The organism is Pseudomonas marginalis, from assembly GCF_001645105.1.
Classification (GTDB): domain Bacteria; phylum Pseudomonadota; class Gammaproteobacteria; order Pseudomonadales; family Pseudomonadaceae; genus Aquipseudomonas; species Aquipseudomonas petroselini.
The window spans coordinates 490,190-594,950 of sequence record NZ_LKEG01000052.1 but is presented as its reverse complement, the minus strand read 5'-3'; the positions used below and the strand labels follow the sequence as shown (position 1 = coordinate 594,950).

The 104,761-nt window shown below is 59.7% G+C and carries 103 protein-coding genes and 1 pseudogene (1 of these 104 only partly in view); 50 read left to right on the top strand and 54 right to left on the bottom strand.

Translation table 11 applies throughout. The features are described 5' to 3' along the window. Positions 1-191 precede the first annotated feature (191 nt). From AO064_RS24860 to AO064_RS24830, 7 genes are read right to left on the bottom strand one after another with little or no spacing between them, the layout of a single operon-like run. Positions 192-1,193, bottom strand: coding sequence for a diguanylate cyclase (locus tag AO064_RS24860; RefSeq protein ID WP_012722554.1), 1,002 nt, complete (start codon positions 1,191-1,193; stop codon positions 192-194). A 49-nt stretch (positions 1,194-1,242) separates the two neighbouring features. Then, the gene (gene cheB / locus AO064_RS24855) at positions 1,243-2,253 is read right to left on the bottom strand and encodes a chemotaxis response regulator protein-glutamate methylesterase (RefSeq protein WP_064054940.1); all 1,011 of its coding nucleotides are present in this window, start codon (positions 2,251-2,253) and stop codon (positions 1,243-1,245) included. After that, positions 2,250-4,517: a hybrid sensor histidine kinase/response regulator gene (locus tag AO064_RS24850; protein WP_064054939.1), complete on the bottom strand. Its 2,268-nt coding sequence runs from the start codon at positions 4,515-4,517 to the stop codon at positions 2,250-2,252. Before AO064_RS24850 ends, cheB begins: the two co-directional genes overlap by 4 nt. Further along, positions 4,514-5,215, bottom strand: a complete 702-nt coding sequence (locus AO064_RS24845) for a chemotaxis protein CheW (RefSeq protein ID WP_064054938.1) — start codon at positions 5,213-5,215, stop codon at positions 4,514-4,516. Before AO064_RS24845 ends, AO064_RS24850 begins: the two co-directional genes overlap by 4 nt. Continuing rightward, positions 5,212-6,471 carry a CheR family methyltransferase gene (locus tag AO064_RS24840; protein ID WP_064054937.1) on the bottom strand — a complete coding sequence of 420 codons (1,260 nt, stop codon included), beginning with the start codon at positions 6,469-6,471 and terminating at the stop codon, positions 5,212-5,214. Before AO064_RS24840 ends, AO064_RS24845 begins: the two co-directional genes overlap by 4 nt. Then, the gene (locus AO064_RS24835; protein WP_064054936.1) at positions 6,468-6,980 is read right to left on the bottom strand and encodes a chemotaxis protein CheW; all 513 of its coding nucleotides are present in this window, start codon (positions 6,978-6,980) and stop codon (positions 6,468-6,470) included. The genes AO064_RS24840 and AO064_RS24835 overlap by 4 nt, the downstream gene beginning before the upstream one ends. After that, entirely contained in the window at positions 6,980-8,602 is a 1,623-nt protein-coding gene (locus tag AO064_RS24830; protein WP_064054935.1) for a methyl-accepting chemotaxis protein, read from the bottom strand. The genes AO064_RS24835 and AO064_RS24830 overlap by 1 nt, the downstream gene beginning before the upstream one ends. 408 nt (positions 8,603-9,010) lie before the next feature. On the opposite strand from AO064_RS24830, the gene AO064_RS24820 reads away from it, so the two are divergent. Beyond that, a complete protein-coding gene (locus tag AO064_RS24820) occupies positions 9,011-13,585 on the top strand; it encodes a glycosyltransferase (RefSeq protein ID WP_147469598.1) in 4,575 nt (1,524 codons plus the stop codon). Between the two features lie 45 nt (positions 13,586-13,630). Here AO064_RS24820 and AO064_RS24815 read toward each other — a convergent pair whose 3' ends face one another. After that, complete coding sequence (locus tag AO064_RS24815; protein ID WP_064054932.1) at positions 13,631-14,341, bottom strand: tellurite resistance TerB family protein; 711 nt, start codon at positions 14,339-14,341, stop codon at positions 13,631-13,633. Positions 14,342-14,509: 168 nt separating this feature from the next. On the opposite strand from AO064_RS24815, the gene AO064_RS24810 reads away from it, so the two are divergent. The 9 genes from AO064_RS24810 to AO064_RS24770 all read left to right on the top strand — a co-directional run bounded on the left by AO064_RS24810 (position 14,510) and on the right by AO064_RS24770 (position 26,625). Continuing rightward, positions 14,510-15,421 carry a LysR family transcriptional regulator gene (locus tag AO064_RS24810; RefSeq protein WP_012722545.1) on the top strand — a complete coding sequence of 304 codons (912 nt, stop codon included), beginning with the start codon at positions 14,510-14,512 and terminating at the stop codon, positions 15,419-15,421. Positions 15,422-15,554: 133 nt separating this feature from the next. After that, positions 15,555-17,012: a gamma-aminobutyraldehyde dehydrogenase gene (locus tag AO064_RS24805; protein ID WP_012722544.1), complete on the top strand. Its 1,458-nt coding sequence runs from the start codon at positions 15,555-15,557 to the stop codon at positions 17,010-17,012. 73 nt (positions 17,013-17,085) lie between these two features. Further along, positions 17,086-18,237 carry a putative ABC transporter substrate-binding protein YdcS gene (gene ydcS, locus AO064_RS24800; RefSeq protein ID WP_064054931.1) on the top strand — a complete coding sequence of 384 codons (1,152 nt, stop codon included), beginning with the start codon at positions 17,086-17,088 and terminating at the stop codon, positions 18,235-18,237. Positions 18,238-18,375: 138 nt separating this feature from the next. Then, complete coding sequence (locus tag AO064_RS24795; protein ID WP_064054930.1) at positions 18,376-19,410, top strand: ABC transporter ATP-binding protein; 1,035 nt, start codon at positions 18,376-18,378, stop codon at positions 19,408-19,410. Position 19,411: 1 nt separating this feature from the next. Further along, positions 19,412-20,341 carry an ABC transporter permease gene (locus AO064_RS24790; RefSeq protein ID WP_012722541.1) on the top strand — a complete coding sequence of 310 codons (930 nt, stop codon included), beginning with the start codon at positions 19,412-19,414 and terminating at the stop codon, positions 20,339-20,341. Next, positions 20,331-21,140: an ABC transporter permease gene (locus tag AO064_RS24785; RefSeq protein ID WP_012722540.1), complete on the top strand. Its 810-nt coding sequence runs from the start codon at positions 20,331-20,333 to the stop codon at positions 21,138-21,140. The genes AO064_RS24790 and AO064_RS24785 overlap by 11 nt, the downstream gene beginning before the upstream one ends. Before the next feature lie 107 nt (positions 21,141-21,247). Next, entirely contained in the window at positions 21,248-22,672 is a 1,425-nt protein-coding gene (locus AO064_RS24780; RefSeq protein ID WP_064054929.1) for a gamma-aminobutyraldehyde dehydrogenase, read from the top strand. Between the two features lie 100 nt (positions 22,673-22,772). After that, a complete protein-coding gene (locus AO064_RS24775) occupies positions 22,773-24,635 on the top strand; it encodes an NAD(P)-binding protein (RefSeq protein WP_064054928.1) in 1,863 nt (620 codons plus the stop codon). Positions 24,636-24,999: 364 nt separating this feature from the next. Beyond that, positions 25,000-26,625 carry a glucan biosynthesis protein D gene (locus tag AO064_RS24770; protein ID WP_012722537.1) on the top strand — a complete coding sequence of 542 codons (1,626 nt, stop codon included), beginning with the start codon at positions 25,000-25,002 and terminating at the stop codon, positions 26,623-26,625. 53 nt (positions 26,626-26,678) lie between these two features. Here the strand turns inward: AO064_RS24770 and AO064_RS24765 are convergent, their stop codons facing one another. The 3 genes from AO064_RS24765 to AO064_RS24755 all read right to left on the bottom strand — a co-directional run bounded on the left by AO064_RS24765 (position 26,679) and on the right by AO064_RS24755 (position 30,271). Beyond that, the gene (locus tag AO064_RS24765; protein WP_012722536.1) at positions 26,679-26,864 is read right to left on the bottom strand and encodes a hypothetical protein; all 186 of its coding nucleotides are present in this window, start codon (positions 26,862-26,864) and stop codon (positions 26,679-26,681) included. A gap of 271 nt (positions 26,865-27,135) precedes the next feature. Then, positions 27,136-28,242, bottom strand: a complete 1,107-nt coding sequence (locus AO064_RS24760) for an NADH:flavin oxidoreductase/NADH oxidase (RefSeq protein WP_012722535.1) — start codon at positions 28,240-28,242, stop codon at positions 27,136-27,138. A gap of 127 nt (positions 28,243-28,369) precedes the next feature. Then, entirely contained in the window at positions 28,370-30,271 is a 1,902-nt protein-coding gene (locus AO064_RS24755; protein ID WP_012722534.1) for a potassium transporter Kup, read from the bottom strand. 412 nt (positions 30,272-30,683) lie between these two features. Here AO064_RS24755 and AO064_RS24750 point away from each other — a divergent pair, with 412 nt between their 5' ends. The 7 genes from AO064_RS24750 to tsaA all read left to right on the top strand — a co-directional run bounded on the left by AO064_RS24750 (position 30,684) and on the right by tsaA (position 35,468). Then, complete coding sequence (locus AO064_RS24750; protein WP_064054927.1) at positions 30,684-31,007, top strand: type II toxin-antitoxin system RelE/ParE family toxin; 324 nt, start codon at positions 30,684-30,686, stop codon at positions 31,005-31,007. After that, the gene (locus AO064_RS24745; protein WP_064054926.1) at positions 31,004-31,339 is read left to right on the top strand and encodes an addiction module antidote protein; all 336 of its coding nucleotides are present in this window, start codon (positions 31,004-31,006) and stop codon (positions 31,337-31,339) included. Before AO064_RS24750 ends, AO064_RS24745 begins: the two co-directional genes overlap by 4 nt. 181 nt (positions 31,340-31,520) lie before the next feature. Next, positions 31,521-32,861, top strand: coding sequence for a 30S ribosomal protein S12 methylthiotransferase RimO (gene rimO / locus AO064_RS24740; RefSeq protein WP_046034459.1), 1,341 nt, complete (start codon positions 31,521-31,523; stop codon positions 32,859-32,861). A 97-nt stretch (positions 32,862-32,958) separates the two neighbouring features. Then, on the top strand, positions 32,959-33,426 hold the full coding sequence (locus AO064_RS24735; protein ID WP_064054925.1) for a GNAT family N-acetyltransferase: 468 nt from the start codon (positions 32,959-32,961) through the stop codon (positions 33,424-33,426). Between the two features lie 102 nt (positions 33,427-33,528). After that, positions 33,529-34,239 carry an rRNA pseudouridine synthase gene (locus AO064_RS24730; protein WP_012722531.1) on the top strand — a complete coding sequence of 237 codons (711 nt, stop codon included), beginning with the start codon at positions 33,529-33,531 and terminating at the stop codon, positions 34,237-34,239. Between the two features lie 68 nt (positions 34,240-34,307). Continuing rightward, positions 34,308-34,769 (top strand): YehS family protein, encoded by a 462-nt coding sequence (locus AO064_RS24725; protein WP_012722530.1) that lies wholly within the window; start codon positions 34,308-34,310, stop codon positions 34,767-34,769. 3 nt (positions 34,770-34,772) lie between these two features. After that, positions 34,773-35,468: a tRNA (N6-threonylcarbamoyladenosine(37)-N6)-methyltransferase TrmO gene (gene tsaA, locus AO064_RS24720; protein ID WP_064054924.1), complete on the top strand. Its 696-nt coding sequence runs from the start codon at positions 34,773-34,775 to the stop codon at positions 35,466-35,468. A gap of 62 nt (positions 35,469-35,530) precedes the next feature. On the opposite strand, the gene fpr is transcribed toward tsaA, so the two are convergent. Continuing rightward, positions 35,531-36,310 carry a ferredoxin-NADP reductase gene (fpr, locus tag AO064_RS24715; protein ID WP_003189055.1) on the bottom strand — a complete coding sequence of 260 codons (780 nt, stop codon included), beginning with the start codon at positions 36,308-36,310 and terminating at the stop codon, positions 35,531-35,533. Positions 36,311-36,435: 125 nt separating this feature from the next. Here fpr and AO064_RS24710 point away from each other — a divergent pair, with 125 nt between their 5' ends. Then, the gene (locus tag AO064_RS24710) at positions 36,436-37,362 is read left to right on the top strand and encodes a LysR family transcriptional regulator (protein WP_012722528.1); all 927 of its coding nucleotides are present in this window, start codon (positions 36,436-36,438) and stop codon (positions 37,360-37,362) included. A 3-nt stretch (positions 37,363-37,365) separates the two neighbouring features. On the opposite strand, the gene AO064_RS24705 is transcribed toward AO064_RS24710, so the two are convergent. From AO064_RS24705 to AO064_RS24695, 3 genes are all read right to left on the bottom strand, one after another. Continuing rightward, positions 37,366-37,734 carry a diacylglycerol kinase gene (locus AO064_RS24705; protein ID WP_173390397.1) on the bottom strand — a complete coding sequence of 123 codons (369 nt, stop codon included), beginning with the start codon at positions 37,732-37,734 and terminating at the stop codon, positions 37,366-37,368. A 69-nt stretch (positions 37,735-37,803) separates the two neighbouring features. Next, positions 37,804-38,454, bottom strand: a complete 651-nt coding sequence (gene erdR / locus AO064_RS24700; protein WP_064054923.1) for a response regulator transcription factor ErdR — start codon at positions 38,452-38,454, stop codon at positions 37,804-37,806. 253 nt (positions 38,455-38,707) lie between these two features. Beyond that, the gene (locus tag AO064_RS24695) at positions 38,708-39,427 is read right to left on the bottom strand and encodes a tRNA-uridine aminocarboxypropyltransferase (RefSeq protein ID WP_064054922.1); all 720 of its coding nucleotides are present in this window, start codon (positions 39,425-39,427) and stop codon (positions 38,708-38,710) included. Between the two features lie 179 nt (positions 39,428-39,606). Here AO064_RS24695 and AO064_RS24690 point away from each other — a divergent pair, with 179 nt between their 5' ends. Both AO064_RS24690 and AO064_RS24685 read left to right on the top strand, forming a co-directional pair. Then, a complete protein-coding gene (locus AO064_RS24690; RefSeq protein ID WP_034102440.1) occupies positions 39,607-40,047 on the top strand; it encodes a PA3611 family quorum-sensing-regulated virulence factor in 441 nt (146 codons plus the stop codon). Positions 40,048-40,424: 377 nt separating this feature from the next. Next, positions 40,425-41,537 (top strand): LOG family protein, encoded by a 1,113-nt coding sequence (locus AO064_RS24685; RefSeq protein ID WP_064054921.1) that lies wholly within the window; start codon positions 40,425-40,427, stop codon positions 41,535-41,537. A gap of 198 nt (positions 41,538-41,735) precedes the next feature. On the opposite strand, the gene recX is transcribed toward AO064_RS24685, so the two are convergent. The 23 genes from recX to AO064_RS24575 all read right to left on the bottom strand — a co-directional run bounded on the left by recX (position 41,736) and on the right by AO064_RS24575 (position 57,651). After that, positions 41,736-42,203, bottom strand: coding sequence for a recombination regulator RecX (gene recX / locus AO064_RS24680; protein ID WP_012722522.1), 468 nt, complete (start codon positions 42,201-42,203; stop codon positions 41,736-41,738). An 8-nt stretch (positions 42,204-42,211) separates the two neighbouring features. Continuing rightward, on the bottom strand, positions 42,212-43,270 hold the full coding sequence (gene recA / locus AO064_RS24675; RefSeq protein WP_012722521.1) for a recombinase RecA: 1,059 nt from the start codon (positions 43,268-43,270) through the stop codon (positions 42,212-42,214). Between the two features lie 84 nt (positions 43,271-43,354). Continuing rightward, on the bottom strand, positions 43,355-43,855 hold the full coding sequence (locus tag AO064_RS24670) for a CinA family protein (protein WP_012722520.1): 501 nt from the start codon (positions 43,853-43,855) through the stop codon (positions 43,355-43,357). An 81-nt stretch (positions 43,856-43,936) separates the two neighbouring features. Further along, a complete protein-coding gene (locus AO064_RS24665) occupies positions 43,937-44,437 on the bottom strand; it encodes a lysis system i-spanin subunit Rz (protein ID WP_064054920.1) in 501 nt (166 codons plus the stop codon). Beyond that, a complete protein-coding gene (locus tag AO064_RS24660; protein ID WP_064054919.1) occupies positions 44,425-44,982 on the bottom strand; it encodes a glycoside hydrolase family 19 protein in 558 nt (185 codons plus the stop codon). The genes AO064_RS24665 and AO064_RS24660 overlap by 13 nt, the downstream gene beginning before the upstream one ends. 21 nt (positions 44,983-45,003) lie before the next feature. Continuing rightward, positions 45,004-46,014 carry a contractile injection system protein, VgrG/Pvc8 family gene (locus tag AO064_RS24655; RefSeq protein ID WP_064054918.1) on the bottom strand — a complete coding sequence of 337 codons (1,011 nt, stop codon included), beginning with the start codon at positions 46,012-46,014 and terminating at the stop codon, positions 45,004-45,006. Positions 46,015-46,023: 9 nt separating this feature from the next. Further along, the gene (locus tag AO064_RS24650; protein WP_064054917.1) at positions 46,024-46,236 is read right to left on the bottom strand and encodes a tail protein X; all 213 of its coding nucleotides are present in this window, start codon (positions 46,234-46,236) and stop codon (positions 46,024-46,026) included. Further along, a complete protein-coding gene (locus tag AO064_RS24645) occupies positions 46,229-46,612 on the bottom strand; it encodes a phage tail protein (protein ID WP_046034453.1) in 384 nt (127 codons plus the stop codon). Before AO064_RS24645 ends, AO064_RS24650 begins: the two co-directional genes overlap by 8 nt. After that, positions 46,612-47,763 carry a glycine zipper domain-containing protein gene (locus tag AO064_RS24640; protein ID WP_064054916.1) on the bottom strand — a complete coding sequence of 384 codons (1,152 nt, stop codon included), beginning with the start codon at positions 47,761-47,763 and terminating at the stop codon, positions 46,612-46,614. Before AO064_RS24640 ends, AO064_RS24645 begins: the two co-directional genes overlap by 1 nt. 6 nt (positions 47,764-47,769) lie before the next feature. Further along, positions 47,770-47,895 carry a hypothetical protein gene (locus AO064_RS31535; RefSeq protein WP_012722513.1) on the bottom strand — a complete coding sequence of 42 codons (126 nt, stop codon included), beginning with the start codon at positions 47,893-47,895 and terminating at the stop codon, positions 47,770-47,772. Further along, entirely contained in the window at positions 47,892-48,464 is a 573-nt protein-coding gene (locus tag AO064_RS24635; protein WP_064054915.1) for a phage tail assembly protein, read from the bottom strand. The genes AO064_RS31535 and AO064_RS24635 overlap by 4 nt, the downstream gene beginning before the upstream one ends. 50 nt (positions 48,465-48,514) lie before the next feature. Continuing rightward, the gene (locus AO064_RS24630) at positions 48,515-49,021 is read right to left on the bottom strand and encodes a phage major tail tube protein (protein ID WP_012722511.1); all 507 of its coding nucleotides are present in this window, start codon (positions 49,019-49,021) and stop codon (positions 48,515-48,517) included. Beyond that, positions 49,021-50,187, bottom strand: coding sequence for a phage tail sheath protein (locus AO064_RS24625; protein WP_012722510.1), 1,167 nt, complete (start codon positions 50,185-50,187; stop codon positions 49,021-49,023). The genes AO064_RS24630 and AO064_RS24625 overlap by 1 nt, the downstream gene beginning before the upstream one ends. Before the next feature lie 2 nt (positions 50,188-50,189). Beyond that, positions 50,190-50,381 carry a hypothetical protein gene (locus tag AO064_RS24620; protein WP_064054914.1) on the bottom strand — a complete coding sequence of 64 codons (192 nt, stop codon included), beginning with the start codon at positions 50,379-50,381 and terminating at the stop codon, positions 50,190-50,192. Positions 50,382-50,466: 85 nt separating this feature from the next. Further along, on the bottom strand, positions 50,467-50,865 hold the full coding sequence (locus AO064_RS30455; protein WP_244159546.1) for a phage tail assembly chaperone: 399 nt from the start codon (positions 50,863-50,865) through the stop codon (positions 50,467-50,469). Continuing rightward, positions 50,862-52,868, bottom strand: coding sequence for a phage tail-collar fiber domain-containing protein (locus AO064_RS30450; RefSeq protein WP_082893978.1), 2,007 nt, complete (start codon positions 52,866-52,868; stop codon positions 50,862-50,864). Before AO064_RS30450 ends, AO064_RS30455 begins: the two co-directional genes overlap by 4 nt. Next, entirely contained in the window at positions 52,869-53,498 is a 630-nt protein-coding gene (locus tag AO064_RS24605) for a phage tail protein I (RefSeq protein ID WP_064054913.1), read from the bottom strand. After that, on the bottom strand, positions 53,495-54,490 hold the full coding sequence (locus tag AO064_RS24600; protein WP_064054912.1) for a baseplate J/gp47 family protein: 996 nt from the start codon (positions 54,488-54,490) through the stop codon (positions 53,495-53,497). Before AO064_RS24600 ends, AO064_RS24605 begins: the two co-directional genes overlap by 4 nt. After that, complete coding sequence (locus AO064_RS24595) at positions 54,487-54,819, bottom strand: phage baseplate protein (protein ID WP_046034446.1); 333 nt, start codon at positions 54,817-54,819, stop codon at positions 54,487-54,489. The genes AO064_RS24600 and AO064_RS24595 overlap by 4 nt, the downstream gene beginning before the upstream one ends. Positions 54,820-54,828: 9 nt before the next feature. Then, on the bottom strand, positions 54,829-55,440 hold the full coding sequence (locus AO064_RS24590) for a phage baseplate assembly protein V (protein ID WP_064054911.1): 612 nt from the start codon (positions 55,438-55,440) through the stop codon (positions 54,829-54,831). Between the two features lie 3 nt (positions 55,441-55,443). Beyond that, entirely contained in the window at positions 55,444-55,959 is a 516-nt protein-coding gene (locus AO064_RS24585; protein ID WP_064054910.1) for a hypothetical protein, read from the bottom strand. Positions 55,960-55,980: 21 nt separating this feature from the next. Continuing rightward, positions 55,981-56,325, bottom strand: coding sequence for a phage holin family protein (locus AO064_RS24580; protein WP_012722501.1), 345 nt, complete (start codon positions 56,323-56,325; stop codon positions 55,981-55,983). A gap of 591 nt (positions 56,326-56,916) precedes the next feature. Next, complete coding sequence (locus AO064_RS24575) at positions 56,917-57,651, bottom strand: LexA family transcriptional regulator (protein WP_005785382.1); 735 nt, start codon at positions 57,649-57,651, stop codon at positions 56,917-56,919. 266 nt (positions 57,652-57,917) lie between these two features. Between AO064_RS24575 and AO064_RS24570 the strand changes: the two genes are divergently transcribed. The 5 genes from AO064_RS24570 (at position 57,918) to AO064_RS24550 (ending at position 60,896) form a co-directional block, all read left to right on the top strand. Continuing rightward, the gene (locus AO064_RS24570; RefSeq protein ID WP_043204860.1) at positions 57,918-58,406 is read left to right on the top strand and encodes a Panacea domain-containing protein; all 489 of its coding nucleotides are present in this window, start codon (positions 57,918-57,920) and stop codon (positions 58,404-58,406) included. Continuing rightward, the gene (locus AO064_RS24565; RefSeq protein WP_064054909.1) at positions 58,399-58,770 is read left to right on the top strand and encodes a hypothetical protein; all 372 of its coding nucleotides are present in this window, start codon (positions 58,399-58,401) and stop codon (positions 58,768-58,770) included. The genes AO064_RS24570 and AO064_RS24565 overlap by 8 nt, the downstream gene beginning before the upstream one ends. Positions 58,771-59,556: 786 nt before the next feature. Beyond that, positions 59,557-60,021: a hypothetical protein gene (locus AO064_RS24560; protein WP_064054908.1), complete on the top strand. Its 465-nt coding sequence runs from the start codon at positions 59,557-59,559 to the stop codon at positions 60,019-60,021. Positions 60,022-60,217: 196 nt separating this feature from the next. Further along, on the top strand, positions 60,218-60,517 hold the full coding sequence (locus AO064_RS24555) for a hypothetical protein (protein ID WP_064054907.1): 300 nt from the start codon (positions 60,218-60,220) through the stop codon (positions 60,515-60,517). Positions 60,518-60,566: 49 nt separating this feature from the next. Then, entirely contained in the window at positions 60,567-60,896 is a 330-nt protein-coding gene (locus AO064_RS24550) for a hypothetical protein (protein ID WP_064054906.1), read from the top strand. Positions 60,897-60,951: 55 nt separating this feature from the next. Here AO064_RS24550 and AO064_RS24545 read toward each other — a convergent pair. Continuing rightward, a pseudogene (locus tag AO064_RS24545) lies at positions 60,952-61,746 on the bottom strand (DNA adenine methylase). A gap of 388 nt (positions 61,747-62,134) precedes the next feature. On the opposite strand from AO064_RS24545, the gene AO064_RS24540 reads away from it, so the two are divergent. Continuing rightward, positions 62,135-62,512 carry a hypothetical protein gene (locus tag AO064_RS24540; protein WP_064054905.1) on the top strand — a complete coding sequence of 126 codons (378 nt, stop codon included), beginning with the start codon at positions 62,135-62,137 and terminating at the stop codon, positions 62,510-62,512. Between the two features lie 116 nt (positions 62,513-62,628). Here AO064_RS24540 and AO064_RS24535 read toward each other — a convergent pair whose 3' ends face one another. After that, the gene (locus AO064_RS24535) at positions 62,629-63,156 is read right to left on the bottom strand and encodes a lysis system i-spanin subunit Rz (protein WP_064054904.1); all 528 of its coding nucleotides are present in this window, start codon (positions 63,154-63,156) and stop codon (positions 62,629-62,631) included. Beyond that, positions 63,141-63,557, bottom strand: coding sequence for a ubiquitination-like system serine protease family protein (locus tag AO064_RS24530; RefSeq protein WP_064054903.1), 417 nt, complete (start codon positions 63,555-63,557; stop codon positions 63,141-63,143). The genes AO064_RS24535 and AO064_RS24530 overlap by 16 nt, the downstream gene beginning before the upstream one ends. 75 nt (positions 63,558-63,632) lie before the next feature. Between AO064_RS24530 and AO064_RS24525 the strand changes: the two genes are divergently transcribed. Continuing rightward, positions 63,633-64,172: a tyrosine-type recombinase/integrase gene (locus AO064_RS24525; RefSeq protein WP_375232543.1), complete on the top strand. Its 540-nt coding sequence runs from the start codon at positions 63,633-63,635 to the stop codon at positions 64,170-64,172. Between the two features lie 55 nt (positions 64,173-64,227). Here the strand turns inward: AO064_RS24525 and AO064_RS30795 are convergent, their stop codons facing one another. Both AO064_RS30795 and AO064_RS24520 read right to left on the bottom strand, forming a co-directional pair. Continuing rightward, complete coding sequence (locus AO064_RS30795) at positions 64,228-64,404, bottom strand: hypothetical protein (protein WP_156521577.1); 177 nt, start codon at positions 64,402-64,404, stop codon at positions 64,228-64,230. Between the two features lie 16 nt (positions 64,405-64,420). Further along, a complete protein-coding gene (locus AO064_RS24520; protein ID WP_064054902.1) occupies positions 64,421-65,071 on the bottom strand; it encodes a hypothetical protein in 651 nt (216 codons plus the stop codon). 457 nt (positions 65,072-65,528) lie between these two features. On the opposite strand from AO064_RS24520, the gene mutS reads away from it, so the two are divergent. Together mutS and fdxA are read left to right on the top strand one after the other, a co-directional pair. After that, the gene (mutS, locus tag AO064_RS24515) at positions 65,529-68,108 is read left to right on the top strand and encodes a DNA mismatch repair protein MutS (RefSeq protein WP_167355342.1); all 2,580 of its coding nucleotides are present in this window, start codon (positions 65,529-65,531) and stop codon (positions 68,106-68,108) included. A gap of 142 nt (positions 68,109-68,250) precedes the next feature. Further along, a complete protein-coding gene (gene fdxA, locus AO064_RS24510) occupies positions 68,251-68,574 on the top strand; it encodes a ferredoxin FdxA (protein ID WP_003208688.1) in 324 nt (107 codons plus the stop codon). A gap of 492 nt (positions 68,575-69,066) precedes the next feature. Here fdxA and apbC read toward each other — a convergent pair whose 3' ends face one another. After that, positions 69,067-70,161 carry an iron-sulfur cluster carrier protein ApbC gene (apbC, locus tag AO064_RS24505; RefSeq protein ID WP_012722496.1) on the bottom strand — a complete coding sequence of 365 codons (1,095 nt, stop codon included), beginning with the start codon at positions 70,159-70,161 and terminating at the stop codon, positions 69,067-69,069. 172 nt (positions 70,162-70,333) lie between these two features. Between apbC and metG the strand changes: the two genes are divergently transcribed. The 4 genes from metG to AO064_RS24485 all read left to right on the top strand — a co-directional run bounded on the left by metG (position 70,334) and on the right by AO064_RS24485 (position 74,755). Further along, entirely contained in the window at positions 70,334-72,385 is a 2,052-nt protein-coding gene (metG, locus tag AO064_RS24500; protein WP_012722495.1) for a methionine--tRNA ligase, read from the top strand. Positions 72,386-72,442: 57 nt separating this feature from the next. Continuing rightward, positions 72,443-73,699: an electron transport complex subunit RsxB gene (rsxB, locus tag AO064_RS24495; protein ID WP_259641000.1), complete on the top strand. Its 1,257-nt coding sequence runs from the start codon at positions 72,443-72,445 to the stop codon at positions 73,697-73,699. 127 nt (positions 73,700-73,826) lie between these two features. Further along, positions 73,827-74,465 (top strand): endonuclease III, encoded by a 639-nt coding sequence (gene nth / locus AO064_RS24490; RefSeq protein WP_064054899.1) that lies wholly within the window; start codon positions 73,827-73,829, stop codon positions 74,463-74,465. A gap of 107 nt (positions 74,466-74,572) precedes the next feature. Continuing rightward, positions 74,573-74,755 (top strand): PA3496 family putative envelope integrity protein, encoded by a 183-nt coding sequence (locus AO064_RS24485; protein ID WP_012722492.1) that lies wholly within the window; start codon positions 74,573-74,575, stop codon positions 74,753-74,755. 84 nt (positions 74,756-74,839) lie between these two features. Here AO064_RS24485 and AO064_RS24480 read toward each other — a convergent pair whose 3' ends face one another. The 3 genes from AO064_RS24480 to AO064_RS24470 form a co-directional block, all read right to left on the bottom strand. Then, positions 74,840-75,472, bottom strand: a complete 633-nt coding sequence (locus AO064_RS24480) for a response regulator transcription factor (protein WP_012722491.1) — start codon at positions 75,470-75,472, stop codon at positions 74,840-74,842. Positions 75,473-76,097: 625 nt separating this feature from the next. After that, complete coding sequence (locus AO064_RS24475; protein WP_012722490.1) at positions 76,098-77,315, bottom strand: argininosuccinate synthase; 1,218 nt, start codon at positions 77,313-77,315, stop codon at positions 76,098-76,100. Positions 77,316-77,456: 141 nt separating this feature from the next. Next, the gene (locus AO064_RS24470) at positions 77,457-78,365 is read right to left on the bottom strand and encodes a flagellar protein MotY (protein WP_064054898.1); all 909 of its coding nucleotides are present in this window, start codon (positions 78,363-78,365) and stop codon (positions 77,457-77,459) included. Between the two features lie 156 nt (positions 78,366-78,521). On the opposite strand from AO064_RS24470, the gene pyrC reads away from it, so the two are divergent. Beyond that, positions 78,522-79,568, top strand: a complete 1,047-nt coding sequence (gene pyrC, locus AO064_RS24465) for a dihydroorotase (RefSeq protein WP_046034441.1) — start codon at positions 78,522-78,524, stop codon at positions 79,566-79,568. Beyond that, positions 79,565-80,236: a ribonuclease T gene (gene rnt / locus AO064_RS24460; RefSeq protein ID WP_010564138.1), complete on the top strand. Its 672-nt coding sequence runs from the start codon at positions 79,565-79,567 to the stop codon at positions 80,234-80,236. Before pyrC ends, rnt begins: the two co-directional genes overlap by 4 nt. 319 nt (positions 80,237-80,555) lie before the next feature. Here the strand turns inward: rnt and AO064_RS24455 are convergent, their stop codons facing one another. Continuing rightward, a complete protein-coding gene (locus tag AO064_RS24455; protein ID WP_003172097.1) occupies positions 80,556-81,158 on the bottom strand; it encodes a peroxiredoxin in 603 nt (200 codons plus the stop codon). 243 nt (positions 81,159-81,401) lie between these two features. Between AO064_RS24455 and AO064_RS24450 the strand changes: the two genes are divergently transcribed. Together AO064_RS24450 and bfr are read left to right on the top strand one after the other, a co-directional pair. Beyond that, complete coding sequence (locus AO064_RS24450) at positions 81,402-81,620, top strand: bacterioferritin-associated ferredoxin (RefSeq protein WP_010564137.1); 219 nt, start codon at positions 81,402-81,404, stop codon at positions 81,618-81,620. A 200-nt stretch (positions 81,621-81,820) separates the two neighbouring features. After that, entirely contained in the window at positions 81,821-82,291 is a 471-nt protein-coding gene (bfr, locus tag AO064_RS24445) for a bacterioferritin (RefSeq protein WP_064054897.1), read from the top strand. Between the two features lie 79 nt (positions 82,292-82,370). Here bfr and grxD read toward each other — a convergent pair whose 3' ends face one another. Further along, on the bottom strand, positions 82,371-82,709 hold the full coding sequence (grxD, locus tag AO064_RS24440; protein ID WP_012722486.1) for a Grx4 family monothiol glutaredoxin: 339 nt from the start codon (positions 82,707-82,709) through the stop codon (positions 82,371-82,373). A gap of 77 nt (positions 82,710-82,786) precedes the next feature. After that, complete coding sequence (locus tag AO064_RS24435) at positions 82,787-84,895, bottom strand: molybdopterin oxidoreductase family protein (RefSeq protein WP_064054896.1); 2,109 nt, start codon at positions 84,893-84,895, stop codon at positions 82,787-82,789. Between the two features lie 433 nt (positions 84,896-85,328). Here AO064_RS24435 and argF point away from each other — a divergent pair, with 433 nt between their 5' ends. Next, complete coding sequence (gene argF / locus AO064_RS24430; RefSeq protein ID WP_012722484.1) at positions 85,329-86,249, top strand: ornithine carbamoyltransferase; 921 nt, start codon at positions 85,329-85,331, stop codon at positions 86,247-86,249. Continuing rightward, positions 86,246-87,355, top strand: coding sequence for an ABC transporter ATP-binding protein (locus tag AO064_RS24425; RefSeq protein ID WP_064054895.1), 1,110 nt, complete (start codon positions 86,246-86,248; stop codon positions 87,353-87,355). Before argF ends, AO064_RS24425 begins: the two co-directional genes overlap by 4 nt. A gap of 130 nt (positions 87,356-87,485) precedes the next feature. On the opposite strand, the gene ybaK is transcribed toward AO064_RS24425, so the two are convergent. Further along, positions 87,486-87,956, bottom strand: a complete 471-nt coding sequence (ybaK, locus tag AO064_RS24420; protein ID WP_012722482.1) for a Cys-tRNA(Pro) deacylase — start codon at positions 87,954-87,956, stop codon at positions 87,486-87,488. A 328-nt stretch (positions 87,957-88,284) separates the two neighbouring features. On the opposite strand from ybaK, the gene AO064_RS24415 reads away from it, so the two are divergent. The 11 genes from AO064_RS24415 (at position 88,285) to AO064_RS24365 (ending at position 100,847) form a co-directional block, all read left to right on the top strand. After that, entirely contained in the window at positions 88,285-89,142 is an 858-nt protein-coding gene (locus AO064_RS24415) for an MIP/aquaporin family protein (protein ID WP_012722481.1), read from the top strand. Positions 89,143-89,223: 81 nt separating this feature from the next. Continuing rightward, on the top strand, positions 89,224-90,729 hold the full coding sequence (glpK, locus tag AO064_RS24410; RefSeq protein ID WP_046034437.1) for a glycerol kinase GlpK: 1,506 nt from the start codon (positions 89,224-89,226) through the stop codon (positions 90,727-90,729). An 83-nt stretch (positions 90,730-90,812) separates the two neighbouring features. Beyond that, positions 90,813-91,568, top strand: a complete 756-nt coding sequence (locus AO064_RS24405; RefSeq protein WP_017526345.1) for a DeoR/GlpR family transcriptional regulator — start codon at positions 90,813-90,815, stop codon at positions 91,566-91,568. Between the two features lie 295 nt (positions 91,569-91,863). Beyond that, positions 91,864-93,402 (top strand): glycerol-3-phosphate dehydrogenase, encoded by a 1,539-nt coding sequence (gene glpD / locus AO064_RS24400; RefSeq protein WP_064054894.1) that lies wholly within the window; start codon positions 91,864-91,866, stop codon positions 93,400-93,402. A 304-nt stretch (positions 93,403-93,706) separates the two neighbouring features. Then, positions 93,707-94,633 carry a glutamate/aspartate ABC transporter substrate-binding protein gene (locus AO064_RS24395; protein WP_064054893.1) on the top strand — a complete coding sequence of 309 codons (927 nt, stop codon included), beginning with the start codon at positions 93,707-93,709 and terminating at the stop codon, positions 94,631-94,633. Between the two features lie 195 nt (positions 94,634-94,828). Beyond that, on the top strand, positions 94,829-95,575 hold the full coding sequence (locus AO064_RS24390) for an amino acid ABC transporter permease (RefSeq protein ID WP_046034435.1): 747 nt from the start codon (positions 94,829-94,831) through the stop codon (positions 95,573-95,575). Then, entirely contained in the window at positions 95,575-96,246 is a 672-nt protein-coding gene (locus AO064_RS24385; RefSeq protein WP_064054892.1) for an amino acid ABC transporter permease, read from the top strand. The genes AO064_RS24390 and AO064_RS24385 overlap by 1 nt, the downstream gene beginning before the upstream one ends. Beyond that, a complete protein-coding gene (locus tag AO064_RS24380; RefSeq protein ID WP_012722475.1) occupies positions 96,243-96,977 on the top strand; it encodes an amino acid ABC transporter ATP-binding protein in 735 nt (244 codons plus the stop codon). The genes AO064_RS24385 and AO064_RS24380 overlap by 4 nt, the downstream gene beginning before the upstream one ends. A 284-nt stretch (positions 96,978-97,261) precedes the next feature. Then, the gene (gene aauS / locus AO064_RS24375; RefSeq protein WP_046034434.1) at positions 97,262-99,163 is read left to right on the top strand and encodes a two-component sensor histidine kinase AauS; all 1,902 of its coding nucleotides are present in this window, start codon (positions 97,262-97,264) and stop codon (positions 99,161-99,163) included. Continuing rightward, the gene (aauR, locus tag AO064_RS24370; protein ID WP_064054891.1) at positions 99,160-100,509 is read left to right on the top strand and encodes a two-component response regulator AauR; all 1,350 of its coding nucleotides are present in this window, start codon (positions 99,160-99,162) and stop codon (positions 100,507-100,509) included. The genes aauS and aauR overlap by 4 nt, the downstream gene beginning before the upstream one ends. Continuing rightward, complete coding sequence (locus tag AO064_RS24365) at positions 100,509-100,847, top strand: GlpM family protein (protein ID WP_064054890.1); 339 nt, start codon at positions 100,509-100,511, stop codon at positions 100,845-100,847. The genes aauR and AO064_RS24365 overlap by 1 nt, the downstream gene beginning before the upstream one ends. A gap of 125 nt (positions 100,848-100,972) precedes the next feature. On the opposite strand, the gene AO064_RS24360 is transcribed toward AO064_RS24365, so the two are convergent. The 3 genes in view from AO064_RS24360 to AO064_RS24350 are tightly spaced (each overlapping or abutting the next) and all read right to left on the bottom strand, a layout consistent with a single transcriptional unit that may run on beyond the window. Next, complete coding sequence (locus AO064_RS24360) at positions 100,973-102,370, bottom strand: sigma-54-dependent transcriptional regulator (RefSeq protein ID WP_012722471.1); 1,398 nt, start codon at positions 102,368-102,370, stop codon at positions 100,973-100,975. Next, on the bottom strand, positions 102,360-104,129 hold the full coding sequence (locus AO064_RS24355; RefSeq protein ID WP_064054889.1) for a sensor histidine kinase: 1,770 nt from the start codon (positions 104,127-104,129) through the stop codon (positions 102,360-102,362). The genes AO064_RS24360 and AO064_RS24355 overlap by 11 nt, the downstream gene beginning before the upstream one ends. Further along, positions 104,129-104,761, bottom strand: the 3' portion of a protein-coding gene (locus tag AO064_RS24350; RefSeq protein WP_064054888.1) for a GNAT family N-acetyltransferase. It continues 492 nt past the right edge of the window; only the last 633 of its 1,125 coding nucleotides appear in the window; its start codon lies beyond the right edge, outside the window — the gene reads right to left on this strand; its stop codon occupies positions 104,129-104,131. Before AO064_RS24350 ends, AO064_RS24355 begins: the two co-directional genes overlap by 1 nt.

The window sequence follows — 104,761 nt, the reverse complement described above, 5'->3', positions numbered from 1 at the left end:
CGCGAAATCGACCCTGCTAGTTAAAAACTGTTACCTATGTGCGTGAACTGATTTGTAACCCATGTGGGTGAGTCATACCGCGATGCGTTTTTGGTTACTTTTTGCGCTTTTCAAAAAGTGACCCGCTGTAAGAGCGCAACCATTAGTGGCCGTGACCGCAGCAACGGATATGTACACAGAAGCACTCAGCCCTACTCAATCCCCACCTGATTGCGCCCATTATGCTTAGCCGTATACAACCCCTTATCCGCCGCCACAATCACCTGCCGACAATCCGTCCCCTGCTGTGGCGTCATGGTCGACAGCCCAATACTGATGGTCAGACTCGACCCCTCAGTAGGCGCGATATGCGGAATTTTCAGCGCGGCAACCGCCATCCGCAGCTTCTCAGCCACCAACCGCGCCCCGCCCGGCGAGGTATTAGGCAGCACCAGGGCAAACTCCTCCCCCCCATAGCGCGCCGGCAAATCCGAAGGCCGACTGCTGGCCTCACGAATGGTCGCCGCAACCTTGCGCAACGCCTCGTCACCTTCGACATGCCCAAAGCTATCGTTGTAGGTCTTAAAGAAATCCACATCAATCATCAACAACGACAACTGAGTCTGGTCACGCATGGCACGCCGCCATTCCAGCTCCAGGTATTCATCAAAGTGACGACGATTAGAAAGCCCGGTGAGGCCGTCGGAGTTCATCAACCGTTGCAGCACTAAGTTGGTGTCCAACAGCTGCTGCTGGCTGACCCGCAACGCGCGATAAGCCGCATCCCGTTGCAACAAGGTCATGTAGGAGCGCGAGTGATAGCGGATGCGCGCCACCAGCTCGATGTTGTCCGGCAGCTTGACCAAATAATCGTTGGCCCCGGCCGAGAACGCTGCGCTCTTGATCAGGGGGTCTTCCTTGGTGGAAAGCACGATGATCGGGATGTTCTGCGTGGCCGGGTGGTTGCGGTATTCGCGCACCAGTGTCAGGCCGTCAAGACCTGGCATCACCAGATCCTGCAGGATAACGGTCGGCTTGATACGGATCGCCTGGGCAATCGCCTGGTGTGGGTCGGCGCAGAAGTGGAAGTCGATATTTTCTTCATGGGCCAGGCCACGCCGCACGGCTTCACCGATCATGGCCTGGTCGTCGACCAGCAACACCATGGCGGCGTTTTCGTCGGTCTTGATGTCGTCGATCTGTAAATCATTCATGTGCAGTCACCTGAATTACTGCCTGCAAGCCAGCCGCGAGAGGTCATGTTCATTTGGCAAAGACCTCCAGCAACCGGGGCGCAATTCTATCCAGTGGGCGAATTTCAACAGCAGCATCGATCGCCGCCGCCGCTTTGGGCATGCCATACACCGCCGAGCTTTGCTGATCCTGGGCGATGGTCAAATAACCTTGTTCACGTAGCAATTTGAGGCCCTGGGCCCCGTCGCGCCCCATGCCGGTCAGCAGCACACCGACGGCATCGCCATTCCAGTGGCTGGCCACGCTTTCGAAAAACACATCGATCGACGGCCGGTAAATCTCGTTCACCGGCTCTGCCGTATAGGCTAGCGTGCCATTCTTCAATAAACGAATGTGGTGGTTGGTGCCGGCCAGCAGCACCACGCCGCTTTGCGGTGGCTCACCTTCGCGGGCCAGGCGTACCGGCAGGCCCGAGGCGCTGCTCAACCACTCGGCCATGCCCGCCGCGAACACTTGGTCCACATGCTGCACCAGCACGATGGCGGCTGGAAAGTCGCGAGGTAAACCCTTGAGCAGGATTTCCAGGGCAGCCGGACCACCCGCCGAGGAGCCGATAGCCACCAGGCTTTGACGTTTGCCGGATGCGCGCGCCGGCACGGTTTCGGCGCGCACGCGGCTGCCGCGCTGGCCGATCAGCCAGCCGATATTGAGGATCTTGCGCAGTAACGGCGCCGCCGCATCCTTGGGGTTGCCCACGCCGAGGGGCGGGGTGTCCACCACGTCCAGGGCGCCGTGGCCCATGGCCTCGAACACCCGGCTTACGTTGGCCTGGCGGTCGACGGTCACGATAACGATGGCGCACGGCGTTTCGGCCATGATCTGGCGAGTGGCTTCCACGCCGTCCATCACCGGCATGATCAGGTCCATCAGGATCAGGTCCGGCGTCAGTTCGGCGCAGCGTTGCACCGCTTCCAGCCCATTGCTGGCCACCCACACCACTTGGTGCGCAGGCTCGAAGCTCAAGGCGCGGCGCAAGGCCTCCACTGCCAGGGGCATGTCATTGACGATCGCAATCCTCATGCCCGTGCGCCTCCGATCAGTTCCACCACGGCGTCCAGCAGGGCGTCATCGTGGAAACTGGCTTTGGCTAAATAATAGTCCGCACCGGCGTCGAGTCCTCGACGTCGGTCTTCTTCGCGATCTTTGTAGGACACCACCATCACCGGCAACGATTGCAGGCGACTGTCACGGCGCAAGAGTGTGACCAATTCAATACCGTCCATGCGGGGCATATCAATATCAGTGATCAACAGGTCAAAGTCTTCGGAGCGCAAGGCGTTCCAGCCGTCCATGCCATCGACCGCCACGGCCACTTCATAACCACGATTAAGGAGCAATTTGCGTTGCAGCTCACGCACGGTCAGGGAGTCATCGACCACCAGCACACGCTTACGCGGTGCCTCGGTGGTTTGTTGGCTGCGCCGCGCAATACGTTCCAATCGGCCGGTGTTCAGCAGTTTGTCCACCGAACGCAACATGTCTTCAACGTCGACGATCAACACCACCGAGCCATCATCCAGCAAGGCACCGGCGGAGATATCCTGGACCTTGCCCAGGCGATCATCGAGCGGCAACACCACCAGCGTACGCTCACCGATAAAGCGCTCCACGGCAATCCCGTACACCGTATCGCGCTCGCGGATCACCACCACTTTCAGCGTTTCTGACGGACTCTGCCCCGCCGGGCGCTGCAACAACTGGCTGGCGGCGACCAGGCCAACATGCCGGCCCTCGTGCCAGAAATGCTGGCGACCTTCCAGTTGCACAATGTCATCGGGCGCGAGGTCACACATGCGTTCGATATGCGCCAGCGGGAACGCATAGGCTTCCTCACCGACTTCCACCACCAGGCTGCGTACCACCGACAGGGTCAACGGCACCTCAAGGTGGAAACGACTGCCCTGCCCCGCCGTCTGCTCCAGCACCACCGCGCCGCGCAGTTGGCGGACCATGTGCTGCACCGCGTCCAGGCCCACGCCGCGCCCGGACACTTCGGTGACCGTGTCACGCAGGCTGAACCCCGGCAGGAACAGGAACGTCAGCAACTCTTCTTCGCTCAGGCGCAGGGCGGTTTCGACCGGCGACAGGTGCCGATCGACGATGGTACCGCGCAGGCGCTCCAGGTCGACGCCATTGCCGTCATCACTGAGCTCCAGCACCAGCAAACCGGCCTGATGGGAGGCACGCAGGCGGATCAAGCCTTCAGCCGGCTTGCCCGCCAGCAGGCGTTGCTCAGGCATTTCGATGCCGTGGTCGACGGCATTGCGCAACAAATGGGTGAGCGGCGCCTCAAGTTTTTCCAGTACGTCACGGTCGACCTGGGTCTTTTCGCCCTCGATCTCCAGGCGCACTTGCTTGCCGAGGCTGCGGCCGAGATCGCGCACCATGCGCACTTGCCCAGCCAATACATCGGCAAACGGACGCATGCGGCAGGCCAGTGCGGTGTCATACAACACTTGGGCGCGCTGTCCGGCCTGCCAGCCGAACTCGTCCAGCTCGGCGTGCTTTTCCGCCAGCAAGGCCTGGGCTTCGCTCAACAAACGGCGCGTGTCGGCCAGGGCTTCCTGGGCCTCGAGGCTCAGGACCTGGGTCTTGAGTTGCCCGTCCAGCGTATCCAGCGCCCGTATCCCCTGACTTTGAATGCGCTTGAGGCGTTGCAGGCTGGCCAGGTACGGCTTGAGCCGCTGGGTTTCCACCAGGGATTTGCTCGACAGGTCCAGCAGGCTGTTCAAGCGCTCGGCGGTGACACGCAGTACGCGTTCGCCGCCTTCGGTCATGCGCTTGCCTTGACGCGGCGGCTCGCTGGTCACCGGCGGCGCGGGTTCGGGTTCCGGCGGCAGTTCTTCGACGACGGGCGCTGGCTCCGGCGGCGGCGCGACGTTGACAGGCGCCTGGGACGGATCCAGCAGACGCTCCATCAACGCGACGTAGGCCTCGACATCCGCCGGCCCGACGTCATTGCCTGGCGTGGCGATGCGCATCAGCAGATCAGTGCCTTGCAGCAGCGCATCGATATGTTCGGGTTGCAGGTACAGGCGGTTTTCCTGGGCGCTGACCAGGCAATCCTCCATGACGTGGGAAACGCTGACCCCGGCATCCACCCCCACGATGCGCGCGGCGCCCTTGAGCGAGTGCGCCGCGCGCATGCAGGCTTCGAGCTGGTCCGCCTGGGTCGGGTTGCGTTCCAGGGCGAGCAGGCCCGCGCTCAACACCTGGGTCTGCGCATCGGCTTCCAGGCTGAACAATTCCAGCAGCGAGGCATCACGCATCTGGTCGGGGGTCATGAGAGGCTCCGGGTCACGGCGGACAACAATTGCGCCTCGTCCAGCCAGCGCAGGCTGCGGCCTTTCCACGGCAATACACCCTGGGTAAAGCGCGCGCTGGCCTGGGTGCCGGACGCCGATGCGGCCTTCAAGGTGCGCTCATCGATGGCATGGATGCCGTCGACTTCATCCACCGGCACCACCACCGGGCCATCCTGTGCGGCAATGATCAACATGCGCGGCATGATGCGCCCGCCGGTGGCACCGCTGCTGGTGGCGTCCAGGCCCAACAGTTCCACCAGCGACAAGCACGCCACCAGCGCGCCGCGCACGTTGGCCACGCCGAGCAAGGCGCGGGAACGTTGATGCGGCAGGGAATGGATCGGTTGCAACGGCGCGACTTCCACCAGGCAGCGTGTAGCGATGCCCAGCCATTCTTCGCCGAGGCGGAACATCAAGAGCGAACGGGTGACCACCTCCGTGTCGACTTCGGCCGCCGCCTGCGGGCGTCGGTCGTCCTGCTGCAAGGCGTAGCGGTCCAGCAGACGCGTGGCGGCGGCGGAATACACCGAGCAGTTACGGCAATGGATATGGTCAGCCAGCAATGGGCAGGACTTATCGCCATGGATGCCGATGCGGTTCCAGCAGTCGTCGATGGCTTGGGTGTCGGCCAGGGTCAGGTCCAGGCCGGTGGTGTCGAGCGCCTCGGTGTTACTCATGGTTTGGACTCACTGTCGGCTCGCTCGCTACGGGCGGCTCGCGCCTGCAGACGGCGCGCCCCCGCACTGTCGCCCCGGGACTCGAGCAACGCGGCCAAGTGCATCAAGGCCTGCGGGTGCTGGGGTTCCAGGTACAAGGCTTTTCGATAATAGCCCTGGGCTTCCAGGGCACTGCCGGCCACGTCGCTGAGCAGCCCCAGCCAGTAAAACACCTGGGCGGCCGGCGGGTGGCTGTTCAAATAGTCTTCACACGCGGCCCGGGCCTCGGCACTTTTGCCTTCGTTGGCCAGGGTGGCGATCCGGCTGAGCAAGGTGCCTGCATCGGAGGGCGCAGCCTTGATCGGCAAGACGTGGGCGCTGACGGTGCTGAACGGCCGTGGTTTAGCTGAAATCGGCGCAGTGCTGCGCGGAGGCGTGGGAGCAGGCGTTGGTATAAACGCTGGCTCGGGCAGCTGCGGCGAGCCCTGCCGGCTGAACGCAAAGGACTGCGGCACCCCAATCGAACGCATGCCGTGGCGCCCCAGCAGGCTGCCTTCGGCCGGGCCGATAAACAGCACACCGTCCACGTGGGTGAGGCCTTTAAGCACGTCGAAGACTTGTTTCTGGGTGGGCTGGTCGAAGTAGATCAGCAGGTTGCGGCAGAACACGAAGTCATAGGCGGCCTCATTGGCCAGCAGCGCCGGGTCGAGCAGGTTGCCGACTTGCAGGCGCACTTGTTCGCGCACCCGATCGGCGATGTGGAAGCCGTCGCCGTATTCAGTGAAGTGGCGGTCACGGAAGGCAATATCGCCGCCGCGAAAAGAGTTCTTGCCGTACACCCCGCGTCGCGCACGCTCCACCGACAGCGGGCTGACGTCCATCCCCTGTACCTTGAACTGATGCGGCGCGAGGCCCGCATCGAGCAGCGCCATGGCAATCGAATAGGGTTCTTCGCCGGTGGAGCACGGCAGGCTGAGGATACGCAATGCGCGCATCTGCTTGATATCGACCAGGCGGGCCTTGGCCAGGCGCGCCAGGGTCGCAAAGGATTCGGGGTAACGGAAAAACCAGGTTTCGGGGACGATCACTGCTTCGATCAGCGCTTGCTGTTCGTCCTGGGAGCTTTGCAGGTGCTGCCAGTATTCGCCCGGCGTGGGTGCCTGGACGATCTGGCTGCGCTGGCGCACGGCGCGCTCGATGATGGCTTCGCCCACCGACGCGACGTCCAGGCCGATGCGCTCTTTAAGAAAGGCAAAAAAACGCGGGTCGTTGCTCATACGCTCAGCTCGGCAGAAAACAGCACGGCGCGCACGTCATCGGTCAGCAGGTCGTTTACACCGATCCATTGCATCAGGCCCAGCGCATCTTCGCGCACCGGCCCCAGGTAGGGTGCCTGGCGGTTGGCCAGGCCGTAGGGCTGGAACTCGGCGGGGTCGCAACGCAGGGTGTCGGTGGCCTGCTCCAGGATCAGTCCCAGCCAACGCGCTTGGGACTCGGCGTCGGGTTGGTAATTGACCAGCACCAGCCGCGTGCTGGTGCGGGCCTGGGCCGGTTTGCCGAAGGTCAAGGCGCTGAGGTCAATGACCGGCACCAGCGCCCCACGATGGGCAAAGATCCCGGCGACCCACAGCGGTGCATGGGCAATGGGTTTCAAAGGCAGGCGCGGCAGCACTTCGGCCACTTCGGTAGCCTTGAGGGCATAGCGTTCCTGGCCGATATGGAACACCAGGAACAACGCCTTTTTCGCTGCCGGGACGGCGCCGCGTTTAGCCGCGAGTTCGCTCATCAGACTTTGAAACGCGACACGCCGCTGCGCAGACCCACCGCAACCTGGCTCAGTTCATCAATGGCAAAGCTGGCCTGGCGCAGGGACTCCACCGTCTGGCTGCTGGCATCGCCCAGTTGCACGAGGGCGTGGTTGATCTGCTCGGCGCCGGTGGCCTGGGCCTGCATGCCTTCGTTGACCATCAACACCCGCGGCGCCAGCGCCTGTACTTGGTGGATGATCTGCGACAACTGCTCGCCCACTTGCTGCACTTCGAACATGCCGCGGCGCACTTCTTCGGAGAACTTGTCCATGCCCATCACCCCCGCAGACACTGCGGACTGGATCTCGCGCACCATCTGCTCGATGTCATAGGTGGCCACGGCGGTCTGGTCCGCGAGGCGCCGCACTTCGGTGGCGACCACGGCAAAACCGCGACCGTACTCGCCGGCTTTTTCCGCTTCGATGGCGGCGTTGAGCGACAGCAGGTTGGTCTGGTCGGCCACCTTGACGATGGTCACCACCACCTGGTTGATATTGCCGGCCTTCTCATTGAGGATCGCCAGCTTGGCGTTGACCAGGTCGGCCGCGCCCATCACCGAGTGCATGGTCTCTTCCATGCGCGCCAGTCCTTGCTGGCCGGAGCCGGCAGCCACCGACGCCTGGTCGGCGGCGGTGGACACTTCGGTCATGGTGCGAACCAAGTCCTTGGAAGTGGCTGCGATTTCGCGCGACGTGGCACCGATCTCAGTGGTCGTCGCGGCCGTTTCAGTCGCGGTGGCCTGTTGCTGCTTGGACGTGGCGGCAATTTCGGTCACCGAGGTGGTGACCTGCACCGACGAGCGCTGGGCCTGGGACACCAGGGCCGTGAGCTCGGTCATCATGTCGTTAAAGCCGGTTTCGACGGCGCCGAACTCGTCCTTGCGCTCCAGGTTAAGGCGTTTGCTCAGGTCGCCGTCGCGCATGGTTTCGAGGATATCGACGATGCGTTGCATCGGCGCCATGATCGCGCGCATCAGCAACAGGCCGCACAGCCCGGCAGCCAAGATGGCGATGAGCAGCGACACGGCCATGCTGATCTTGGCCGACAGTACCGCCTCGTCGATCGCCGCCGTCGCCCGGTCAGACACGTTCTTGTTTTCAGTAATGATGTCGTTGAGCTTCATGCGCCCTTCGGTCCAGATTGGCGTCAATTGCTCCTCGAGCAATTGATTCGCGCCCGGCAGGTCATTGGCTTCAACGCGTTCCAGCACCTGGGCCAGCACTTTGTTGTAGTTGATGTGCGCCGCCTTGAAGTTATCGAACTCCATGCGGTCAGCTTGGCCATGAATGGTTTTTTCGTAGTTGGCCATCTGCTGTTCAATACGCGCTTCGAACGACTTGTAGTCGTTCTTATCGGTATTGGTGAAGGTTTTGTCGTCGCGCAGGCCGATGATGTCGATGGTCTGCAAATAGCTGTCGACCCAGGCGCTGCGGATCATCGAACTGAGGTAAACGCCCGGCACCGCGTCGTCCCGGACGGCTTCCTGGCTGGTTTCGATCTTCAGCAACCGTGAATAGGAGACCACGACCATTAACAGCATGATGGCGATAATGACCGTAAAACTTGCCAAGATGCGTTGGCGCAAGGTCCAGTTCTTCACAGTAATTCCTCGAAGGGCCATTCAAATGGAGGGGAGTATAGCTGAGGCAGTGCCATCGTTTATCAATGGGTTATCGGATAGAACGCCCGACAGGCAAAAAATCCTCGCGGGGTGATTGCCGCCCCCTCCTACCTCAACACCGCCTCCACGGACGTGCTCCTCGCTGAATATCAGGACGGGTCGAATCCGAAATCGGAAGGCGGGAACCCACCTCAGCAACCTCAAGTCGTGCTCTTTTTTTACAGTGGACAATAGAAGATACAACCCACGCACCCAGGTTTTACGCAGGCTGGAGCCGCTCGGAAACACCCGAAAAAACAAACGCACTCTGCGAGACAGCGGCGAGGGCGTAGAACTGCCTGCCCACGCCTGGCGCTTCAGCGCCTATCCCTGCAAGGAGCATAGCCATTGAATATTTCCGCCCCCTCTACCCCGCTAGCCATTACCCCGCCGCCAAACACACGGATCGCGCCCCCTACCACCGTCACCCCATTCAGCCAGCATCGCAGCGACAGAGCCTCCACAATTTCCTTGCCCGAGGCCGCCAAGACGCCAGCAAAGTCGCCGTTGCCGTTGAGTCTGCTGCCTTCAAATAGAGCGAAAGCCAGCATCGCCGCAGGCAATGCTTTAGCGATGGGTTACCCGGACAAGCTTCTGGCAGGTTACTACGGCGACGCGCTGGCACGCGCGCGCGGCGGGGACAGCCAACGAGAGGTGATTGTTGCCGGCATTCCCCCCGACTCGACGTTCGGAAAATGGTGGCAATACTTTCGGGAGACGTTGAATAGCCCGGACTTCACCGCCTGGATGCTTTCGGAGGGTCTCGATAGCAGCACTGTCGAGATCATTCCCTCCAAAGGCGCCTTACACGCCAGGAGAAAAGCCGACCAGAGCGTGGTCAGTTTTACCCTCAACAACGATGCGCGCTGGGCAGCGGTGGCCGGGCCCATACTCGACGCCGGCAAGGTGATCGCGCCCGATACCTTCAGTATCAGGAATCCCGCAATGCTACCTGTACACAGCGCGCCCTTTGAGCTTATCGGGCGGTTTTATGGGGAAAACCTCGACAACCTCAGCCGGGCCCAGGTGGCAACGCGTGTTGCACAATTGAATGAAGGCCAGGGTTTCCGACCACTCGACCCCTCGGATGGGTTGAGGCCTCCCCATACACGCACCCCTGAAGCCCTCGAGCTTCAGAAACAAAACCTGGGTGACAGACGCAACCGCCTAAGCCTTATCCATACGCTCACCCGTATCAGTGTGCTGGCCTCAACGAATTCAAACACGACGCTGGCCGAACACATCGATTCGCACCGTGTCCCCGTCCACCCGGATTCCGTATTCGCGAAGACTTACCCAGGCATGCCGGAAAACGGTTTGAAACTTGAGCCGTTTTTGCATGCGCACGGCTTGATAATTCCCCAGGACAAGGCCGAGCTGTCGAACCTTATTGCCGTTCTGTCAGACCCGGTACCACAACCGCCTGACAACTCGGGGCACTGGGGGCTGCTGTCGGACACGCGCCAACTCGGACGTGACGAGCGCGAACGCGTCCAGAACATCGTCAGTGAAGAGGCACGAAATGGGTTGGAGGGGGGCACCTGCCTTCTCAACCACCTGGCTAAAAAAATTCCCGATCTCACCAACGCTGATAGCCCCGCGCAACGCCTGCAGGCTCTGATTGCCAGTCCGCAGGCACAGGCGCTGGGCAAGCGCCTGCAAAGCGCGTTCGCGGACACCTGTTCAACCAGCACAGCCAGCGACTGGGCGATGACCGCGCTGGCGCTCGACCTGGACCCCGCCGTGGGCACCCAACGCAACGTCGTCGCCGGTTACGACCTGGCCCAGGCAGCTCGCCGGGGCTTGTCACCTGCCGCTATAACAGCGCGACTCGTCGAGCATCTTAAGCAGCAAGGCCGAGTCGATAACGACCTGGCCCCTGCGGCGGCACAGCTATTGCTCGCCAGTGCAGCACCTGCGTTCCTGGTCAAGGACCTCCCTGGCGGCTTGGTGTATGGGTCCCACACCTGGGCCAGCCTGAGCACCGCTGTCGCGCGCATTGAGGCGCTGGAGCCGGGCGCCACCCGTAACATGACGTTTGGCCAAGTCATGAGTTTTGGCAACAGAAGCCCGGTCACGCTTAAGGATGCTGGCATTGAGGCGGGGGCTCAGACACATGCCGTCATCGATTGGGCCATCGCCAATGACGTCCTGAATAAGGCTAACGATGATGCGTTTACGCCCGAACAGATCACCGTTGCGCGAGACAAATTCAACGCATTGCTAGAAACATTAGGCACTGCCAATAAAGGCCTCACCGCCTTTCTGCCTACGCGTAGGGCATTGGCCTGCGCAGAATTGAAGAAGGTATATGGCGACTATGACTTCGAGCAGCCGCTGACCCCCATCGTCAACCTTGACGGCAGTGAGACCAAACATGCGCTGGTGGACATTTATACGGCAGGGAAGATGGACCGTATCGTTGACCAGAGCGTCGTATTGAGCCCGACCCGCCGCACGGGGGTCAGACCCCTTCCGGACATCACGGCCATTTTCAATGAGCAGTTCGATGCCTACATCAAGGGATTGAGGACAGGCATAAACACCGCGATGCAATACCAGTTTTCCCAACTGCCTCTTGATGAACGCCAACATATCGCGGTCGGCGACATCACCTTCCACTCTGTGCGCGAAGCCAACGGCGACACTCAGACACCCGCTCAAGTCGACGCGTCCAGAGCACGTCACGGTCTACTGATGTGTGTAAAAAACAAAGGTGACGTGCGGATTTACGAAGTGTTGCCGATGCAGGGGCTCGTTCGCCGCAACCATCAGCTATGGGGCAGCAGCGTTCATCAAACGCCCCTACGTGGCTACGATGACCCGGATGATTACTTTCTTGAAAAGGCCAAAGGCAAGTCGCTCGACATTGACTTGGACGCCTACAAAACCGGCGCGCCGCCAAAGGAAGTCGTGTCTTCAGGCCTTTCCATTGATCCAGTGCCTTTTTCTTTTCCAAAGGCATGGGGAGAAAAGACCGGGCAAGACCGTTCGCCTACAGCGCCATGGGCCAGTGAGCGTGAGCAACACCTGGCCAACGAGATCGAAAAGTTTGTCCTCTATGGCCGCGACGCGCTCAAGACCTACGCCGGTGGAACCAATGCTGTTGAAGAGCAAGAAAAACAGTTGGTGGATGAACTGGGCGCCGTCATGGACTTCCTGCCCCTGAAAAGCGGTATTGAAAAGGCAGTAAAAGGCGATGTATGGGGGGCCGTTGGGGACTTCGCTCTGGACCTGCTGGGTTTTGTTATTCCGGTGGGCAAGGCGGTCAGCCAGGCGACCAACCTCACTGGAAAACTCGGAACAAAACTGTTCACCGGGGCCAAAATAATCGGCGCCGCGGCCGTCGGCGCTCTTAACCCAGCGGACGGCCTTGGCGCGCTGGCCGAGGGTTTGGGTCAAGGCACGCGCCAAATGCTTTCAACGGCTGCTCGCACGTTCAAGTTGAAGCATCCACCCGGCCTGCCGGGTGAACTCGCAGTGGTCGAAAAATACACAGTTTCACCCTCGCGCCTCGTCGGCCTGAGCCCGGATAGCCAAGGGGTTTACCACAGCCTCGATGGCCAGAGTCAATACATCCGCCACGTCGACAAGTCTGGCAAGGCTTCTGTCTATCAGGTTCGAGAAGCTTCGGGCGGTAGCCCCATGAGTTCGGTGCAGGTTCGTGTCATCAACCCCAAGACCTACCGACAAACTGAATTCATATTAAACAAAACCGGCGCCGATCAATGGCAACGCCTGGGGCTGCCGGGCGGTGTCGAGGGAATGCCTTATAAAAGCTATGAAGTCCCAATGGACGAAGTCAACCGCGTACTTAGTGATGATGGCAAGACAAGGCTTTATGCCAATTTTTGCGTTTTAGTAGAGTTTGATGTAGCCAATGACGTTTGGCGCAAGCTAGGCGACGGTAAAACCCTGGGTGCCCCTTTTTGGCGAACAGGCCCCTACGAGTGGAAAAGTGGCAGCCTGGACGAGTTCTTGCGGGTCAAGGCGACACTGCCCAAGCCAACCACCTTTGAAACAGTTCACGCAGCCCTTGCCCCCGTTCCCACGGCCGTTACGCCGATCAAGAAGGAAATCAATTACATATGGGCTGGCGCCATGATTCCGGATGACCGGCTCAGCCTGATGCTGGAGAATGCACGTAAGACACCCGGTTTCCAATCAGTGGTCCATGTCGACGCAGACAGCCCGGAAAAGTTTGCATCGATCAAAGCGGCCCTGGACAAAAAAACGCCCAACCTGGAAGTGCGAAATCTGAATGAAGATCCTTTCTTCCAAGAGTTCAAGACCACGCAAGCCGGTGAGATGTACCAGTATTTTCGTCAGGGCAAAACCCACAATTACGCGGCGGCTTCAGATGCTCTGCGCTATCCGCTGATCAACCACCGGGGCGGCATCTACCTGGACAGTGATGACTTGATCACCAAGCAGATTGGAGATATCGAGCTCAAAGCAGGTACCGATGACCTATTGCTCAACTCCCATGTGAAGCATTCCGAACTCTCGTTCACGGGCTACAACACTAACGTGTTCGCCAGCCATCCCAACAACCGGGTCCTCAAAGAGATCAGTGAGGAATCCTACAAACGATTCCGGGAAAACAAACCATGGCTGGACACACACCGACCTTACCTTGAGAGAGACAATCCCAGCCCTGAGGCCATACGGGAATTCAATGAGTATGAGAGCAAGATATTTGAAGTAACGGGGCCTGACGTCTTTAACGATGTCTTGAAGAAAAGCCGGCCCGACTACTACGGGCTCAGCGAAACGATCGGTAACAACGCGCGAGCCGGCATCATTTTACCGAGGGCGGATGCACTCGCAGAGCAGTCCGCCATTGACTATTACCTACCCTTCCATCGCCGTTTTGAAATAGACATAGGCGGCGGCCACTCTATGGTCGACAGAGTCAGCTGATACCGAGAACACGACGCTGATCGTTCCCAGCCATGGGGACGGTCATCACTCTGTCGCCTGACGAACCTGTTTTTCCAGCTCCTGCTTCAAATCAGGCTCAAGTTTCAGTTGGCGTGCCAGCTCATCCAGGTACGCTTTCTCCATAAAATTCTCCTCATCCACCAGCATCACACTGGCGATGTACATCTCAGCCGCCATCTCCGGGGTACTGGCCGCCCGTGCTACATCGGCCGGGTCCAGGGGCTTGTTCAGTTCCGCGTGCAGCCAGCTTTGCAGCTCGCGGTCGTTATCCAGCTTGGTGAACTCGCCTTCGATCAGCTCGCGTTCGCGCGCATCCACATGGCCGTCGGCCTTGGCGGCGGCGACCAGCGCCTTGAGAATGCCCTGGCTGTGTTGCTCGACCTGGGCCGGTGGCAGGCGGTCGATGGTCTGCGGTTCGCCCTGCGGCGCATTGGCTTGATTGGCCTGCCAGTTGCCATAGGCTTTATAGGCAATCACCCCCAAGGCCGCCAAGCCGCCGTAAGTCAGGGCCTTGCCGCCAAATTTGCGCGCCTTCTTGTTGCCCATCAGCAAGCCCATGGCGCCGGCCGCCAGGGCGCCGCCACCCGCTCCACCGAGCAAACTCCCCAGCCCGCCGCCGCCCAGCAAACCGCCGAGCGCGCCTTTGTCATCCTGCTTGCGTTGGCCGCCAGCCTTGTTTTGCAACATGTCCTGGCCAGACTTGAGCAGTTGATCGAGCAATCCACGGGTATTCATTCGTAGCCTCCAGACACTTGGGTTCATAGGACCAATAGGCCCCCAGCGTAAAACTAAGTGCCAAAAAGCCTCGATCTAGATTGCTTCCAGATGTAACGCGGGCGCCCTTCGCAAAAACCGATATACACTCGAGTGAATCTATAAAAACACCTCACTGGTAATTCCAGCATGATGACCCTGCGTCAAATCCGGCACTTTATCGCCGTGGCCGAGACCGGCTCGATCTCCGCCGCCGCGCAGACCGCGTTTATTTCCCAGTCGACACTGACCCTGGCCATCCAGCAACTGGAACAGGAAATCGGCGTCAACCTGTTCAACCGGCATGCCAAGGGCATGACCCTCACCCACCAGGGCCATCAATTCCTGCGCCAGGCGCACCTGATCCTCGCCACCGTCGATAACGCCAAGCGCAGCCTGCAACAGAGCACCGACCAAGTGGCGGGCCAGTTGATCATCGGCGTGACCAGCCTGGTGGCCGGTTATTATCTGGCCGATCTGCTGACGCGCTTCCAACGCGCCTACCCCAACGTGGAAATCCGCGTGATGGAGGACGAACGCCCGTATATCGAGCATTTACTGGTCAGCGGCGAGATCGACGTTGGCGTGCTGATCCTCTCCAATCTCGAGGACCGCCACGCGCTGCAGACCGAAGTGTTGACCCACTCGCCCCACCGTTTGTGGCTGCCGGCGCAACACCCATTGCTGGAACACGACAGCATCAACCTGGCCGATGTGGCGCGTGAGCCGTTGATCCAGCTGAATGTCGATGAAATGGGCCACAACGCCCAACGCCTATGGGCTGGAGCCGGGTTACAACCTCGGGTGACCTTGCGCACCGCGTCGACCGAAGCGGTGCGAAGCCTGGTGGCGGCGGGTCTCGGCGTGTCGATTCAGCCGGACATGACCTACCGGCCCTGGTCCCTGGAAGGCGACATTATTGAAGCACGGCCGATTGCCGACCTCAGCCAGACCCTCGACGTGGGCCTGGCCTGGCGCCGTGGCACCGCGCGTCCGGCGCTGGTCGACCCCTTCCTGACCGTGGCCCGCGAACAGCCGCACCCGCGCAAGCCATCTATTTAATCGAATGCTGCATTCAGTATTTAGTATTTGTTGACCTCGCGCCTGGCCTCTACTCTCAGCTAATCCATATAGAGAATGCCGGGCGCCTTGTAAGAGAACGCCCATGGCCACACAAGAAAAGAGATCGCGAAAAATGTCCGGCGCGCCCACCCCGCTGCTCACTGCGTTGCTGATCGACGGCGAACTGGTCCAGGGCCAGGGTTTTGCCGAGCCGATCCTCAACCCGGCCACCGGTGAAGTGCTCACCCAGATCGCCGAAGCCAGTACCGAGCAGGTCGAAAGCGCAATCCTCGCCGCCCACCGAGCCTTTGCCGGTTGGTCACGGACCACGCCGCAGCAACGCTCGAACATCCTGCTGGGCATCGCCGACGCCATCGAAAAACAAGCCGACTACCTGGCCCGCCTGGAATCACTGAATTGCGGCAAGCCGTTGCACCTGGCGCGCCAGGATGACTTGAGCGCCACCGTCGATGTGTTCCGCTTCTTCGCCGGGGCCGTGCGCTGCCAGACCGGGCAACTGAGCGGCGAGTACCTGCCGGGCTACACCAGCATGGTGCGCCGCGATCCAATTGGTGTGGTGGCCTCCATCGCGCCGTGGAATTACCCGCTGATGATGGCCGCGTGGAAGATCGCCCCGGCCCTGGCTGCCGGTAATACCTTGGTATTCAAGCCGTCGGAACACACGCCGCTGTCGATCCTGGCCCTCGCCCCGGTGCTTAAAGATCTGCTGCCGCGCGGCGTGATCAACATTCTGTGTGGCGGCGGCGAAGGGGTTGGCAGCCATCTGGTCAGCCACCCCAAGGTGCGCATGGTGTCGCTGACCGGCGATATCGTCACCGGGCAGAAGATCCTGCAGGCTGCCGCCAAAACCCTTAAACGCACGCACTTGGAACTCGGCGGCAAAGCCCCCGTGATCGTATGCAACGATGCCGACCTGCAAGCCGTGGTCGAGGGCGTGCGCGCCTATGGTTACTACAACGCCGGCCAGGATTGCACCGCCGCGTGCCGCATCTACGCCCAGGCCGGAATCCACGACAAACTGGTCGCCGAACTGGGCGCGGCCGTGAGCAGCCTGCGCTTTGCCGGCAAACGCGATGCCGATAACGAACTCGGCCCGCTGATCAGTACGCGCCAGCGCGACCGCGTCGCCAGTTTTGTCGAGCGTGCCCTCGGCCAGCCGCATATCGAACGCATCACCGGCGCCGCCGTGCATTCCGGTGCGGGTTTCTATTACCAACCTACCCTGCTCGCCGGCTGCAAACAGAACGACGAAATCGTGCAGCGCGAAGTATTCGGCCCGGTCGTCACGGTGACGCGCTTCGACGAGTTGGAACAGGCGGTGGACTGGGCCAACGACTCCGAATACGGCCTGGCCTCGTCGGTGTGGACCCAGAACCTCGACAAGGCCATGCAAGTGGCCGCACGCCTGCAATACGGCTGCACCTGGATCAACAGCCATTTCATGCTGGTCAGCGAAATGCCCCACGGCGGCTTGAAGCGCTCGGGGTACGGGAAAGACCTGTCCAGCGATTCGCTGCAGGACTACAGCGTGGTACGGCACATCATGGCGCGCCACGGCCAACATCTTTAAAACAACAACTAAGCTCTTGCGTTACCGGTTGCACACAACTGCCCCGACCATAATTAAAGAAGAGGGAACCCCCATGTCTGCGCACAAGACCGCACTGCTCAGTGCCCTGACCACAGCGCTGCTGGCCAGCGCCAGCCTCCAGGCCGCCGAACCGCTTAAAGCCGTTGGCGCGGGTGAAGGCCAGTTGGATATCGTCGCGTGGCCCGGCTATATAGAACGTGGCGAAAGCGACAAGGCCTACGACTGGGTCAGCGGTTTCGAGAAGGAAACCGGCTGCAAGGTGAATGTGAAAACCGCCGCCACCTCGGACGAAATGGTCAGCCTGATGGCCAAGGGCGGGTATGACCTGGTCACCGCGTCGGGCGATGCATCGCTACGCCTGATCGTCGGCAAGCGCGTGCAGCCGATCAACACCGCGCTGATCCCCAATTGGAAGAACATCGACCCGCGCCTGAAGGATGCGCCGTGGTACGTGGTCGGCCAGCAAACCTACGGCACCCCATACCAGTGGGGCCCGAACGTGTTGATGTACAACACCAACGTGTTCAAGACCGCGCCCACCAGCTGGGACGTGCTGTTCAACGCGCAGAACCTGCCGGACGGCAAGCCGAACAAAGGCCGCGTGCAGGCGTATGACGGGCCGATCTACATCGCCGACGCGGCGCTGTACCTTAAGTCGACCAAGCCGGAACTGGGCATTCAAAGCCCATACGAACTGACCGAAACCCAGTACAAGGCCGTGCTCGATCTGTTGCGCGCCCAGCAACCGCTGATCCACCGCTACTGGCACGACACCACCGTGCAAATGAGTGACTTCAAGAACGAAGGCGTGGTGGCCTCCAGCGCTTGGCCGTATCAGGTCAACGGCCTGCAGAACGAGAAGCAGCCGATTGCTTCGACGATTCCGAAGGAAGGCGCCACCGGCTGGGCCGACACCACGATGTTGCACACCGAGGCCAAGCACCCGAACTGCGCCTACAAGTGGATGGACTGGTCGCTGCAGCCGAAGGTCCAGGGCGATGTCGCCGCCTGGTTCGGTTCGTTGCCGGCCGTGCCTGCGGCCTGCAAGGAAAGTGAACTGCTCGGCGCCGAGGGTTGCAAGACCAATGGTTTCGACCAGTTCGAAAAAATCGCCTTCTGGAAAACCCCGCAAGCTGAAGGCGGCAAGTTCGTGCCGTACAGCCGCTGGACCCAGGATTACATCGCGATCATGGGCGGCAGGTAAGGCCTTCCAAACGACCTAGGTCCCCTGTGGGAGAGGGCAACCCCCCTCCCACATTGACCGCACTCATAGATGTTTTGTTTTTTCAGAAGTCCAGGCCGGGCCGCTGCGACGACCCGCGCCTTTTCGGAGCACCGCACCATGACGCTTGCAGTCCAATTCACCCACGTTTCCCGTCAGTTCGGCGAAGTGAAAGCCGTTGACCGGGTTTCCATCGATATCCAGGACGGCGAGTTCTTTTCCATGCTCGGCCCTTCCGGCTCAGGCAAGACCACCTGCCTGCGCCTGATCGCCGGGTTCGAGCAGCCGAGCGCAGGCTCGATCCGCATTCATGGCGAGGAAGCCGCCGGCTTGCCGCCGTATCAGCGTGATGTAAACACCGTGTTCCAGGATTACGCGCTGTTCCCCCATATGAATGTGCGCGACAACGTCGCCTACGGCCTCAAGGTCAAGGGCGTCGGCAAGGCCGAACGCCTGAACCGTGCCGAGGAAGCCCTGGCCATGGTCGCGCTCGGCGGCTACGGCAACCGCAAGCCGGTGCAGCTCTCCGGCGGCCAACGCCAACGGGTGGCCCTGGCTCGCGCCCTGGTCAATCGTCCGCGGGTATTGCTGCTGGATGAACCACTGGGTGCCCTTGACCTCAAGTTGCGCGAACAGATGCAAAGCGAGCTGAAGAAGCTGCAGCGCCAGCTGGGCATCACGTTTATCTTCGTGACCCACGACCAGACCGAAGCCCTGTCGATGTCCGACCGTGTGGCGGTGTTCAACAAAGGTCGCATCGAGCAAGTCGACACCCCGCGCAACCTCTACATGAAACCGGCCACCGCGTTCGTCGCCGAGTTTGTCGGCACCTCCAACGTGATTCGCGGCGAGCTGGCCCAGCGCCTCAGCGGCAGCGCGCAGCCGTTCTCGATCCGCCCGGAACACGTGCGCTTTGCCGACGGCCCGCTGGGCGCCGGCGAGGTGGAAATCAGCGGTCTGCTCCACGATATTCAATATCAGGGCAGCGCCACCCGCTATGAACTGAAGCTGGAAAACGGCCAGGCGTTGAACATCAGCCAGGCCAACAATCAGTGGCTGGACATCAGCAGCGGCCATCAGGTCGGCCAGTCCATCACCGCCCGTTGGGCGCGGGAAGCCATGACCCCGCTGACCGACAGCACAGGCGAGGTGTGACATGAGCCTGGCCCTTTCCCACCCGCCGATGCGCAGGTTTTCCAACCTGCTGTACCGCAAGCCCAACCTCTACCTGGCGATGCTGCTGGTGCCGCCGCTGATCTGGTTCGGTGCCATCTACCTCGGCTCGCTGCTGACCCTGCTGTGGCAAGGTTTCTATACCTTCGACGACTTCACCATGGCGGTCACGCCGGACCTGACCCTGGCCAACTTCGCCGCGCTGTTCCAGCCGTCAAACTTCGACATCATCGTGCGCACCTTGAGCATGGCGATTGTGGTGTCAATCGCCAGCGCCATCGTCGCCTTCCCCATCGCCTACTACATGGCGCGCTACACCACGGGCAAGACCAAGGCGTTCTTCTATATCGCGGTGATGATGCCGATGTGGGCCAGCTACATCGTCAAGGCCTATGCCTGGACCTTGCTGCTGGCCAAGGGCGGCGTGGCGCAGTGGTTCGTGCAACACCTGGGGCTGGAGCCGGTGTTGCAGTTCGTGCTGGGCATTCCCGGCGTGGGCGGCAGCACCTTGAGCACCTCGCACCTGGGGCGGTTCATGGTGTTCGTCTATATCTGGCTGCCGTTCATGATCCTGCCGATCCAGGCCTCCCTGGAACGCTTGCCGCCCTCGTTGCTGCAAGCCTCGGCGGATTTGGGCGCCAAGCCACGCCAGACCTTTATGCAGGTGATTCTGCCGCTGTCGGTGCCGGGGATTGCCGCCGGTTCGATCTTCACATTCTCGCTGACCCTGGGCGATTTCATCGTGCCGCAACTGGTCGGCCCGCCGGGTTACTTTGTCGGCGGCATGGTCTACGCGCAGCAAGGCGCCATCGGCAATATGCCCATGGCCGCGGCGTTCACCCTGGTGCCGATCGTGCTGATCGCGGTTTACCTGTCCATCGTCAAACGCCTGGGGGCCTTCGATGCACTCTGAAAAATCGTCTATGGGTCTGAAGATCGCAGCGTGGGGTGGACTGGTTTTTCTCCATTTCCCGATCCTGATCATCTTCCTCTACGCCTTCAACACCGAAGAAGCCGCGTTCAGCTTTCCGCCCCAGGGCTTCACCCTGAAGTGGTTCAGCGTGGCCTTCGCCCGGCCGGACGTGCTGGAAGCGATCAAGCTGTCGTTGCAGATTGCGGCCATCGCCACCCTGATCGCGATGGTGCTCGGCACCCTGGCCTCGGCTGCGCTGTATCGCCGCGAGTTCTTCGGCAAGCAAGGCGTGTCGTTGATGCTGATCCTGCCGATTGCTCTGCCGGGGATCATCACCGGTATCGCGCTGCTGGCGACCTTCAAGACACTGGGCATTGAGCCTGGGATGTTCACCATCATCGTCGGCCACGCGACCTTCTGCGTGGTGATCGTCTACAACAACGTCATCGCGCGCTTGCGCCGCACGTCCCACAGCCTGATCGAAGCTTCGATGGACCTGGGCGCCGACGGCTGGCAGACCTTCCGCTACATCATCATGCCCAACCTGGGCTCGGCGCTGCTGGCCGGCGGCATGCTCGCCTTTGCGCTGTCGTTCGACGAAATCATCGTCACCACCTTCACCGCCGGCCACGAGCGCACCTTGCCGCTGTGGCTGCTCAACCAGTTAAGCCGCCCACGGGATGTGCCGGTGACCAACGTGGTGGCGATGCTGGTGATGTTGGTGACGATGTTCCCGATTCTCGGTGCCTATTACCTGACGCGCGGCGGTGAAAGCGTGGCCGGTAGTGGCGGTAAATAACGTTGCCATTGAAGGAACACGGTTCAAAGGTGGGAGAGGGCTTGCCCCTCCCACATTTAGAGCCAGTGTATTCAAGGAAATAACAATAGTTTGTGGAGAGCTGAACCATGCAAACCAAATTACTGATCAACGGCCAACTGATCGAAGGCGAAGGCCCGGCCCAAGCCGTATTCAACCCGGCCCTCGGCCGCGTACTGGTAGAAATCAAGGAAGCCAGCGAAGCCCAGGTGGACGCCGCCGTGCGCGCCGCCGATGCGGCGTTCGAAGGTTGGTCGCAAACCGCGCCCAAGGATCGCTCGCTGCTGCTGCTGAAATTGGCAGACGCGATCGAAGCCCACGGTGAAGAGTTGGCCAAGCTGGAGTCGGACAACTGCGGCAAGCCCTACAGCGCCGCGCTCAACGATGAAATCCCGGCGATTGCCGACGTGTTCCGCTTCTTTGCCGGCGCCAGCCGTTGCATGAGCGGTTCGGCGGGCGGTGAGTATTTGCCCGGCCACACCTCAATGATCCGCCGCGACCCGGTGGGCGTGATCGCGTCCATCGCACCGTGGAATTACCCGTTGATGATGGTCGCCTGGAAAATCGCCCCGGCCCTGGCCGCCGGTAATACCGTGGTGCTCAAGCCGTCGGAACAAACCCCGCTGACCGCGCTGCGGATGGTCGAACTGGCGGCGGATATCTTCCCGGCTGGCGTGCTCAACCTGGTGTTCGGCCGTGGGCCGACGGTGGGCAACCCGCTGGTGACTCATCCTAAAGTGCGCATGGTGTCGCTGACCGGCTCCATCGCCACCGGCGCGAATATCATCTCCAGCACCGCCGACAGCGTGAAACGCATGCACATGGAACTGGGCGGCAAGGCGCCGGTGATCATCTTCAACGACGCGGATATCGACGCGGCCGTGGAAGGCATTCGCACTTTCGGCTTCTACAACGCCGGCCAGGATTGCACCGCTGCATGCCGGATTTACGCGCAAGCGCAGATCTACGATGCGTTTGTCGAGAAGCTCGGCGCAGCGGTCGCCAGCATCAAATATGGCTTGCAGGATGATCCGGCCACCGAGTTGGGCCCTTTGATTACCGCGCAACATCGCGACCGTGTCGCCGGGTTTGTCGAGCGCGCCGTGGCACAGTCGCACATTCGCCTGGTCACCGGCGGCAAAGCGGTGGAAGGTAATGGCTACTTCTTTGAACCGACCGTGTTGGCCGACGCTCAGCAGGACGACGAGATCGTGCGCCGTGAGGTGTTCGGCCCGGTGGTATCGGTGACCAAATTCACCGATGAAGCGCAGGTGCTGGGCTGGGCCAATGATTCGGACTACGGCCTGGCGTCATCCGTGTGGACCGCCGACGTAGGACGCGCCCATCGCTTGGCCGCGCGCCTGCAGTACGGCTGCACCTGGGTGAACACCCACTTCATGCTCGTCAGCGAAATGCCCCACGGCGGTCAGAAACTGTCGGGGTATGGCAAGGATATGTCCATGTACGGGTTAGAGGACTACACCACCGTTCGCCATGTGATGTTCAAGCACTGACGAGGAGCGAGCTTACTGTGGCGAGGGCGCTTGCTCCCTCGCCATAACAATGCGCTCCGACAACGCCGCTCTCATAACAATAAAATTCAGGTTCTCCCCCATGGATATCACCCGCCGCGACTTCCTCAACGGCGTCGCTGTCACTATTGCCGCCGGTATGACCCCGCTGCAAATCCTGCACGCCGCCCCCGACGGCCGCTACTACCCACCCGCCCTCACCGGCTTGCGCGGCAGCCATGTCGGTTCGTTCGAAGTGGCGCACCAGATGGGTTGGGAGAAGAAGGTGTTCGACACCGATAAGCTGCCGATCACCGAGGACTATGACCTGGTGGTCGTCGGCGGCGGCTTGAGCGGTTTGTCGGCGGCGTGGTTCTACCGTGAGAAGCACCCCAAGGCGAAGATCCTGATCCTGGAAAACCACGACGACTTCGGCGGCCATGCCAAGCGCAATGAGTTCCAGGCCGGTGGCCGCATGCTCATCGGCTACGGCGGCAGCGAGGCGTTCCAGTCGCCCAACCACCTGTACAGCAAGGAAGTGAACGGGCTGTTGAAGAAACTCGGGGTAAACATCAAGCGCTTCGAAACCGCCTTTGATCGCCAGTTCTACCCAAGCCTTGGGCTGTCGCGCGGGGTGTTTTTCGACCAGGAAAACTTCGGCGAAGACAAACTGGTGACCGGCGACCCGACGCCGATGGTCGCCGATGACATCGCGCCGGACCAACTGAATGCGCGGGCCATCAGCGATTTCATCAATGACTTCCCATTGCCGCCGGCAGACCGCCAGGCCCTGATCGCCCTGCACACGGCGCCCAAGGACTACCTGCCGGGCAAGTCTGCCGAAGAAAAGGCCGACTACCTGGCGGCCACCAGCTACCGCGATTTCCTGCTCAAGAACGTAGGGTTGTCGGAAGGTGCAGTGAAGTATTTCCAGAGCCGTACCAATGACTTCATGGCCCTGAGCATCGATGCAGTCGCCTCGTCCGATGCCTACAGCGTGGGTTTCCCGGGCTTTGCCGGGATGAACCTGGCGCCTATCAGCGAAGAAGCGGCGGCGGAAATGGAAGAGCCCTACATCTACCACTTCCCGGATGGCAATGCGTCGGTGGCGCGGTTGCTGGTGCGCAGCCTGATCCCAGGCGTGGCGCCGGGGCACACCATGGACGATATCGTGCTGGCGGCGTTTGACTACGCCAAGCTCGACCAGCCCAAGGCGGCCGTGCGGTTGCGGCTGAACAGCACGGCGGTCAGCGTGCGTAACGTCGGCGATGGCGTGCACATCGGCTACAGCCGTGGCGGACAACTCGCACAGATACGCGGCAAACGCTGCATCCTGGCCTGCTACAACATGATGATTCCGTATCTGTTGAAGGATTTACCGGCGCCGCAAGCCCACGCGCTGAGCCAGAACGTGAAGTACCCGCTGGTGTACACCAAGGTGGTGATCCGCAACTGGCAGTCGTTCCAGACACTCGGCGTGCATGAGATTTATGCGGCGACCCAGCCTTACAGCCGGATCAAGCTGGACTACCCGGTGAGCATGGGCGGCTACGACCACCCGCGTGACCCGACGCAGCCGATTGGCTTGCACATGGTCTACGTGCCCACCAGTCCCAACAGCGGCATGAGCTCCCGCGACCAGGCCCGTGCCGGGCGGGGCAAGTTGTATGGCCAGACGTTCGAACAGTTGGAAGCGCAGTTGCGTGATCAGTTGCAGCGCATGCTGGGGCCGGGAGGGTTCAACCATGAGACCGATATTCTGGCGATCACTGTCAACCGCTGGTCACATGGGTATGCGAGCTTCTCTAACAGTCTGTTTGATGACGCCGATGAAAGCGAAGCGTGGATGAACCTGGCGCGCAAGCCGGTGGGGCACGTGAGCATCGCCAACTCGGACGCGGCGTGGAGTGCGTATGCGCATGCAGCGATTGATGAGGCTTACCGCGCAGTGGGTGAAGTGAGCTGAACTGAGGACTTGTAGTGAGCGGGCTTGCCCCGCGCTGGGCAGCGAAGCGGCCCTAACCGGGTCACCGCATGCCTTCAGGTATTTCGCGGCGCCTGGATTTGGGGCTGCTTCGCTGCCCAGCGCGGGGCAAGCCCGCTCACTACAGGGCTGCCTGACAATTGCAAAGGTCTTGTGGAAATGTCTTGTCGCATTTGCAATGCCATCACCCCGCTATCAATCAATTTTCCTACGTCATCGAACCGCTTAAGCTATCCGGCGTCTGTTTAATGTCCGTTGCGTTTGGCCGAAGGCATGTCCGAACCGTAATTTCTGATCCAGCACGTGCCAGGAACGGCGCGGGATTTGCTCACGACAGGTTGTCTCTATGCACCGCAGGAATTTGCTCAAAGCGTCCATGGCCATTGCGGCTTACACCGGTTTATCCGCCAGCGGCCTGCTCGCCGCCCAGGCCTGGGCCGGGAACCGTGCCGCCGATGGCAAGGCCGTGGCGTTCGATTTCGAGTCGCTCAAGGCCCAGGCCAAACAACTCGCCGGAACCGCTTACAAAGACACCCGACAGGTGCTGCCGCCGACCCTGGCGACCATGACCCCGCAGAATTTCAATGCCATCGGCTACGACGGCAACCATTCGCTGTGGAAGGAATTGAACGGCCAACTCGACGTGCAATTCTTCCACGTCGGCATGGGGTTCAAGACGCCGGTGCGCATGCACAGCGTCGACCCCAAGACCCGTGAAGCGCGTGAGGTGCATTTCCGCCCTTCGCTGTTCAATTATGAAAAAACCACGGTCGACACTAAGCAACTGACCGGCGATCTCGGTTTCTCCGGCTTCAAGCTGTTCAAGGCACCCGAACTGGACCGGCATGACGTGCTGTCATTCCTCGGCGCCAGTTACTTCCGTGCGGTGGATTCAACCGGCCAGTACGGCCTGTCGGCCCGTGGCCTGGCCATCGACACTTACGCGAAAAAACGCGAAGAATTCCCCGACTTCACACAGTTCTGGTTTGAAACCCCGGACAAGAACGCCACTCGCTTCGTGGTCTACGCCCTGCTCGACTCGCCCAGCGCGACCGGCGCCTATCGCTTCGACATCGATTGCCAGGCCAACCAGGTGGTGATGGCCATCGACGCCCATATCAATGCGCGCACCACCATCGAACAACTGGGCATCGCGCCGATGACCAGCATGTTCAGCTGCGGCACCCACGAGCGCCGCATGTGCGACACCATCCACCCGCAAATCCACGACTCGGACCGCCTGGCGATGTGGCGCGGTAACGGCGAGTGGATCTGCCGTCCGCTGAATAACCCGGCCAAGCTGCAATTCAACGCGTTTGCCGATACAGACCCGAAAGGCTTCGGCCTGGTGCAGACCGACCATGAGTTCGCCAGCTACCAGGACACGGTGGACTGGTACAGCAAGCGCCCGAGCCTGTGGGTCGAACCGACCACCGCATGGGGCGAAGGCTCGATCGACCTGTTGGAAATTCCTACCACCGGCGAGACCCTCGATAACATCGTGGCCTTCTGGACCCCGAAAAAACCCGTGGCGGCCGGCGATTCGCTGAACTACGGCTACAAGCTGTACTGGAGCGCGCTGCCACCGGTGAGCACGCCGCTGGCACAGGTCGATGCCACCCGTTCCGGCATGGGCGGCTTTACCGAAGGCTGGGCACCGGGTGAGCACTACCCGGAAGTCTGGGCCCGCCGATTTGCCGTGGACTTCAAGGGGGGCGGCCTGGATCGCCTGCCAGCGGGCACCGGGATCGAGCCGGTGGTGACCTGTTCCCACGGCGAAGTGAAGGACTTCAGCGTGCTGGTACTCGACAACATCAAGGGCTACCGCATCCTGTTTGACTGGTACCCGACCAGCGACAGCGTGGAACCGGTGGAACTGCGCCTGTTTATCCGCACGCAAGACCGCACCTTGAGTGAAACCTGGCTGTATCAGTATTTCCCGCCGGCACCCGAGGCGCGTAAATACACATGATGCCAACTGTGGGAGCGGCGCACCGCCGCTCCCACAGGGCTCAAAGGCAGGCATCAGAACCGCGACACACTCTTCATCGCCCCAATCAGATACCGCATTGCCACCTGATCGTTCTCGGTCAGGGCGCGGTACTGCGCCAGCAATTCCACTTCATCCGAACTCAACCTTCGCCCCCGTAAAGACACCCTGCGCGTCAGAAAACACACCACCACACCCGCTACACCATAGGACTTGGCCATGGACTGCTTCTCCTGATATCCATCAAAAACTCCTGTTGCCCATTACCCGCCTCCCATGAAGCGCAATGCCTCAGTGAGCAAACCGACTGACTTCCTGGGCCAGGAGTCAGCTTTACCCTAAGCGTAGAAACGATCTCGAAATTTGTGGGATTTTTTTAGAGTATTCACTTAAAAAAGTATCGTGGTAACAAAGACCTACAGCCATTTCCCACGCTACAGCCGTAAAAAAACCCACCGGGTCAGGGTGGGCTCTGGTGACGCGCGCAGCGGCTCAATCCCTCAAGTCAGACTCATGGATCGGCTGGTCACGATGGGTGGCGCGCTGATACTGCGCAGGCCAGGTGGCCTTGCGCCCGCCCAGGTCATCATCGGCATGCAGCGGCCAGTACGGATCACGCAGCAGCTCACGGGCGAGGAAGATGATGTCGGCCTGACAGGTGCGCAGGATGTGCTCGGCCTGGGCGGGTTCGGTGATCATGCCCACGGTGCCGGTGGCCATCCCCGACTCTTTGCGCACGCGCTCGGCGAAGCGGGTCTGGTAGCCGGGGCCGGTGGGGATCTCGGCGTTGGCGGCCGTGCCCCCGGACGAGACATCGATCAGGTCGACCCCCAGGTCCTTCAGGCGACGTGCCAGCTCCACGGTTTCATCCGGGTTCCAGCCATCCTCCACCCAGTCGGTAGCCGACACCCGCACAAACAGCGGCAGTTCCTGGGGCCAGACTTCGCGCACGGCTTGGGTCACTTGCAACACCAGCCGGATGCGGTTTTCAAACGAGCCACCGTACTGGTCCTGACGCTGATTGCTGATGGGCGAGAGGAATTGATGCAGCAAGTAACCGTGGGCCGCATGGATTTCCACCACTTCAAAACCTGCGGTCAGGGCACGCTTGGCGGCGGCGACAAAATCGGCGATCACTTGCTGGATCTGCCCTTCGTCCAAAGGCTTGGGTTGGGTGTGCTGAGGGTCGAAGGCAATCGGCGATGGCCCTACCGGCACCCAGCCGCCGTCTTCCGGCTTGACGCTGCCGTGCTTGCCGATCCAGGGCCGATGGGTACTGGCTTTGCGCCCGGCGTGGGCCAGTTGAATGCCGGCCACCGCGCCTTGGGCCGCGATGAAACGCGTGATGCGTTGCAGCGGTTCGATCTGCTCATCTTTCCACAGGCCGAGGTCTTCGGCGGTGATGCGGCCATCGGCGGTCACGGCGGTGGCTTCGGTGAAAATCAACCCGGCGCCGCCGACGGCACGACTGCCGAGGTGGACGAGGTGCCAGTCATTGGCCAGGCCATCGACGCTTGAGTATTGGCACATGGGCGAAACCGCGATGCGGTTGAGCAGGGTCAATTGGCGCAGGGTGTAGGGTTCGAGCAGCTGACTCATGGCGCACCTCTTCTGGGTTCTGTGGGCACTATTCAAACAGTGCTTAGAGCCTAGTCGACAACGCTGGATTGCACAGGGTTCAGAAAGGAAAGCGGGAGCCGATTGCCGGCTCCCGTGCTGCAAAAGCCTACATTTCGACCTGGGTACCCAGCTCGATCACGCGGTTTACCGGGAGTTTGAAGAAGCGCAGGTTGCCGTTGGCGTTCTTCAGCATGAAGGCAAATAAAGCTTCGCGCCAACGGGCCATGCCCTTGATTCGCGAGGCGATGACCGTCTCGCGGCTCAGGAAGTAAGTGGTGCGCATCGGGCTGAAGTCCAGCTCATCGAGGTGACACAACTTCAGCGCTTGGGGCACATCCGGCTCGTCGGTGAAACCAAAGTGCAGGATGACGCGGAAGAAGCCTTCGCCATAGGCATCCACTTCAAACCGCCGCGCGGCCGGAACGCGCGGAATGTCTTCGTAGACCACGGTCAGCAGCACCACTTGCTCATGCAATACCTGGTTATGCAGCAGGTTGTGCAACAACGCGTGAGGCACGGCGTCCGGGCGCGCGGTGAGGAACACGGCGGTGCCCTGCACCCGATGAGGCGGTTGCACACGGATACTGCTGATGAAGATCGGCAGCGGCAGGCCACCTTCGTCGAGACGCTCCACCAGCAATTGCTTGCCGCGCTTCCAAGTGGTCATCAGCACGAACAACACGATCCCGGCCAATACCGGGAAGGCGCCACCCTGGATGATTTTCGGCACATTGGCGGCAAAGTACAGCCCGTCGACCAACAGGCAGCAGACCAGAACCGGCACGGCCAGCACCGGCGGCCATTTCCACAGCAGCAGCATCACCGCCGACACCAGGATGGTGGTCATCAGCATGGTGCCGGTCACCGCGACGCCGTAGGCCGACGCCAGGGCGTTGGAGGACTCGAAGCCCAGCACCAGCAGGATCACGCCGACCATCAGCGACCAGTTCACCGCGCCGATATAGATCTGGCCTTGCTCGGCACTGGAGGTGTGCTGGATATGCATACGCGGGATGTAACCCAGCTGGATCGCCTGGCGGGTCAGCGAGAATGCGCCGGAGATGACCGCCTGGGAGGCAATCACCGTCGCCAGGGTGGACAACACCACCAGCGGGATCAGCGCCCAGCTCGGCGCCAGCAGGTAGAACGGGTTGCGCGCGGCTTCAGGGTCGCCGAGCAGCATCGCGCCCTGGCCGAAATAATTGAGCACCAGCGCCGGCAGCACCAAGATGAACCAGGCCCGAGCGATGGGTTTGCGGCCGAAGTGGCCCATGTCGGCGTACAACGCTTCGGCACCGGTCAACGCCAGCACCACCGCGCCGAGGATGGCCACGCCGATGCCAGGGTGAGCCTCGAAGAATCGAACGGCCCACATCGGGTTCATGGCACTGAGCACCTCAGGGTGCAGGGTGATCCCATACACACCGAGGCCGCCCAGCACTAGGAACCAGGTCACCATCACCGGCCCGAATAGCTTGCCGATGTGGTCGGTGCCGTGCTTCTGGATCAGGAACAGCGCCACCAGTACCACCAGGGCGATGGGCACGACCCATTTTTCCAGGCCGTCGAAGGCCAACTCCAGGCCCTCAACCGCGGACAACACGGAAATCGCCGGGGTGATCATGCTGTCACCGTAGAACAGCGCCGCGCCGCACAGACCACACACCACCAGGAAACTGCGCAGCTTCTTGCGCTCCCCCGCTGCCCGTCGTGCCAGTGCAGTCAGGGCCATGATCCCGCCCTCACCCTGGTTATCGGCGCGCAGTACGAACAGCATGTATTTGATCGAGACCACCCAGATCAGTGACCAGAAGATCAGCGCCAGGATCCCCAGCACACCGTCGTGGTTGACCTGAACCCCATAACCGCCGTTGAACACCTCTTTAAGGGTGTAGAGCGGGCTGGTCCCGATATCGCCGTACACCACCCCGACCGCTGCCACCAGCATGCCAATCGGCTTGGCGTTTGACTGCTCGGCACCTGCTGCCTGATTACTTGCCTGACCCATCAACCACTCCTGCCCTTTGACCTGAGGTCTTTTATAAACAACGCATCTAAGCTGACCCTAGCATGCGCTGTTTTACTTCTCGTAACAGACGTTTTGTTGACCTTAGGATTTTACCTACCCGCAACGGCGCGAAGCATAGCGCAGCACTCGTCGCATTTCGCTGTTGACGTGATTTGGGTTCGGTTTTCTGCTGTCATTGATAGCGGTCAGGGCATTTTGGAGTCTTTTCGCCTGCATTGATCACATTACGGCCGGCCGTATATTTTGGCCCGGCTCAGTAGTGCTGCCTTAGCGGCGTAAGCGGGCACTCCCCGGCTGGCTTACCCGATCAATAAATCGTGCTCCTGCATGGCGCGCGCAGTCGATATAGAAACTCAATCATCGCCCTGTCTCTTTTAAGGTACAGTCCTGAATGTACGAAGTGAAACACGTACTATCCGTCAATGGCGTGGATATCTACCAAGCCTGGCTAGACACCGTGCAAGACGCGCGTTCGAAAGCAAGAATCACCACAAGAGTGGACCGAGCGGCCCTTGGGCACTTTGGCATTACCGAGCCGGTGGGTGATGGGGTCTTTGAGATGAAGCTCGACTTCGGACCTGGGTTTCGCGTGTATTACGCAATTCAGGATCGAAAAATTGTTTTCCTATTGGGCGGTGGCTCAAAGGCCAGACAACAGAACGACATCAATCAGGCCAAGGCTCTCTGGAAATCTTACAAGGTGCAGCAACAATGACCACTCGTACTCGTTCTCATGAGGATAGCGTTCTTGAAATGCTTCGAGACGACGAAGCGTTTGCCCTCGAATATCTTTCTGTCGCACTTGAGGAAATCGATGAGGAAGGGGGTGAGGACGCCTTCCTGGTCGCTATCCGTCGAGTCGCGGAAGCGCGTGGAGGCATGCTGAGTTTGTCGCAGAACACGGGGCTCAATAGAGCAAATCTCTACAGATCCATCGCTGTCGGCGGCGATCCTAAGCTCTCCACCCTCCTGAAAGTGCTTCAGGCGTTAGGTGTAGGCATGTCTAAAGTTGTCTCGCACCGCGCGGAGCAAGACATCCGGGTTTAAGAGCGGAGTATGGGTCGTGCGAATGACCCACTGCAGCACTCGTCGCATTTCCCTGCATAAAGCTGGTCAAGTGCGCTGCCCGTCGCTAGAATTGCGCACTTTTTGATCAGAGGCACACCAAGTGCCCATCCGCAGCCCTGTCGTGCACGACTGGCGGCGTCATTCAATACCGAGGTTAGACATGTCCACCACCATCGCAAAAGCCAACCCCAAGGTTGGCTTTGTTTCCCTGGGTTGCCCGAAGGCTCTGGTCGACTCCGAGCGCATCCTCACGCAACTGCGTATGGAAGGCTATGACGTTGTGTCCACCTACCAGGACGCCGACGTGGTGGTGGTCAACACTTGCGGCTTCATCGACTCGGCCAAGGCAGAGTCCCTGGAAGTGATCGGCGAAGCCATCAAGGAAAACGGCAAGGTCATCGTGACCGGCTGCATGGGCGTGGAAGAAGGCGCTATCCGCAACGTGCACCCGAGCGTGCTGGCGGTGACCGGCCCGCAGCAGTACGAGCAGGTGGTCAACGCCGTGCACGACGTAGTGCCGCCGCGCCAGGACCACAACCCGCTGATCGACCTGGTGCCGCCGCAAGGCATCAAGCTGACCCCACGCCACTATGCGTACCTGAAGATTTCCGAAGGCTGCAACCACAGCTGCAGCTTCTGCATCATCCCGTCGATGCGCGGCAAGCTGGTCAGCCGTCCGGTCGGTGACGTGCTCGATGAGGCCCAGCGCCTGGTCAAATCCGGCGTCAAAGAGCTGTTGGTGATCTCCCAGGACACCAGCGCCTACGGCGTCGATGTGAAGTATCGCACCGGTTTCTGGAACGGCGCGCCGGTGAAAACCCGCATGACCGAACTGTGCGAAGCCCTCAGCAGCCTGGGTGTGTGGGTGCGCCTGCACTACGTTTACCCGTACCCGCACGTGGACGAACTGATCCCGCTGATGGCCGCCGGCAAGATCCTGCCGTACCTGGACATCCCGTTCCAGCACGCCAGCCCGAAGGTGCTCAAGGCCATGAAACGCCCGGCCTTCGAAGACAAAACCCTGGCGCGCATCAAGAACTGGCGCGAGATCTGCCCGGAACTGATCATCCGTTCGACCTTCATCGTTGGCTTCCCCGGCGAAACCGAAGAAGACTTCCAGTACCTGCTGGACTGGCTGACCGAAGCCCAACTGGACCGCGTCGGCTGCTTCCAGTACTCGCCGGTCGAAGGTGCACCGGCCAACCTGCTGGACCTGGCCGTGGTGCCGGACGACGTCAAGCAGGACCGCTGGGAGCGCTTCATGGCGCACCAGCAGGCCATCAGCTCGGCGCGTCTACAGCTGCGTATCGGCAAGGAAATCGAAGTGTTGATCGATGAAGTCGACGAGCAAGGCGCCGTCGGCCGTTGCTTCTTCGACGCGCCGGAAATCGACGGTAACGTGTTTATCGACGACGCCAGCGGCCTGAAGCCCGGCGACAAGGTCTGGTGCACCGTGACCGACGCCGACGAATACGACCTGTGGGCTGAAAAGCGCGACTGATCGGTAACCCCGTAAAAAGCCCTGCATCTGATCAAGATGTGGGGCTTTTTTAGGTCTATCGTTTGCCCATCGTCAATCATCGGCAGGGGCAGCGAGCATGCGTCGGCATTCGGTTATCCACACACCTAAAACCAGCGATTATCAAAAACTGACTGAAATATGGGAGTCCTCCGTGCGGGCGACCCATGATTTTTTGCCGGATAGCTACATCGAGCACCTGAGGCACCTGGTGCTGACTCACTATCTGGACACGGTGATGCTGATTTGCACCAAAGACTCGCACCAACGCATCACCGGGTTTGCCGGGGTGGCCGCAGGTAAAGTCGAAATGTTGTTTATCGACCCGAAATACCGGGGCCAGGGCCTTGGCCGGCAATTGCTGCGCTATGCGATCGAGCATATGAACGCCGACGAGCTGGAAGTGAACGAGCAGAACCCGCAGGCGCTGGGCTTTTACCTCAAACAGGGGTTCGAGGTGATTGGACGCACGGAGCATGATGGCCTGGGACAGCCGTATCCGTTACTGCGTATGCGTTTGTGCCAGCAGCAACAGCGCAGTGGCTGACGAAACGCAGCACCCACAAAAAGACAAAGCACTGAAATGGGGCCGGGATTAACCGGCGCCAGGCAGGTACAATAGCCGCCCCCTTTTGTTACGGCCCTTGTCATGACTGACCCCATACGCCTCTCCAAACGCCTTATCGAACTGGTCGGTTGCTCCCGTCGGGAGGCTGAGCTGTTCATTGAAGGCGGCTGGGTCTCGGTGGACGGTGAAGTGATCGACGAGCCGCAGTTCAAGGTCACCACCCAGAAAGTCGAACTCGACCCCGAAGCGAAGGCCACCGTGCCCGAGCCGGTGACCATCCTGATGCACGCGCCGGCAGGTATGGACGCAGAAACGGCGATGGCCTCGATCAGCGCCGAGACCCTGTCCGAAGAGCACCGCTTCAGCAAGCGCCCGCTCAAGGGCCACTTTCTGCGCCTGACCGCCAGCGCCGACCTGCAAGCCAAGGCCAGCGGCCTGCTGGTATTTACCCAGGACTGGAAGATTCTGCGCAAGTTGACCGCCGATGCCGCCAAGATCGAGCAGGAATATGTGGTGGAAGTCGAAGGCGACATGGTTGCCCACGGCCTCAACCGCCTTAACCACGGCCTGACCTACAAAGGCAAAGAGCTGCCGGCGGTCAAAGCCAGCTGGCAGAACGAGAACCGCCTGCGCTTTGCGATGAAGAACCCGCAGCCGGGTGTCATTGCGCTGTTCTGCGAAGCGGTCGGCCTCAAGGTTATCGCTATTCGCCGCATCCGCATCGGCGGCGTGTCCATCGGCAAAGTGCCAGTGGGCCAATGGCGGTACCTGTCCGGCAAAGAGAAGTTCTAAGCCGCTCCCCTATTATCGACATCGCCTGCCTGGGCGGTGTCCACCGTTGAAAACCAGGATTGCCCACCATGATTCACAATGACGTACTGCGCAGCGTGCGCTACATGCTCGACATCAGCGACAACAAGATGGTCGAAATCACCCAGCTCGGCGGCATGGAAGTCACCAAAGAAGACCTGCTGACCTACCTCAAGAAAGATGAGGAAGAAGGCTTCGTGTTCTGCCCGGATGAGGTCATGGCCCACTTCCTCGATGGCCTGGTGATCTTCAAGCGCGGCAAGGACGAAAGCCGCCCGCCGCAGCCGATCGAGACCCCGGTGACCAACAACATCATCCTCAAGAAACTGCGCGTGGCCTTCGAACTGAAGGAAGACGACATGCATGCGATCCTCAAGGCCGCCGAGTTTCCGGTGTCCAAGCCTGAGCTGAGCGCGCTGTTCCGCAAGTTCGGCCACACCAACTACCGGACCTGTGGCGACCAGTTGCTGCGTAACTTCCTCAAGGGCCTGACGCTGCGGGTTCGTGCGTAAGCCATGAGTTACAACGTCTCGCCCGTCGGGTTCGTGCGCTCCTGCTTCAAGGAGAAGTTTGCCATCCCACGCCAACCACAGCTGGCGCCGGCCGCCCGTGGTGTGCTGGAGCTGGTGACGCCGTTCGGCGGCGGTGACGCGGTGCAGGGCCTGGAACAGGTCAGCCATGTATGGCTGCTGTTCCTGTTCCACCAGGCGCTGGAAGACAAACCCCGCCTGAAAGTGCGCCCTCCCCGCCTGGGCGGCAACACGTCCATGGGCGTGTTTGCCACGCGCGCGACCCATCGACCCAATGGCATTGGCCAGTCGGTGGTGAAGCTCGACAAGGTGGAACCGGGGCGGTTATGGATTTCCGGGATCGACTTACTGGATGGCACGCCGGTGCTGGATATCAAGCCGTATGTGCCGTATGCCGACATCGTCGACACGGCCACCAATGACATCGCCAGCGGTGCGCCGCAGTTGATCCCCGTGCAGTGGCTGAAGACTGCCCTGCAACAGGCACAAGGCCATGCACAACGCCTTGGCGAGCCACTAGTGGAATTGATCGATCAGTGTTTGGCGCAGGATCCACGGCCGGCGTACCAGACACCGGGGCCAGAGCGGGAATACGGTGCGCAATTCTGGGATGTGGATGTGCGTTGGCACTATCCGGAGGCTGGGGTGATTTGTGTGCTTGAAGTGCTGCCAGCTAACTGAATAAACCGGAAACAAAATGTGGGAGGGGGCTTGACCCCCTCCCACATTTTTTTGACCGGTGTTTATTTCTCGACGAACGCGCGCTCGATCAGGTAATCACCCGGCTCACGCATGCGCGGCGAAACCTTCAGACCGAAGCTGTTCAACACTTCGCTGGTTTCGTCCAGCATGCTTGGGCTGCCGCACAGCATGGCGCGGTCATCTTCAGGATTGATCGGCGGCAGACCGATGTCGCTGAACAACTTGCCGCTGCGCATCAGGTCGGTCAGGCGGCCTTCGTTTTCGAACGGCTCGCGGGTCACGGTCGGGTAGTAGATCAACTTGTCACGCAGGGCCTCGCCGAAGAATTCGTTCTGCGGCAGGTGCTCGGTGATGAATTCGCGGTAAGCGACTTCGTTGACGTAACGCACGCCGTGGCACAGGATCACTTTTTCGAAACGCTCGTAGGTTTCCGGGTCCTGGATCACGCTCATAAATGGCGCCAGGCCAGTACCGGTGCTGAGCAGGTACAGGTGTTTGCCCGGCTTCAAATCGTCAAGCACCAGGGTGCCTGTCGGTTTTTTGCTGATGATGATCTCGTCGCCTTCCTTCAAGTGCTGCAATTGGGAAGTCAGCGGACCATCCGGCACCTTGATGCTGAAGAACTCCAGATGCTCTTCCCAGTTCGGGCTGGCAATGGAGTAAGCGCGCATGAGCGGGCGGCCGTTGGGCTGTTGCAGGCCGATCATCACGAACTGACCGTTCTCGAAGCGCAGGCCCGGATCGCGGGTGCACTTGAAGCTGAACAGAGTGTCGTTCCAGTGATGAACACTGAGGACACGCTCGTGGTTCATGTTGCTCATGTACGGGGGACTCCTGGAAATGGGTCTGCGCCAAAGGTGTGGATGCGCAATTGCACAGCATTCTAATGGCGGCGACAATATCTGTTAACTGGATTATTAAGATAAGGGTTATCGGTTATATCGATATGCGATTTACTCTCCGTCAACTGCAAGTCTTCGTCGCCGTCGCCCAGCAGGAAAGCGTCTCACGCGCTGCTGGCCTTCTGGCCTTATCTCAATCCGCCGCCAGCACTTCCATTACTGAGCTGGAGCGTCAATCCAGCTGCCAATTATTCGACCGCGCCGGTAAACGCCTGAGCCTCAACGCCCTCGGCCACCAGTTGCTGCCTCAGGCCGTGGCGCTGCTGGACCAGGCCAAGGAGATCGAGGACCTGCTGAACGGCAAGTCCGGCTTTGGCTCGCTGGCGGTCGGCGCTACCCTCACCATCGGCAACTATTTGGCCACCCTGCTGATCGGCAGCTTCATGCAACAGCACCCCGAGAGCCAGGTGAAGCTGCATGTGCAGAACACTGCCCATATCGTGCACCAGGTCGCGCATTACGAAATTGACCTGGGTCTAATCGAAGGCGACTGCAGCCACCCGGATATCGAGGTGCAAACCTGGGTCGAGGATGAATTGGTGGTGTTTTGTGCGCCGCAGCATCATCTGGCCAAGCGTGGCATGGCGAGCATGGATGAGTTGACCCACGAAGCGTGGATCCTGCGTGAACAGGGTTCGGGCACGCGCTTGACGTTCGACCAAGCCATGCGCCACCACCGCAGCACGCTGAATATCCGCCTGGAGCTGGAACACACCGAGGCGATCAAGCGTGCGGTGGAGTCGGGGTTGGGGATCGGCTGCATTTCGCGGCTGGCGCTGCGCGATGCATTCCGCCGTGGCAGCCTGGTGCCGGTGGAAACCCCGGACCTGGACCTGGCCCGGCAGTTCTACTTCATCTGGCATAAACAGAAGTACCAGACCTCGGCCATGCGCGAGTTCCTGGAGCTGTGCCGCGCCTTCACCGCCGGGGTCCAGCGCAGCGACGAGATCGTGCTGCCGAGCATTGCCTGAGGGTCAGACCAGGATCACGGCCCACACCAGAGTGATCATGGTCAGCGCGACGAACTGGGCGGCGCTGCCCATGTCCTTGGCGTTTTTCGACAGTGGATGGCGGTCCAGGGAGATGCGGTCGATCGCCGCTTCCACCGCCGAGTTGAGCAACTCGACGATCAACGCCAGCAGGCACACGGCGATCAGCAAGGCCCGCTCGACCCGGCTGACATTCAGGAAAAAGCTCACCGGGATCAGGATCACGTTGAGCAGCACCAGTTGGCGGAACGCCGCCTCGCCGGTGAACGCTGCGCGCAGGCCGTCCAGGGAATATCCCCCTGCATTGAAAATACGTTTGATACCGGTTTGACCCTTGAAAGGCGACATAGAGATAGGCAACTGAACCAAAGGAGTGGGGAAACTAGATCACGCAAAGTCAAAAAAGCGTGAAGCGGTGAACGCCTAGTGCTGCGAAATTGACTCAAGTTGTTGCAAGAGCAGCGCCGCCTGGGTGCGTGTACGCACGCCCAGCTTGCGGAAAATCGCCGTCACATGGGCCTTGATCGTCGCTTCCGACACGCTCAGCTCGTAGGCAATCTGCTTGTTCAACAAGCCCTCACAGACCATGGTCAGCACCCGGAACTGCTGGGGCGTCAGGCTGGCGAGGCCATCACGGGCGGCCTTGGCCTCGTCGGACACATTGATTTCTTCAAACGCCTGCGGCGGCCAGGACACATCGCCATCCAGCACGGCGCGTACGGCTTTCTGGATCTCTTCCATCGCGCTGGACTTGGGAATGAAACCGCTGGCGCCAAACTCCTTGGAGCGCACCACCACATCGGCGTCTTCCTGGGCGGAGACCATCACCACGGGGATCTGCGGGTATTGCCCACGCAACAGCACCAGCCCGGAGAAACCGTAGGCGCCGGGCATGTTCAGATCGAGCAGCACCAGGTCCCAGTCGGATTTTTCGGTGAGGCGGGCTTCCAGCTCGGCAATGCTGGCCACTTCGACCAGGCGCACGTCCGGGCCAAGGCCCAAGGTCACTGCTTGGTGCAGCGCGCTGCGAAACAGCGGGTGGTCGTCGGCTATCAGGATTTCGTATGTGGCCATTGATTAAATGATCCTGTTTTTTATGGGAGCCCTGATGGGTTCAGGGTTCGCCAGTACACAAGGCGACAGCCAGGCAGCTATCGCCACAGGGCACGCTCAACGTCAAATGCCCCTGGAACGACGTCGAAAAATTCACGGTTGCCCCCCAATCGGCGCCCAGCATGCCCAGCGTAGCCTGGGGGGTCAAGCACTACGCCCATGGGCATTTTAGCGGCGTGCGGGTTTAGGGTGCCATCATGCAAACGTCGTCTGGTTATACCGCCGGTACATAGGGCGCAAGACGAGTATGGACGATGTCCGTCGGGTCCAGGGGTAATTGGAACTTGGCCGCCAGGTAATGGGTGCTGAACACGTCCAGGTAGGCGTCGAGTACTTCGCAGGCGGCTTGGTCATCCGCCAGCTCAAGGCACAGAGCGGCGACTTCGGCGGTACAGAAGTGGTCGTCGCGCTTGGAACGACGCAGTTTGTAGCGTGACAGCTGTTCCGGCGCCAGGCTGAGTACCGGTAGATGCTCCAGGTAGGGGCTTTTGCGGAACATCTTGCGCGCCTCACTCCAGGTGCCATCGAGCAAGATGAACAATGGGCGCTTGCCCTCTGCCGCCGTCACTTCGCTGACGACACGCTCGGGCGCGACGAATTCGCCGGGGAACACGATAAAGGGCTGCCATTGTGGGTCGGCCAGCAAAGTGAGCAATTCAGGGTCAACTTCGGTACGCGACCAGGCGAACGCCGTGGTGTCGTCGATGACATCGGCGATCAGCCAGCCGGTGTTGCTGGGTTTCATCGGCTCAACGTCATGCATCAGCAGGCACATGGCGGATTTCGCCGCGACCTTGGGCCGCCAGGCACACAGGCAGTATTCAGGGATGACCCGGCAGCCAGGGCAACGCTCGGCACGCGAACCACGGTTGAGGAACGGCCGGACGGCGCGGGCCAGGCGCTGGGTGCGCAGGCGGGAAACGGCGTGGCTCATCGGATGCGCCGTGGGAACGGGTAAATCGACACGGTAAAAACTCGTGGAAGGCGGAAGTGGCCGCAGTTTACCAGCGATACGCCTGGCTGTAGTGGCAGGGGCTCACCTATAATTGCGCGCCACTGAACGCACAGCGCAGTGGCTGGTCTATGCACCAGTAACCGAATCAGGAGAGTTTCATGCTGCGTTCCATGCTGCGTTTTGTCGCCCCATCCGTCGCCCTCGCGCTGGTATTGCCCGTGTGCGCCCAGGCGGCCTCGCTGCTGGAGGCCCAAATGAACCGCAAGCTGCAAAGCGTCGCGGCGGAGAGCAACAAGGACCTGCCCCGGGAAATCGACGAAAAAACCCTGGAAGTCGCCTACACCGTAGAAGGCATGCAGCTGATCGATCACCTCAGCGTCTTGCCCGACCGCGCCGAACAGATGCGCGCCAACCCCAAGGCGGTGTATTTCCAACTGGGCCAGAGCGTGTGCCTGAACAAAGGCTACCGCGAGCTGATGGCCAAGGGCGCGGTGATGCGCTACGAGATCACCGAGAACAAGACCAACCGTCCTGTGGCATCGGTAAAGTTCGTCGAAGCGGATTGCCCGGCACCGGCTGCGGCGAAGAAGAAAAAGTAACCTTGGCCTGACCGTCGCGCGCTGCTGTCCAGTGGCGCGCACTCCCCCCGCTTCAACGCCCTGTACGCGGCTAAACTCCCTGATGAGTGACCAATAAGCGGTTGCCAGCCAAGGGTTTTTCGGCCCATGATCAAGCCATCCCAACCGCCCGTTCACAACGGTTTTCACGCCGTTCTGTAACATTTTCAGGGCAAAAGAGGGTTGCCCTCCTGCGACGTGCAGTGCAAAGGTTTTTAAATCACAAGGAACATACAGAGCCCGTTTGCCGCCTGGCGAACATGTGCAATGCCTTGGGCATGCAGCGACACATGCAGTGTCGCGGCCGCCGGACGAATTTCTCGCCGCAGGCCCCGCCTCTGTGAAGAAGGAGAAGTTGAATGCCTTACGAACCGAATGACAGCCTGCTCCGGCATTTTGAAGAAAACGGCGCCGACCTTACCCAGCAGGTCGAAGCCCAACTCCAGCTGATCGCTCCCAACAGCCCTAATATCCCTCTGTATCGCGACATGATCCTCACCGTGCTGCGCATGGCGCAGGACGACCGCAACCGCTGGAACGCCAAAATCACCCTGCAAGCCATCCGCGAACTCGACCACGCCTTCCGCGTGCTGGAACAGTTCAAGGGCCGACGCAAGGTCACCGTGTTCGGTTCGGCACGCACCCCGGTGGAAAGCCCGCTGTACGCCCTGGCCCGAGAAGTTGGCGCTGCACTGGCGCGCTCGGACCTGATGGTGATCACTGGCGGGGGCGGAGGCATCATGGCCGCCGCCCACGAAGGCGCGGGCCTGGAACATAGCTTGGGGTTCAATATCACGCTGCCGTTTGAGCAGCACGCCAACCCGACCATCGATGGCACGGAGAACCTGCTGTCTTTCCACTTCTTCTTTACCCGCAAGCTGTTCTTCGTCAAGGAAGCCGATGCATTGGTCTTGTGCCCGGGTGGTTTTGGCACCCTGGATGAAGCGCTGGAAGTACTGACACTGATCCAGACCGGCAAGAGCCCGCTGGTGCCGGTGGTGCTGCTGGACGCGCCAGGCGGCGGGTTCTGGCAAGGCGCCCTGGACTTTATCCGCAGCCAGTTGGAAGCCAACCGCTACATCCTGCCCACCGACCTCAAGCTGGTACGCCTGGTGTACAGCGCCGAAGAGGCGGTTGAAGAGATCAACCAGTTTTATGCCAACTTCCACTCCACACGCTGGTTGAAGCGTGAGTTTGTGGTGCGCATGCATCACCCACTCAGTGACCGGGCATTGGCCCATCTGCAGAGTGAGTTTGCCAGCCTGCGGTTGAGCGGAGAGTTTCAGCAGCTTACGTACACCGGCGAGGAGCATGATGAGCCGAGGTTCGGCCATTTGACGCGGTTGGTGTTCAACTTCAATGGTCGCGATCAGGGGCGGTTGCGCGAGTTGGTGGATTACATCAACTTGCCGGAGAACTGGGCGCAGGCTCTGGGGAAGGCGCAGCAGCGGGTGGCACCGGAGCCGGCTTGATTTTTGAGGGCAAAAAAAAAGACCCACTATTTTCATAGTGGGTCTTTTGGGGGGTGTCTCAGTGGGGGGATGGGGGTGATGGTGATGGGGCTGCTTCGCAGCCCAGCGGGAGCAAGCTCCCTCGCCACAACAAGCGCCCTTGCCAGCGCCTTAGCCACAGTACGCCCGCTCACCACAATAGCCTGTACAACGAGATACTCAGTCGTCCATATCTCGACCGCTCAACAAGCGGCTGATCATCTCCATCGAAAACCCGCGATAACTCAGGAATCGCCCCTGCTTCGCACGCTCCCTGGCATCAATCGGAAGATGGCCAGAGAACTTGCGCCGCCAGGTGTCTTCCAGCTGCGCCTGCCAACTGATACCGCACTCACGCAGGGCAAGGTCGATGTCCGCACGTTGCAGACCACGTTGGCTCAGCTCTTCACGGATGCGCGCTGGGCCGTAGCCGGAGCGGGCTCGGTAGGAGACAAAACTTTCAAGGTAACGAGACTCGGAAAGCAGCCCCTCTTCCGTCAAGCGGTCGAGGGCAGTTTCGATCATCTCGGGCTCCGCGCCGCGCTGACGCAATTTACGCGTCAGCTCGACTCGACCATGCTCGCGGCGAGCGAGCAGGTCCATTGCGGTGCGCCGAACGGCGACGAGTGTATCCAGTACAACAGTCATCGTTTGCTTCAGATGTCAGTGTCAGCTTCTTCAACTTCTGCAACCGGTTCACGGTTGGCGGCAGCTTTCACGTCTGGTGCTGCAGTCAGCAGCTTGTCGCGGATCTGCTTTTCAAGCGTGGCAGCGATGTCCGGGTTGTCCGCCAGGAACTTGGCCGAGTTGGCCTTGCCTTGGCCGATCTTGCTGCCGTTGTAGGCATACCAGGCACCGGATTTCTCGACGAAACCGTGCAGCACGCCCAGGTCGATCATCTCGCCGTTCAGGTAGATACCCTTGCCGTAGAGAATCTGGAACTCAGCCTGACGGAAAGGCGGTGCCACTTTGTTCTTCACGACTTTAACGCGGGTTTCGCTACCCACCACCTCGTCACCTTCTTTCACCGCGCCGGTACGGCGGATATCCAGACGGACCGAAGCGTAGAACTTCAGCGCGTTACCACCGGTGGTGGTTTCCGGGCTACCGAACATCACGCCGATCTTCATACGGATCTGGTTGATGAAGATCACCAGGCAGTTGGCGTTCTTGATGTTACCGGTGATTTTACGCAGCGCCTGGGACATCAGACGGGCTTGTAGGCCCACGTGCATGTCACCCATTTCGCCTTCGATTTCAGCCTTGGGTACCAGGGCTGCCACGGAGTCGACCACGATCACGTCGATGGCGTTGGAGCGCACCAGCATGTCGGTGATTTCCAGGGCTTGCTCACCGGTGTCCGGCTGGGAAACCAGCAGGTCGTCAACATTGACGCCCAGTTTGCCGGCGTATTCAGGGTCGAGGGCGTGCTCGGCGTCGACGAACGCACAGGTGGCGCCCATTTTCTGCGCCTGGGCAATCACCGACAGGGTCAAGGTGGTTTTACCGGAAGATTCAGGACCGTAGATTTCAACGATACGGCCTTTTGGCAGGCCGCCAATGCCGAGCGCGATGTCCAGACCCAGAGAGCCAGTGGAAATAGCCGGGATCGCCTGACGGTCGTGATCGCCCATACGCATTACGGCACCCTTGCCGAATTGACGTTCGATCTGACCCAGGGCCGCAGCCAAGGCTTTCTTCTTGTTGTCGTCCATTAAAGTCCTCACGTAATCAATAAGGCCGGGGCGGCCAATACCTGTATAAGTAGACAGTATTGTTCCACAAAGATCGGAGATCGCCTACCCCTGATTTTCTATTTCTGCTGCAGCTCGTCGCAACAAGCCCTCTAACGCGGCCTTTACCGTTTGTCGGCGGACCTCGTCGCGGTTGCCGGGGAAGTGCTGCAGCTCGGCCGTCAGCTCGTCACCAACGCCAAAGGCCAGCCATACAGTACCCACCGGTTTGTCCGGCGAACCACCGTCCGGCCCCGCCACGCCGCTGACCGCCACGGCAAATCGCGCGAGGCTTTTTTCCTGTGCGCCACGGACCATCGCCTCCACCACTTCCTGGCTGACCGCGCCGACTTTTGGAAACAACGTTTCCGGCACATTCAACTGCCGGGTCTTCTGGCGGTTGGAATACGTGACGTAACCCGCCTCGAACCAGGCCGAGCTTCCCGGGACCCGCGTGATGGCTTCCGCGATACCGCCGCCGGTGCAGGACTCGGCCGTGGTGACATGCGCATTGAGCACCTGCAAGCGGCGACCCAGTTCAGCAGCCAATTGAGTGATTTCCTTCACGGTCGTCTCCAGAAGTGGGCGGGGATTTGCCTACCCTACAGGAGCAAATCGCTCATGCAAGCGACAGACTGGAACAAGAGATTAACGGGCGACCGCACGCACATAGGCCTGACAGGCGCGCAAGGCAATCAGGGCGTTGTCTCCGTCGTCGGTGATGCCGATAATTCGCTGAGCATGCGCCGGGTCAAGTCGGGCTCGCGTGGCTGCATGAACCACGCTGCCGGCGGGGGCGGAGGCTGGCATTGTGCAGCCACTGGTGGACTCGGTGGCGTCGAGAAGGACTGACAACCGCACATCAGCAGTGGCCAGGCGGTCGCGCAGAGCAGCCTGGTGACGTTGGGCATCGCTTAACTCCCGCGCATGGTGTTGGTCACTGGCGTTGAGCTGTTGCTCGAGGGCCAGCCGTTTGGCGTGTTCAGCCTGCTGTTGATGCAAGGCTGCCTGGCTTTGCGCAGATAACGCCTGCGCCTGCGTCATTAACACATGTTCAAGCTGCGCAGCATGGCGCCAGGCCTGCACCTGCCAGGTCAGCGCCACCAGCAAGCACGCGCCGATCAGGCGGCATACGCCTAAGAAGCGCATAACACCGCCTTCGCCCGCGCCCACAAGCGCAAACGGTCTTCCAGACCATTGAGCCCACCGTTGATGCGCCGCGTGATGGTGGTGAACTGATCCTTATCCGCCAGCTCGTTCAGGCCATTGCTCTGCCAGAACCAGGCGGCGGACTCGGCGGCCCATTGGGGTTGCTCCAGCAACACCGGCTCACGCAATAATCGTTCATCACCGAACAGCGCCTGGCTGCAAGCCAGGTAATTGCGCCGACCGGTGATCTGGATCAGCCCCCGGCCTCGGTACTTTTGGCCATCGCCATCCGGCTCGGGCGTGTTGCCCAAGCGCGCAGCCAATGCACCGGTATCGTACTTGCTCAAATAGGCGTCACTGCCGAGTTCGCGCACGTAGTGCAATTCGCCGGACTCGTGGCCGATCTGCGCGAGAAAAGCAGCGGCACGCTGCACGCTGTTGATTTCGTAACGCATGAAAGCCGCATTCAACGCGGGTAAAAAAAGGCCCGCTACACGGCGGGCTCCTGGCATGATTTGAATCAATTGAGGCTGAGTTATCACCACCACACTCACCTTGAACCCCCGCTAGGTGGACAAACCACCGGCCGTGATCGAACTGCGATACCCCGTCACCGGGTCGCCCACATTGACGACCTTGGTTATCGACCATTGCCCCTGCATGTACGCCGGCCAGGTGTCGTCCAGGCGCAACAGCCCTTCGGCGGCCAACAACGGGTTGCCGGGGCAATCGATCAACAGCTCCAGCCCTTCCCGCCCCACACGGCGCAACTCACCTTCGGCGACGGCACGCGCTTCTTCTTCGTTCTGACACCGCTGGCGCACGGTCTTGAACGGCGCGACCCCGATCTCAACCACGCGCTGCTTGCCCCCGGCAACATCCCACCAGGTGACACGGCTGCCCCCGTATTTGGAGCGCGCGTTGTCGTTGAGCGTGGCGGTGATGAAGGCGTAGTCACCGGGGCGGTTGTCCTGGGTCACGGACAATTTCACCTCCGGCAGTTGTTGAAGGGACAGCGATTTGACTTGCCCGGCCTCTGCCAGCACATACAGCTCGTTGAACGGTTTGGTCACCGCGCTATAGCGCCTGGCCAGACGCGTGATAAACGCCATATCGCTTTCGTTGGATTGGTCGATGTGGGCAATCGGAATGCCCTCCAGCGACGGCGCCACACGCGGTGAAAAACCATGCCGGCCGACCAATTGCCGAAATAGCGCCCCCAGAGTGGTAGGCCCGTAACTGGCGGAACGACGCTGACGGTAGCCGTGAGGGTCGCCCACGCTGAACGGCGCGGCCGTCGCCACGATCATCAGGCGCATGGGAAACAGCACGGGGGTTCGCTGGGTAATGACGAACTCGCCCTTCTCTACCAGCCCCGACTCCGAGTAACCCACGCGCATGCCGACCTTGCCGCTCAAGCTTGGCAGGCCTTCAAGGCCTTCGATATTGAGCGTCAGTTCCAGCCGGTCAGACTCTATGCCCGCCGCGTCAGTGTGACTCCAACGCATGATACGTTGATTGAGCAACGCCGCGTTGGCGCCGTAAAACTCCACGATCGGCGTAAATCCCTGTGCCATAAAACCTCCTCAATCCCATGCCAGAACAGGCTGCAACGCAATCGGCCGCGATTGCATTTCAGGCACGCTCACCCACACACCGGCCGGAAGCACCGGCCCGTACTCGGCAAGGGCCGGGTTCAGGCGCCACAAGGTTTCTTCGGCGCCATCATCGCAACGCCCAAGCTCGCGATAGAGCAGCAGGTTGACCGAATCACCGGCGATACTTCGCACTCTACGCATTGACGAATTCCTCCAGCTCAAGGCTCCAGGTCATGACCATGGCTGTGCCGTCATCGATCACATTGTTCTGGGTTTCCATCACCGAGTTGATCCGCCACAAGCCCCAGTTACGGCCGATCCCATCCACCAGCGGCAACGGCGTGCGCTGATTTTGCAGCGCGCGCAATTCATCCAGTCGCTGCATACCGATGCCGTACATGGCCGTGCCACTGAACGTAAGTTTTTCCAGCTTCTGGCCGCTCTGCCGCGACTGCGGCTTGCTGGCGATTATCGCCAGGTCGCTCCAGCCGCCATCGCTGCTACGGGCCAACGTGGAATAGGCAAACCCTCGGGAGAGGCCAAAAATAAAGGCGCCCAGTACCATTTGCTGTCGCATCAATCACCTCCTGGATCGGCCAAAGCCGCGTTGCGCCGGATCCCCAACGCATCGGTGAGCATCGGCACACATTGGAATTGCAGGGCCTGGATAACCTGGTTGACCACCTGCTGGGCGTCGGCAGGATTGACCCCGGTGATCTGGATACTGGGGGCGATCGAGACTTGAACGTTGTCCGGGCGTGCATGGTTGAGTTCTTTGCTGACCGCGTTCGGTGACGGCAAGCGATCACTCGAACCGAACAGTTTGTTCCCCAGCCAGGCGCCCGCCTCACTGCCCAGCAGACCACCGATCGCGCCGCCGACGGCAGTGCCTACGCCGGGTAAAACCAGAGTGCCGATGGCTGCGCCGGCAGAGGCGCCGGCCCAGGCTCCACCGGCGGTACTCAGGCCGGAACCGATGGCGTTGGCATCGCCGTGGCGCACGCCCTGGATCACGTCCAGGGCGGCTTCGGCGGTTCTCAAGGGGGCGAGCCGCCGGATGCCGACGGTTCCGAGCGTGGCAACGGTATCGGTCAAGGCACCGGAGGGGCCATTTGGCAGGCTGAGCCTTGGCGCTGCGACGCTTGCCCCGGCAAAGGACTGAAAGCCTTGCGAGGTAACACCCCACTGAATGCCTGGTGGCGAGCCACCCAGGGCCTGGCGGGCTTGCCCGAACAGGTTAAGTAAGCCTGAACCACCCCCACCGATTTTTTTGCGACCTTTGACCTTCTTGCTGATCGGGTCCAGGAGCCCATCAATGGCCTTTTCTGCGAGCTTGCCTTTCAGCGCATCCCACAATTCGCCGCCAACGGCCTTGACCATGCCCATCACAGCCCCCTCAGCGGGCGCCTTGGGTTCATCTTTCAACGCACTCGCGGCGACATCAGCCGCCCTGGGCGCCAGGGAATCGCTGTTGATGAACAACGTACTGTTAAGCGTCTCCAACGTCTCGCGCAGTCGTACTTGCTCTTGGGTCAAGGCGTTGATATCCACACTGAGCGTGACCAGCGTAGAGCGCAGCTCCAACTGTGGCTGCGAGGCAGCCTCCAGGCTTACAGGTGCCGCAGCACGGGTGGAAAACGGTGCGAGCACATTGCCGAGATCGGCCTCGCCGATCATCCAGCGGAAGTCCTCCTGGGCGAGCTTGATCCCATATTTAGTTTCCTGCATCCCGCTCTACTCCTGTTTAACCCCAAGGCGAGTGATCGCGATGTCGTAGCGGCGCAATGCTTTGGCGGCATCCCAGTCGAGGATCTCCGCTTCAGTTACCGAGTAAACCAGCGGCACCACATCGAGGATCACTTCGATGTCGCGTTGCGAAAGAAGGCCGCCGGTTGATTTAAAAAATCGTCGATGCGCGCCTGCAGTTCGGTCCAGTCGGGTACGGTCAAGCCGGCAAGATCAGGGATCATCAAGCCACTGCAGTGAGCGGTGATGAACTCGGCGCGCTCTTTGTTGGTGGCGAGTTTCTTCATCACCTTGGTCGCGCGCAGGGCGGGCATTTCCAAGGACAACTCGGTAAAGGTACGGCCGGCAGCATCGAGGGGCAGCAGCAAGTGGACGGGCTGGTCGTGGCCCGATTCCGCCAGCGTGCCCAGGAAAAACGACGCGGGACGTGTCGACATCTCGTGTACGTATTGGGCAATGGTTACGTAGTCCGGGCGCTTGAGTTGGTCGAGCTCTTTTTCCGACAGGCCGGTGGCGAGTTTCGCCAGTTCGAAGAACTGGTCGTCCTCGTCATCACCGGCCCGGGCCAGCGCTTCTTTTTGCGCGGCGTAGTACAGCGGCTTGAGTTGCACCTGTTCGATCGTCGCGCCGGTGTCGGCGTTGATCGGCGAGAGCAGGCGGTGCAGCGGTGGCATCCAGGCCATGGGGCAGCTCCTTGGTGAAGTAGGGGGGCGAGCGAACCCGCCCCGGGGGATTACGGCATCAGCACGGCGCGGCGGGCATCGCCGAGGATGTCGACGCCGTTGAGCACGAACTTCTGGGTGCGCACGTCGATGTCGATCACCGGAATGCCGTTTTCCAGGCGGTTATAGGTGCGGCAGGACAGCTCCAGCGTGGTGGTGGCCTTGGTATTCATCACCATCGCCGCCTCGCTCAAGGATTTGAGCTTGCCGCCAACGGTGTGGTAGGTGAAATAGGTCTTGCCGTCCTGGTCCTGGCCGGCTTCACGCACGTTGAGCAGGATGTCATCGCCCAGGCGCACGCCCAGGGCCAGCATGATTTCCGGGCCGGCACCTTGCAGGATCAAGGTGGCGGTCAAAGGCTTGCCACTCTTGGCCATTTCTTCGGCAATAAAACGGCCGCCGGTCATGGCTTCCATTTCGAACTCGATCTTCGGCGGCGTGAAGGAGTCCACCGTCGCGGACAACGGCAGGCCTTGAAGGGTGGCCGCAATGGCCTGTCTGACTCGGTTGGTAAACATTAGAGAACGTCCTCCAGGAACTGCTCGATGATTTCATCGCGGGCATTGAGTTGATAAATCATGTGTTCGTTTGGCGCATAGCGGCCGTAGTCGATGACGATGAACCAGGTGCCGTTCTTATACTTCTCGACACTGTTCAACTCCGGGTGCAGGTACACGCTGCCGCCGGGGATGGTTTCGTCGGCGACCAGGGTTTGCAGCCAATCGTTGATGCGCTTGACCTCTTGGTCCATAAAGGACTTGGTGAGGTTCTTGGCCATGGCTTTCTGGCCGGCCTTGACCAGCTTGCGGCTGATGGCGTCTTCAAGGCCGACGTAACTGATGAACTTGCCGGTGATGGAGCGGTTACCCAGCAGCGAGAAACCGCCGAGAATGGTGCGGGCGTAGTAGCTCACGCCATAACGGTTGAGCAGGTCGCCTTCGGTCGAAGTGTCGAGGATGTTGTACTCAACCACGCGGGAAACGTCCTCGGCGAACGTCACCTGATTGCCCGGGCTTTCCCATTGCTTGACCTTGGCCAGCGCCGCGATAGCCAGGGACGATGGCGCGAGGAACACGTTCTTCTTCGCCGCCTTGGAGTACACCGACGGCATGTTGTGCACCAGCAGGCAACGGTCGAAGCCCAGGTCGGCACCGCCCAGTTCGCCGCTGTAGGTCACCTGGTCGGCAACGCTTGCGTCTTTGCCGTCCAGCACCACGCGGGCCTTGATGCGCTTGCCGAACGAGGCGAACTCGCCGGCCACAGCCTTGGTACCGGTGAAGCCCGGAGCCCCGATGATGGTCAGGTCTTCCGGCACACTGGCCAGTGCAGCCAGGCCCAGCTTGCGACCGGTAACCGGCTCGTCACCGCCGATTACATTGTTGAGGGTGTCCGCCGGGGTCGCGCCCTCCTCCACGATCACCACATAGACCGGCACCTTGACCACCTTGAGGATCTGGTAGACCGCGTGGAACAGCGTGCCCGACTCGGTACCGGTGGGGTCCAGCAGTGCCTGGGTGGTGAAACTGTTGATACGGAACGGCGCGTTTTTCGGGATCGACGCATGGGCCTTCGGCGCAGTGCCGACCAGGCCAATCACGTTATCACCCAGGCCACCCATGGCCTCGGGAGATTCAGTGGCATTCACGGTGATGCCGTTGTGCTCGAAGTTCAGAACCTCAGCCATGGTTAGTCAGCCTTCTTGGTAGTGGCCTTTTTGGCCGGGGTGGTGTTAAGGACGCTGGTGAGTTCCAGACGGCCAGCGGTGCGCAGGGCGGATGCTTCAACGTCCAGCAACTCCAATTCCTGACCGACGGTGGACCAATGGCCGGCGCCGGTGGGGAATGGGATGAGGACGGTGTAGGTTTGGCGGGTGGGCATAGGTAGGATCTCCAGGCACAAAAAAGCCGCTCAAGGCGGCGGGTGTTCAGATTGATAAAGAAAACGCCCCGTCGGCGCGGAGCGTTTATTCGGTTTGGCCAGCGATCCAGGCCGGTGCTATCGGTCGATGTTCGCTATTCGGAAAGTCGGGGGATTGGGGCCAGTCGCGCAGTGCCTGCATATAGGCCAACAACTCAGCGAATTGCTCGCCGGACAATGCTGTGTCTCCGCCAATTTCCCGCTGGTCTTGGTGACGTTCACGCAACCATATAACCGCCGTCAGCATGCTGTCCCGCCAAGTTCTTTCGGCGTTCTTCAGGGCAACTTGGATATCGTCAGGTGAAGGAACAGGAACAATCCAGACCCCCTCCTCCGAGGCAATATGAATGGGAGAAGGGCGATCGCCCTGCATAACCACCCAGCCCTCTGGGCAAACGCCTCCCACCTGCTGAAAACCACTCCCCAACGCTGCATAAACGGTCATGCAATCACCCCCTTCAATCGCCACACAAGAACACGACAAGGCAACGGAGAAACACCAGTCGTTGCCGATAGCAAAAACGGAGCACCGGACAAGACATTCGGATAGACGAGGCCGTTTACCCCCGTTTGAACAATAATCGAGTTACCCATCTGATTTGCTTGCACACCATGACCGTAACGGTCAGGCCCGCCTATGCCGCTGAAATGATCGCCAAACTCAGGGTTTGCCCACTCCCCGTTGTAGAGAACTTGCGCGGTGCAAAACACGTGATATCCAGGAAAAGGGTTTGCCGCGATGTAGCGACTATTGGTCGCCACGCCTCCCGGACTGGTCTTGTTACCACCTCCCGGATAAATAACAGTGAAGTCAGCCATGTTTGCCAGGTTGGAAACCTCAAGAGCCAGTGCACTGATGTCTATCTGCCCCTGATTGATGGGGGCGTTCCAAGCCTTGATGCACCACATGACTGACAGATTTCGAGGACGTGTTACGCCCAGATACGTGTCCACCGTCGCAACAGGTGACGGGGTGCCCGCCCAAGCAGATTGCAATACATAATTTCCAGCCTGAATCTGATATGAGTCAGCACCGATAGCTTCGCTACCCGAAGCACCTCCAGAGAGCGCCGCCCCAATAACAATTGGTGTCAAGGCGGGACCGCGATCAGAGTCATGAGTAACTGCTGTGCCTTTCTGCCAACTACCAATTGTCCGATTTGAGTCTATGCCCCGCCCATGATCCCAACCTCGTAGGAACTCGCCACGCGAATCAGGCAAGCGGAAGAACCCAACAGGTTCGCCCCCTGTGTTGAACGTAGTGCCTAGATAGACCGCTAGGTCTGGGTAAGTTGCGACGCTTTGTACGCTACCATCCAACTCCAAATAGCCTGGCGGCACCGCAGCTTTGGGGAATGGAATAATCGAACCGACTGGAACAGCAGATTTCAACGCATCGAGTTCACTGACGAGCGCTGCAACATCAATACTTCCCTGATTGATGGGTGCGTTCCAGGCTTTGATACACCACATCACGGCAAGGTTGCGCGGACGCGTCTCCGCGCCAGAGCGAACCTCACCGTTAACACCGTCCGTCATTGACGAACCGGAAGCAGCAGGATTTATGATTCCGCTACCGCTCGCTAGAGCTGAACCACCCGGACCAAACGCGGCATATGCCGTAGCCCCCTTAGGCGGAGCATGAAGGTGGCCCTGCATCTGATCGAGTTGAAAGCCACCGATGGTACGGCCAACATCGACTCCACGCCCATGATCCCACCCACGCAAAAACTCCCCACGCGACTCTGGTAGTCGAAAATTCCCGGCGCCCTCATCCCCCTTGTTGAAGGCCGTACCCAGAAACTTCGCCAAATCAGGATAGGCCGTGGCACTCTTCACGCTACCGTCAATTTCCAGGAACCCTACCGGGACTTTATCGATTGGAAACGCAACCATAGACCCCACAGGCAACGCTGAAGACTGAGCAATCAGCATCTCAATCTCAGCCTTGGTATACGTTCCCTCAGCCAACTGCCGACCCAGATAATCCATCACCCAAGCCCGAGTCGCCTTCACCACCGTGTCATCAATCAACAACGTCACAATCGCCGCATTACTCGTCTCGAAAATCGAGCGAATATAAAACTCCTTCCCCGATCCCGACGTCGCCAACACCGGCTTATACGACTCCGGGTATTTAACGATGGCATACAAAATCCCGGTATCCGTCCACAAACCGGCTTCGCGCACATACCAGCCGCCCACATCCGACGGGATGGTGACTTCGGCCATCAACCAGTTGGCGTTTTTCTCATCCTGGAATAAAGCGTTCAACGGCCCGCGCCAGACTTCGCGTTTCAGCGCTTTTGCGCTGGCATCAGGGTTATAGACAGCGCCGTTGCCGTCGCCGACGGAGATCTGCGCCAGTTTGATCGGCACGCCGGCAGCCTTGCAGGCGGTTTCGTAGGCGATCCCCGCGTCGGTGAGCAGGGTGTAATAGTCAGCCATTTAGTGCTCCTGTGGATAAAGGGTGGTGGTTTCGACGGTGTAGAGGCCGGCCGCCATAAAGGCGCGCCCTGAGGCCTCGACCCCTGCCAGCACGTTGGGATAGATCGTGGTGAGTTCGCCGCACAGCGTGGCGGCGCCGATGCTGTGGCGACCGGAGGCGCTCAGGCCCACGGAGATCGACAGGATGTCGCGCTCGCTTTTGGCGTCGGCCAGGCGGCGGTCGAGTCGGGCGTCGATGGTTTCGCTGTAGGGCAATTCGGTCCAGGCGCGTACGGCAAAGCTGTAGGGCACGCCGGGCGGTTTTTGCTCGTACCAGGCGCGCACTTCGGGGCTGAGTTGCAGGCCCTTGGCGGCGTTTTCCAGGGCTTGGCGGGTGCCGGCCTGCCGGGCGGTAGGCCAAGCGAGTTTGACGGTCAGGCGCTTCTCGGCCTCGGGGGCCGTGGTGCTCCATTCGTTCACCGCGCGGTCCGCTGCCAGGTAGGGCAAGAACACCGCCGGTGTGTGATCCGGGTCCATCAGTTGAGGGAAGGGTGGCGTCACCCGTTCCAGCAAATAGCCGAAGCCCAGGTCCAACGCCTTTTCCAGCGGTGAGCTGTTGGCAGGCAACAGGCTCGCTTTGGGTTCACTCATAGCGTACGCACCTCCACCTCGACGCCCGTGCAGTACGGAGCCTGGAATGCCGAGCTGATGATCGGCTCCAGCGGTTCGAGGATCTGCAGTTGCGCGGCGCCGGCGCTGTGGATGGCGTAGTCGATCCAGCTTGGGTCGACTCGGCCTTCCAGGCGATGACAGGAGTTGGCGTAGGTTTGCAGCAGTTGCTGAGCAGCCACTTGGGTCAACCCCGAATCAGGACCGGCGTTGATCTTGGCGACCACACGAATTTTATAGCGCTGGATCTGTGCCCCTTGGACGGTGACGAGATCGGTTTCCGGCCTTACATCGGGTCGTGCGAAATGTCGCCGTACGCCGTCAAGCAAATCGGCAGACGCGGTGCCATCACCGTCTCTTGAAAGCACAGTGACCATCACCTCGCCGGGGGCGGTGCGTCGGCCATTGCCGTCCTTGACCTGAGCCGCATAGCCGTCCGGGTCAAAGGTGTAGCTGACGGTGACCACACCCGGCGTGGCGCTTTGCACCTTGACCGACGGCCGCTCGCCCAGGGTGAACACCTCGCGGCGATATTGCATGCGCGAACCCGCCGCCGGGGCGTGTGGGGCCAGGTAGTAACGCAGGCGGGCGTCGTCGTCGCTTTCCAGCACCGGCGGCACCGGCGGGAAGGCGGCCGGGTCACCGGGGTCGAGCACCTGGCGCTCCAGGCCCATGTCGGCCAGGCGTGCATCCAGGTTGCTGCCGGCGGCCCACCACGCCAGCATCTGTTTGATGCGAGCGTTGTACTTGCGCTCGTGGGTTTGCAGGCGCACGCAAAACGCTTCCAGGGCCAGGGTCAGCAGTTCGCTTTCATTGTCGAGGCTGACCTTGAGTTTGGCCGCGCTTTGCGGCGCGCGGATGGCGACGTAGTCGACCACGAAGGCCTTGAACTCGGCCAACAACGGTTCGAACTCATCGACAGCGATGATGGCCGGTTCGGCCAGTTTGTTCTGGCCAGGGATCAACATGCTCATGTCACGACCTCGAAGGATTGTTGGCGGTTTTTCCAGGTGCCGGCAAAACGCAGCAACAAACCGGCGCCCTGGCGGGTGGCGACGATGACCTGGGGTTGAAAGTCGGCGATGCCGTTCTGGGCGTTGTAGAACGCCTGCGCGGCGTGGCTTTGGGCAAGGATCAACAGGTCGTCGCCGAGGTTCTGGCCGAGCAGTTGCGGGATCATCGAGCCGTACAGTGGGCGTTTCTGCCGAGTGCCCAGCGGGGTGGTCAGCGCTCGGGTGGCGCGCTGCACGAATTGCAGCCAGTCATCGACGGCTGCCCCGGTGTTCCTATCGATTCCGATCATGGCAAATCCTTATGCGCTGCTGATCACGCGGCCTTGGTGATCCACCACCGGGCCGCTCAAATGCACGCCGGCGGCATCCAGCAACACGCCGGTGGCGCCGAGTTGCAGGTTGATGCTTTGGGCATTCATGGTCAGGCTGGCGGCACCGACCTTGACGTCGACCTGCTCGCGGGAGCCGCTGAACGTGGTCGGGCCGTTAACCCAATTGAACAGGTGGCTGGCGTCGTCGTAGTCGCTTTGGGTGCCGTCCTGATAGCGACGCCGCGTCAGCGACGCAACGGCGGACACTGACGGAAAGAGACTGCTGTTGAGGCCGAACAACGCCACTGACTGCGCGCCCCCTTCCCCACCGCCGTAATTGAGCAGCAGGCATTGTTCGCCCACTGAAGGAATGCGCGTTTCGGTTTGCGCTCCAGCGCTTGGGTTGAAAAATCGGATCGCCGGGCTGAGCAAATCACCGTGGCTGACCTTGCAGGTATTGCTGGCGGCGTCGACCTCCTGGCACACGCCAATCCGGCAAAAGCTCTCTGCGCGTCGATACAGGTCTTCCAGCTGAGCTTCCATTTCCGCCAGGCGTTCGACGATCGGCCCCAATTGCATGCGTAGCAGTGCATCGAACATGGGCTACTCCTGCAGCGGGCGATATTGATCCGGATCGTCGATGTTCGTGACCTCCCACGTGCAGGCAAACAGCGGTTTGCCTGTGGGATCGTCGAGCAGTGACGGGCCGAGGTAGAGGTTTTGGGTAAAGGACACGCTCCAGGTGTCGTAGTCCGTTTCCGCGCCGGTGAGTGCGGAAGGTGCCGCGACAATCGCGGTGGGCAGATCGCACTGGTCTGGCGGCAGGCCCCAGCGGTTATCCAGGGCTAGGTCCATCATTTGGCTGGCCAGGTCGCACGCGTCAAACGGTGCTGACCCGCTGGCGACCGTGGCCCTGAGTGACACCGACAAGGCATGGGCCTTACGCCCAGCAAGGGAGCGAACGCCAGGGCCGTTGCGCTCCACGCTGATCAAGATGCCGGTTTTATCGCCCGTGTCGGGAAAATCATGGTGATTGCCAATGCGCAGCTGTGGGAACGCGCTTTTCAGTGCACCCCCAATCGCTATGGGCAATTGGGAAGGTTTTTCAAGAAGTGTCATCTGCTTACATCCTTGCAGCGTTTACTGCTGATCCGGGCGAGAGGTCGGGGCCTCGTTGACCCCGATGCGCTTGGCCGCCCAGCGTTCATAAAGGCCGATGGCCACGTCCGCACCGGCCATGGCGGTCAGGCAACCGATGGCCCCGGCGGTCCAGATCGACATGCCGGCGGCGTAGCACAGCATCAATGCCGACACGCCGCAGACCATGCACGCCCCGGAACGCAGCGCCAGGCGCCGTACCAGCGACCAACCTCGGGCTCCCTCTTTGTCGGCGCGCCACATCTCGCCAGACACCCCGCCGATCAGGGCCAGCACGATCACCAGCCAGATAGGCATTTCCGCTAACGCTTGCTGCTCGTTTGTCATGTCACGCCTCCTGGCTGAGCACTACCGGCACAGAGCCGGCTCTTGGGTAAATCCATGTGTAGGTAGGCATTCCAAAAAGCCCGGTTGCCCGGGCTTTTCAGTAATGATGTCCTCGGTCTTTCGGCGCTACTGGCGCGGTACGGACCTTTCCTCAATGTTTTTCCGACCACGATCCCTGTCTGCCGGATAACTGCTTCTGGTGCTTTACGCTGCACACCCGGGTCAGTTGCCAACCCTCTGAACCGTTAAGGCCGGTTCATCGCTGCCTGTTCTTGAAGCGGTAACACTAAAGAGCGTCGGCATCCTTGCCGGTGTTGCCTGGCATCCCTGCCATCGCTCAGATGGCGTCCTTGCCGATGTTGCGTGCCTTCCTTGTCTTCCTTGGCAGCATCCTTGCCGCCTCCACCACCTTGTTGGCTGGCTTGAGACGAAGAATATGCATGTATGCATATACAGTCAATGCACAAATGCATTTATTTTCCGTCGTTAATTGCACAAATGCATTTGCAGCCTTGCAGGCCGAGGGTTCGGTGGTTTCCCACAGGCGAAAAAAAGCCCGCTCATGGGCGGGCTTTGTCTTACGCAAGGAGGTTAACGGGCGTACATGCCCCACCAGAACACATGACCGAGGATGCTGATCTGCTCATCCTGGATATCCTGGAAGCTGTAGTCCTCATCCGGGTGTTCGTCGCGATTGAAACTGCGCAGGCGAATCCCGGAAGGCAGGCGATAGAGCTGTTTCACGCGCAATTGGCCATTGTGGTTGATGGCATACAAATCGCCATCAACGATGTCACCAATACCACTCTTGCCCGCGTTCACCCCGACCGTCGCGCCATCACGCAGTACCGGCAACATACTGTTGCCACGCACCGTCACGCACTTGGCCTGATCAAACTGCACACCGTTATGCCGCAGGCTGCGCTTGCCGAAACGCAGGCTGGCCTTCTCGCTTTCCTCGATGACGAATCTTCCTGATCCAGCAGCCAATTCAACCTCGCGCAGAAAGGGGATCGACACCTCGTCATCATTAACGGGTGTGTCGTCATCCCACAGGCTTATGTCCTTGAGTTCCGAATGCATCGGGTCGCGCCCGTCATCGCGCAGGGCGCCCACCGCCGCGCGCCCGCGCAACTGGTCGGTGCTGACGCGAAAGTACTCGGCGATGCGGGAGATGTGCTTGTCCGACGGATCAACGATCTTGCCGCTGAGAATCCGGGACAACGTGGATTGAGGCACGCCGGTACGCCGGTGAAGCTCCGTGGGGGAGATCCGGTCGCGGTCCAGCAGTTCTCTTAAGACGATAGAAACGTTGCGTTTTTGCATAACGGGGATAATGGCGGGAGATTTTGGGGTTGGCAAATGCTAATTTGCATAATCTATGCATTTATCAGTATTCCGCTAAAATCCTCACGAAACACTGTCTATACAAACAGTATTCAGCCCACTATTATCCGCCACACTTGATTCAACTTTTCCAGCCTGCCCGGGATACGACACGGCGCCCGTCAACCGACGCCATTGCATGTCGACAATCCCGAGCCTATATATGAAACTCTATAACAACGTAGCCAGCCATTTCGGAGGTGCTCATGGCTTATTCAGCTCTAGCTGTTGCTAACGCCTTCATTGAACGCGCCAAAGAAGGCAAGCTTTCAGGCTTGACTCCAATGAAGCTTCAAAAGCTGCTGTTTTATACGCAATCCTGGCATCTGCGTGAAAGGGAGCTACCCCTTATGGATGATCACTTTGCCCGCTGGCAATACGGCCCGGTCATTCCATCGCTCTATCATGAGTTGAAGTCCTACGGCAGCCGCCCTGTGACGTCGCTGCTCAGCAACCTTAAACCCGACGTCGAAGACATCGTCTTCGTGACACCGAGAATTCCTGAAAGCGATACCTACGCCCAGCGTCTGATTGACCGCATTATCAATAAATACGGCAAGTGGTCAGGGACTCAACTGTCCAACCTCTCCCACGAGGAAGGTACCGCCTGGGCACTCAGGGGAGCGGATGGTTCCGCCATTGACTGGAAGGAAATGGCGGAGTTCATTCACCCAAAGAGCCGCAACCGTGAGTGAGGAACTCGACAACCTTGAGCTGACACTGCCCCCCGCATCAGGGCCCGACCAGGACTCCCAACCTGGGGGCGAGCAGGCAGTGGGTACTGACGATGAAAGAAACCAAAACCTGAAAGATCAGAAGGCCGAAAGGCAGCTGCGCAAGAAGTATGCGGGGCGTGCTTTCTGGTTTGCTGCCTGCGGCGTGATCTTTTGGGCGGTTTTGCTCGTGTGGAATGGTTGGTCAACTTACTATTCCGGCAAAGCTCCGTTTTCCGACAACGTGTTGATCGCTATCACCACCGCAACCTCCATCAACTTGTTTGCCGCTTTTCTCGGGGTTATCCGAGGCTTGTTCCCCGCCAGTGGCCGCAGGGCAAAATAGCGGCGCCTGGAGCCTGCTCTCCACCTCAGGCTTTCGGCCTGCGTTTTACCTACCCGTTTGCGACCTGCGAAGCCCCGACCTCGCGTGTTAACCTTGCGCCCATTGCAAAATCGCAGGGCGGAATGCCCCACATTTGCCCCACTCCTTCAACGAATTTGCCTACGACCCAATGAGTAAAAATACGTCCGATCTGTCCTCCCACACGCCAATTGTGTGGGGGTATGCGGATGGTTTTGACGGATAGCCCCGTGGTTGCTGGCTGTAGTGCGCTTATGCATAAGGTTGTATAAACGCATAATTGGCATTGGATGGCATAGATTGGCGTATGGTTTGCCCCATTTTTGCCCCATACGCTTCCTAGCTATCCGTTCTCTTTTCACCGTCCGTCGATGAAATGGGCCAAGAAATTTGACGTCGTCTGCTTAGCCTACTCATGAGGCGTTAAAGCCCTATCCCCGATACAACTTCTAAGCAATCCGCCCTTCTGCTACTACGCTGCTTAGCCGACTTCACGGTCGCTCCTGGCAAGCCCTGCGATGGGCAATACGCTACTTCCGCCATATGCTTCCTGTGGACAGTCCAGCGGCAAATCGGTAGCGTCGGTCTGTTGCCAGAATACTAACTGCAATCGAGTTTACTTAAGCTGCGCTAGTAGCATCCAAGCCTTGCTCGGAGCGTAACAATTCGTTCAACCGGGGTCGACTCGCGACTCGACTTGATAAAAGGTGGAAGCTAAACATGGTCAGTCTCGTAGATTCAGCCCGGTGGGCCCCATTGATTGGCCGAATGTTCATCGCTTTTGGCAGCATCGAAGGAACAACAAATAAATGCATCCATGATTGGGCAGGGAAAACAATTCATAAGCATTTTGCACGCGCTCCACTATCCTCACGAATCGACTTGGCACGAGACCTTGCAAAGTCTCAGGATGCGACAAAAGCAACCCAAGAGGCTTTCGTCCATTCGCTTCTTACCGCCAAAAAACTTGCAGAAAGTCGAAATCTTGTTGCGCACAACCCGCTTTGCCTAGTGGTGCTCCAAGATACTCTTGACAACACTCTCCTCGAAGCTATCGCGCATCACACTGACGATAGTAAACTTCTATCGTACGAAGCACTTGTTGATATTGTTGGACGCACGGAGCTTTGTGCGGAGGAACTTGTTCAAAACTTCGTTGCCTTCCGATTAGAAAAGCTTGATTTCGAGGCTCTCAAAACCTTTCCAGGTCTAGGTGGTAACCACCCCACCTAACAATCAGTTCAAGTCATTCGCTTTACACCTGGAAGCAATCCTGGGCTACTTCGCCTGATGTAAAGTGAGTTCAGCTCCCACTAAAGCCTGCAGGGAAATACGGCGTTACAAATACGACCAGTTTTAAGGATTGAAAATCCTACGTATAGCCAGCATTTTGGTATCACCCATGCCGGGTAAATCCAGAGGGCATCACATGCCAAAGTTGACCAAAGCAGATTTGTATTATGAGTACAGTTGGAAGGTATCGGAAGGAGACAACCCCAAGCTAATCGGCGAGGATGCTAATCATTTAAGCCGAAAGGAGGGTTACGAAATGCTGCTTTACCTCAATAGCCTGGTAAGCGCTAATAACGGTGATCTAGAAAAGAGAACCCGCCTCATTGTCGAATGGATGCTGAAGGAAAAGTATAAGTCAACTGCTCCAAGTCGTGAAACCGTAACAGAATGGGTCGTAAAAAATTTCACAGCAATGCAAAAAGATTATCCTCGCTAAAAAGCAGATATTATCTGCTTATCGTTTGCGCTACTAAATGGAAATATTCATGAGTACCTACTTTTCTCATCTGGGTATTAGCTCCTGCGAAATAGGCGGGTTTGTAGCTGAATCGCTCCTGCATGACTTGCGCGTTAACAATTTCACTTTCACAAATTTCCCCGAGGTGATTACTGAGTGGGACGAAAATAATTTTTTCATTAAGCTTCGAGTACATGACCACACTACTGAACCAGAGCCGTTCACATATGAAGAAATAAAGGCACTATTGAAAACATTCAAGGCCAAAAAGCCTTTTGACAAATCATTCTTCAACAAAATTCAGAAACTAGCAGTTCAACTTGAATCCCTAATTGGTAAGTCCCGCGATAATGCATGACTTCAACCAAAACTTTCAATAATCGGCGGAGTTATAGCCCGCCGACTTTCTCTTTTCAGAACAACCCTCCCAATGCTGCCGGCTCCCAATTCATAATCACCAACTCGCCACTAACCTGAGCCTTCCCCTGACGTTGGTTTGTGGTGGTGTAACGGATGTCGAGCGTCTCAAAGTGGAACCCGGAAAAAACCCGCCGGATGTCTGGATGATCATTGATGCTGACCATCACCTTGCCCTGGCAGCGCCTCATGAATTCGGCCATCCGCTCATAGTTTTCAAAGGGGAAATCCACGCCATAGCCGGCGGTCTGCCAATAAGGCGGATCCATGTAGTGGAAGGTATGGGCACGGTCATAGCGCTCTGCACACTCTAGCCAGCCCAGGTTCTCAACTTAAGTCCCGGAAAGACGCTGCCACGCAGCCGAGAGGTTTTCCTCAATTCGTAACAGGTTGATCGTCGGAGCAGTGGTTGCGGTGCCGAACGTCTGCCCTGTCACCTTCCCCGCAAATGCATGGTGCTGCAGGTAGAAAAACCGGGCCGCGCGCTGGATGTCGGTGAGGGTTTCAGGGCGAGTCATCTTCTGCCATTCGAACACCTGCCGCGAGCTGAGCGCCCATTTGAACTGGCGCACGAATTCTTCCAGGTGGTTCTGCACCACGCGGTACAGCGTCACCAGGTCGCCGTTAATGTGATTGAGGACTTCAACTGGCGCGGCCTGGGGACGCATGAAGTAGAGCGCGGCGCCGCCGGCAAAGACCTCGACGTAGCATTCATGGGGCGGGAAGAGCGGGATAAGGCGATCGGCTAGGCGGCGCTTGCCGCCCACCCAAGGGATGATGGGGGTCGACATATAAAAGCAAGACCTTTGCTGTATGAATAAACAGTGCTAGGCTCGTTTCGCTTTGTGCACGAAGCAGGAGCCTTGGCTGGACTTGCAGGGGAAAGCTGCAGGGAAGGTGGCCGGGTTGGATGTTGACGCATCCCGCCTGGCGCTCCTTTCATTTTGAGGTAATAAGACCAGTCGCGATGCGGAAGCAGTCTGAGCAGGAAAGACAAGCTCGCCACATAATTTATGAAATGCGACGATCTTCTGTCTAAAACCTTTATACGAGATAGCAGTTTTTTCTCCCGATGAAATCGAGACGGTTACGTTAGTTTTAGACTGCATTATGTGCATGAGAAATTGACGTATGGCATGATATCTTTTTGACTTCAAGCCAAGCAGGGAGATACGCATAATGCTTACTGACGAGCAAATTGAGGCGGCAAAAAGAACAACCCACTACTCAAGTACCGAGCCCCCGCTTCACGAGCATAACGACTGCATACGCTTTGCATATGAGTGGCTCGACGCCCAGGTAAAGACGAAAGGAAAGCTGAAGAGTCCACTTCAGATAAAACACCTTATCGAGCGATGGGCTGGGCGATATGTTTCGACCTCCGATGTCGATGTTGCAGCGAGTCTCCACCCGCAAGTGCAGGGCAAGTACCCATATTTCACCATCAGCTCCAAGCTGACCAATCCATCGGCAACGCGAATCTCTAGCCTTGGGCAGGCGTTCTCACAAAACCAAAACGAGTATCACGACCTGAGTAACTACTCTCGCAGCGAATAGATCTACCCGGACATTGGGGCGGGCCAGTTTAAACCATTGCGTGACTTTCTCGTCCGACTCAATCCACATCATCCTGTGGACTAGGATCATGATCAGTTCTCCTACCCAATTATAGGTCACCGCGTGATAGCCCTGACATACGCCTGACAAGACCGCAGCGCGATCACGGCGTTATCCCCATCGTTGGTGATGGCAATAATTCGCTGAGCATGCGCTGGGTCAAGTTGGGCTCTACGGGCTGCATGAACCACGCCGACGGCGCCGGGGGTGGTAGGCACGTCGCAGCCACTGGTTGAATCCGTGGCGTCGAGAAGGACTGACAGCCGCACATCAGCAGTGGCAAGGCGATCACGCAGAGCAGCCTGGTTACGTTGGGCATCGGATAATTCCTTGGTGTGTTGTTGGTCCTGGCGGGCGAGCTGCTGCTCGGTGGACAGTCGCTTGGCCTGCTCGGATCGGGCTTGGGCGGTGGCGGCATTGCTGATCGTGCTCAGGTCCGTTTGGAACTGAGCTACCTGCTCGGCGAGCTTCTTGCCCATGCGCCATTCCTGTACTTGCCAGGCGCCACCAGCACCAATGCCGATCAGCAATACGCAGACCAGAAAGATAAGCGCCACCTTGTACTGCGTCACCAATTCGCCCATGACTCCTCCCAATTCGGCAGATCGATCGTCTGACCAGCCAGAGCGTGCGTGCAGTCGCCCAGGTACTGGATTCGACCATCGGTGACGAATGAGTGGCAAATCTTGCCGAAACGGCTGGCATAAACCGCCTCTCTTCCACCCTTGGCATAGATAGCGTCGTACTCCGCCTCTTCCTCGGGCGTCATTACACTACGTCCATCAGGGGCGCCCGTGGTTCGAGCCAGCACAGAAGGCGTGAAAGTCAGCGCGTCCGGGTTGCCGTTGTAGCCCCAGTTCGGCCCGGGCGTGTTGGGTGAGTTGACCTTGATGCTATGCGGGCCGTTGCAGCCATTGCAGAAGAACCAAATCGAGCCGTCAACTGCCCGGCCAAGACAGCGCCCTATGGTTTTTATTTCGCTCATGCCAGCACCCCCAGCGCCTTGTCGTAAAGCGCCTGGCGGTCGTCCTGGCCGGTGAGGCCACCATTGATGCGCCGGGTGGCCGTTGAAGACATCGACTCGGACGCCGGGCAGATCAACATCACTCGCGCCATAACCGCCAACGGCACGTTCAAGGTTCCGAAGACGGGGAAGCCGCGTTCAGTACTATTAATGCCGCCTGCGGTCGAAGCCTGCCGAGTATTGATGTCGCTTGTTGCCGATCACCCTGCACGCCTCATTGAGGTATTCCAGAACCGACACGAGAGCCGGAAAGAGAGGGTCACCCCAGTGCTTTCTCCTTCCACCCAGGCGCGCAAGAAGATCATAAACTTCTGGTATGTTCCCACCGCTTGGAATACCAAGTGGGCGGCGATCCAAAAGCGTTCAGGCATCCGTACGCGCCGGCCATATCAGACTCGACACACCTACGCGTGCTGGTGTCTGACTGCTCGTGGCAACCTTGCGTTCATCGCAAAGCAGATGGGTCACAAAGACTTCACCATGTTGGTTGAGGTATACGCCAAGTGGATGGATGACGAGTCACCAACTGAGCTGCTGCGCATATGGCACAACATGCGCAAATTTAACGATAACTAACTGTTTTTTTTGCATAAAAAAACCCGGCATAAAGCCGGGTTTTTTTGATTGCCAATCAGCACATCATGACGGGTTTCTCGATGCCCAGCTCAGCGCACGCTTGCTTCAGGCTTTGATCAGCCTCTTGAAAACGACGTACACGGGCCAGAGTGTAATCGCGACCACTGAGCCCATCTTTACGAGGCGTGGTGGCGTGCTTTGTCTGATACTCGCTAGCGCTAAAGCTTTTCATGACCTGATTCCTTTCCTTACAAGGGAATAAAGCAATCTTTGTTGCTTTGATATGTTTCTAACTGGTGCTGCAAAACGTGTTTGAAGGTTGCGTGATCATTAGAATACGTCGCCGCATGCACTCCATTGAACCCCTGATGATCGAGGTAACGATAGAACAGCTCGTCGAACATATCTACCTGCTCACGGACGCTTTCTCGGATCGTTTTGTTCTTGAAATCGTCAATGAAGTGATAATAATCACCATACGGCCATCGCGGACGGTGGTACATCAGCACCGCAGGCTTCAGAGGATTCACAGAAACAACACGCCCCTCACTAGGGTCATTCAGAGGGTTGATCGGATCAAGCGCGAACCACAGCCAGAGCACTGCTGCGCAGCTCATCGCGAATCTACCCACCGCAATTTCCACATCAGCATTGGTGCGACCCAAAGCCTCAATGAGATCCTGCAGCTGACCAACATTGCCACCGGGATTTGCCCGCAAATAGATGCGAATTTTTTTCCCAAGCGGGGCGTCCTGAAGGACCTGAATTAAAGGTCCCACTGACGCCGGGTCGATACAGGCAAGCTCAAGAGTCTCTCTATCATCCTCGACCACGTGCAACTGTGACACTACGGCCTCAACAACAGTTCCATCCTGGTCGGCAATCGCACCTACTTCCATGAAAAACCCTTAATAGACACATTTATTGCCATACATCATATGGCAATAGTGGCAATTGGCCACCTATACAGTCGAAAAAAGCCCGGCTTGGGCCGGGCTTGTCAATCACTGCCAAAAAACTGCAGTGACTGGATGAGCGAATCTTCGGTGATGCGGCCTTTTGATGTCAAGCAATGCTTTGTGACATGTCACAATTTTCTAGGAAATGACCTACAGATAATAAACGCTCCCCCACTAATTCACCCTCTCTCAGAAGCTTTGCGTAACGCGTGCTGAAAATTCGGAGCACGTGGTAGCCTAAGACCTCACGTGCAACAGACAGGCGGTGACTCTGTCTATATGTGAGCATTAGGGCCATGTGTGTAGGAATGAAAATTCCTCTCATCGCGGTACTACTTGCCCCATACTTGCCCCAAACACTCAAGACACACACGCTAAGCTACTGATGAATAAAGCAATTTCCGATCTGTCCTCCCACACACCAATGATGCAGCAGTACTGGCGCCTGAAAAACCAGCACCCTGATCAGTTGATGTTCTATCGCATGGGCGACTTCTACGAGATCTTCTATGAAGACGCGAAGAAGGCTGCCAAGTTGCTGGACATCACCCTGACCGCGCGTGGGCAGTCGGCGGGGCAGTCGATTCCGATGTGTGGGATTCCTTACCATTCGTTGGAAGGTTATCTGGTCAAGCTGGTCAAGCTGGGCGAGTCAGTGGTGATCTGTGAGCAGATCGGCGATCCGGCCACCAGCAAGGGGCCGGTTGAACGTCAGGTGGTGCGCATTATTACGCCGGGGACGGTGAGTGATGAGGCGCTGCTGGACGAGCGTCGCGACAACCTGATCGCCGCGGTGCTGGGCGATGAGCGTTTGTTCGGGCTGTCGGTGCTGGATATCACCAGTGGCAACTTTACTGTGCTGGAGATCAAGGGCTGGGAGAACCTGCTGGCGGAGCTGGAGCGCATCAATCCGGTGGAGTTGTTGATTCCGGATGATTGGCCGAAGGATCTGCCGGCGGAAAAACGCCGTGGGACAAAGCGTCGCGCGCCGTGGGATTTCGAGCGTGATTCGGCGTTGAAAAGCCTGTGCCAACAGTTCTCGGTGCAGGACCTTAAAGGCTTCGGTTGTGAAACGTTGACACTCGCTATCGGTGCCGCCGGTTGCCTGCTTGGCTACGCCAAGGAAACCCAGCGCACCGCCCTGCCGCATTTGCGTAGCCTGCGTCACGAGCGTCTCGACGATACCGTAGTGCTCGATGGCGCCAGCCGTCGCAACCTGGAGCTGGACACCAACCTGGCCGGCGGGCGCGATAACACCCTGCAATCGGTGGTTGACCGCTGTCAGACGGCCATGGGCAGTCGCTTGCTGACCCGCTGGTTGAACCGTCCACTGCGCGACCTGACTGTACTGCAAGCGCGACAGACCTCTATTACCTGCCTACTCGACGGCTATCGCTTTGAAAAGCTGCAGCCACAGCTGAAGGAAATCGGCGATATCGAGCGCATCCTGGCGCGGATTGGCCTGCGTAACGCGCGCCCGCGTGACCTGGCACGCTTGCGCGACGCCCTTGGGGCCTTGCCTCAACTGCAAGTGGCGATGACCGAGCTGGATACGCCACACCTGCAACAGCTTGCGGTTACCGCGGGTACGTACCCGGAACTCGCGGCACTGCTGGAAAAAGCCATCATCGACAACCCGCCGGCGATCATCCGCGACGGCGGCGTACTCAAGACCGGTTACGACAGCGAGCTGGACGAGCTGCAATCCCTGAGCGAAAACGCCGGGCAGTTCCTGATCGACCTGGAAGCCCGCGAAAAGGCCCGCACCGGCCTGGCAAACTTGAAAGTCGGCTACAACCGCGTGCATGGCTACTTTATTGAGTTGCCGAGCAAGCAGGCTGAATCGGCACCGATCGACTATCAACGTCGCCAGACCCTCAAGGGCGCCGAGCGCTTTATCACCCCGGAACTCAAAGCGTTCGAAGACAAGGCCCTGTCGGCCAAGAGCCGTGCCCTGGCGCGGGAAAAAATGCTTTACGAGGCGTTGCTCGAAGACTTGATCAGCCAACTGGCGCCGCTGCAGGACACCGCGGCGGCCCTGGCCGAACTGGACGTGCTGAGCAACCTGGCCGAGCGTGCGCTGAACCTTGACTTGAACTGCCCGCGTTTTGTCAGCGAGCCGTGCATGCGCATCGTGCAAGGTCGCCACCCGGTGGTAGAGCAAGTGTTGACCACGCCGTTCGTCGCCAACGACCTGTCGCTGGACGACGATACCCGCATGCTGGTGATCACCGGTCCGAACATGGGCGGTAAATCCACCTACATGCGCCAGACCGCTTTGATCGTGCTGCTGGCGCATATCGGCAGCTTCGTGCCGGCGGCCAGCTGCGAGCTGTCACTGGTGGACCGGATTTTCACCCGCATCGGTTCCAGCGATGACCTCGCCGGTGGCCGTTCGACCTTTATGGTGGAAATGAGCGAAACCGCCAACATCCTGCACAACGCCACCGAGCGCAGCCTGGTGCTGATGGACGAAGTGGGCCGTGGCACCAGCACCTTTGACGGCCTGTCCCTGGCGTGGGCGGCGGCCGAGCGCCTGGCGCACTTGCGTGCCTATACGCTGTTCGCCACACACTACTTCGAGCTGACCGTGTTGCCGGAAAGTGAGCCACTGGTGGCCAACGTGCACCTGAATGCCACCGAGCACAACGAGCGCATCGTGTTCTTGCATCACGTGCTGCCGGGGCCTGCCAGCCAGAGTTACGGCCTGGCCGTGGCACAACTGGCCGGCGTGCCAAACGATGTGATTACCCGCGCCCGCGAACATCTCAGCCGCCTGGAAACCACGGCCCTGCCCCATGAAACCGTGGTCACCAGCCCAACCAAAGCCACCAGCAAACCGGCCGCACCGCATCAGAGTGACATGTTCGCCAGCCTGCCCCATCCGGTGCTGGATGAGTTGGCAAAACTTGACCTGGACGGCTTGACGCCCCGTAAAGCGCTCGAAATGTTATATGCACTGCAGGTTCGGATATAACGCAGACGCTTGCAAGCTGGTAGACTCTCGCGCGGTTTGGGATGCTGTGGGCTTTTAGCCTGGCCTGCAGACTATCGCTCCCGAACCTCGCGAGCCCTGCCACAAAGGGTTTCGCTGCCGCCGCCTGAGGAGAAAATTAGAAATGACCTTCGTCGTTACCGACAACTGCATCAAGTGCAAGTACACCGACTGCGTCGAAGTGTGTCCGGTGGACTGCTTCTACGAAGGCCCGAACTTCCTGGTTATCCACCCGGACGAGTGCATTGACTGCGCCCTGTGTGAGCCTGAATGCCCGGCCGTCGCTATTTTCTCCGAGGACGAAGTCCCGGCAGAAATGCAGGAATTTATTCAGTTGAACGTCGAGCTGGCGGAAATCTGGCCGAATATCACTGAACGCAAAGACCCGATGCCGGATGCAGCGGAGTGGGATGGCAAAAAAGGTAAGATTGCAGACCTCGAACGCTGATAGCGTTGCCCCCTAAAAGGCCCCTTGCGGGCCTTTTTGCGTTTCTGGAGGGCGGGTTTTACTTTTCTACAGGCAAAAAAAAGGGGCGGTATGACCCGCCCACATTTTTCCCTAGTCCCTGTATTCCTTTTCATCATCCTGATGAATCGCATCCTGCGACATTCCTTCAAACCATCGTTCCTTGATGGCTGTGCCAATCCGTGGACACAGGGCTGATCTTAGAGAGTTCCAAAGTAAGTTCAACGGGATGCACGCCGCCGGCCGGCAACCTTTCGTGTCAAACAAATAACAATTAATTGTTATATTTCAATTAGATAGAAAAATCTCTCAGGATTTTTGGACGTACATGGCGGATGAAAAAACCAAACACTTACGGAAAAGTAAGCAAATGCTTACACCACCCACTGCGTAAAAGCGCCGTCGCGACTGCGTGACCACTCTCCACACATGAAAAAGCCCCGACACAGTCGAGGCTTTTTCCCTTCATTAACCTCAGTCGTCGCTGACGGTAATGGTCGGCATCGCGGGCGTCGCCGCCTCTTGCAGGACGATCCGCGCGCCCACATGACGCGCCAACTCCTGATAGATCATGGCGATCTGGCTATCCGGCTCAGCCATGACGGTGGGCTTACCGCCGTCAGCCTGCTCGCGGATCGACATCGACAGCGGCAGTGAAGCCAGCAGCTCCACGCCGTATTGGGTCGCCAGCTTCTCGCCGCCGCCTTCGCCGAACAGATGCTCGGCGTGGCCGCAGTTGGAGCAGATGTGGACCGCCATATTCTCCACGACGCCCAGCACCGGGATATTGACCTTGCGGAACATCTCCACGCCTTTCTTCGCGTCGAGCAGCGCCAGGTCCTGGGGCGTGGTGACAATCACCGAGCCGGCCACCGGCACCTTTTGCGCCAGGGTCAGCTGGATATCACCGGTGCCTGGCGGCATGTCGATCACCAAGTAGTCCAGGTCGCCCCAGGCAGTCTGGGTGACCAGTTGCAGCAAGGCGCCGGAAACCATCGGCCCGCGCCAGACCATTGGCGTGTTGTCATCGGTAAGAAAGGCCATGGACATCACTTCCACGCCCAGTGACTCGATGGGCACGAACCACTTCTGGTCCTTGACCTTCGGCCGCGTGCCTTCGGCGATGCCGAACATCACGCCTTGGCTCGGGCCATAGATATCCGCGTCGAGAATGCCCACGCGCGCGCCCTCGCGGGCCAGGGCCAAGGCCAGGTTGGCCGCCGTGGTGGACTTACCCACACCGCCCTTGCCGGACGCCACCGCGACCACGTTCTTGACGTTGGCCAGGCCCGGGATCTGCGCCTGGGCCTTATGCGCAGCGATCACGCATTGGATGTCGACCTTGGCGGAACGAACGCCCTCGAGGCCCTCAATGGCCATTTGCAGCATCTGCGCCCAACCGCTCTTGAACAGACCTGCGGCATAGCCCAGCTCCATGTGGACCGACACCTGGTCGCCCTGGATTTCGATGGCACGTACACAGCCGGCGCTGACCGGGTCTTGGTTCAAATAGGGGTCGGTGTACTGGCGAAGGACGGCTTCCACCGCTGCGCGATTGACGGCGCTCATGGGCTACTCCCGAAAAAAGACTGACTGAAACAGGCGGCTATCCTAACCGTTCCAGCGGCTTAACGGCATGCTTTCGCAGGTTGGGAAGATTCGGAAACAGCGCCACGGGGTGAAATAAATTTCCCGGCGCTTTATAGTGGCCGACCTCCGTTTCATCAAGTAGCCGAGCCCCATGTCCGAGCCACGCAAGATCCTCGTCACCAGCGCCCTGCCCTATGCCAATGGTTCAATCCACCTTGGCCATATGCTTGAGTACATCCAGACCGATATGTGGGTGCGCTTCCAGAAGCATCGCGGCAATCAATGCATTTATGTCTGCGCGGACGACGCCCACGGATCGGCCATCATGCTGCGCGCCGAAAAGGAAGGCATCACCCCGGAACAACTGATCGCCAATGTGCAGGCTGAACACAGCGCCGACTTTGCCGAGTTCCTGGTCGACTTCGACAACTTCCACTCGACCCACTCCGACGAAAACCGCGAGCTGTCGAGCCAGATCTACCTGCGGTTGAAGGAAGCCGGGCACATTGCCACGCGCTCGATCACCCAGTATTTCGACCCGGAAAAGAAAATGTTCCTGGCCGACCGGTTCATCAAAGGCACCTGCCCGAAATGCGGCACCGAGGACCAGTACGGCGACAACTGCGAGAAATGCGGTGCCACCTACGCACCCACCGACCTGAAGAACCCGAAGTCGGCGATCTCCGGCGCCACCCCGGTGCTCAAGGACTCCCAGCACTTCTTCTTCAAGCTCCCGGATTTCCAGCAAATGCTGCAAACCTGGACGCGCAGCGGCACCCTGCAGGACGCCGTGGCCAACAAAATCGCCGAATGGCTGGATGCCGGCCTGCAACAGTGGGACATTTCCCGCGATGCACCGTACTTTGGCTTCGAGATCCCGGGCGAGCCGGGCAAGTATTTCTACGTGTGGCTGGACGCGCCGATCGGCTACATGGCCAGCTTCAAGAACCTGTGCGACCGCACGCCGGAACTGGATTTCGACGCCTTCTGGGCCAAGGATTCCACCGCCGAGCTGTACCACTTCATCGGCAAGGACATCGTCAATTTCCACGCCCTGTTCTGGCCGGCGATGCTTGAAGGGTCGGGCTACCGCAAGCCAACCGGCATTGCCGTGCACGGCTACTTGACGGTCAACGGCCAGAAGATGTCCAAGTCCCGTGGCACCTTTATAAAGGCGCGCACCTACCTGGACCACCTGTCGCCGGAATACCTGCGCTACTACTACGCGTCCAAGCTGGGCCGTGGCGTCGACGACCTCGACCTGAACCTGGAAGACTTCGTACAGAAGGTCAACTCGGACCTGGTCGGCAAAGTCGTCAACATCGCCAGCCGTTGCGCCGGTTTTATCCACAAGGGCAACGCCGGTGTATTGGTGGCCGAGAATGCCGCGCCGGAACTGACCGACGCGTTCCTGGCCGCTGCGCCAAGTATCGCCGACGCCTATGAAGCTCGCGATTTTGCCCGCGCCATGCGCGAGATCATGGGCCTGGCCGACCGCGCCAACGCCTGGATCGCCGACAAGGCGCCGTGGTCGCTGAACAAGCAGGAAGGCAAACAGGCGGAAGTCCAGGCGATCTGCGCCACGGGCGTGAATCTGTTCCGCCAGTTGGTGATCTTCCTCAAGCCGGTGCTGCCGTTGCTCGCCGCCGATGCCGAGGCGTTCCTCAACGTCGCGCCGCTGACCTGGAACGATCACGCCACTCTGCTCAGCAACCATCAGTTGAACGAGTTCAAGCCGCTGATGACCCGTATCGACCCGGTGAAAGTCCAGGCCATGACCGACGCTTCGAAAGAAGACCTGGTCGCCAGCCAGACCGACACCGGCGAATCGGCACCGGCCGGTAACGGCGAGCTGGCCAAGGACCCGATTTCTGCGGAAATCGAGTTCGACGCCTTTGCCGCCGTGGACCTGCGTGTCGCGCTGATCGTCAAGGCCGAAGCCGTGGAAGGTGCCGACAAGTTGCTGCGCCTGACCCTGGACCTCGGCGGCGAGCAACGCAACGTGTTCTCCGGGATCAAGAGCGCTTATCCGGACCCGTCCAAGCTCGATGGTCGCTTGACCATGATGATCGCCAACCTCAAGCCACGGAAAATGAAGTTCGGTATCTCCGAAGGCATGGTGATGGCGGCCGGCCCTGGTGGCGAAGAGATCTACCTGCTGAGCCCTGACAGCGGTGCCAAGCCGGGTCAACGCATCAAGTAAGCCTATGGGCCTGTGGCGAGTAAATTAGGCCTATTGTAGGAGCCCGGCTTGTCGGCAATGGCGATCTCAAGGACGCTATCGCCGGCAAGCCGGGCTCCTACAAATCCATTACACGCCTGTTCGCTTAATCGGCATACCCGTGATCACAGCATGAACCTGATTCAACGTATCGACGCGCTGCTGCCGCAGACCCAATGCGGCAAATGCGGGCACCCGGGCTGCAAGCCTTACGCCGAGGGCATCGCACGAGGCGAGGCAATCAACAAGTGTCCGCCCGGCGGGCAGGAAACCATCGCCGGCCTTGCACTGTTGCTGCGCGTGCCGGTGCTGGACCTCGATACCCATCGCGGGGAAGCGCCAGCCCAGGTAGCGTATATCCGCGAGGCCGAGTGCATCGGCTGCACCAAGTGCATCCAGGCCTGCCCGGTGGACGCTATTGTCGGCGCCGCCAAGCTGATGCACACCGTCATCATTGATGAGTGCACCGGTTGTGACCTGTGCGTTGCGCCCTGCCCTGTCGATTGCATTGAGATGCACCCAGCGACCCGCGAGCTACCGATTGTGGGTGGCTTGGCGACCAATGATCGTGAGCATCATGAACGCGGCCTGAAACGTGACCGGGCTAGGCGGCGCTTTGAACAACGCAACGCGCGCCTGCAACGGGAAGAAGCCCACAAACTCGCCGAACGCCTGGCACGGGCCAAGCGCTCGGCGCCAACACAGCCCGTGCCAGCCGATGCGGCTCAGGCGGCCCAAGAGGCAGCGGTCAAGCAGGCTAAAATCACGCTCGCCATGAGCCGTGCCCAACTGCACAAATCCTTGAAGGCGTTCGGCCACCCGCCGACCTTTGAGCAGCAGTCGCAGTTGATCGTCCTGCAGCAGCAGTTCGAAGCAGCAGAGCAGGCACTTGCAGCATTGGAAGTCATCACCCCGACGACCCTGCCGCCGCCGAAAGACCCCGCACTCAAACGCGCAAAAATCCAATTGGCCATGCGGCGCGCCGAATTGAAAAAAGCCCAGGACCAGAACGCTGACGAACAGCAACTGGCAATCCTGAGCGCTGCGCTGTCCAGCGCGGAGCAAGCCTTGCACGATGCAGAGGCTGACAGTCAGCAGCCTCGGCCCGATTTGCAGCGCGTGGAAAAACGCCCCATCGACGCTCAACTGCGCCAGCTGAAAACCGCCCTGGCGTACGCCCGGGCGGAGGTGAGCAAATTACAACGCCAAGCGGGCGTAAATGCAGATCAACTGAAAGCCGCACAACACAGGCTTGAGGAAACGCAGCGTCAGGTGGACGCCTACGTCGACGCGTGACCCGCTACGAGCGCTGCCGGGCGCCGTAACGATCGTTTATCCTGTTCGAGATACTTGCTCACAGAACCCCAAGCCTGGACCCACTCTTCACATTGATGCCGAACGCCTGCAAGGAAACCACCGCCCCATGAACGCCGCAAAACGCTTGGAAATTTTCCGCAGGCTTCACGAAGACAATCCGGAACCCAAGACCGAACTGGCCTACACCTCGCCCTTCGAATTGCTGATTGCGGTGATCCTGTCGGCACAATCCACGGACGTGGGCGTCAACAAGGCCACAGCCAAGCTCTATCCCGTGGCGAACACGCCGGAGGCAATCTATGCCCTGGGTGTGGAGGGGTTGTCGGAATACATCAAAACCATCGGCCTGTACAACAGCAAGGCCAAGAACGTCATCGAAACCTGTCGTCTGCTGGTGGAATTGCACGGCAGTGAAGTGCCACAAACCCGCGAAGCCCTGGAAGCCCTGCCAGGCGTTGGCCGTAAAACTGCCAACGTGGTGCTTAACACCGCTTTCCGTCAACTGACGATGGCCGTGGACACCCACATTTTCCGGGTCAGTAACCGAACCGGCATTGCCCTTGGGAAAAACGTGGTGGAGGTGGAAAAGCAGTTGATGAAATTCGTGCCCAAGCCGTATTTGCTCGATTCCCACCACTGGCTGATCCTTCATGGACGCTATGTTTGCCAGGCGCGCAAGCCGCGTTGCGGCAGCTGTCGGATAGAAGACCTGTGCGAATACAAGGACAAGACATCCGACGATTGAGGGACCATTGGTTTTATTGATCGGTCGATTGAAAAAATCTTTTTTACCCGGTCATGGATTATCGTTATAAGGAGCGCCAACGGCAGTCTTAGCCCGGAGTGAACCTTATGAGCACTGGCAAAGAACAACTGGAAGTGGAAGACGACCTCGTTGAATCGGATGACGATGGGGCGGAGACGCCTGTGGCAGAGGTCGCCAAGACCAATTTGAGCAAACGCCGTACCATCGACAATCTTCTGGAAGAACGACGCTTGCAAAAACAACTGGCCGATTACGACTTCGATCTCTGATTGAGAGGTCGACGGCCGGAAGCCTCCCTGACGGAGGCTTTTTTCTGCCGGTTGCCCGGGCAACACGCGGTGGCATCCCCTCCTCTATACCAAGCCGTTACGCTGTGCCAGTTCGATCAGGTCGACGAGAGAGCGGGCGTTGAGCTTGAGCAGCAAACGCGTCTTGTAGGTGCTGACGGTCTTGTTGCTGAGGAACATGCCGTCGGCAATCTCCTTGTTGGTCCTGCCCCGGGCCAACTGCTGCAATACCATCATTTCCCGGCCGGACAGACGCTCGACCATATCGGCCTCACTGGCATTGCCCATGGTGGAGCGTACCGAGTTGAGCGCCTGGTTCGGGAAGTAGCTGTAGCCCGACAAGACGGCCTTGATCGCACTCAGTAACTCGGTCAGGTCCTGTTGCTTGCACACATAGCCGGCAGCACCCGCCTGCATGCAGCGCATGGAAAAATGACCAGGGGCCTGGGACGTCAGCACCAGCACCTTGAACGGTGCAGCCTGCTTGGTCGAAGACAGGCGGCAAATAACTTCCAGGCCATCAAGTTTGGGTATCCCAATATCCAGTATGACAATGTCCGGCATATGCTCCCGTGCAAGTTGCAACGCATCGACACCGTTATCGGTCTCGGCAACGACCTCATAACCATGACGTTCCATTAGCATACGCACAGCAAGACGAATGACGGGATGATCATCCACGATCAGCACTTTATTCATGAGAAAGTCCAATTTCGCTGTTCGAATTATTTAGAGCAAGCACAATAGCCTAGTCGTTTCCTAGTTGGCATAGCATTCCCCCCCAAGCAACAGCAAGCAGAGACCCACCCCACAGCGATAAAGGAATTACCCTACAAAAAAACGCCATCTCGGACTTATCAAGCTTTATGGATCCTTTCAGACCTTTCTGGGGACTTACATATTTTGAGTGAAATATCCATGGGATATTAGGGGTCGGGTAAACGTACCGCACGTAACTCTCAGGAAATGCCCCTTGCCTCTCGCCGTTGGCCGAGTGAACGAGCAGGAAAGATCCGGCTGTTTTAGTTCCATTTAACATATTCACTTACATCCTTAATTCCTACAGACTATTCAGCGCTTTATATATTCGCTGTATCTGCATGAGTGAATTTTCTGTAAGACCAGTTCCTACACAGGTGTAAAAAATTCATTCCCCCTACACACTTCCAACAACAGCCAATTCAAATCCTCTGTTTGGGAAAGGTGGGGATGAAAAATATCAACATATGTTTAATCACTATAAACATCGCGACGTTCTATAAAATACACCGGCAAAAAAAATGGCCCCTTGAACAAGGGGCCATTCTTCACGACAGGCTGAAACTTAGAACAACGAGCGACCTTTGTTGGCCGCAATGCGCATGCGCAATGCATTCAACTTGATAAAGCCTGCCGCGTCCGCCTGATTGTAGGCGCCGCCGTCTTCTTCGAAGGTGGCGATGTTGGCGTCGAACAGGGAGTCATCAGATTTGCGACCGGTAACGATCACATTGCCCTTGTACAGCTTCAGGCGCACAACGCCGTTCACGTGGGCCTGGGACGCGTCGATCATCTGTTGCAGCATCAGGCGCTCAGGGCTCCACCAGTAGCCGGTGTAGATCAGGCTGGCGTACTTGGGCATCAGCTCGTCTTTGAGGTGAGCGACTTCGCGGTCCAGGGTGATGGACTCGATGGCGCGGTGAGCGCGCAGCATGATGGTGCCGCCTGGGGTTTCGTAGCAGCCACGGGACTTCATGCCCACGTAACGGTTCTCGACGATGTCGAGGCGACCGATACCGTGTTCGCCACCGATACGGTTCAGCGTCGCCAAAACGGTGGCCGGGGTCATTTCGACGCCGTCCAACGCGACAATGTCGCCGTTGCGGTAGGTCAGTTCCAGGTATTGCGGCTTGTCGGGAGCGTTCTCCGGGGAGACGGTCCACTTCCACATGTCTTCTTCGTGCTCGGTCCAGGTGTCTTCCAGCACGCCGCCTTCATAGGAGATGTGCAGCAGGTTGGCGTCCATCGAGTACGGGGACTTCTTCTTGCCATGACGCTCGATCGGGATCGCGTGCTTTTCAGCGTAATCCATCAGCTTTTCACGGGACAGCAGGTCCCATTCACGCCAAGGCGCGATCACTTTCACGCCTGGCTTGAGCGCGTAGGCGCCCAGCTCGAAACGTACCTGGTCGTTGCCCTTGCCGGTGGCGCCATGGGAAATGGCGTCGGCGCCGGTTTCGTTGGCGATTTCGATCAGGCGCTTGGCGATCAGCGGACGTGCGATGGAGGTACCCAGCAGGTACTCGCCTTCGTAGACGGTGTTGGCGCGAAACATCGGGAAGACGAAATCGCGGACGAACTCTTCGCGCAGGTCGTCAATGTAGATCTCTTTCACGCCCATGGCTTGCGCCTTGGCACGTGCAGGTTCGACCTCTTCGCCCTGACCCAGGTCAGCGGTGAAGGTCACCACTTCACAGTTATAAGTATCCTGCAGCCACTTGAGGATCACCGAAGTGTCCAGGCCGCCGGAATACGCGAGAACGACCTTGTTTACGTCGGCCATGCCATCACTCCACGGGGTTGTACGGAAAGGCGTCGATTCTACCGACCAAAACCGTGGATTTACAGGGGCGCGACAGCAAATGAAGATAAAGCGACAGATTATGTCGAGAGGGCGACCGATGGTCGCACCTTAGGCTGCACATTATGACGTGTGTGCAGGGTTGCTCGGGCCGCTGGCCTGGGGCGCCGGTTTCTCGGGGGCTGCGACACGTTCGAGCTGAATATTCACCCGACGATTGCGCGCGCGGTTGGCCGCATTGGTATTAGGCGCCAGCGGGTAGCTTTCGCCGTGGAAACGCAAGGTGATCTGCGATTCCGGAATACCGTTGGCCTTGAAGTAGTCCATCACCGCCAAGCCACGACGGCGCGAGACGTCACGGTTGGTCAGGCGGTTGCCGCCGTTGTCCGAATGGCCGTTCAACTCGATATGGTTGACGGTAGGGTCGGCCTTCATGAACGCGAGAATCACGTCGAGTTTCTTCTTGGCCGCCGCGTCCAGTTCGATACCGCCACCCGGGAAACCGACTTCGGTCTGCTTGACCTGGTCGTAATTCATCGGCAACAGCTTGGTGGTGCAAAGCTGGTAGTCGTTGTAGGCCTTGTTGAATTTCACCGGCAATAAGCGGATTTCCGAATAGCCGCCCTCACGCCCATAGTGTCGGACGGTCGGGCTGCGCCCTTCCAGCAACCCCGTAAACAGGCGCCCGGCCTGGGCTTGGGAGCTGTTGAACAAGACGTCGCCACTGCCGGCACGCACGGCGCCGAGGTTGATGTCACCTCGGCCCGGCTGCCAAGGGGCGGCAGCCGCCAACAACGTGGCCGAGCCCACACCCAGCGAGCCGTTGTAGGCTTTCAGGCGAAACGTCGCCTGCTCGCCGGCACGACGCACGAACTCACCCGAGCCGAAGTCGGTGATCGGCTGGGTCAGGCGGCACTCGAACTGATCGCCTTCTACCTTCCACTCAATATTCTCCAGACGTGTCTGGAACGTGAGGGCCATCGCAGGCAGGCTGGCGAACACACTGAGCAGGGCTAGATAATGCTGGCGCACGGGAGGCTCCACTGGTTTCTACAACACTTCAAAGCGTCATACATCGATAAGGCATACAAAAGGCTATCGGTTGCATCCTGCAAAACTTGATAGCGAGTGCCTGCAAGAGTCTTTTCCGGTAGCATTCCCACCAGATTGACCCGCCTGGAATCCCCAATGTCCGACCGCCTGACCCTGCTGCGTCCCGACGACTGGCATATTCATCTTCGCGATGGTGCTGCGTTACCCCACACCGTGGCCGATGTAGCGCGCACGTTTGGCCGCGCCATCATCATGCCTAACCTGGTACCTCCGGTGCGTAACGCCGAGCAAGCCGACGCCTATCGCCAGCGTATCCTCGCTGCGCGGCCGGCCGGCAGCCGCTTCGAACCGTTGATGGTGCTCTACCTCACCGACCGTACCCAGCCCGAAGAAATTCGTGAGGCCAAGGCCAGCGGTTTCGTGCACGCCGCCAAGCTATACCCGGCCGGCGCGACCACCAACTCCGATTCCGGCGTGACCAGTATCGACAAGATCCTGCCGGCCATCGAAGCCATGGCGGAAGTCGGCATGCCGCTGCTGATCCACGGTGAAGTCACCCGTGGCGACGTGGACGTGTTCGATCGCGAGAAGATCTTCATCGACGAGCATATGCGCCGTGTGGTCGAGCTGTTCCCGACCCTCAAGGTCGTGTTCGAGCACATCACCACCGCCGATGCCGTGCAGTTCGTTACCGAGGCCTCGGCCAACGTCGGCGCGACGATCACCGCGCATCACCTGCTGTACAACCGCAACCACATGCTGGTGGGCGGGATTCGGCCGCACTTCTATTGCTTGCCGATCCTCAAGCGCAACACCCACCAGGTGGCCTTGCTGGATGCGGCGACCAGCGGCAATCCGAAGTTTTTCCTCGGCACCGACTCGGCACCCCACGCCCAGCACGCAAAAGAAGCCGCGTGCGGCTGTGCCGGTTGCTATACCGCGTTTGCCGCCATTGAGCTGTATGCCGAAGCATTCGAACAGCGCAACGCGCTGGACAAGCTCGAAGGCTTCGCCAGCCTCAATGGCCCGCGCTTCTACGGCCTGCCGGCGAATACCGACCGCATCACCCTGGTCCGTGAAGACTGGACCGCCCCTGCCAGCCTGCCGTTTGGCGAGCTGACTGTTATCCCGCTGCGCGCCGGTGAAACACTGCGCTGGCGCCTGCTGGAGGAAAGCAAGTGAGTGAAGACCATTACGATGACGAACACGAGCACAGTGGTGGCGGTTCCCGTCACCCGATGGCCGAGCGGTTCCGCGGCTATCTGCCGGTTGTCATCGACGTAGAAACCGGTGGTTTCAACTGCGCCACCGACGCGCTGCTGGAAATCGCGGCGACCACCATCGGCATGGACGAACAGGGTTTTGTGTTCCCGGAACACACCCACTTCTTTAGGGTGGAGCCATTCGAAGGCGCCAACATCGAAGCCGCTGCCCTGGAGTTCACCGGGATCAAGCTCGATCACCCGCTGCGCATGGCGGTGAGTGAAGAAGCGGCACTGACCGATATCTTCCGTGGCGTGCGCAAGGCGTTGAAGGCCAATGGCTGCAAACGCGCGATCCTCGTCGGCCATAACAGCAGCTTCGACCTGGGCTTCCTGAATGCCGCCGTGGCGCGGCTGGACATGAAGCGCAACCCGTTTCACCCGTTCTCCAGCTTCGACACCGCGACCCTCGCTGGCCTGGCTTATGGCCAGACCGTACTGGCGAAGGCCTGCCAAGCGGCGGGTATCGACTTTGACGGTCGCGAGGCGCACTCGGCCCGCTACGACACCGAGAAGACTGCCGAGCTGTTCTGCGGCATCGTCAACCGTTGGAAGCAGATGGGCGGCTGGGAAGACTTCAACGACTAACAGCGCTTTTGTGGTGAGCGGACTCGCTATGGTGAGCGGGCTTAGTGTGGTGAAGGGGCTTGTTGTGGTGAAAGGGCTTACTGTGGTGAGCGGGCTTGCCCCGCGCTGGGCTGCGCAGCAGCCCCAATCCAGGCAGCGCATTTATTCAGCTAGACCTCGCAGGCAGGTTTTAGGGCCGCTTCGCAGCCCAGCGCGGGGCAAGCCCGCTCACCACACCAAGCCCGCTCACCACAAAAAGCACGCTTGCCCCAGGGGCTTTTCCTCCACATAAAAAAACCGGCCCTTTCACAGGCCGGTTTTTTTGTACCTCGACTCTGGCTTACAGCTTGCCAGCGTTCTCGGTCAGGTAAGCCGCAACACCTTCCGGCGAAGCGTTCATGCCTTTGTCGCCTTTTTTCCAGTTGGCAGGGCAGACTTCGCCGTGCTCTTCGTGGAATTGCAGGGCGTCGACCAGACGGATCAGCTCTTCCATGTTACGACCCAGTGGCAGGTCGTTGATGATCTGGGAGCGAACCACGCCTTTGTCGTCGATCAGGAACGCGCCACGGAAAGCCACGCCGCCTTCGGATTCAACGTCGTAAGCCTTGGCGATGTCGTGCTTCATGTCGGCAGCCATGGTGTATTTGACTTTGCCGATGCCGCCATCATTGATGGCGGTGTTGCGCCAAGCGTTGTGAGTGAAATGGGAGTCGATGGAAACGGCGACCACTTCAACGTTGCGCGCCTTGAAATCGTCCATGCGGTGGTCCAGGGCGATCAGCTCGGACGGGCAGACGAAGGTGAAGTCCAGCGGGTAGAAGAACACCAGGCCGTATTTGCCTTTGATGGCTTCAGACAGTTTGAAGCTGTCAACGATTTCGCCATTGCCGAGGACGGCGGGTACGTCGAAATCCGGGGCTTGTTTGCCGACGAGTACGCTCATTGGATATCTCCTGATGTGAGGGTGACGATTGAAGTAAAAGGACCGGCCCGAGTCTGCCGTGTTTAAGCGACAGCCCTGTGACGCAGTCACGCTTCGTGAAGACCGACCATCATACACTGAAAAAACCGTTCGTCAGTGCGGGCGCGGTGCCAGCCAATACCCTACGAATCTACTTTGACAATCATTCTCGTTAACATTAAGATCCATCGCACTTAAGCCTTAAACCCGCGATGGTTCTCCCTTATGTATGTGTGCCTCTGTACTGGCGTCACCGACGGACAAATCCGCGAAGCAATCTATGAAGGTTGCTGCAGCTACAAGGAAGTGCGTGAAACCACCGGCGTTGCCAGCCAGTGTGGCAAATGTGCTTGCCTCGCCAAGCAAGTGGTACGGGAAACCCTGACGCAGCTGCAGACAGCGCAGGCCGCGCTCCCCTATTCAGCAGAATTTACACACGCCTGATTGGGCGTGTTTTAAAGAACCGGACTTAACGTCCGGTTTTTTATGCCCGCAATTCAATTAGTTAGCGCCAAGACGCGGAACACAAACATTCTTATTCCGATTAATTTTCATTTATTATTCAATAACTTAGGTTTGACACTAAGGAATTCGCCGCTCAAACTCCGCCTTATACACAGCTATTACAGGGCAGGACCCCAGTCATGAAAGGCGACATCTCAGTCATCCAGCAACTCAACAAAATCCTTGCCAATGAACTGGTCGCGATCAATCAGTACTTCCTGCATGCGCGCATGTATGACGATTGGGGCCTGGAAAAGCTCGGCAAGCGTGAATACAAAGAATCCATCAAGGCCATGAAAGACGCCGACGCGCTGATCAAGCGCATCCTGTTCCTGGAAGGCCTGCCGAACGTGCAGGACCTGGGCAAGCTGAACATCGGCGAGCACACCCTAGAAATGATCAGCAGCGACCTGGGTTTTGAGCGCAAGAGCCACAGCGACCTCAAGGCCGCCATTGCTCACTGCGAAACCAAAGGCGACTTCGGCAGCCGTGAGCTGCTGGAAGACATCCTGGAAGACCAGGAAGAACACATCGACTGGCTGGAAACCCAACTGGGCCTGATCGACAAAGTCAGCCTGGAAAACTACCTGCAATCGCAGATGGGCGAATAAGCCCCAGCACGCAGGTACAAAAAAGCCCCGCTCTCTTAGAGACGCGGGGCTTTTTATTGCACGGCTTTTTACAGAAGCATCAAGCGTTAGTCTTGGCTGCGGCGTTTGCCGCTGCTTCTTTGACCAGCGTTTGCAGCGAACCATCAGCGGCCATCTCAACGATGATGTCGCTACCGCCGACCAGCTCACCGGCTACCCACAGCTGTGGGAACGTAGGCCAGTTGGCGTACTTCGGCAGGTTGGCGCGGATTTCAGGGTTTTGCAGGATATCCACGTAAGCGAATTTCTCGCCACACGCCATGATGGCCTGGGACGCCTTCGCGGAGAAACCGCACTGAGGAGCGTTGGGCGCGCCCTTCATGTAAAGCAGAATGGTGTTGTTGGCAATCTGCTCTTTGATCGTTTCGATGATATCCATGGAACACCTCGGCTGGAACTTTGCGACTCACAGGTCGGCACGGTGGCGCATTGTAACGCAAAATTCCAGCGCGGTGCTCAGGCGGCTGCTACCTGCACGGGAACACCGTTCAACGCAGCATTGCCCGATAACTCATCCAGCCGCCGCTCGTCGGTCAAGTCATTGGCACTCGCGCCTGGTTGCCCGCTGGCGATCGTCATCTGGACACCTGGGCGCCCATGCCCCCAACCGTGGGGCAGGCTGACCACGCCAGGCATCATGTCCAGGCTGGCCAGCACTTCCACTTCGATCATGCCGATGCGCGAACTGACGCGCACGCGCTGGCCATCGCTCAGTTGCCGACGGGCCAGGTCATCCGGATGCATCAACAATTGATGGCGCGGCTTGCCCTTCACGAGCCGGTGATAGTTATGCATCCAGGAATTATTGCTGCGCACATGGCGGCGGCCAATCAGCAGCAGTTCGTCGGCCACAGGCACCGGCTGCGCCGCAAACCGCGCCAGGTCGGCGAGGATCACCGCCGGCGCCGCTTGCACCTTGCCATTGGTGGTCTTCAAACGAGCGGCAAGATTGGGCTGGAGCGGCCCGAGGTCCACGCCGTGGGGATGGTCTGCCAGCATTGCCACGGACAGCTTATGGCTGGACGCGTCACCGTACACCCCGGCACGCAAGCCAAAGTCGATCATCTGTGCAGGCGGCAGGGTGGGTTTGAGCGCAACCCCCGTCTGCGCCGCGAACGCCTTGGCCAGGCCGACGAAAATCTCCCAGTCATGCAGCGCGCCTTCCGGCTTGGGCAAAATCGCGCGATTGAATCGCGTAACGTTACGCACCGCAAACATATTGAACGTGGTGTCGTAGTGATCGTTTTCGAGCGCCGACGTGGACGGCAGGATCAGGTCGGCATAGCGTGTGGTCTCGTTGATATAAAGGTCGATGCTGACCATGAACTCCAGGCCATCCAGCGCCTGTTCCAGCTGACGGCCGTTAGGCGTCGACAACACCGGATTACCGGCCACCGTCACCAATGCCCGGATTTGCCCTTCGCCTTCGGTGAGCATTTCCTCAGCCAAGGCCGACACCGGCAACTCCCCGCCGTACTCCGGGCGCCCGGAAACCCGGCTCTGCCAACGATTGAAATGCCCGCCGCCGGTCGCTGCCACCAAATCCACCGCCGGCGTGGTGCACAGCGCGCCACCGACACGGTCCAGATTGCCAGTCACCAGGTTGATCAATTGCACCAGCCAATGGCACAGCGTGCCGAACGCCTGGGTCGACACCCCCATGCGCCCGTAGCACACCGCCTTGTCGGCGGCGGCAAAGTCCCGCGCCAGTTGGCGGATCTGTTCGGCAGGCACCGCACACTGGCGACTCATGGCCTCAGCGCTAAACCCTGCGATGGCGCGGCGTACATCCTCCAGGCCTTCAATGGGTAGATGGCTGTCGCGGGTCAGGTTTTCGCTGAACAAGGTGTTGAGCACCCCAAACAACAACGCCGCATCACCGCCTGGCCGCACGAACAGATGCTGATCGGCAATGGCTGCCGTCTCGCTGCGCCGAGGATCGACCACCACCACTTTGCCGCCGCGTGCCTGAATCGCCTTGAGGCGCTTTTCCACATCCGGCACGGTCATGATGCTGCCGTTGGACGCCAGCGGGTTGCCCCCCAGGATCAGCATGAAGTCGGTGTGGTCGATGTCGGGGATTGGCAGCAACAGGCCATGGCCGTACATGAGGTAGCTGGTGAGGTGATGGGGTAATTGGTCCACCGAGGTCGCCGAAAACCGATTGCGCGTCTTCAACTGCCCCAGAAAATAGTTACTGTGGGTCATCAGCCCATAGTTATGCACGCTGGGATTGCCCTGATACACCGCCACCGCATTCTGCCCATGCCGCGCCTGAATCCCCGCCAGCCGTTCGGCGATGAGGGCAAAGGCCTCGTCCCAGGCAATCGGCTGCCATTCGTTGCCCACCCGCCGCATGGGCTGGTGCAGGCGGTCGGGATCATTCTGGATGTCTTGCAGCGCGACGGCCTTGGGACAGATATGCCCACGGCTGAAACTGTCCTGGGCGTCGCCCTTGATCGAAGTGATCGCCAGACTGCCGTCCTCGGCTTGGGTGGTTTCCAGCGTCAGGCCACAGATGGCTTCACACAAATGGCAGGCACGGTGGTGGAGAGTCTTGGTCATGGCCAGTCTCTTATCAGGGCTTTGGCCTAACTATGGCCCGCGGACGGCCAAGGCACCACCAACGTCAGTGCCGTGAATCGACAAGCATCAGGCCAGGCCATGGCTAAGCATGAGCAAATGTTTCAGAAACCTCGCAGGCGCGCGCTGAAACCGACGCAGCCTGGCCTGCAGCCGCCTCCGCACATTGCAAAAGGTTGCGACGCCAGTGTACAAATGAACCGCTGCTGTCTGGAATTCGTCTTCAAAAGCGCCTCGGCGCCCTGCTTGAACGCCCTTAAAAACCGTAGCCCTATTGGTAAGACGCGACATTTAATTATAAGATCGCGCCTTCCCCTATTTCGTCGCCCCGTGCGGCTTTCGCCGCAGGTCTCGCCCGTTGTCACAATAAACAAGGCTTTGAGTATCTGCGGTCTGTTGCAAAAGGTAGTTAATGATGAGCGCAAGGCACTTTCTCTCCCTGATGGATTGCACGCCCGAAGAGCTGGTCAGCGTGATCCGTCGAGGCATTGAGCTTAAAGACCTGCGTAACCGCGGCGTACTGTTCGAGCCTTTGAAAAACCGCGTGCTCGGGATGATTTTCGAGAAGTCGTCGACCCGCACCCGCGTGTCCTTCGAAGCCGGCATGATCCAACTGGGTGGCCAAGCCATCTTCTTGTCATCGCGTGATACCCAACTGGGCCGTGGCGAGCCTATCGCCGATAGCGCCAGGGTCATGTCACGCATGCTGGATGCGGTGATGATCCGTACCTTTGCCCACAGCACCGTGACCGAATTTGCCGCTCATTCGCGCGTTCCCGTCATCAACGGCCTGTCCGACGACCTGCACCCGTGCCAGTTGCTGGCCGACATGCAAACCTTCCTTGAGCACCGTGGCTCGATCCAGGGCAAGACCGTCGCCTGGATCGGTGATGGCAACAACATGTGCAACAGCTATATAGAAGCGGCGATCCAGTTCGACTTCCACCTGCGCGTCGCCTGCCCCGAAGGTTTTGAGCCCAGCGCCGAATTCCTCGCCAAGGCAGACGGTCGCGTACAACTGCTGCGCGATCCTAAGGACGCCGTTGTCGGCGCGCACCTGGTCAGCACCGACGTCTGGACCTCCATGGGCCAGGAAGACGAAACCGCCAAGCGCCTGGCCTTGTTTGCGCCGTACCAGGTCACCCGCGAACTGCTCGACCTGGCCGCGCCGGACGTACTGTTCATGCACTGCCTGCCCGCCCACCGTGGCGAGGAAATCAGCCTCGACCTGCTCGACGACCCACGTTCGGTCGCCTGGGACCAGGCTGAAAACCGCCTGCATGCGCAAAAGGCGTTGCTCGAATTTCTCGTCCCGCCGTCTTACCACCACGCATGAGCCATGAATTACTGCTGAACCTGCGCAATCTGGCATGCGGCTATCAAGATCAACGGGTGGTGCAGAACCTCAACCTGCACCTCAATGCGGGTGATATCGGTTGCCTGCTGGGCTCCTCGGGCTGCGGAAAAACCACCACCCTGCGCGCGATTGCCGGCTTTGAACCGGTGCACGAGGGCGAAATCAGCCTGGCCGGTGAAGTCATCTCGAGTGCCGGGTTCACCCTGGCACCGGAGAAACGTCGTATTGGCATGGTGTTTCAGGACTACGCGCTGTTTCCTCACCTCAGCGTCGCTGACAACATTGCCTTCGGCATTCGCAAACACCCGCAAAAAGACCGCGTGGTCGCTGAATTGCTCGAACTGGTAAACCTGAAGAACCTGGGCAAGCGTTTCCCCCATGAGCTTTCTGGTGGCCAGCAACAACGTGTAGCCCTCGCCCGCGCCCTGGCGCCGGAGCCCGCATTGCTGCTACTGGATGAACCCTTCTCCAACCTGGATGGCGAGTTGCGGCGCAAGCTCAGCCACGAGGTGCGCGACATCCTCAAGGCGCGCGGCACCAGTGCGATCCTGGTCACCCATGACCAGGAAGAAGCCTTTGCCGTCAGCGACCAGGTGGGTGTGTTCAAGGAAGGCCGGCTTGAGCAGTGGGACACGCCCTACAACCTGTATCACGAACCGCAGACACCCTACGTCGCGAGTTTTATCGGCCAGGGTTACTTCATTCGTGGCCAATTGAGCTCGCCGGAATCGGTCAGCACCGAACTGGGTGAGCTGCGCGGCAACCGTGCCTACACCTGGCCTACCGGCGGCGCGGTGGACGTGCTACTGCGCCCGGATGACATCGTCTACGCACCCGACAGCGCCTTGAAAGCACGGATCGTCGGCAAGACCTTCCTCGGCGCTTCGACGTTGTACCGCCTGCAACTGCCGACGGGCGCACAGCTGGAATCGATTTTCCCCAGCCATGCAGACCATCAGGTGGGCGCGGATGTGGGGATTCGGGTGGCGGCCGAACACTTGGTGTTGTTCCAGGCGTCCGGCAGCACGGCGGCGCAGATTCCTCAGAGCGAGTCCGGCGTGCGGCGCCACAGCGCCGCTCACTGACGAAACCAGGTCAATAATGTGAGAGGGGCTTGCTGCCGATAGCGGTGTATCAGTCACAGATAAGCTGGCTGATAGACTGCTATCGGGAGCAAGTCCCACATTGGACCTCGGTAGCCTTCGAAGGCGGATCTCAGGCGCGACCAATCGGCGCGAACTTGGCCTGGGTATGCTCCGCCAGCACCACCGCCGGCAATTCAACCTCCAAGCCCCTCCTCCCCGCGCTCACAAAAATCGTTGCGAATGGCTGCGCCGTCACATCAATAAACGTGCGCAAACGCTTCTTCTGCCCCAGCGGGCTGATACCACCTAGCAGGTAGCCGGTGGAACGCTGCGCCGCTGCCGGGTCGGCCATTTCAACTTTCTTGACGCCTGCCGCGTGAGCCAGGGCTTTTAAATCCAGACTTCCGACGACCGGCACCACCGCCACCAACAATTCGCCCTTCTCGCTGCTGGCCAGCAAGGTCTTGAACACCTGCGCCGGGTCGAGGCCCAATTTTTCCGCGGCCTCCAGCCCATACGAAGCAGCCTTGGGATCATGTTCGTAACTGTGGATTCGATGTTCGGCGCGAACTTTTTTCAACAAATCCAATGCGGGGGTCATGACGTCTCCGGAGCGAGGCAAACAGATGGCCAATTCTAGGCCAAGCCCGCACAAAACGCTCTAGTCCGCCCACTCTTAAGGTGCACGTGCCATGTGACAAGTGTGATCATTCACCAGACCAATAGTTTGAAAGTGACCGACAGTTCACTTTCGACCTTTGACAGCCGTCATTCTTGTCTATATTTTTTCGTTTCCGAATACTGTAGGAATACACCTGCAGCATTCACGCAGTGAGCCGTGGCCGGGATGGGGATCCTTGCCAGGGTGAAAATCGCGCAACCGCCCGTTGAGGTCGTGCGCCAGACAAGAACAACAAATGAGGTTTTCCATGACAACTGCTCTTCAACAGCCTTCACTTTCGAGCCAATGCATGGCCGAATTCCTGGGGACTGCGCTTCTGATCTTCTTCGGTACAGGATGTGTCGCTGCGCTCAAGGTCGCGGGTGCCAGCTTTGGCTTGTGGGAGATCAGTATCATCTGGGGGGTCGGCGTCAGCATGGCGATCTACCTGAGCGCCGGTATTTCCGGAGCCCACCTCAACCCGGCTGTCAGCATCGCGTTGTGTATTTTCGCCGACTTCGAAAAACGCAAACTGCCCTTCTATATCCTCGCCCAGATCGCCGGCGCTTTCTGCTCGGCGGCCTTGGTGTACACGCTCTACAGCAATCTGTTTTTCGATTACGAACAAACTCACCACATGGTGCGCGGCTCCCAAGCCAGCCTGGAGTTGGCGTCGGTGTTCTCCACCTACCCCCATGCGCTGCTGAGCACTGCCCAGGCGTTCCTGGTGGAAATGGTGATCACCGCCATCCTGATGGGCGTAATCATGGCCCTTACCGATGACAACAACGGTCTGCCACGCGGCCCATTGGCCCCGCTGCTGATCGGCCTGTTGATTGCCGTGATCGGCAGCGCCATGGGCCCGCTGACGGGCTTTGCGATGAACCCGGCGCGGGATTTCGGGCCCAAGCTGATGACCTTTTTCGCGGGCTGGGGTGAAATGGCCTTTACTGGCGGTCGTGATATTCCTTACTTCCTGGTACCGATTTTTGCACCGATCGTCGGCGCATGCCTCGGCGCCGCAGCGTATCGCGGGCTGATTGCCCGTCACCTGCCGAGCGCCGCACCTGCTATAGCTGAAGAAACACCTGACACGGCTGTCAACGGCAAGACGCGTATTTCCTGATACCGCCGGCCGGGCCCGCACTGCCCCTTTGCGAGCCCGGCTGATTCCTTACTTCCTTATTTTCCGTCTAAGGCAATCGACATGACCGACATTCAGAATAAGAACTACATCATTGCCCTTGATCAGGGCACCACCAGTTCCCGCGCGATCATCTTCGATCGCGACGCCAACGTGGTCTGCACCGCCCAGCGTGAATTCACTCAGCATTACCCGCAAGCGGGCTGGGTCGAGCATGACCCGATGGAAATCTTCGCGACCCAGAGCGCAGTGATGGTCGAAGCGCTGGCGCAGGCCGGCCTGCACCATGACCAAGTCGCCGCCATCGGCATCACCAACCAGCGTGAAACCACCGTAGTGTGGGACAAAGTCACCGGCCGCCCGATCTACAACGCGATCGTCTGGCAATGCCGCCGCAGCACTGAGATCTGCCAGCAGCTCAAACGCGACGGCCACGAGCAATACATCAATGACACCACCGGCCTGGTCACCGACCCGTACTTCTCCGGCACCAAGCTCAAGTGGATCCTCGACAACGTCGAAGGCAGCCGCGAGCGTGCGCGTAACGGTGAACTGCTGTTCGGCACCATCGACAGCTGGCTGATCTGGAAATTTACCGGCGGCAAGACCCACGTCACCGACTACACCAACGCCTCGCGCACCATGCTCTTCAACATCCACACGCTGGAGTGGGATGCGAAGATGCTGGAGATCCTCGACGTACCGCGCGAAATGCTGCCGGAAGTGAAGTCGTCCTCGGAAATCTACGGCCGTACCAAAAGCGGCATCGCCATCGGCGGCATCGCGGGTGACCAACAGGCTGCGCTGTTCGGCCAGATGTGCGTCGAAGCCGGCCAAGCCAAGAACACCTACGGCACCGGTTGCTTCCTGCTGATGAACACCGGCGACAAAGCGGTGAAATCCAACCACGGCATGCTCACCACCATCGCCTGCGGCCCGCGTGGCGAAGTGGCTTATGCCCTGGAAGGCGCGGTATTCAACGGCGGCTCCACCGTACAGTGGTTGCGTGACGAGCTGAAGATCATCGCCGATGCCACCGACACCGAATACTTCGCCGGCAAGGTCAAGGACAGCAACGGCGTGTACCTGGTCCCGGCCTTCACCGGCCTGGGCGCTCCGTACTGGGACCCCTACGCCCGTGGCGCGCTGTTCGGCCTGACCCGTGGCGTACGCGTGGATCACATCATTCGTGCCGCCCTGGAGTCGATTGCCTACCAGACCCGCGATGTACTGGACGCCATGCAGCAGGATTCGGGCGAACGCCTCAAGGCCCTGCGCGTGGACGGCGGCGCGGTGGCCAACAACTTCCTCATGCAGTTCCAGGCCGACATCCTCGGAACCCAGGTCGAGCGCCCGCAAATGCGCGAAACCACCGCATTGGGCGCGGCCTACCTAGCCGGCTTGGCGTGCGGCTTCTGGGGCAGCCTGGATGAGTTGCGCGGCAAGGCGGTGATCGAGCGCGAGTTCGAACCGCAGCTGGACGAGGGCGCCAAGGAGAAGCTCTACGCCGGCTGGCAAAAAGCGGTGAGCCGCACCCGTGACTGGGAGCCGCACGAAGGCGCTGAATAAGCCAACGTCAGGTTGTAACTGGCAGGGAGCGGATTCCTGCGTCATCATGGGCCACTTTTGTATGGCAGCCCAAAGGACGCCCCATGAATCTGCCTCCCCGCCAACAACAAATCCTCGAGCTGGTCCGCGAACGCGGCTATGTCAGTATCGAGGAAATGGCGCAGCTGTTCGTTGTCACCCCGCAAACCATCCGCCGCGATATCAACCAACTGGCGGACGCCAATCTGCTGCGCCGCTACCACGGCGGCGCGGCCTATGACTCCAGTGTCGAAAACACCGCGTACGCCATGCGTGCCGACCAGATGCGCGACGAGAAACAGCGCATCGGCGAAGCCATCGCCGCGCAAATCCCTGATCACGCCTCGCTGTTCATCAATATCGGCACCACCACCGAATCCATCGCGCGTGCGTTGCTCAACCACAACCACCTGAAAATCATCACCAACAACCTCAACGTCGCCACCATGCTCAGCGCCAAGGACGACTTCGATGTGTTGTTGACCGGCGGCAATGTGCGCCGTGATGGCGGTGTGGTGGGCCAGGCGAGTGTCGACTTCATCAACCAGTTCAAGGTCGACTTTGCCTTGGTGGGCATCAGCGGAATCGATGAAGACGGTAGCCTGCTGGATTTCGACTACCAGGAAGTGCGGGTTTCCCAGGCGATTATCGCCAATGCCCGTCAGGTGATCCTGGCGGCGGACTCAAGCAAATTCGGGCGCAACGCCATGATTCGCCTGGGGCCGATCAGTTTGGTGGACTGCCTGGTGACGGACCAGCAGCCGGTGCCGGCCTTGGTGCAGTTGTTGAATGAGCATAAGGTTCGGTTGGAAGTCGTATAACCCTGTGGTGAGCGGGCTTGCCCCGCGCTGGGCGGCGAAGCCGCCCCAATAAGGCCGCATCAGAGTGACCGAGTTGCCTGGGTTTAGGGCGGCTTCGCCACCCAGCGCGGGGCAAGCCCGCTCACTACAAAAGTAGCTCCACCCCCATTGATGTTCACAAATTTTCCTTTTCCCGCCCTTCGATGAGTTTTTTCAATCGAACTTGGGTGGCTGTGCCCGCGTTTATCAGCTACCATTTTCGCAAATGAACATTAATGTTCGAATTCCAATACGAAAAAGATCGCGAGGCCAGCCGATGAACCCTTCTACCTTGCCTGCTCCACCGCTTGCCGAAGTCTACGACGTTGCCGTAATCGGTGGCGGGATCAACGGCGTCGGGATTGCAGCAGACGCAGCCGGTCGCGGTTTGTCGGTATTCCTTTGCGAAAAGGACGACCTGGCCAGCCACACCTCTTCTGCCAGCAGCAAGCTGATCCACGGCGGCCTGCGCTACCTCGAACATTACGAATTCCGCCTGGTGCGCGAAGCCCTGGCCGAACGCGAAGTGCTGTTGGCCAAGGCCCCGCACATCGTCAAGCAGATGCGCTTCGTGTTGCCACACCGCCCGCACCTGCGCCCGGCATGGATGATCCGCGCCGGCCTGTTCCTTTACGACCACCTGGGCAAGCGCGAGAAACTGGCCGGTTCGAAAAGCCTCAAGTTCGGCCCTGACAGCCCGCTCAAAAGCGAAATCACCAAAGGCTTCGAATATTCCGACTGCTGGGTCGATGACGCCCGCCTGGTGGTACTGAATGCCATGGCCGCCCGCGAAAAAGGCGCGCACATCCATACCCAGACCCGCTGCGTGAGCGCACACCGCAGCAAGGGCCTGTGGGAAATGAACATGGAACGCGCCGACGGCAGCCTGTTCTCGATCCGCGCCCGCGCCCTGGTGAACGCCGCCGGCCCTTGGGTCGCCAAGTTCATCAAGGACGACCTGAAACTGGACTCACCGTACGGCATCCGCCTGATCCAAGGCAGCCACCTGATCGTGCCGAAACTGTACGAAGGCGCCCACGCGCATATCCTGCAGAACGAAGACCAGCGCATCGTCTTCACCATTCCGTACCTGAATCACCTGACCATCATCGGTACCACCGACCGTGAATACACCGGCGACCCGGCGAAAGTGGCGATTACCGAAGGTGAAACCGACTACATGCTCAAGGTGGTCAACGCTCACTTCAAGAAACAACTGAGCCGCGACGACATCGTCCACACCTACTCCGGCGTGCGCCCGCTGTGCAACGACGAGTCGGACAACCCGTCGGCTATCACGCGCGACTACACCCTGGCGCTGTCCGGCGGCACGGGCGAGGCACCAATCCTGTCGGTGTTTGGCGGCAAGTTGACCACTTATCGCAAGCTGGCTGAGTCGGCGATGGCACAATTGGCCCCGTACTTCACTCAGATGCGTCCAAGCTGGACCGCCAAGGCCAGCCTGCCCGGTGGCGAAGACATGACCACGCCCGAAGCCCTGGCCGAAGCCATTCGCGACAAATTTGACTGGGTACCGAGCGAGATTGCCCGTCGCTGGTCCACCACCTACGGCAGCCGCACCTGGCGCCTGCTGGAAGGCGTGCAATCGCTGGCCGACCTGGGCGACCACTTGGGTGGCGGCCTGTACACCCGTGAGGTCGATTACCTCTGCGCCGAAGAATGGGTAACCCAACCTCAGGACGTACTGTGGCGCCGTACCAAGCTCGGCCTGTTCACCACCCCGCAAGAGCAGGACAACGTGCAGCGCTACCTGTCTAAAGTTGAGCAGAACCGCAGCAAGATTGAAGCTGCCTGACAGCTCACGCCCACAAAAGCCCCTGCGCCGTAAGGTCCAGGGGCTTTTTTTGGCATTCGGTTTTCCGAACATCGCACCCCGGCGTATTCGGTTTGCCGGACCCAAGGATTAAAAATCACCCGTCATACAAAGTTAATCTTCTTAAAAATCAACCAATTAACCTTTTAATCCTGGCCTGGCACGACTCATGCTCTACACTCTTGGACGATTGCCTGAGACGCCTCAGGAGCCGTCACGGGCATTCGCTGTACAAGAGAGCCGTTTAGCCGGTTTCATAAAAAAAACAAATGTCGAGGAAGTATTGATGCGCATCGTTCCCCATATTCTGGGCGCAGCTATCGCTGCCGCTCTGATCAGCACGCCAGTGTTTGCCGCTGAACTCACCGGCACGCTGAAGAAGATCAACGACTCCGGCACCATCACTCTCGCTCACCGCGACAGCTCCATTCCGTTTTCCTACATCGCGGATGGTTCGGGCAAACCCGTGGGCTACTCCCACGACATTCAGTTGGCCGTCGTCGAGCAACTGAAAAAAGACCTGAACAAACCCGACCTGAAGGCCAAGTACAACCTGGTCACTTCGCAAACCCGTATTCCGCTGATCCAGAACGGCACCGCGGACCTCGAGTGCGGCTCCACCACCAACAACACCGAACGCGCCCAGCAAGTTGATTTCACCGTCAACATCTTCGAAATCGGTACCCGTCTGCTGGTCAAGAAAGACAAGGACGGCAAGCCGAGCTACGCCGACTTCGCTGACCTGAAAGGCAAAAACGTCGTGACCACCGCCGGTACCACGTCCGAGCGCATCATCAAAGCGATGAACGCCGACAAGCAGATGGGCATGAACGTCATCTCCGCCAAAGACCACGGCGAATCCTTCCAGATGCTGGAAAGCGGCCGCGCCGTTGCCTTCATGATGGACGACGCCCTGCTGGCCGGTGAAGAAGCCAAGGCCAAGAAGCCGGACGACTGGGTCATCACCGGTACTCCGCAGTCCTTCGAAGCCTACGCGTGCATGGTGCGTAAAGACGACCCGGCCTTCAAGAAAGCGGTCGATGACGCCATCGTTGCCCTGTACAAATCCGGCGAAATCAACAAGATCTACAGCAAGTGGTTCGAGAGCCCGATCCCACCAAAAGGCCTGAACCTGAACTTCCCGATGAGCGACAAGGTTAAGGAGCTGATCGCTAACCCAAGCGACAAGCCGGCTCCTGACGTAAAAATCTGATACCTGACTAAGCTTATCTCCTGAGGGAGCCAACCCTCCCTCAGGCGTCTGTTACTACCTGCTGGCTTTATTTTTGGAACACTCGACCTGGCGGTTTTCGAGCCGATCGCGTGTGCCTGGCGTTCATCGTCGGGCGGGAATGGATTTTCCCCAAGCGGGTGCTTGTACATCGATCGATCTCGAGGGGAGACCCTAATGAATTACAACTGGGACTGGGGCGTGTTCTTCAAGTCCACCGGCGTGGGCAGCGAGACTTATCTCGACTGGTACATCGCTGGCTTGGGCTGGACCATCGCCATCGCCGTCGTGGCATGGATTATCGCCTTGCTGCTGGGCTCCATTCTGGGGGTCATGCGCACGGTGCCAAACCGCCTCGTATCGGGCATCGCGACCTGCTACGTGGAACTGTTTCGTAACGTGCCGCTGCTGGTTCAGCTGTTCATCTGGTACTTCCTGGTACCCGACATGCTGCCGCAGAACCTGCAGGACTGGTACAAACAAGACCTCAACCCGACCACCTCGGCCTACCTGAGCGTTGTCGTGTGCCTGGGCCTGTTCACCGCCGCCCGTGTGTGTGAACAAGTGCGTACCGGCATCCAGGCGCTGCCACGTGGCCAGGAATCCGCCGCGCGCGCCATGGGCTTCAAGCTGCCGCAGATCTACTGGAACGTGCTGCTGCCCCAGGCCTACCGGATCATCATTCCGCCGCTTACCTCGGAATTCCTCAACGTCTTCAAGAACTCCTCCGTGGCGTCCTTGATCGGCCTGATGGAACTGCTGGCGCAAACCAAACAGACCGCCGAGTTCTCGGCCAACCTGTTTGAAGCCTTCACCCTGGCTACGCTGATCTACTTCACCCTGAACATGAGCCTGATGCTGCTGATGCGCGTGGTCGAGAAGAAAGTCGCCGTGCCCGGCCTGATCTCCGTGGGGGGTAAATAATGGAATTCGATTTCAGCGGCATCATCCCCGCCATCCCGGGCCTGTGGAACGGCATGGTCATGACCTTGCAGTTGATGGTCATGGGTGTGGTCGGCGGTATCGTGCTGGGTACGATCCTGGCGCTGATGCGCCTGTCTTCCAGCAAACTGCTGTCGCGGGTGGCCGGCGCTTATGTGAACTACTTCCGCTCGATCCCGCTGCTGTTGGTGATCACCTGGTTCTACCTGGCGGTGCCGTTCGTACTGCGCTGGATCACCGGCGAAGACACCCCGATCGGTGCGTTCACCTCCTGCGTCGTGGCCTTCATGATGTTCGAAGCCGCGTACTTCTGCGAAATCGTGCGGGCCGGCGTGCAGTCGATCCCCAAGGGCCAGATGGCGGCGGCACAGGCGATGGGCATGACCTATGGCCAGACCATGCGCCTGATCATCCTGCCCCAGGCGTTCCGCAAGATGACCCCGTTGCTGCTGCAACAGAGCATCATCCTGTTCCAGGACACCTCGCTGGTCTACACCGTGGGCCTGGTGGACTTCCTCAACTCCGCCCGTTCCAACGGCGACATCATCGGCCGCTCCAATGAGTTCCTGATCTTCGCCGGTGTCGTCTACTTCATCATCAGCTTTTCCGCCTCGCTGCTGGTCAAGCGTCTGCAAAAAAGGTTTGCCGTATGATCTCTATCAAGAACATCAACAAGTGGTATGGCGACTTCCAGGTGCTGACCGATTGCAGCACAGAGGTTAAAAAAGGCGAAGTGATCGTGGTGTGCGGGCCGTCCGGCTCGGGTAAATCCACCCTGATCAAGTGCGTCAACGCGCTGGAACCGTTCCAAAAGGGCGACGTGGTCGTCGACGGCACCTCGATTGCCGACCCGAAGACCAACCTGCCGCAGTTGCGCTCGCGCGTGGGCATGGTGTTCCAGCACTTCGAACTGTTCCCACACCTGACCATCACCGAGAACCTGACCATCGCGCAGATCAAGGTGCTTGGCCGCAGCAAGGAAGAAGCCACCAAGAAGGGCCTGCAACTGCTGGAGCGCGTCGGCCTGTCGGCACATGCCCACAAACACCCGGGCCAGCTCTCCGGTGGACAGCAACAACGTGTGGCGATTGCTCGCGCCCTGGCCATGGACCCGATCGTCATGCTGTTCGACGAACCGACCTCGGCCCTCGACCCGGAAATGGTCAACGAAGTGCTCGACGTGATGGTGCAACTGGCCCACGAAGGCATGACCATGATGTGCGTGACCCACGAAATGGGCTTCGCCCGTAAAGTGGCCGACCGCGTGATTTTCATGGACGCCGGCAAGATCATCGAAGACTGCCCGAAGGAAGAATTCTTCGGCGACATCAGCGCCCGCTCCGAACGCGCGCAGCACTTCCTTGAGAAAATCCTGCAGCACTAAGCTTGAACGCCATTGTAGTGAGCGGGCTTGCCCCGCGCTGGGGGGCGAAGCCGCCCCAAACCCAAGCGCCGCGGTCTCTCTAAAAAAACGCGGTGGTTTTATTGGAGCGGCTTCGCAGCCCAGCGCGGCTCTGCAAAGCAGCCCAAAAACCAGCCATCGCGATCTGTCTGGCACATCGTGATGACTCGGTTAGGGCGGCTTCGCCACCCAGCGCGGGGCAAGCCCGCTCACTACAGACCAGGACAAGCTGCTTCACCACAACTGGTTGACCCAAGGCATCTGTGATGAAATGCGACCCCAACCAATTTCGCGCCGCACCGCCATCACTTGCCGTGAAACCACGTCTGATCCGCCAACTGTTCCTGCCGCCGTTGATCGTCGCCCTGATGATCGGCCTGGGTTATATCGGCTTCTGGATCAGCGAGTACTACGGCATCCGCACCCTCAGCGACACCGGCGAACGCCAGCTGGAGCTGCATGCCCGTACCGTCGAAAGCGAACTGAGCAAATACACCTACCTGCCCAGCTTGCTGGAGCTGGAGTCCAGCGTCTCCACGCTGCTGGCCGACCCGAACCAGGAAACCCGCAAGACCGTCAACGATTACCTCGAAGGCCTGAACCGACGCAGTCGCAGTCGGGCCATCTACGTGATGGACACCACCGGCCGCGTGCTGGCCACCAGTAACTGGCGCGATGCCGACAGTTACCAAGGTGAAGACCTGTCCTTCCGTGCCTATTTCCAGAACGCCGTGCGTGGCCAGCCCGGCCGCTTCTATGGCATCGGCAGTACCAACGGCGAACCCGGTTATTACCTGGCCCACGGCCTGGAAGAGCACGGCAAGATCATCGGCGTCGCCGTGGTCAAGGTGCGCCTCGAAGCCCTGGAAGAACGCTGGCAACGCGCCCGCCTCGAAGCGTTTGTGAGCGACGAGAACGGCATCATCATCCTCTCCAGCGACCCGGCCCGCCGCCTCAAGGCCGTACGCCCGCTGAGCGATGACACCAAGGAACGCCTGGCCCACAGCCTGCAATATTACTGGGCAACCTTGAACGAGCTGGAACCCCTGGCCCGCGAGCGCCTCAACGAAGTCAGCGAGAAACTGACCTTCCCGGCCAACAGCGAAGTGGTCAATGACGAGCATGAAGTCAGCTACCTGGCGCAAACCCGTCCGCTCAACGACACGCCGTGGAATTTCACCCTGCTCACCCCGCTCAACGACCTGCGCCGCGCCGCGATCAACCAGGGCATCCTGGTAGCCGTCGCGTTTGGCCTGGTGGCGTTTTTGCTGATTGCCTGGAACGAGCGGCGTAAAGTCATCGCCACGCGCCTCGCCGCGCGCGAAGCCCTGCAGGAAGCCAACAGCCAGCTGGAACGACGGATTGCCGAACGCACCGCCGACTTGCGCGCCAGCAACGAACGGCTCAAGGGCCAGATCCGCGAACGGCGCCAGGCCGAGGAAACCCTGCGTCGCGCCCAGGATGAGCTGGTGCAGGCCGGCAAGCTGGCGGCTATCGGCCAGATGTCGACCAGCATTGCCCATGAACTGAACCAGCCCCTGGCCGCGTTGCGTACCTTGTCCGGCAACACCGTGCGCTTCCTTGAGCGCGGCGCCCTGGACACCGCCAGCGCCAACCTGAAGACCATCAACGAACTGATCGACCGCATGGGCCGCATTACCGCCAGCCTGCGCTCCTTTGCCCGACGCGGTGACGATCAAGGCGAAGCGAGCCTGGCCAAGGCCGTGGACGCCGCGTTCCAGGTACTCGGCGCACGCCTGGACAGCTTGCCGCTGACCCTGCATCGCGACTTTTCCAACGCCCAACTGCAAATCGACCAGACGCGCCTGGAGCAGATCCTGGTCAACCTGATCGGCAACGCCCTCGACGCCATGCAAGCCCAACCAGCCCCCGAACTGTGGCTGGAAGGCAGCACCGTCGATGGCAAATACCGCCTGCAAGTGCGCGACAATGGCCATGGCATCGACCCCGAGGCCCGCAAGCATTTGTTCGAACCGTTCTTCACCACCAAACCCGGCGAGCAAGGCCTGGGCCTGGGCCTGACCCTGTCCGCCAGCCTCGCGGCGGCCACCGGCGGCAACCTTGCCGTGGAACACCCGGCCAGTGGTGGAACGGCCTTTGTCTTGTGCCTGCCGCTGGCGGGCGCTCAAAAAGCTGAGTCGACATGAATACAGACGCTACAGCCCTGAAAGACGACCTCACCGTGTTGATCGTCGAAGACGACCCCCATGTGCTGCTCGGCTGCCAGCAAGCCCTGGCCCTGGAAGATATTCCCAGCGTCGGCGTGGGCAGTGCCGAAGAGGCGTTGAAGCGCATCGGCGAGAACTTCGCCGGCATTGTGATCAGCGATATCCGCCTGCCGGGCATCGACGGCCTGGAGTTGCTCACACGCCTCAAGGCCCTGGATAAAAGCCTGCCGGTGGTGCTGATCACCGGGCATGGCGACATCTCCATGGCGGTCGGCGCGATGCGCAACGGCGCGTACGACTTCATGGAAAAGCCCTTCTCCCCCGAACGCCTGGTCGACGTCGCCCGTCGTGCCTTGGAGCAGCGCGGGCTGGCGCGGGAAGTCTGGTCGCTGCGCCGCCAGTTGGCCGAGCGCGATTCGTTGGAAGGCCGCATCATTGGCCGCTCGCCGGCCATGCAGAACCTGCGCGAGCTGATCGCCAACGTCGCCGACACCTCGGCCAACGTGCTGATCGAAGGCGAGACCGGAACGGGCAAGGAACTGGTCGCGCGCTGCCTGCATGATTTCAGTCGGCGTCACTCGCACCAGTTCGTCGCCCTGAACTGCGGCGGGCTGCCGGAGAACCTCTTCGAAAGCGAGATTTTCGGCCACGAAGCCAACGCCTTTACCGGCGCGGGCAAGCGTCGTATCGGCAAGATCGAACACGCCCACGAAGGCACGCTGTTCCTCGACGAAGTGGAAAGCATGCCGATCAACCTGCAGATCAAGTTGCTGCGGGTGTTGCAGGAACGCACCCTGGAACGCCTGGGTTCGAACCAGAGCGTGGCGGTGGATTGCCGGGTGATCGCCGCCACCAAGTCCGACCTCGATGAACTGAGCCGCGCCAGCCAGTTCCGCAGCGACCTGTACTACCGTCTCAACGTGGTGACCCTGGAACTGCCGCCCCTGCGTGAGCGCCGCGAAGACATCCTGCAACTGTTCGAACACTTCCTGCAGCAGTCGTCCCTGCGTTTCGACCGCACCGCGCCTGAACTGGACAACCAGACCCTGTCCAGCCTGATGAGCCACGACTGGCCCGGCAACGTGCGCGAACTGCGCAACGTCGCCGAACGCTTCGCCCTCGGCCTGCCCGCCTTCAAGAAAAGCGGCGCCAGCAGCGGCAGTCAAGGCCTGGCGTTTACCGAAGCGGTGGAAGCCTTCGAGCGCAACCTGCTCAACGATGCCCTGCAACGCAGCGGCGGCAACCTGACCCAGGCCAGCCAGGAACTGGGGATGGCCAAGACCACGCTGTTCGACAAGGTCAAGAAATACGGGCTGAACCACTGATGGACCTGGTACTGAAGGCCGCCCTGGGCGCGGCAGTGGTGTTGATCCTGGCCGCCCTGGCCAAAACCAAGAACTATTACATCGCAGGCTTGGTGCCGCTGTTCCCGACCTTTGCGCTGATCGCCCACTACATCGTCGGCAAGGGCCGTTCGGTGGACGACTTGAAGACCACGATCCTGTTTGGGATGTGGTCGATCATTCCGTACTTTGTGTACCTGGCGACGTTGTATGTGATGGTGGATCGGATGCGGTTGGAAGCGTCGCTGGCCGTTGCGGCTGTCGCCTGGTTGATGGCCGCAACCGTCCTGGTCAGCATCTGGGTCCGCGTCCATTCCTGACCCGACTCGATCAAAAAATGTGGGAGGGGGCTTGCTCCCGATGGCAGTGTGTCAATCAGCGAATTTATTGCTGATACACCGCTATCGGGAGCAAGCCCCCTCCCACATTTTTAATCCGAGTTGAATCAGCGAACGATTTTGTCGACCTGGATGCCCAGCTTCTTCAGGCGATACCAGAAGCTCCTTTCGGAAATCCCGATCTTCGCCGCCGCCGCAGCCTGCACGCCGTTGCTCTCCTGCAACGCCGCCAGAATATAGGCCTTCTCCACCTCCGCCAACGCCGCGTCCAAATCCTGGGGAATGCCCGGCCCGTCGCTGAGGATCGCCGTCACGCCGCCCTCACTCGGCCTGGACGCAAACAGGTAACCCGGCAAGTCGATGTCCTCGATCACCGGCTTTGCGGCCACGATGGTCGCGCGCTCCACGCAATTCTGCAGCTCACGAATATTGCCCGGCCAGTGATACGCGGCCATGGCCTGCAGGGCCTCCGGGCTGAAACCGGTGATACGTTTGCCGGCGGTGGCACTCAGGGTCTGGGCGAAGTGGCGGGCCAGTGGCGCGATGTCTTCCACGCGCTCGCGCAAGGCCGGCAGCGGGATCGGGAACACGTTGAGGCGGTAATACAGGTCTTCGCGAAACTCTTTGTTGGCCACCGCCTCGAGCAAATTCTTATTGGTGGCGGCGATGACCCGCACGTCCACCTTGCGCTCGCGAGGATCGCCCACCGGTTCGATCACCCGCTCCTGCAACGCACGCAGGATCTTGGCCTGCAGCGCCAGGGGCATGTCGCCCACTTCGTCGAGAAACAGCGTGCCCTTGTCGGCCTGCTGGAAGCGCCCTACCCGGTCGGCCACGGCGCCGGTGAACGCGCCTTTACGATGGCCGAACATTTCGCTTTCCAGCAGCCCTTCCGGGATGGCCGCGCAGTTGACCGCCACGAACGGTTTGTCGGCACGGCTGCCGTGCTTGTGGATCGCGCGGGCGACCATTTCCTTGCCGGTGCCGCTTTCGCCGGTCAGCAGGATCGTGGCGCTGCTGTCGCGCACCGAGTCCACCGCTTGCAGCACTTTGCGAAACGCCGGGCTGTCGCCCACCAGGCTGTCGAACTGTGCGTGCTCGTCCAGCTCGGCACGCAGGCGCGCGTTGTCGCGCATGATGTCGCGAAACTGCAGGGCCTTGGCCACAGTGATGTCCAGCTCGTCGATGTCGAACGGCTTGGCGATGTAGTCGTAGGCGCCGTTGCGCATCGACTGCACGGCGTTTTTCACCGTGCTGTAGGCGGTCATCACGATCACCGGCACATGCGGGTAACGCACCTTGATCTCGGCCAGCAGCGCCGGCCCGTCCATGCCCGGCATGCGCCAGTCGCTGATCACCAGGTCGATGTCTTCCTGCTCCAGCACTTTGAGCGCGTGCAGGCCGTTGCCGGCGATAAACACCTGCACGTTGTTCTGGCCCAGGGCCGACGCCAGCAGGTCGCAGAGCTTGGGTTCGTCGTCGACTACCAGAATGTTATGCGTCATGACTGTCCTCGTCGTCTTCGCCCATCGCCGGAATGTACAGGCTGAAGGTGGCGCCGGCATCTTTCTCGCTGGCACATTCGATGCTGCCGTCGTGACTTTCCATGATCGAATAGACTTTGGCCAGGCCCAGGCCGGTGCCGGACGCCTTGGTGGTGACGAATGGCGTGAAGATACGCTCGATCATGTCTGCCGGAATGCCCTGGCCGGTGTCGGCGATGCTGATCACGGTGTTGTCGTCCAGCGTGCGAATGCCCAGGGTCAGGCGCCCGCCTTCGGGCATCGCGTCGATGGCGTTGATAATCAGGTTGAGGCACGCCTGCTTGAGTTGCTTGGCATCCGCGTAGATCGTCGCCCCCGGCGCCTGGTCATCGATGTGCGCGTCGATGTTATGGGTGGCCAGTTCCGGGGCGCAGAAGCCGAGGATTTCTTCCACCAAGGGCCGCGCAGGCTGCAACACGCGCAGCGGTGGGTTGGGCTTGGCGAAGTCGAGGAATTCGGTGATCAGGTCGTTGATGCGGCTGACTTCACTGATCACGTATTCCAGGTGGCGCTTGTCGGTGTCCGCCAGATCCGCGCGGCGGTGCAGCAGCTGCGTTGCGGTCTTGATGATGCCCAGCGGGTTGCGGATCTCGTGGGCCAGGCCCATGGCGACCTCGCCCAGGGCGTGCAGGCGATCACGCCGACGCAACTGCGCTTCAAGGTGATGCAACTCCCCCAGGCGCTCGGTCATGTGGTTGAAGGTGCTGCTCAGCTGCGCCAGCTCGTCGCCGCCGCTCACCACCACGCGGTGCGCGTAATCGCCGGAGATCACTGCACTCACGCCTTGGGACAGGTCCCGCAGCGGCTTGGTCAGGCGCCGCGACACCAACACCCCCGCTGCCAGCGACAGTGCCGAACTGAGCAGGAAGATCAACACGAACAGATTGCTCTGGTTCACCAGCCCGACCAGGCTGGTGTGGCGCAGCAGGCCGCTGAAAATCACGCCCTGCAAGTCGCCGGCGTCGTTGAAGATCGGCCAGTACAACCCGCTGTAGTTATTGGTGAACTGCTCGCTGGGCTGCTTGGTGCTGCGCATCGCGGTTTCGACGTTCTTGGGAATGCGCGAAGGGTGGTCCTCGAAGCGCTGGGTCGAAAAAATCTCGGAGAACCCGTCGGGGTTGGCCAGGTACAGGCGCAAGTCGAGGGAATGCACATCGGCCACGCTGGTGAGGAAACTGCTGTCCAGGTAGGTCCCGACCAGCAGCAAATAGTCGACGCCGTCCTGGGTGGTCTCGAAGGTCGAGACCACTATGCCGGTGGATACGCCCCCCACCTGCACCGTCTGCAACACCGTGTTGTTGGCCAGGCTGATCTGCTTGACGATGTCATCGGCGGCGGTGCTGAACACCAGTTTGTGGTCACTGACGCGGATCAGCGCCACCACGTCGATATCGGTGGCGTCGGCAATGTCGGCGGTCAGCCGGTCGTGCTTGGCGGCTTGCCGGCTCGACGGCGGGCTGGTGTAGCGCAGGAACAATTTGGCCATGCGCGCGTTGTCGTGAAGGATGTCGCCGATCTCGTCCTTGACGATCTTGGTCGACTCCTGCAGCCAGATGCGCACGTTGCTGTCGAATATCTGCGACAACGTGGTCGCCGCCAATTCGGCCGCGATCATGGTGGGAATCACGCTGACCAACCAGAAGGCCAGCACCAGCTTGCGCTGGACGCTCCAACGCGAAATGGCAAAGGGGCGGGCTTTCTGGCGGGTCTTGGTGATCATCAGGTTTCGCTTATCGCAGCAGCCATGGCAGGGTCGGAACGATCCGGTCGAATAAACAGTTTTACAAGCTTGAGCAGGCCGTTGACCAGCCGGTTGCGGTGGCGGAAAAACACGCTGTTGCCCTGGAACTCGCAGCCCAGGCGCAGCTTACTGGCATACCCGGCCTGTCCGCACTCATACAACGCAATATTGTGTTGAATACAGTAGTCGACGTTGGTCAGCCAGCTGCGGAAGTACAGGTTGTAGTCGCGGGTGAACGCGACGTCATGCCCGAAAAACTTGTCCACCAGCCGGTGTTCGTCTACCAGGATCAGGTTGAACGCCACCAATTGCTCGTCCACCCAGTAAAGAACACAGACCGCGCGCTCATCCAGCCGTTCGAGCACCCCAGTGAAGTAGCCGGCGGGCAGTCGCTCGAACTGCAATTCGGCACGCGTGAGCGTGGCCTCGTACAAGCGCATCACGTCGGGCAGCACGTCATCGATAGTGCGCCGCCACTCCACCCGCGGCCCTGGTGCGCGCAGTTTGCGGCGCAGGTCCTTGCGCGTGGATTTGCCCAGCGAGCCCAGGTAGGCGTCCACCGACCCATAGGGCAGTGGCAACACGCCCGTGGGCAAGCTCGGCATGCTTTG

Bases quoted from the DNA above. Each gene is read 5' to 3' on its own strand.
- AO064_RS24860 (WP_012722554.1), bottom strand. From the start codon at position 1,193: ATGAATGATTTACAGATCGACGACATCAAGACCGACGAAAACGCCGCC.
- cheB (WP_064054940.1), bottom strand. From the start codon at position 2,253: ATGAGGATTGCGATCGTCAATGACATGCCCCTGGCAGTGGAGGCCTTG.
- AO064_RS24850 (WP_064054939.1), bottom strand. From the start codon at position 4,517: ATGACCCCCGACCAGATGCGTGATGCCTCGCTGCTGGAATTGTTCAGC.
- AO064_RS24845 (WP_064054938.1), bottom strand. From the start codon at position 5,215: ATGAGTAACACCGAGGCGCTCGACACCACCGGCCTGGACCTGACCCTG.
- AO064_RS24840 (WP_064054937.1), bottom strand. From the start codon at position 6,471: ATGAGCAACGACCCGCGTTTTTTTGCCTTTCTTAAAGAGCGCATCGGC.
- AO064_RS24835 (WP_064054936.1), bottom strand. From the start codon at position 6,980: ATGAGCGAACTCGCGGCTAAACGCGGCGCCGTCCCGGCAGCGAAAAAG.
- AO064_RS24815 (WP_064054932.1), bottom strand. From the start codon at position 14,341: ATGAATACCCGTGGATTGCTCGATCAACTGCTCAAGTCTGGCCAGGAC.
- AO064_RS24810 (WP_012722545.1), top strand. From the start codon at position 14,510: ATGATGACCCTGCGTCAAATCCGGCACTTTATCGCCGTGGCCGAGACC.
- AO064_RS24805 (WP_012722544.1), top strand. From the start codon at position 15,555: ATGTCCGGCGCGCCCACCCCGCTGCTCACTGCGTTGCTGATCGACGGC.
- ydcS (WP_064054931.1), top strand. From the start codon at position 17,086: ATGTCTGCGCACAAGACCGCACTGCTCAGTGCCCTGACCACAGCGCTG.
- AO064_RS24795 (WP_064054930.1), top strand. From the start codon at position 18,376: ATGACGCTTGCAGTCCAATTCACCCACGTTTCCCGTCAGTTCGGCGAA.
- AO064_RS24790 (WP_012722541.1), top strand. From the start codon at position 19,412: ATGAGCCTGGCCCTTTCCCACCCGCCGATGCGCAGGTTTTCCAACCTG.
- AO064_RS24785 (WP_012722540.1), top strand. From the start codon at position 20,331: ATGCACTCTGAAAAATCGTCTATGGGTCTGAAGATCGCAGCGTGGGGT.
- AO064_RS24780 (WP_064054929.1), top strand. From the start codon at position 21,248: ATGCAAACCAAATTACTGATCAACGGCCAACTGATCGAAGGCGAAGGC.
- AO064_RS24775 (WP_064054928.1), top strand. From the start codon at position 22,773: ATGGATATCACCCGCCGCGACTTCCTCAACGGCGTCGCTGTCACTATT.
- AO064_RS24770 (WP_012722537.1), top strand. From the start codon at position 25,000: ATGCACCGCAGGAATTTGCTCAAAGCGTCCATGGCCATTGCGGCTTAC.
- AO064_RS24765 (WP_012722536.1), bottom strand. From the start codon at position 26,864: ATGGCCAAGTCCTATGGTGTAGCGGGTGTGGTGGTGTGTTTTCTGACG.
- AO064_RS24760 (WP_012722535.1), bottom strand. From the start codon at position 28,242: ATGAGTCAGCTGCTCGAACCCTACACCCTGCGCCAATTGACCCTGCTC.
- AO064_RS24755 (WP_012722534.1), bottom strand. From the start codon at position 30,271: ATGGGTCAGGCAAGTAATCAGGCAGCAGGTGCCGAGCAGTCAAACGCC.
- AO064_RS24750 (WP_064054927.1), top strand. From the start codon at position 30,684: ATGTACGAAGTGAAACACGTACTATCCGTCAATGGCGTGGATATCTAC.
- AO064_RS24745 (WP_064054926.1), top strand. From the start codon at position 31,004: ATGACCACTCGTACTCGTTCTCATGAGGATAGCGTTCTTGAAATGCTT.
- rimO (WP_046034459.1), top strand. From the start codon at position 31,521: ATGTCCACCACCATCGCAAAAGCCAACCCCAAGGTTGGCTTTGTTTCC.
- AO064_RS24735 (WP_064054925.1), top strand. From the start codon at position 32,959: ATGCGTCGGCATTCGGTTATCCACACACCTAAAACCAGCGATTATCAA.
- AO064_RS24730 (WP_012722531.1), top strand. From the start codon at position 33,529: ATGACTGACCCCATACGCCTCTCCAAACGCCTTATCGAACTGGTCGGT.
- AO064_RS24725 (WP_012722530.1), top strand. From the start codon at position 34,308: ATGATTCACAATGACGTACTGCGCAGCGTGCGCTACATGCTCGACATC.
- tsaA (WP_064054924.1), top strand. From the start codon at position 34,773: ATGAGTTACAACGTCTCGCCCGTCGGGTTCGTGCGCTCCTGCTTCAAG.
- fpr (WP_003189055.1), bottom strand. From the start codon at position 36,310: ATGAGCAACATGAACCACGAGCGTGTCCTCAGTGTTCATCACTGGAAC.
- AO064_RS24710 (WP_012722528.1), top strand. From the start codon at position 36,436: ATGCGATTTACTCTCCGTCAACTGCAAGTCTTCGTCGCCGTCGCCCAG.
- erdR (WP_064054923.1), bottom strand. From the start codon at position 38,454: ATGGCCACATACGAAATCCTGATAGCCGACGACCACCCGCTGTTTCGC.
- AO064_RS24695 (WP_064054922.1), bottom strand. From the start codon at position 39,427: ATGAGCCACGCCGTTTCCCGCCTGCGCACCCAGCGCCTGGCCCGCGCC.
- AO064_RS24690 (WP_034102440.1), top strand. From the start codon at position 39,607: ATGCTGCGTTCCATGCTGCGTTTTGTCGCCCCATCCGTCGCCCTCGCG.
- AO064_RS24685 (WP_064054921.1), top strand. From the start codon at position 40,425: ATGCCTTACGAACCGAATGACAGCCTGCTCCGGCATTTTGAAGAAAAC.
- recX (WP_012722522.1), bottom strand. From the start codon at position 42,203: ATGACTGTTGTACTGGATACACTCGTCGCCGTTCGGCGCACCGCAATG.
- recA (WP_012722521.1), bottom strand. From the start codon at position 43,270: ATGGACGACAACAAGAAGAAAGCCTTGGCTGCGGCCCTGGGTCAGATC.
- AO064_RS24665 (WP_064054920.1), bottom strand. From the start codon at position 44,437: ATGCGCTTCTTAGGCGTATGCCGCCTGATCGGCGCGTGCTTGCTGGTG.
- AO064_RS24655 (WP_064054918.1), bottom strand. From the start codon at position 46,014: ATGGCACAGGGATTTACGCCGATCGTGGAGTTTTACGGCGCCAACGCG.
- AO064_RS24650 (WP_064054917.1), bottom strand. From the start codon at position 46,236: ATGCGTAGAGTGCGAAGTATCGCCGGTGATTCGGTCAACCTGCTGCTC.
- AO064_RS24645 (WP_046034453.1), bottom strand. From the start codon at position 46,612: ATGCGACAGCAAATGGTACTGGGCGCCTTTATTTTTGGCCTCTCCCGA.
- AO064_RS24640 (WP_064054916.1), bottom strand. From the start codon at position 47,763: ATGCAGGAAACTAAATATGGGATCAAGCTCGCCCAGGAGGACTTCCGC.
- AO064_RS24635 (WP_064054915.1), bottom strand. From the start codon at position 48,464: ATGGCCTGGATGCCACCGCTGCACCGCCTGCTCTCGCCGATCAACGCC.
- AO064_RS24630 (WP_012722511.1), bottom strand. From the start codon at position 49,021: ATGTTTACCAACCGAGTCAGACAGGCCATTGCGGCCACCCTTCAAGGC.
- AO064_RS24625 (WP_012722510.1), bottom strand. From the start codon at position 50,187: ATGGCTGAGGTTCTGAACTTCGAGCACAACGGCATCACCGTGAATGCC.
- AO064_RS24620 (WP_064054914.1), bottom strand. From the start codon at position 50,381: ATGCCCACCCGCCAAACCTACACCGTCCTCATCCCATTCCCCACCGGC.
- AO064_RS30455 (WP_244159546.1), bottom strand. From the start codon at position 50,865: ATGACCGTTTATGCAGCGTTGGGGAGTGGTTTTCAGCAGGTGGGAGGC.
- AO064_RS30450 (WP_082893978.1), bottom strand. From the start codon at position 52,868: ATGGCTGACTATTACACCCTGCTCACCGACGCGGGGATCGCCTACGAA.
- AO064_RS24605 (WP_064054913.1), bottom strand. From the start codon at position 53,498: ATGAGTGAACCCAAAGCGAGCCTGTTGCCTGCCAACAGCTCACCGCTG.
- AO064_RS24600 (WP_064054912.1), bottom strand. From the start codon at position 54,490: ATGAGCATGTTGATCCCTGGCCAGAACAAACTGGCCGAACCGGCCATC.
- AO064_RS24595 (WP_046034446.1), bottom strand. From the start codon at position 54,819: ATGATCGGAATCGATAGGAACACCGGGGCAGCCGTCGATGACTGGCTG.
- AO064_RS24590 (WP_064054911.1), bottom strand. From the start codon at position 55,440: ATGTTCGATGCACTGCTACGCATGCAATTGGGGCCGATCGTCGAACGC.
- AO064_RS24585 (WP_064054910.1), bottom strand. From the start codon at position 55,959: ATGACACTTCTTGAAAAACCTTCCCAATTGCCCATAGCGATTGGGGGT.
- AO064_RS24580 (WP_012722501.1), bottom strand. From the start codon at position 56,325: ATGACAAACGAGCAGCAAGCGTTAGCGGAAATGCCTATCTGGCTGGTG.
- AO064_RS24575 (WP_005785382.1), bottom strand. From the start codon at position 57,651: ATGCAAAAACGCAACGTTTCTATCGTCTTAAGAGAACTGCTGGACCGC.
- AO064_RS24570 (WP_043204860.1), top strand. From the start codon at position 57,918: ATGGCTTATTCAGCTCTAGCTGTTGCTAACGCCTTCATTGAACGCGCC.
- AO064_RS24560 (WP_064054908.1), top strand. From the start codon at position 59,557: ATGTTCATCGCTTTTGGCAGCATCGAAGGAACAACAAATAAATGCATC.
- AO064_RS24555 (WP_064054907.1), top strand. From the start codon at position 60,218: ATGCCAAAGTTGACCAAAGCAGATTTGTATTATGAGTACAGTTGGAAG.
- AO064_RS24550 (WP_064054906.1), top strand. From the start codon at position 60,567: ATGAGTACCTACTTTTCTCATCTGGGTATTAGCTCCTGCGAAATAGGC.
- AO064_RS24540 (WP_064054905.1), top strand. From the start codon at position 62,135: ATGCTTACTGACGAGCAAATTGAGGCGGCAAAAAGAACAACCCACTAC.
- AO064_RS24535 (WP_064054904.1), bottom strand. From the start codon at position 63,156: ATGGGCGAATTGGTGACGCAGTACAAGGTGGCGCTTATCTTTCTGGTC.
- AO064_RS24530 (WP_064054903.1), bottom strand. From the start codon at position 63,557: ATGAGCGAAATAAAAACCATAGGGCGCTGTCTTGGCCGGGCAGTTGAC.
- AO064_RS30795 (WP_156521577.1), bottom strand. From the start codon at position 64,404: ATGAAAAGCTTTAGCGCTAGCGAGTATCAGACAAAGCACGCCACCACG.
- AO064_RS24520 (WP_064054902.1), bottom strand. From the start codon at position 65,071: ATGGAAGTAGGTGCGATTGCCGACCAGGATGGAACTGTTGTTGAGGCC.
- fdxA (WP_003208688.1), top strand. From the start codon at position 68,251: ATGACCTTCGTCGTTACCGACAACTGCATCAAGTGCAAGTACACCGAC.
- apbC (WP_012722496.1), bottom strand. From the start codon at position 70,161: ATGAGCGCCGTCAATCGCGCAGCGGTGGAAGCCGTCCTTCGCCAGTAC.
- metG (WP_012722495.1), top strand. From the start codon at position 70,334: ATGTCCGAGCCACGCAAGATCCTCGTCACCAGCGCCCTGCCCTATGCC.
- rsxB (WP_259641000.1), top strand. From the start codon at position 72,443: ATGGCGATCTCAAGGACGCTATCGCCGGCAAGCCGGGCTCCTACAAAT.
- nth (WP_064054899.1), top strand. From the start codon at position 73,827: ATGAACGCCGCAAAACGCTTGGAAATTTTCCGCAGGCTTCACGAAGAC.
- AO064_RS24485 (WP_012722492.1), top strand. From the start codon at position 74,573: ATGAGCACTGGCAAAGAACAACTGGAAGTGGAAGACGACCTCGTTGAA.
- AO064_RS24480 (WP_012722491.1), bottom strand. From the start codon at position 75,472: ATGAATAAAGTGCTGATCGTGGATGATCATCCCGTCATTCGTCTTGCT.
- AO064_RS24475 (WP_012722490.1), bottom strand. From the start codon at position 77,315: ATGGCCGACGTAAACAAGGTCGTTCTCGCGTATTCCGGCGGCCTGGAC.
- pyrC (WP_046034441.1), top strand. From the start codon at position 78,522: ATGTCCGACCGCCTGACCCTGCTGCGTCCCGACGACTGGCATATTCAT.
- AO064_RS24455 (WP_003172097.1), bottom strand. From the start codon at position 81,158: ATGAGCGTACTCGTCGGCAAACAAGCCCCGGATTTCGACGTACCCGCC.
- AO064_RS24450 (WP_010564137.1), top strand. From the start codon at position 81,402: ATGTATGTGTGCCTCTGTACTGGCGTCACCGACGGACAAATCCGCGAA.
- bfr (WP_064054897.1), top strand. From the start codon at position 81,821: ATGAAAGGCGACATCTCAGTCATCCAGCAACTCAACAAAATCCTTGCC.
- grxD (WP_012722486.1), bottom strand. From the start codon at position 82,709: ATGGATATCATCGAAACGATCAAAGAGCAGATTGCCAACAACACCATT.
- AO064_RS24435 (WP_064054896.1), bottom strand. From the start codon at position 84,895: ATGACCAAGACTCTCCACCACCGTGCCTGCCATTTGTGTGAAGCCATC.
- argF (WP_012722484.1), top strand. From the start codon at position 85,329: ATGAGCGCAAGGCACTTTCTCTCCCTGATGGATTGCACGCCCGAAGAG.
- AO064_RS24425 (WP_064054895.1), top strand. From the start codon at position 86,246: ATGAGCCATGAATTACTGCTGAACCTGCGCAATCTGGCATGCGGCTAT.
- ybaK (WP_012722482.1), bottom strand. From the start codon at position 87,956: ATGACCCCCGCATTGGATTTGTTGAAAAAAGTTCGCGCCGAACATCGA.
- AO064_RS24415 (WP_012722481.1), top strand. From the start codon at position 88,285: ATGACAACTGCTCTTCAACAGCCTTCACTTTCGAGCCAATGCATGGCC.
- glpK (WP_046034437.1), top strand. From the start codon at position 89,224: ATGACCGACATTCAGAATAAGAACTACATCATTGCCCTTGATCAGGGC.
- AO064_RS24405 (WP_017526345.1), top strand. From the start codon at position 90,813: ATGAATCTGCCTCCCCGCCAACAACAAATCCTCGAGCTGGTCCGCGAA.
- glpD (WP_064054894.1), top strand. From the start codon at position 91,864: ATGAACCCTTCTACCTTGCCTGCTCCACCGCTTGCCGAAGTCTACGAC.
- AO064_RS24395 (WP_064054893.1), top strand. From the start codon at position 93,707: ATGCGCATCGTTCCCCATATTCTGGGCGCAGCTATCGCTGCCGCTCTG.
- AO064_RS24390 (WP_046034435.1), top strand. From the start codon at position 94,829: ATGAATTACAACTGGGACTGGGGCGTGTTCTTCAAGTCCACCGGCGTG.
- AO064_RS24385 (WP_064054892.1), top strand. From the start codon at position 95,575: ATGGAATTCGATTTCAGCGGCATCATCCCCGCCATCCCGGGCCTGTGG.
- AO064_RS24380 (WP_012722475.1), top strand. From the start codon at position 96,243: ATGATCTCTATCAAGAACATCAACAAGTGGTATGGCGACTTCCAGGTG.
- aauS (WP_046034434.1), top strand. From the start codon at position 97,262: ATGAAATGCGACCCCAACCAATTTCGCGCCGCACCGCCATCACTTGCC.
- aauR (WP_064054891.1), top strand. From the start codon at position 99,160: ATGAATACAGACGCTACAGCCCTGAAAGACGACCTCACCGTGTTGATC.
- AO064_RS24365 (WP_064054890.1), top strand. From the start codon at position 100,509: ATGGACCTGGTACTGAAGGCCGCCCTGGGCGCGGCAGTGGTGTTGATC.
- AO064_RS24360 (WP_012722471.1), bottom strand. From the start codon at position 102,370: ATGACGCATAACATTCTGGTAGTCGACGACGAACCCAAGCTCTGCGAC.
- AO064_RS24355 (WP_064054889.1), bottom strand. From the start codon at position 104,129: ATGATCACCAAGACCCGCCAGAAAGCCCGCCCCTTTGCCATTTCGCGT.